Source organism: Vibrio sp. E150_018, from assembly GCF_053544035.1.
Genome location: NZ_JBHGNY010000002.1, coordinates 286,591 through 401,933, shown reverse-complemented (window position 1 = coordinate 401,933; position 115,343 = coordinate 286,591). Strand labels below are relative to the sequence as shown.

At 42.1% G+C, this 115,343-nt stretch carries 93 protein-coding genes and 8 tRNA genes (1 of these 101 running past the window's edge); 29 read left to right on the top strand and 72 right to left on the bottom strand.

Features of this window, described 5'->3' with window-relative positions; all coding sequences use genetic code 11:
- Positions 1–139: 139 nt before the first annotated feature.
- The 7 genes from nqrF to bolA all read right to left on the bottom strand — a co-directional run bounded on the left by nqrF (position 140) and on the right by bolA (position 6,656).
- Positions 140–1,372 carry an NADH:ubiquinone reductase (Na(+)-transporting) subunit F gene (nqrF, locus tag ACE3G9_RS04530; protein WP_417880729.1) on the bottom strand — a complete coding sequence of 411 codons (1,233 nt, stop codon included), beginning with the start codon at positions 1,370–1,372 and terminating at the stop codon, positions 140–142.
- A gap of 31 nt (positions 1,373–1,403) precedes the next feature.
- Positions 1,404–2,000, bottom strand: coding sequence for an NADH:ubiquinone reductase (Na(+)-transporting) subunit E (gene nqrE, locus ACE3G9_RS04525; RefSeq protein WP_417880730.1), 597 nt, complete (start codon positions 1,998–2,000; stop codon positions 1,404–1,406).
- Between the two features lie 5 nt (positions 2,001–2,005).
- Complete coding sequence (locus tag ACE3G9_RS04520; RefSeq protein WP_417880731.1) at positions 2,006–2,635, bottom strand: NADH:ubiquinone reductase (Na(+)-transporting) subunit D; 630 nt, start codon at positions 2,633–2,635, stop codon at positions 2,006–2,008.
- A complete protein-coding gene (locus ACE3G9_RS04515) occupies positions 2,635–3,405 on the bottom strand; it encodes a Na(+)-translocating NADH-quinone reductase subunit C (protein WP_417880732.1) in 771 nt (256 codons plus the stop codon). Before ACE3G9_RS04515 ends, ACE3G9_RS04520 begins: the two co-directional genes overlap by 1 nt.
- Positions 3,395–4,639 (bottom strand): NADH:ubiquinone reductase (Na(+)-transporting) subunit B, encoded by a 1,245-nt coding sequence (locus tag ACE3G9_RS04510; RefSeq protein ID WP_417880733.1) that lies wholly within the window; start codon positions 4,637–4,639, stop codon positions 3,395–3,397. Before ACE3G9_RS04510 ends, ACE3G9_RS04515 begins: the two co-directional genes overlap by 11 nt.
- 3 nt (positions 4,640–4,642) lie before the next feature.
- Positions 4,643–5,983, bottom strand: a complete 1,341-nt coding sequence (locus ACE3G9_RS04505; protein WP_417880734.1) for a Na(+)-translocating NADH-quinone reductase subunit A — start codon at positions 5,981–5,983, stop codon at positions 4,643–4,645.
- A 364-nt stretch (positions 5,984–6,347) separates the two neighbouring features.
- Positions 6,348–6,656: a transcriptional regulator BolA gene (gene bolA, locus ACE3G9_RS04500; protein WP_417880735.1), complete on the bottom strand. Its 309-nt coding sequence runs from the start codon at positions 6,654–6,656 to the stop codon at positions 6,348–6,350.
- A gap of 170 nt (positions 6,657–6,826) precedes the next feature.
- On the opposite strand from bolA, the gene ACE3G9_RS04495 reads away from it, so the two are divergent.
- The 7 genes from ACE3G9_RS04495 to csdA all read left to right on the top strand — a co-directional run bounded on the left by ACE3G9_RS04495 (position 6,827) and on the right by csdA (position 14,033).
- Entirely contained in the window at positions 6,827–7,990 is a 1,164-nt protein-coding gene (locus ACE3G9_RS04495) for a methyltransferase (protein ID WP_417880736.1), read from the top strand.
- A gap of 11 nt (positions 7,991–8,001) precedes the next feature.
- Positions 8,002–8,577, top strand: coding sequence for a YajG family lipoprotein (locus tag ACE3G9_RS04490; protein WP_417880737.1), 576 nt, complete (start codon positions 8,002–8,004; stop codon positions 8,575–8,577).
- Positions 8,577–9,119 carry a peptidylprolyl isomerase gene (locus tag ACE3G9_RS04485; RefSeq protein ID WP_449218556.1) on the top strand — a complete coding sequence of 181 codons (543 nt, stop codon included), beginning with the start codon at positions 8,577–8,579 and terminating at the stop codon, positions 9,117–9,119. Before ACE3G9_RS04490 ends, ACE3G9_RS04485 begins: the two co-directional genes overlap by 1 nt.
- Positions 9,120–9,234: 115 nt before the next feature.
- The gene (locus ACE3G9_RS04480) at positions 9,235–10,578 is read left to right on the top strand and encodes an AmpG family muropeptide MFS transporter (protein ID WP_449218555.1); all 1,344 of its coding nucleotides are present in this window, start codon (positions 9,235–9,237) and stop codon (positions 10,576–10,578) included.
- 283 nt (positions 10,579–10,861) lie between these two features.
- Positions 10,862–11,677 carry a nucleoside-specific channel-forming Tsx family protein gene (locus ACE3G9_RS04475; RefSeq protein ID WP_417880740.1) on the top strand — a complete coding sequence of 272 codons (816 nt, stop codon included), beginning with the start codon at positions 10,862–10,864 and terminating at the stop codon, positions 11,675–11,677.
- A 133-nt stretch (positions 11,678–11,810) separates the two neighbouring features.
- Positions 11,811–12,698 (top strand): 2-dehydropantoate 2-reductase, encoded by an 888-nt coding sequence (locus ACE3G9_RS04470; RefSeq protein WP_449218554.1) that lies wholly within the window; start codon positions 11,811–11,813, stop codon positions 12,696–12,698.
- Positions 12,699–12,803: 105 nt separating this feature from the next.
- Positions 12,804–14,033 carry a cysteine desulfurase CsdA gene (gene csdA, locus ACE3G9_RS04465; protein ID WP_417880742.1) on the top strand — a complete coding sequence of 410 codons (1,230 nt, stop codon included), beginning with the start codon at positions 12,804–12,806 and terminating at the stop codon, positions 14,031–14,033.
- A gap of 162 nt (positions 14,034–14,195) precedes the next feature.
- On the opposite strand, the gene csdE is transcribed toward csdA, so the two are convergent.
- The 3 genes from csdE to mltA form a co-directional block, all read right to left on the bottom strand.
- Positions 14,196–14,627, bottom strand: a complete 432-nt coding sequence (gene csdE / locus ACE3G9_RS04460) for a cysteine desulfurase sulfur acceptor subunit CsdE (RefSeq protein ID WP_449218553.1) — start codon at positions 14,625–14,627, stop codon at positions 14,196–14,198.
- A gap of 167 nt (positions 14,628–14,794) precedes the next feature.
- Positions 14,795–15,601 carry a tRNA cyclic N6-threonylcarbamoyladenosine(37) synthase TcdA gene (tcdA, locus tag ACE3G9_RS04455; protein ID WP_449218552.1) on the bottom strand — a complete coding sequence of 269 codons (807 nt, stop codon included), beginning with the start codon at positions 15,599–15,601 and terminating at the stop codon, positions 14,795–14,797.
- Positions 15,602–15,769: 168 nt separating this feature from the next.
- Complete coding sequence (mltA, locus tag ACE3G9_RS04450) at positions 15,770–16,852, bottom strand: murein transglycosylase A (protein WP_449218578.1); 1,083 nt, start codon at positions 16,850–16,852, stop codon at positions 15,770–15,772.
- 292 nt (positions 16,853–17,144) lie between these two features.
- Between mltA and argA the strand changes: the two genes are divergently transcribed.
- A complete protein-coding gene (gene argA, locus ACE3G9_RS04445) occupies positions 17,145–18,482 on the top strand; it encodes an amino-acid N-acetyltransferase (RefSeq protein WP_417880745.1) in 1,338 nt (445 codons plus the stop codon).
- A 139-nt stretch (positions 18,483–18,621) separates the two neighbouring features.
- Here the strand turns inward: argA and ACE3G9_RS04440 are convergent, their stop codons facing one another.
- The 5 genes from ACE3G9_RS04440 to ACE3G9_RS04420 all read right to left on the bottom strand — a co-directional run bounded on the left by ACE3G9_RS04440 (position 18,622) and on the right by ACE3G9_RS04420 (position 30,119).
- Entirely contained in the window at positions 18,622–19,086 is a 465-nt protein-coding gene (locus ACE3G9_RS04440) for a YhcH/YjgK/YiaL family protein (RefSeq protein ID WP_449218551.1), read from the bottom strand.
- A gap of 34 nt (positions 19,087–19,120) precedes the next feature.
- Positions 19,121–21,472, bottom strand: coding sequence for an exodeoxyribonuclease V subunit alpha (gene recD, locus ACE3G9_RS04435; protein WP_449218550.1), 2,352 nt, complete (start codon positions 21,470–21,472; stop codon positions 19,121–19,123).
- Positions 21,472–25,140: an exodeoxyribonuclease V subunit beta gene (gene recB, locus ACE3G9_RS04430; RefSeq protein ID WP_449218549.1), complete on the bottom strand. Its 3,669-nt coding sequence runs from the start codon at positions 25,138–25,140 to the stop codon at positions 21,472–21,474. The genes recD and recB overlap by 1 nt, the downstream gene beginning before the upstream one ends.
- A 367-nt stretch (positions 25,141–25,507) precedes the next feature.
- Positions 25,508–29,038, bottom strand: a complete 3,531-nt coding sequence (recC, locus tag ACE3G9_RS04425; protein ID WP_449218548.1) for an exodeoxyribonuclease V subunit gamma — start codon at positions 29,036–29,038, stop codon at positions 25,508–25,510.
- An 88-nt stretch (positions 29,039–29,126) separates the two neighbouring features.
- Positions 29,127–30,119, bottom strand: coding sequence for a TDT family transporter (locus ACE3G9_RS04420; protein ID WP_417880750.1), 993 nt, complete (start codon positions 30,117–30,119; stop codon positions 29,127–29,129).
- 114 nt (positions 30,120–30,233) lie between these two features.
- On the opposite strand from ACE3G9_RS04420, the gene ACE3G9_RS04415 reads away from it, so the two are divergent.
- From ACE3G9_RS04415 to ACE3G9_RS04375, 9 genes are all read left to right on the top strand, one after another.
- Positions 30,234–31,151 carry a LysR substrate-binding domain-containing protein gene (locus tag ACE3G9_RS04415; protein ID WP_449218547.1) on the top strand — a complete coding sequence of 306 codons (918 nt, stop codon included), beginning with the start codon at positions 30,234–30,236 and terminating at the stop codon, positions 31,149–31,151.
- Between the two features lie 82 nt (positions 31,152–31,233).
- Positions 31,234–31,527 carry a YebG family protein gene (locus tag ACE3G9_RS04410; protein ID WP_027697554.1) on the top strand — a complete coding sequence of 98 codons (294 nt, stop codon included), beginning with the start codon at positions 31,234–31,236 and terminating at the stop codon, positions 31,525–31,527.
- Between the two features lie 255 nt (positions 31,528–31,782).
- Positions 31,783–32,562: a RelA/SpoT domain-containing protein gene (locus ACE3G9_RS04405; RefSeq protein ID WP_449218546.1), complete on the top strand. Its 780-nt coding sequence runs from the start codon at positions 31,783–31,785 to the stop codon at positions 32,560–32,562.
- 136 nt (positions 32,563–32,698) lie between these two features.
- Entirely contained in the window at positions 32,699–33,730 is a 1,032-nt protein-coding gene (gene dapD, locus ACE3G9_RS04400; RefSeq protein WP_417880753.1) for a 2,3,4,5-tetrahydropyridine-2,6-dicarboxylate N-succinyltransferase, read from the top strand.
- A gap of 288 nt (positions 33,731–34,018) precedes the next feature.
- Positions 34,019–35,224 carry a nicotinate phosphoribosyltransferase gene (pncB, locus tag ACE3G9_RS04395; protein ID WP_417880754.1) on the top strand — a complete coding sequence of 402 codons (1,206 nt, stop codon included), beginning with the start codon at positions 34,019–34,021 and terminating at the stop codon, positions 35,222–35,224.
- Between the two features lie 100 nt (positions 35,225–35,324).
- Entirely contained in the window at positions 35,325–36,473 is a 1,149-nt protein-coding gene (locus tag ACE3G9_RS04390; protein WP_449218545.1) for a sugar diacid recognition domain-containing protein, read from the top strand.
- 114 nt (positions 36,474–36,587) lie between these two features.
- Positions 36,588–37,733 carry a glycerate kinase family protein gene (locus ACE3G9_RS04385; RefSeq protein WP_449218544.1) on the top strand — a complete coding sequence of 382 codons (1,146 nt, stop codon included), beginning with the start codon at positions 36,588–36,590 and terminating at the stop codon, positions 37,731–37,733.
- Positions 37,734–37,909: 176 nt separating this feature from the next.
- Positions 37,910–39,589 (top strand): AMP-binding protein, encoded by a 1,680-nt coding sequence (locus tag ACE3G9_RS04380; RefSeq protein WP_449218543.1) that lies wholly within the window; start codon positions 37,910–37,912, stop codon positions 39,587–39,589.
- A gap of 231 nt (positions 39,590–39,820) precedes the next feature.
- Positions 39,821–40,033 (top strand): VF530 family protein, encoded by a 213-nt coding sequence (locus ACE3G9_RS04375; RefSeq protein WP_449218542.1) that lies wholly within the window; start codon positions 39,821–39,823, stop codon positions 40,031–40,033.
- Positions 40,034–40,204: 171 nt separating this feature from the next.
- Here ACE3G9_RS04375 and fusA read toward each other — a convergent pair whose 3' ends face one another.
- The gene (gene fusA, locus ACE3G9_RS04370) at positions 40,205–42,295 is read right to left on the bottom strand and encodes an elongation factor G (RefSeq protein ID WP_417880759.1); all 2,091 of its coding nucleotides are present in this window, start codon (positions 42,293–42,295) and stop codon (positions 40,205–40,207) included.
- Positions 42,296–42,536: 241 nt separating this feature from the next.
- On the opposite strand from fusA, the gene mtgA reads away from it, so the two are divergent.
- On the top strand, positions 42,537–43,226 hold the full coding sequence (gene mtgA / locus ACE3G9_RS04365; protein WP_417880760.1) for a monofunctional biosynthetic peptidoglycan transglycosylase: 690 nt from the start codon (positions 42,537–42,539) through the stop codon (positions 43,224–43,226).
- 99 nt (positions 43,227–43,325) lie between these two features.
- Here the strand turns inward: mtgA and radA are convergent, their stop codons facing one another.
- Complete coding sequence (gene radA / locus ACE3G9_RS04360; protein ID WP_449218541.1) at positions 43,326–44,708, bottom strand: DNA repair protein RadA; 1,383 nt, start codon at positions 44,706–44,708, stop codon at positions 43,326–43,328.
- A 313-nt stretch (positions 44,709–45,021) separates the two neighbouring features.
- On the bottom strand, positions 45,022–46,023 hold the full coding sequence (gene serB, locus ACE3G9_RS04355) for a phosphoserine phosphatase (protein ID WP_417880761.1): 1,002 nt from the start codon (positions 46,021–46,023) through the stop codon (positions 45,022–45,024).
- A gap of 217 nt (positions 46,024–46,240) precedes the next feature.
- Between serB and ACE3G9_RS04350 the strand changes: the two genes are divergently transcribed.
- Positions 46,241–46,843 (top strand): YtjB family periplasmic protein, encoded by a 603-nt coding sequence (locus tag ACE3G9_RS04350; RefSeq protein ID WP_417880762.1) that lies wholly within the window; start codon positions 46,241–46,243, stop codon positions 46,841–46,843.
- 101 nt (positions 46,844–46,944) lie between these two features.
- Here the strand turns inward: ACE3G9_RS04350 and deoD are convergent, their stop codons facing one another.
- The 12 genes from deoD to ubiT all read right to left on the bottom strand — a co-directional run bounded on the left by deoD (position 46,945) and on the right by ubiT (position 58,364).
- Positions 46,945–47,661 carry a purine-nucleoside phosphorylase gene (gene deoD / locus ACE3G9_RS04345; RefSeq protein ID WP_449218540.1) on the bottom strand — a complete coding sequence of 239 codons (717 nt, stop codon included), beginning with the start codon at positions 47,659–47,661 and terminating at the stop codon, positions 46,945–46,947.
- Between the two features lie 185 nt (positions 47,662–47,846).
- The gene (deoB, locus tag ACE3G9_RS04340; protein WP_417880764.1) at positions 47,847–49,067 is read right to left on the bottom strand and encodes a phosphopentomutase; all 1,221 of its coding nucleotides are present in this window, start codon (positions 49,065–49,067) and stop codon (positions 47,847–47,849) included.
- Between the two features lie 28 nt (positions 49,068–49,095).
- A complete protein-coding gene (gene deoA / locus ACE3G9_RS04335) occupies positions 49,096–50,445 on the bottom strand; it encodes a thymidine phosphorylase (protein WP_417880765.1) in 1,350 nt (449 codons plus the stop codon).
- Between the two features lie 86 nt (positions 50,446–50,531).
- The gene (gene deoC, locus ACE3G9_RS04330) at positions 50,532–51,305 is read right to left on the bottom strand and encodes a deoxyribose-phosphate aldolase (protein WP_417880766.1); all 774 of its coding nucleotides are present in this window, start codon (positions 51,303–51,305) and stop codon (positions 50,532–50,534) included.
- A gap of 569 nt (positions 51,306–51,874) precedes the next feature.
- On the bottom strand, positions 51,875–53,128 hold the full coding sequence (locus ACE3G9_RS04325) for a NupC/NupG family nucleoside CNT transporter (protein WP_417880767.1): 1,254 nt from the start codon (positions 53,126–53,128) through the stop codon (positions 51,875–51,877).
- A gap of 222 nt (positions 53,129–53,350) precedes the next feature.
- A complete protein-coding gene (locus ACE3G9_RS04320; protein ID WP_417880768.1) occupies positions 53,351–54,205 on the bottom strand; it encodes a TatD family hydrolase in 855 nt (284 codons plus the stop codon).
- Positions 54,189–54,344, bottom strand: coding sequence for a DUF5363 family protein (locus ACE3G9_RS04315; protein ID WP_449218539.1), 156 nt, complete (start codon positions 54,342–54,344; stop codon positions 54,189–54,191). Before ACE3G9_RS04315 ends, ACE3G9_RS04320 begins: the two co-directional genes overlap by 17 nt.
- A 134-nt stretch (positions 54,345–54,478) precedes the next feature.
- Positions 54,479–56,059 (bottom strand): peptide chain release factor 3, encoded by a 1,581-nt coding sequence (prfC, locus tag ACE3G9_RS04310; RefSeq protein ID WP_449218538.1) that lies wholly within the window; start codon positions 56,057–56,059, stop codon positions 54,479–54,481.
- Positions 56,060–56,216: 157 nt separating this feature from the next.
- The gene (rimI, locus tag ACE3G9_RS04305; protein ID WP_417880770.1) at positions 56,217–56,714 is read right to left on the bottom strand and encodes a ribosomal protein S18-alanine N-acetyltransferase; all 498 of its coding nucleotides are present in this window, start codon (positions 56,712–56,714) and stop codon (positions 56,217–56,219) included.
- The gene (locus ACE3G9_RS04300) at positions 56,707–57,162 is read right to left on the bottom strand and encodes a DNA polymerase III subunit psi (RefSeq protein ID WP_417880771.1); all 456 of its coding nucleotides are present in this window, start codon (positions 57,160–57,162) and stop codon (positions 56,707–56,709) included. The genes rimI and ACE3G9_RS04300 overlap by 8 nt, the downstream gene beginning before the upstream one ends.
- Positions 57,163–57,169: 7 nt before the next feature.
- The gene (locus tag ACE3G9_RS04295; protein ID WP_417880772.1) at positions 57,170–57,682 is read right to left on the bottom strand and encodes a GNAT family N-acetyltransferase; all 513 of its coding nucleotides are present in this window, start codon (positions 57,680–57,682) and stop codon (positions 57,170–57,172) included.
- 169 nt (positions 57,683–57,851) lie between these two features.
- Positions 57,852–58,364 (bottom strand): ubiquinone anaerobic biosynthesis accessory factor UbiT, encoded by a 513-nt coding sequence (ubiT, locus tag ACE3G9_RS04290; RefSeq protein WP_417880773.1) that lies wholly within the window; start codon positions 58,362–58,364, stop codon positions 57,852–57,854.
- A gap of 197 nt (positions 58,365–58,561) precedes the next feature.
- On the opposite strand from ubiT, the gene ubiU reads away from it, so the two are divergent.
- Together ubiU and ACE3G9_RS04280 are read left to right on the top strand one after the other, a co-directional pair.
- Positions 58,562–59,575: a ubiquinone anaerobic biosynthesis protein UbiU gene (gene ubiU / locus ACE3G9_RS04285; RefSeq protein WP_417880774.1), complete on the top strand. Its 1,014-nt coding sequence runs from the start codon at positions 58,562–58,564 to the stop codon at positions 59,573–59,575.
- A gap of 13 nt (positions 59,576–59,588) precedes the next feature.
- The gene (locus ACE3G9_RS04280; RefSeq protein WP_417880775.1) at positions 59,589–60,479 is read left to right on the top strand and encodes a U32 family peptidase; all 891 of its coding nucleotides are present in this window, start codon (positions 59,589–59,591) and stop codon (positions 60,477–60,479) included.
- 108 nt (positions 60,480–60,587) lie between these two features.
- On the opposite strand, the gene nlpI is transcribed toward ACE3G9_RS04280, so the two are convergent.
- From nlpI to rlmE, 15 genes are all read right to left on the bottom strand, one after another.
- Entirely contained in the window at positions 60,588–61,550 is a 963-nt protein-coding gene (gene nlpI / locus ACE3G9_RS04275) for a lipoprotein NlpI (RefSeq protein WP_449218577.1), read from the bottom strand.
- Between the two features lie 281 nt (positions 61,551–61,831).
- Positions 61,832–63,946 carry a polyribonucleotide nucleotidyltransferase gene (gene pnp / locus ACE3G9_RS04270; RefSeq protein WP_417880776.1) on the bottom strand — a complete coding sequence of 705 codons (2,115 nt, stop codon included), beginning with the start codon at positions 63,944–63,946 and terminating at the stop codon, positions 61,832–61,834.
- Positions 63,947–64,375: 429 nt separating this feature from the next.
- On the bottom strand, positions 64,376–64,645 hold the full coding sequence (gene rpsO / locus ACE3G9_RS04265; protein ID WP_237294762.1) for a 30S ribosomal protein S15: 270 nt from the start codon (positions 64,643–64,645) through the stop codon (positions 64,376–64,378).
- A 234-nt stretch (positions 64,646–64,879) separates the two neighbouring features.
- Positions 64,880–65,815 (bottom strand): tRNA pseudouridine(55) synthase TruB, encoded by a 936-nt coding sequence (gene truB, locus ACE3G9_RS04260; protein ID WP_417880777.1) that lies wholly within the window; start codon positions 65,813–65,815, stop codon positions 64,880–64,882.
- Positions 65,815–66,216, bottom strand: coding sequence for a 30S ribosome-binding factor RbfA (rbfA, locus tag ACE3G9_RS04255; RefSeq protein WP_417880778.1), 402 nt, complete (start codon positions 66,214–66,216; stop codon positions 65,815–65,817). The genes truB and rbfA overlap by 1 nt, the downstream gene beginning before the upstream one ends.
- Positions 66,217–66,343: 127 nt before the next feature.
- Positions 66,344–69,025 carry a translation initiation factor IF-2 gene (infB, locus tag ACE3G9_RS04250; protein ID WP_417880780.1) on the bottom strand — a complete coding sequence of 894 codons (2,682 nt, stop codon included), beginning with the start codon at positions 69,023–69,025 and terminating at the stop codon, positions 66,344–66,346.
- 22 nt (positions 69,026–69,047) lie between these two features.
- The gene (nusA, locus tag ACE3G9_RS04245) at positions 69,048–70,535 is read right to left on the bottom strand and encodes a transcription termination factor NusA (protein WP_417880781.1); all 1,488 of its coding nucleotides are present in this window, start codon (positions 70,533–70,535) and stop codon (positions 69,048–69,050) included.
- 19 nt (positions 70,536–70,554) lie between these two features.
- Positions 70,555–71,010 (bottom strand): ribosome maturation factor RimP, encoded by a 456-nt coding sequence (rimP, locus tag ACE3G9_RS04240; protein WP_417880782.1) that lies wholly within the window; start codon positions 71,008–71,010, stop codon positions 70,555–70,557.
- Positions 71,011–71,338: 328 nt separating this feature from the next.
- Positions 71,339–71,415, bottom strand: a tRNA-Met gene (locus ACE3G9_RS04235).
- A gap of 68 nt (positions 71,416–71,483) precedes the next feature.
- Positions 71,484–71,568 (bottom strand) — tRNA-Leu (locus ACE3G9_RS04230).
- 38 nt (positions 71,569–71,606) lie between these two features.
- On the bottom strand, positions 71,607–71,951 hold the full coding sequence (gene secG / locus ACE3G9_RS04225; protein WP_417880783.1) for a preprotein translocase subunit SecG: 345 nt from the start codon (positions 71,949–71,951) through the stop codon (positions 71,607–71,609).
- 211 nt (positions 71,952–72,162) lie between these two features.
- Positions 72,163–73,500, bottom strand: coding sequence for a phosphoglucosamine mutase (gene glmM, locus ACE3G9_RS04220; protein ID WP_417880784.1), 1,338 nt, complete (start codon positions 73,498–73,500; stop codon positions 72,163–72,165).
- A gap of 68 nt (positions 73,501–73,568) precedes the next feature.
- Positions 73,569–74,399, bottom strand: a complete 831-nt coding sequence (gene folP, locus ACE3G9_RS04215) for a dihydropteroate synthase (RefSeq protein ID WP_417880785.1) — start codon at positions 74,397–74,399, stop codon at positions 73,569–73,571.
- Positions 74,400–74,546: 147 nt separating this feature from the next.
- The gene (ftsH, locus tag ACE3G9_RS04210; protein WP_417880786.1) at positions 74,547–76,490 is read right to left on the bottom strand and encodes an ATP-dependent zinc metalloprotease FtsH; all 1,944 of its coding nucleotides are present in this window, start codon (positions 76,488–76,490) and stop codon (positions 74,547–74,549) included.
- A gap of 40 nt (positions 76,491–76,530) precedes the next feature.
- Positions 76,531–77,160, bottom strand: coding sequence for a 23S rRNA (uridine(2552)-2'-O)-methyltransferase RlmE (gene rlmE / locus ACE3G9_RS04205; protein ID WP_449218537.1), 630 nt, complete (start codon positions 77,158–77,160; stop codon positions 76,531–76,533).
- A gap of 182 nt (positions 77,161–77,342) precedes the next feature.
- On the opposite strand from rlmE, the gene yhbY reads away from it, so the two are divergent.
- Entirely contained in the window at positions 77,343–77,639 is a 297-nt protein-coding gene (yhbY, locus tag ACE3G9_RS04200; protein WP_417880788.1) for a ribosome assembly RNA-binding protein YhbY, read from the top strand.
- A gap of 245 nt (positions 77,640–77,884) precedes the next feature.
- Here yhbY and greA read toward each other — a convergent pair whose 3' ends face one another.
- Positions 77,885–78,358, bottom strand: coding sequence for a transcription elongation factor GreA (gene greA / locus ACE3G9_RS04195; RefSeq protein WP_417880789.1), 474 nt, complete (start codon positions 78,356–78,358; stop codon positions 77,885–77,887).
- A gap of 568 nt (positions 78,359–78,926) precedes the next feature.
- Here greA and ACE3G9_RS04190 point away from each other — a divergent pair.
- Both ACE3G9_RS04190 and dacB read left to right on the top strand, forming a co-directional pair.
- Positions 78,927–79,988, top strand: a complete 1,062-nt coding sequence (locus ACE3G9_RS04190; RefSeq protein ID WP_417880790.1) for a porin — start codon at positions 78,927–78,929, stop codon at positions 79,986–79,988.
- Between the two features lie 106 nt (positions 79,989–80,094).
- Positions 80,095–81,522: a serine-type D-Ala-D-Ala carboxypeptidase gene (dacB, locus tag ACE3G9_RS04185; protein ID WP_449218536.1), complete on the top strand. Its 1,428-nt coding sequence runs from the start codon at positions 80,095–80,097 to the stop codon at positions 81,520–81,522.
- Between the two features lie 305 nt (positions 81,523–81,827).
- On the opposite strand, the gene carB is transcribed toward dacB, so the two are convergent.
- The 8 genes from carB to ffh all read right to left on the bottom strand — a co-directional run bounded on the left by carB (position 81,828) and on the right by ffh (position 91,485).
- On the bottom strand, positions 81,828–85,058 hold the full coding sequence (carB, locus tag ACE3G9_RS04180; RefSeq protein WP_449218535.1) for a carbamoyl-phosphate synthase large subunit: 3,231 nt from the start codon (positions 85,056–85,058) through the stop codon (positions 81,828–81,830).
- A gap of 16 nt (positions 85,059–85,074) precedes the next feature.
- Positions 85,075–86,229 (bottom strand): glutamine-hydrolyzing carbamoyl-phosphate synthase small subunit, encoded by a 1,155-nt coding sequence (gene carA / locus ACE3G9_RS04175; RefSeq protein WP_449218534.1) that lies wholly within the window; start codon positions 86,227–86,229, stop codon positions 85,075–85,077.
- Positions 86,230–86,752: 523 nt separating this feature from the next.
- A complete protein-coding gene (gene dapB / locus ACE3G9_RS04170) occupies positions 86,753–87,562 on the bottom strand; it encodes a 4-hydroxy-tetrahydrodipicolinate reductase (RefSeq protein ID WP_417880794.1) in 810 nt (269 codons plus the stop codon).
- A gap of 299 nt (positions 87,563–87,861) precedes the next feature.
- Positions 87,862–88,215: a 50S ribosomal protein L19 gene (rplS, locus tag ACE3G9_RS04165; protein ID WP_027697614.1), complete on the bottom strand. Its 354-nt coding sequence runs from the start codon at positions 88,213–88,215 to the stop codon at positions 87,862–87,864.
- 41 nt (positions 88,216–88,256) lie between these two features.
- The gene (gene trmD, locus ACE3G9_RS04160; protein ID WP_417880795.1) at positions 88,257–89,018 is read right to left on the bottom strand and encodes a tRNA (guanosine(37)-N1)-methyltransferase TrmD; all 762 of its coding nucleotides are present in this window, start codon (positions 89,016–89,018) and stop codon (positions 88,257–88,259) included.
- Between the two features lie 28 nt (positions 89,019–89,046).
- Positions 89,047–89,580 carry a ribosome maturation factor RimM gene (gene rimM / locus ACE3G9_RS04155; RefSeq protein ID WP_417880796.1) on the bottom strand — a complete coding sequence of 178 codons (534 nt, stop codon included), beginning with the start codon at positions 89,578–89,580 and terminating at the stop codon, positions 89,047–89,049.
- Between the two features lie 42 nt (positions 89,581–89,622).
- Entirely contained in the window at positions 89,623–89,871 is a 249-nt protein-coding gene (gene rpsP / locus ACE3G9_RS04150) for a 30S ribosomal protein S16 (protein WP_027697617.1), read from the bottom strand.
- 234 nt (positions 89,872–90,105) lie between these two features.
- Positions 90,106–91,485 carry a signal recognition particle protein gene (gene ffh, locus ACE3G9_RS04145; RefSeq protein WP_449218533.1) on the bottom strand — a complete coding sequence of 460 codons (1,380 nt, stop codon included), beginning with the start codon at positions 91,483–91,485 and terminating at the stop codon, positions 90,106–90,108.
- A 288-nt stretch (positions 91,486–91,773) separates the two neighbouring features.
- On the opposite strand from ffh, the gene ACE3G9_RS04140 reads away from it, so the two are divergent.
- Together ACE3G9_RS04140 and ACE3G9_RS04135 are read left to right on the top strand one after the other, a co-directional pair.
- A complete protein-coding gene (locus tag ACE3G9_RS04140; RefSeq protein ID WP_417880798.1) occupies positions 91,774–92,577 on the top strand; it encodes a cytochrome C assembly family protein in 804 nt (267 codons plus the stop codon).
- Positions 92,578–92,734: 157 nt separating this feature from the next.
- Positions 92,735–94,018, top strand: a complete 1,284-nt coding sequence (locus ACE3G9_RS04135; RefSeq protein ID WP_417880799.1) for an HlyC/CorC family transporter — start codon at positions 92,735–92,737, stop codon at positions 94,016–94,018.
- A 159-nt stretch (positions 94,019–94,177) separates the two neighbouring features.
- On the opposite strand, the gene luxS is transcribed toward ACE3G9_RS04135, so the two are convergent.
- The 17 genes from luxS to pncC form a co-directional block, all read right to left on the bottom strand.
- Positions 94,178–94,696 carry an S-ribosylhomocysteine lyase gene (luxS, locus tag ACE3G9_RS04130; protein ID WP_237294744.1) on the bottom strand — a complete coding sequence of 173 codons (519 nt, stop codon included), beginning with the start codon at positions 94,694–94,696 and terminating at the stop codon, positions 94,178–94,180.
- Between the two features lie 39 nt (positions 94,697–94,735).
- A complete protein-coding gene (locus ACE3G9_RS04125) occupies positions 94,736–95,350 on the bottom strand; it encodes a transglycosylase SLT domain-containing protein (protein ID WP_449218532.1) in 615 nt (204 codons plus the stop codon).
- Position 95,351: 1 nt separating this feature from the next.
- Complete coding sequence (gene gshA, locus ACE3G9_RS04120) at positions 95,352–96,923, bottom strand: glutamate--cysteine ligase (RefSeq protein WP_449218531.1); 1,572 nt, start codon at positions 96,921–96,923, stop codon at positions 95,352–95,354.
- 153 nt (positions 96,924–97,076) lie between these two features.
- The gene (locus tag ACE3G9_RS04115) at positions 97,077–99,920 is read right to left on the bottom strand and encodes a M16 family metallopeptidase (RefSeq protein ID WP_449218530.1); all 2,844 of its coding nucleotides are present in this window, start codon (positions 99,918–99,920) and stop codon (positions 97,077–97,079) included.
- 13 nt (positions 99,921–99,933) lie between these two features.
- Positions 99,934–100,371 (bottom strand): YqaA family protein, encoded by a 438-nt coding sequence (locus ACE3G9_RS04110; protein WP_449218529.1) that lies wholly within the window; start codon positions 100,369–100,371, stop codon positions 99,934–99,936.
- Positions 100,372–100,379: 8 nt separating this feature from the next.
- On the bottom strand, positions 100,380–101,333 hold the full coding sequence (locus ACE3G9_RS04105) for an NADP-dependent oxidoreductase (protein WP_449218528.1): 954 nt from the start codon (positions 101,331–101,333) through the stop codon (positions 100,380–100,382).
- A 249-nt stretch (positions 101,334–101,582) separates the two neighbouring features.
- A tRNA-Arg gene (locus ACE3G9_RS04100) sits at positions 101,583–101,659 on the bottom strand.
- Between the two features lie 42 nt (positions 101,660–101,701).
- Positions 101,702–101,778 (bottom strand) — tRNA-Arg (locus ACE3G9_RS04095).
- Between the two features lie 47 nt (positions 101,779–101,825).
- Positions 101,826–101,902 (bottom strand) — tRNA-Arg (locus ACE3G9_RS04090).
- A 77-nt stretch (positions 101,903–101,979) separates the two neighbouring features.
- Positions 101,980–102,072: transfer RNA gene (locus ACE3G9_RS04085), tRNA-Ser, on the bottom strand.
- A 21-nt stretch (positions 102,073–102,093) separates the two neighbouring features.
- A tRNA-Arg gene (locus tag ACE3G9_RS04080) sits at positions 102,094–102,170 on the bottom strand.
- Between the two features lie 86 nt (positions 102,171–102,256).
- Positions 102,257–102,349: transfer RNA gene (locus ACE3G9_RS04075), tRNA-Ser, on the bottom strand.
- 189 nt (positions 102,350–102,538) lie between these two features.
- The gene (gene csrA, locus ACE3G9_RS04070; protein ID WP_417880804.1) at positions 102,539–102,736 is read right to left on the bottom strand and encodes a carbon storage regulator CsrA; all 198 of its coding nucleotides are present in this window, start codon (positions 102,734–102,736) and stop codon (positions 102,539–102,541) included.
- 394 nt (positions 102,737–103,130) lie between these two features.
- Entirely contained in the window at positions 103,131–105,725 is a 2,595-nt protein-coding gene (gene alaS / locus ACE3G9_RS04065) for an alanine--tRNA ligase (protein ID WP_449218527.1), read from the bottom strand.
- Positions 105,726–105,849: 124 nt separating this feature from the next.
- A complete protein-coding gene (gene recX, locus ACE3G9_RS04060) occupies positions 105,850–106,314 on the bottom strand; it encodes a recombination regulator RecX (RefSeq protein ID WP_417880806.1) in 465 nt (154 codons plus the stop codon).
- Between the two features lie 106 nt (positions 106,315–106,420).
- Positions 106,421–107,467 (bottom strand): recombinase RecA, encoded by a 1,047-nt coding sequence (gene recA, locus ACE3G9_RS04055; RefSeq protein WP_417880807.1) that lies wholly within the window; start codon positions 107,465–107,467, stop codon positions 106,421–106,423.
- A gap of 123 nt (positions 107,468–107,590) precedes the next feature.
- Positions 107,591–108,088: a nicotinamide-nucleotide amidase gene (gene pncC / locus ACE3G9_RS04050; protein WP_449218526.1), complete on the bottom strand. Its 498-nt coding sequence runs from the start codon at positions 108,086–108,088 to the stop codon at positions 107,591–107,593.
- A gap of 173 nt (positions 108,089–108,261) precedes the next feature.
- Here pncC and ACE3G9_RS04045 point away from each other — a divergent pair, with 173 nt between their 5' ends.
- The 3 genes from ACE3G9_RS04045 to mutS all read left to right on the top strand — a co-directional run bounded on the left by ACE3G9_RS04045 (position 108,262) and on the right by mutS (position 114,203).
- Entirely contained in the window at positions 108,262–109,197 is a 936-nt protein-coding gene (locus tag ACE3G9_RS04045) for a TAXI family TRAP transporter solute-binding subunit (RefSeq protein WP_449218525.1), read from the top strand.
- A gap of 93 nt (positions 109,198–109,290) precedes the next feature.
- Positions 109,291–111,180 (top strand): TRAP transporter permease, encoded by a 1,890-nt coding sequence (locus ACE3G9_RS04040; protein WP_449218524.1) that lies wholly within the window; start codon positions 109,291–109,293, stop codon positions 111,178–111,180.
- Between the two features lie 461 nt (positions 111,181–111,641).
- Positions 111,642–114,203, top strand: coding sequence for a DNA mismatch repair protein MutS (mutS, locus tag ACE3G9_RS04035; protein ID WP_449218576.1), 2,562 nt, complete (start codon positions 111,642–111,644; stop codon positions 114,201–114,203).
- 249 nt (positions 114,204–114,452) lie between these two features.
- Here the strand turns inward: mutS and rpoS are convergent, their stop codons facing one another.
- Positions 114,453–115,343, bottom strand: the 3' portion of a protein-coding gene (gene rpoS / locus ACE3G9_RS04030; protein WP_417881239.1) for an RNA polymerase sigma factor RpoS. It continues 81 nt past the right edge of the window; the window shows 891 of its 972 coding nt (coding positions 82–972); the start codon falls outside the window, past its right edge; it ends in the stop codon at positions 114,453–114,455.

Sequence of the window (115,343 nt, the reverse complement as noted above, 5' to 3'; positions counted from 1 at the left end):
AGGTATTAATAAAAACATTAGAAATCAGCGATAAATGCTTGTCAGATATATCCATTTCTAATGATTCTAAAAAACTATTCGCTTAAAAAAACAATGGCTGACTTAAGTAAGTCAGCCATTATTATCAGAGGCTTAGTGATTAGCCGCCGAAATCATCCAATAGAATGTTTTCGTCTTCTACACCAAGATCTTTCAACAATCCGATAACGGCTGCGTTCATCATTGGTGGACCACACATGTAGTATTCACAATCTTCTGGCGCTTCATGATCTTTCAAGTAGCTTTCGTATAGAACATTGTGAATAAAGCCAGTCTTACCTTCCCAATTATCTTCTGGAAGTGGATCAGACAATGCACAGTGCCATTCAAAGTTATCATTCTCAGCAGCTAGACCATCAAAATCTTCTACGTAGAACATTTCACGCTTAGAACGAGCACCATACCAGAAGCTCATCTTACGCTTCGACTTCAGACGCTTAAGCTGATCGAAAATATGTGAACGCATTGGAGCCATACCAGCACCACCACCAATAAACACCATTTCCGCATCAGTATCTTTCGCGAAGAACTCACCAAATGGACCTGAAATCGTACACTTATCGCCTGGTTTCAGAGACCAAATGTAAGAAGACATGATACCTGGTGGTACATCAGGATTATTAGGCGGCGGCGTAGCAATACGCACATTTAGCATAATAATACCTTCTTCTTCTGGATAGTTCGCCATCGAGTATGCACGGATAGTTTCTTCTTCTACTTTTGATTCGTAGCGGAACAAATTGAACTTTTCCCAGTCTTCAAGATATTCTTGAGGAATATCAAAGTCAGAGTATTTAATATGGTGCGCTGGCGCTTCAATTTGAATATAGCCACCGGCACGGAATGGCACAGACTCACCATCGGGGATCGCAATCTTAAATTCTTTGATGAAGGTCGCTTCGTTATTGTTAGAAATAACTTCACATTCCCATTTTTTCACACCAAAAATTTCTTCAGGCAACTCAATTTCCATGTCAGTTTTCACGTTAACTTGACAAGCTAAACGTTCACCTTCACGGGCTTCGCCTTTAGATATGTGATCTAATTCGGTTGGTAGAATATCACCACCACCAGATTTAATTTTAACACGACACTGGCCACAAGAACCACCGCCACCACAAGCTGAAGACACAAAGATGCCAGAGCTTGATAATGCGCCAAGTAGCTTGCTACCTGCTGTCGTAACAATGGCTTTTTCAGGATCACCATTTACAGAAATCGTAATGTCACCATCTGGAACCAGTTTAGATTTAGCAAATAAAATCACTAAGACTAAAGCTAGAACGATCAGAGTAAACATCGCGACGCCAAGGAGAATAACATTAGTATCCATCGATTATTCCTTATGTTTGGGGGCGTTTACCCTAAAGTTGAATACCAGAGAAAGACATGAAGCCTAACGCCATAAGACCCGCGGTAATGAAAGTAATACCTAGGCCACGTAGACCTGGAGGTACATCTGAATATTTCATCTTCTCACGGATACCTGCTAACGCAACGATAGCTAACATCCAACCTAAACCTGAACCGAAGCCATATACGATTGATTCTGTGAAATTATAGTCACGTTGAACCATAAACGACACACCACCAAAGATGGCACAGTTAACAGTAATTAACGGCAGGAAAATACCTAATGCGTTGTACAAAGGTGGGAAAAAGCGATCAAGAACCATTTCCAATATTTGCACTAAGGCGGCAATAACACCGATGAAAGTAATGAAGTTTAGGAAGCTTAAATCTACCCCCTGAACCAAGGCATCTTCTTTCAGGATATAGGTATAAACTAGGTTGTTTACTGGTACCGATACAGTTAGTACAACAACAACCGCAACACCAAGACCGATAGAAGTTTTTACTTTTTTCGATACCGCTAGGAACGTACACATGCCTAAGAAGAAAGACAATGCCATGTTCTCAATGAAGATCGAACGAACGAGTAAGCTAATATAATGTTCCATTGCGATTACTCCTTAGCTTCTACTTGTTCTGGTTTCATTGTACGGATAATCCAAATTAAGAAACCAATGATGAAGAATGCAGAAGGCGCAAGTAACATCATACCGTTTGGCTGATACCAACCACCGTCTGAAATTAATGGCAACACTTGCATACCGAAGATACTACCTGAACCTAAAAGCTCACGGAAGAAACCGACTACGATCAATACAAAGCCATAGCCTAGACCATTCGCAATACCATCAATAAATGACGGGAATGGTGCTTCTTTCATTGCAAATGCTTCTGCACGACCCATTACGATACAGTTAGTAATGATCAAACCAACAAATACCGATAACTGCTTCGAAATATCGAAGAAGTATGCGCGTAATACTTGGTCTACCACGATTACTAACGATGCGATGATCGCCATTTGTACAATAATACGAACACTATTAGGAATATGGTTACGCATTAGAGATACGAACAAGTTAGAAAATGCGGTTACAAACATTACAGCTAATGTCATAACAAATGCGGTTTCCAACTTAGTTGTTACTGCCAGTGCAGAACAAACACCTAACACTTGTAGTGCAATCGGGTTGTTATCTAATACTGGAGAAACAATAGATTTTCTTAAGTCTTTTGCACTCATTAGTTCAGTTCTCCTGCTCGTACTTTAGCTAGGAAAGGACCATAGGCCTTATCACCTAACCAGAAGTCGAAAATGTGCTGAACACCATTACTTGTTAGCGTTGCACCAGACAAACCATCAATACCGTGTTCAGATCCTTCAGGTGCTCCACCTTTCACGATCTTAATTGCAGGCTGATTGTTTTCATCAAACAATTTCTTACCTTCAAATTGAGCACGCCATTTCGGGTTTTCAACTTCACCACCAAGTCCCGGAGTTTCACCTTGTTCATAGAATGTGATGTCACTTACTGTGTTACCGTCTGTTTTAACAGCAACGAATGCATACATCATAGACCAAAGGCCACTACCATTAATTGGTAAAATAACTTCCTTAACTTGTTCGCCGTCTTTCACTAAGTAAACCAGGCCTTTATTTGGAAGACGCATAATTTTAGCGATATCTTCATCAGCTGATAGCTTAGTCGATTGACTTGGATCTTTTGCTGCAGCACGCATATCATATTGAGTTGCGTCACCTTCCACAAATTCTCCAGTAGAGAAGTCAATTAAACGAGGTTCAATACTTTCATCGTAGATAGATTGGATTTCGTTTGCATTTTTCGCATCAAAACCAGCAACCGCTACGATGTTGCTTTGAACATCAAGTTTAGCATTTGCGACTTGTTTTGGTTTTAATAGTACCGCTGCCGTTGATACTACAACTGAACACACAAGGCTCAGAGCAATAACGGTAATTAGGGTACCTTTAATGGAATCTTTATTTGCCATAGCGAGCTTGTCTCCTCTTGACGTTCTTCTCAACGACAAAGTAATCGAATAGAGGTGCAAATAGGTTAGCAAATAGGATCGCTAGCATCATACCCTCAGGGTAAGCAGGGTTAACCACACGGATAAGTACACACATCACACCGATCAATGCACCATATGCCCACTTACCTTTATTAGTAAATGATGCTGATACAGGGTCTGTCGCCATGAAGATCATACCGAATGCAAAACCACCTAGCACTAAGTGCCAGTACCAAGGCATAGCAAACATTGGGTTCGAATCTGAACCGATAAGGTTAAAGATTGTTGATACAGCAGCCATACCAATCATTACACCCGCAATGATTCGCCATGATGCAATTCGCATATAAACGATCATCAAACCGCCAAGAATTAGAGCTAAGGTAGAAACCTCCCCCATAGAACCTGGGATATTACCGATGAATGCATCCATCCAAGAAATTGAATGACCTGTTACAGTATTTACTAATGAACCGTGACCACCTTGAGCCCATTGGCTAAGCGCCGTAGCACCAGAGAAGCCATCCGCCGCAGTCCAAACTGTATCACCAGAAATTTGTGCTGGGTATGCAAAGAATAGGAAAGCACGACCAGCCAACGCTGGGTTTAGGAAGTTACGACCAGTACCACCAAAGATTTCTTTAGCAACAACAACACCGAAAGTAATACCTAATGCAGCTTGCCATAGTGGCAATGTTGGCGGCACGATTAGCGCAAACAAGATAGAAGTAACAAAGAAACCTTCGTTAACTTCATGCTTACGAACCATACAGAATAATACTTCCCAGAAACCACCTACTGCGAAAACAACTGCGTAGATAGGCAAGAAGTAAGTTGCGCCGAGCAACATCATACTGCCCCAACCGGCTTGGTCAGTCAGTGTGCCACCGAGCATTTCAGTTAACCAGTAATGCCAATCACCAGAAATAATTGTGGCAAATTGTTCACCAGAATACATCTGATTAAGCGCGACAATCGCTTGATGACCAGTATTGTACATACCCCAGAACATTGCTGGAAATACCGCTAACCAAACCATGATCATAATACGTTTTAAATCAACACTATCACGAACATGAGAACTGCGTTTTGTTACAGTACCTGGGGTGTAAAGTAGCGTTGCTGCTGCTTCATACAAAGCAAACCAACGCTCATGTTTCCCACCAGGTTCAAAATGCGGTTCAATATCTTCTATAAATTTCTTAAGGCCCATGAATTAACCTTCCTTCTCGATCTTGTCTAGGCAATCGCGAAGTAAATCGCCATATTCATATTTGCCAGGACATACAAAGGTACATAACGCCAAATCTTCTTCATCCAGTTCTAAAACGCCTAAACGTTGTGCACTATCAGAATCCCCAGCACAGATATCACGAAGCAATAATGTTGGTTCGATATCTAATGGCATTACACGCTCATAGTTACCAATCGGTACCATAGAACGATCACTACCATTTGTCGTAGTAGTCATATTGAACACACGATTTGGGAATAAGTGACTTAAGAAAGCACGAGTTACAGAGAACTTATGCGCGCCAGGCATTGCCCAACCGAAGAGTTCTTTTTCACGACCTTCATGAAGAACCGATACTTGTGTATGGTAACGACCAAGGTAAGCATGAGGACCCGATGCTGTAGTACCTGATAATACTGAACCTGAAATTACACGAGCTTCACCTGGTAAAATTTCACCTTCAGTTAAATCCTCTAGATTTGCACCAATACAAGTGCGAACTAAGCGAGGTTCTTTGATTGCAGGACCAGCTAATGAAACCACACGATCAGTGTAAATTTCACCCGTAAGGAATAGCTTACCGAACGCGATAACATCTTGGTAGTTTAAGCTCCAAGCAACATTTTCTAAGTTCACTGGGTACAAGTGATGCATGTGAGTTCCCGCTAAACCAGCTGGGTGAACACCTGCAAACACATGCTCTTCTACATTAGGTTGAGAAGATTGTGGCAATGTTGTTGGCGCTTTACACACGTATACCTTGCCATCTGTTAATACAGATAGAAGATCAAGACCCGCTGTAAAGGCTTCTGCTTGCTCATTAATAATCACGGCAGGATCTGCTGCAAGTGGATTAGTATCCATTGCAGTAACAAAGATTGCCTGAGTGGTCGAATCGATTGCTGGAACCTTGCTAAACGGACGAGTTCGCAATGCAGTCCACATACCAGAGTCAACAAGTTGAGTCTTCACCGCTTCACGGTCAAGCTTCGCTAGTTGATTGGCAGTGTAGCTTTCGAAAGTCACTTGGTCACTACCTGAAACTTCAATCACAACAGATTGAAGAACACGTTTTGCACCACGATTCACTTCGATAACTTTACCGCTTGCAGGTGAAGTGTATTGAACGCCAGGATTCTTTTTATCTACAAAAAGAACTTGCCCCTTTTTCACTTCATCATCAACGCGAACATGCATTGTTGGACGCATGCCCACGTACTCTTCGCCAAGCAAGGCGACTGTTTTGATGGACTTACCATCATTAATCACCTGAGCAGGAACTCCAGCAATAGGAAGATCCAAGCCCTTTTTTATTGTAATCATACGCGCTTGCACTACTTTATTTTAAGGAAATAAGATTCTTTTAATTGCGTAACTTAAAGACACGACTTTTTTGTGTCCGCCTCTGATTTTTAAGTAAAAATCAGAGTCGCAACATCCATATAAAAAGGCCTAATTTTATCAATAAGCTCTTCTAGGTGCCGTATTCTAGCATTTTTTATGAACGCCTTGCCATTCTCATTAGGGGTATTCAGCTATTTTTTTACAGCTAAGTTAACGGGATTAAATACAAAATTGTATATATTTGAAGCACACCACAATTATTGTTATCCGTTTGTTCAAAACATTTTACTTCTCAAACGAAATAAGTCCTCACCCAAAAAAGGGATTTTATGATCATCGGTATTTATTTACCGCCACCCGCACATTTTGGTGAGTCAGGTACAGCTCCACTCACCTGTTGCCATTCCAATTGAGTATAAGCATGAATTGATAAAGCATGGATATGATTCTCTAGCTCATCACTTAGTGCGGCATTAATCGTCCGATGACGAGCAATCAATTTTTTATCTTCAAATTTCTCACTCACCACCACCACTTTAAAATGACTTTCAGAACCTGGTGGTACGTTATGCATATAACTTTCATTTTGAACATCTAAATGAATAGGATTAAAAGCCGCTTGTAGTTTTCTTTCGATAAGATCTTGAATCATGTTACTCACCCTTCTAATTATTGCTTTCAAGATGCCATGAAAACGGTTCAAAACTCAATGGAATTAATGTAACCATGACATTCATAATTATGTTTCTACTATCTTGTTCAAACACCTTCTGCGACAATACAACACCTCAAGTGCCTTAAGACACAAAATAAAGATAAAGTATGAAGACTGAATTAACATTACATGATCGCACCTTAACCCTGTCCCGCTTTCCTAAACGTGCCAATGAAACATTACAAGCTTGGGATGCTGGCGATGAATATTTGATTAATCATGTAGAAGATATGGCTCTCCCTACGGGTCAAAACATCCTCATTCTCAATGATCATTTTGGTGCGCTCTCATGTTGGTTTTCAACGCAACATAACGTCACTATGATGAGTGATTCATTTATTTCCCACAAAGGTACTCTGAGAAATTTACAACGAAATAAATGCCCTAAAATCCAATTTTTAAATTGCTTGCAAGCGATCCCTCAGCAAGTTGATTTGGTATTAATGCAACTACCAAAAAGTAATCGCTTACTAACCTGGCAGCTTTATCAGTTACGTAACGCCATTTCAGAAGGCTGCCCGGTGATAGGGGTAAATAAAGCCAAAGAAATCCATACCTCTACCCTCAACTTGTTTGAAAAACACTTAGGCGAAACCAAAACCTCGCTGGCTTGGAAAAAACATCGCTTAGTGTTCTCGAAAGCCAATTGCCAACCAATCATTCCGATACCAGTAGAATGTGAATGGCAGGTAGACAATGAAGATATCATTTTATCCAACTATGCCAATGTCTATTCAGGTGAAAGATTAGATCTTGGCGCAAGATTCATGCTGGAACATATTCCAGTCGATAAAGAATTACGACACATCATTGACCTTGGTTGTGGTAACGGAGTGTTATCTATTAAAGCCGGTCAACTTAACCCTCAAGCAAGAATTACCAGCATTGATGAAAGTTTTATGGCGGTTGCCTCAGCACAAAAGAATTTAGAACAAAATCTCGGCCCAGATCGAAACATTCAAGTTATCGCTAATAACTGTTTAGATGGAATGAAAGACAACAGTAGTTACCTTGTATTGTGCAACCCTCCTTTCCATCAAAACAACACCATTACCGATCATATCGCTTGGCAAATGTTTTGCGATGCCAAAGAGGCATTGAACCATAATGGTAAATTGCTGGTCGTAGGGAATCGACACTTAGAATATCCAACCAAGTTATCACGCTTGTTTGGTGCTCAACAAGTGACAATCGTGGCGGAAAATAATAAATTCGTCATTATAGAAGCAATCAAAAACAACGATTTAAATAAAAAACTGAATACTAAATAAGGATATATGAGATGAAGAAGCTGATTATGTTATGCGCTGCTTTGGTGTTAACGGCTTGTGCCAGTGTTTCTCAGACTGATTTGATTAACCTTACGCCATCTTCAACACTTAGCTCAAGTAAAGTTGCTGATGGTTTAGCCTTTACCCTCACTAGCCAAGATATTCGCAGTGCGCAATTTATTGCCGTAATCAAGCATGATGGTGAAGAACAAGCTCAACCTATGCACGCAAAACAAAATGTGCGAAGAGCCTATGAAGCAGCCGTTTATCAACAGTTCTTCTCGCAAGGTTTTACTATGACTAAAAACAGCAACAACATTGTTAATGTACAAGTCGTTGATGCAGTCGCAACTGTTAACCAATCTCCAATGAAATACAATATCGAAGGTAAAGTGACACTAAAAATCACTGCTGAAACACCAAACGGTAAGTTCGTTCGTACCTATACTGGTACAGGTACCAAGTCAGGCTCATTTACTGCCGATAAAACCGATGTCGAAGAAGTGATTAACCGCGTATCAAGCCGTGTATTGACGACCATTGCCAAAGATTCAGAATTAACAAAATACATGAAAGGTAACTTTTAATGAAAAAGATCTTATTTGGATTATTGATGTTATTTAGTACGACAAGCTTTGCAGCGCCAAACATTGAGTTTGAAACTACCATTGGTAATTTCACGATTGAACTGAACCAAAAACAAGCGCCAATTACAGTAGAAAACTTTCTAAAATATGTTAACGATGGAAGCTATGTGGGCACTCAATTTCACCGTGTAATCCCTGGCTTTATGGCGCAAGGTGGTGGTTTTGATAAAGACATGAATGAACGTTCAAGCTATGCACCAATTCGTAATGAAGCCAGCAACGGACTTGAAAACTTAACCGCAACCGTAGCAATGGCACGTACTAATAATCCAAATTCAGCCACTCGTCAGTTTTTCATAAACTTGAACGATAACGACTTTTTAAACTTCTCACGTAACTCTGCAGGTTATGCCGTTTTTGGTAAGGTCATTGAAGGTTTTGATGTCGTAAGAACAATGGGTCAAAAACCAACTCGCTCATTAGGCATGATGAAAGACGTTCCCGTGACACCGATTTTCATCACTAAAGTCACAGTAAAATAACAAACCTAAAAATAATGATAAAACAATAATTTATTTAGCCATCTTAACTTGATGGCTAATTTTTCTATGCTGCAGTAATTTATTTGCATAGCCGAGTATAACCAAGGAGAAGTTCATGGCCTCTATGACCTGGAAGGCAACCATACAAACCTACTTAGATAAACGTTTATTGTGGGTGTTCATGTTAGGTTGCTCTAGCGGCTTTCCTTGGGTATTAATTGGCTCAAACATGTCCGGTTGGTTAGCTGATGCAGGGCTAAACCGTACAACCATTGGTTATTTTGGCGCTGTTTTTGCGGTTTATGCGATTAATTTTTTATGGGCTCCGTTAATCGACCGAGTGAAAATCCCACTACTACACAAATGGCTAGGCCAACGACGTAGTTGGATCTTTTTATGCCAAACCATCATGCTGATTTGCACCTTCTTCTTGGCCGGTCTTAATCCTAGTAATAACTTAATTTTAATTTCTGCGTTTGCATTGGCGATCTCAACCGCTTCCGCCACTCAAGATATTGCCATTGATGCTTTTCGTATTGATAGTTTTCCTAAGAGTAACAACAGTAAACTACCACAAGCTTCTGCAATGGCCGTGATTGGTTGGTGGACAGGCTACTCTCTGCCCGGCTATCTCGCTTTTTCCAATGCTGATGCTTATGGTTGGAATGATGTCTACTACGGCATGACTTTAGTCATCGTATTATTAATGTTGTTTACTTTATTGACTGGCGAACCAGAAACGCAACGTGATCAACTTCAACATCAAGCAGAAAAACGCCATGCAAAAGTTGTCAATTCAAAAGTGGCGGCTTGGCTTACGGTAACCGTCGTTGAACCTTTCTTAGATTTCTTCCGTCGTAATGGCATTGGTGTTGCGATCACTTTGTTACTGTTTGTTTTCTTATTCAAAATCGGTGAAGCATTTCTTGGTCGCATGTCGATTGTCTTTTATAAAGAAATCGGATTTACCAACGAACAAATTGGCGAATATTCCAAACTGATCGGTTGGGGCGCGACGATGTTGTTTACCTTTGTTGGCAGTATGTTCAACGTTCGCTTTGGTATTGTGAAAGGATTAATGATAGGCGGTATTGCCATGGCAAGCAGTAACTTAATGTTTGCATGGATTGCTTCGGTCGGCCCAAATGAACACCTACTACTTGCGACGGTATTAGTCGACAACTTCACTACGGCATTTTCAACAGTAGCATTTGTTTCTTTCTTAACAGTATTAACTGGACAAGCTTTCTCGGCAACTCAGTATGCATTATTAGCTTCATTGGGTAACTTTGGTCGTACGACTCTAGCTTCATTCAGTGGTGAACTGGTGGATAGCTTAAATAGTTGGCCTCTGTTTTTTGTTGTCACCGCGATAATGGTGATCCCAAGTTTAATTATGCTGTACACATTACGTTATTATTTCCACGATTTACTGGAAAAGGCACGTAATCAACAATAACTTCCCCAGCGATAACCTTACCAACTAGAAAAGTATAAAAAACGCCAAAGCAACCGCTTATCTTGGCGTTTTTTGTTCCACATTCAAAAGCCTGTACAGATTTCAGCATCTAGTTCCATCAAAGATCTTTCTAATGTGAGTTATGTCTCAATAAATATTTAGGTTTGCAGGTTTTATCACTTACAAATGAGATTGAAACCGCTATTATCTGCGCCAATTGAAAAGTCCACACCTTTAATCGGTGTACCTATAAATTTAACCAGATAAAAGAGAGCCCACTATCATGCGTAAAACACTTTTAGCTCTTAGTCTTGCTGCTGCTTCAACGCCTGTTTTAGCTGCAGACTATTCAGATGACATTCATAAGAATGACTATAAGTTTCTCAACTTTAACCTAATGTATTCTGTTGGAGAAAAACCGGAAGCTAGTTCTGGCTCTAACGCTCATGATTACTTAGAAATGGAATTTGGCGGCCGCTCTGGTATCTTTGACCTATACGGTTATGTCGATATCTTTAACCTATTAAGTAATGATGATTCTGACGATACAGATAAAGCAAATGGACAAAAAGATAAAATCTTTATGAAATTTGCCCCTCGAATGTCAATTGATGCAATGACTGGCTACGATCTATCAGTTGGCCCAGTGCAAGAACTTTACGTTGCTTCACTGTTTGAATGGGATGGTGGTCGTGACACAACTTTTGGTGTTAACACACAAAAAATCGGTCTAGGTTCTGATATCAACATGCCTTGGTTTGGCAAGATGGGTCTTAACCTTTATGCTACTTACGATTCAAACAAGAACGACTGGAATGGTTACCAGGTTTCAACAAACTGGTTCAAGCCTTTCTACTCATTCAGTAATGGTTCATTCTTATCATACCAAGGCTACATCGATTACCAATTTGGTATGAAAGATAAGTATTCAACTGCCTCAAACGGCGGTGCTTGGTTTAACGGTCTATACTGGCATAGTGAACGCTTTGCTGTGGGCTATGGCTTAAAAGCTTACTATAATGTCTACGGTATCAAAGACACTAACGATCTAGAATCGACAGGCATCTCTCACTACTTCGACGTAACTTACAAATTCTAATCACTGGCAACTCAGTTGCTTGATTAAAACTATTGCTAAGCTACTTATGGCGCAGATTGAATATTCAGTCTGCGCCATTTTGCTATTTGCGATAAACTAAGCTTCGAATAGAGTAAATAGAAATGGAAAACGAATGAAGATTGGTATCATTGGCATTGGCGCACTAGGTTCACTATGGGCAACTAAATTGCAGCAAGCTGGTCACGATGTACTTGCGATCACTCGCGATCACTCACATCGTTCCATTTCGATCGCTCTTGATGAGCAAGCGGAATTCGAGATTCCCGCCAATAGCCTAACTCAACTGAGCACTTGCCAAACTATTATCATCACAGTGAAATCCACTCAAGTAACACAAGCCATAGTGCCTTTATTTAACTACTTATCTGCCGATATACCGCTTATCTTTCTTCACAATGGCATGGGGGCACTTGACCAACTTAGCGAGCAGTGGAATCAACACCCTTTATTTTTAGCCACCACTACTCAAGCCGCTTTTAAGCCAAACTCGCAACAAGTAAAACATACTGGTATTGGTCAAACTTTGATTGGGCCATATCGAGAGACAGAGAAGTTAACCTCTCAACTAGAGTCCATCATTCACGTGCTAGATTCCGCCCTACCTAAGGTAATGTGGCACAACCATATTAATGACGCGCTGTGGCAAAAATTAGCCATCAATTGTGTTATTAACCCTATGACCGCAATTTACCAATGCAAGAATGGTGAATTACTGCAAGCGCAATATAAAACGGAAGTCGATAACTTAATTAATGAGTGCCAGCAGGTGATGCAAGCGGCTGGACAAAGCCAATCATTAAGCGAATTACCCACCACCATTAAGCAAGTAATGCTTAGTACTGGCGATAATTTTTCATCCATGCATCAGGATATTCACCACCAGCGCACTACTGAAATTGACTTCATCACCGGATTTCTACTCAAACAAGCACAACGCTATAATATTGAGGTTCCAAACCATCAACGGCTATTTCAGAAAGTGAAACAATTAGAAGAGTAAGGCGTAGCTGTTGCGAGTTGCGAGTTGCGAGTTGCGAGAAAAGTTTAAGCCCATTCTAATATGTTCTATACTTCGCCCACTTCATTGACGTAACAGGTTTATTTAATGTCTTCTTCGACTCACTTTGACATTCAGGCTATTCGCCAGCAGTTCCCTTTTCTTAATAATGATACGCCAATGGTTTACCTTGATAGCGCCGCAACCACACAAAAACCTCAATGTGTGATTGATGCCATTAGTCACTATTACGCCAAGCAAAATGCCAACGTGCATCGTGGTAGTCACAGCTTAACGGCGCAAGCAACCACTCAATTTGAGCAAGCGCGTGAATGTGTGCAACACTTTATTAATGCGGATTCGAATAAAGAAATCATTTGGACTCGCGGAGCAACCGAAGCGATAAACTTAATCGCACAAACTTATGCTCGCAGCACTTTACAAGCAGGCGATGAGATTTTAGTTGGAGAAATGGAACACCACGCTAATATCGTACCATGGCAGATCGTCGCACAACAAACTGGCGCTAAAGTAGTTAAAGTGCCAATGACCTCAGATTGCCAATGGGATATGCAAGCCTACCAAACCCTTTTAACTGAGAAGACCAAAATTGTTGCCGCGGCGCACATCACCAATGTCACCGCGACTCGCCAACCTATTGAGAAAATCATTCAACTTGCTCACCAATTTAATGCGATTTGCGTAATTGATGGCGCACAAGGCGTTGTGCATGAAAGTATTGATGTTCAAGAACTTGACTGTGATTTCTATGTTTTTTCTGGACACAAACTTTACGCTCCTACTGGAATCGGTGCACTATATGGCAAGCAGTCTATTTTAGAGTCAATGCCGGTATGGCATGGTGGTGGTAAAATGGTAGAGAAAGTAAGTTTTGAGCAAACCTCTTATTCTGCCCTACCAGGAAAATTTGAAGCCGGTACTCCAAATGTGGCGGGAGCAATAGCCTTAGCCACCGCAATTGAATGGCTAAATCAATTTGATAGACAGCAAGTAGAAGCTCACTATCAGCAACTACTCAACCAACTCATCGCTGGGTTAAATAACATTGATGGCCTGCGAATTATTGGCTTACAACCTAATGCCAGTGTGGTGAGCTTTACCTTACAGCTTGATGGTGAAGATATTCATCACAACGATATTGCGACACTACTCGATCAACAAGGCATTGCAGTACGTTCCGGTCATCATTGTGCGCATCCACTAATGGACGTACTAGGGATCAACGGAACGGTGAGAGTTTCTTTGGGGATTTATAACAACGACAAAGATATTGATATGTTGTTAGCTGGCCTAAATAAAGCTATCGACCTGCTTTAATTTCGTCGATTTATTTATACCAATCAAATTAATTAGCTGAGCAGAGATTACGAAGGAAAAAGCCTTGAGAACAAGACATAAATTTTCGATAAGTAGTTGCTCTACAATCAAAATTTATAACGCAGTTATCGAGGCTTTTCACAAGTAAGAATGATCAGATAATTAGTGAGATTGGTATGACTCTACCAATTGCTGAATTTGCTCAACAATGGCTTTAAGCCCATTACCACGTGATGGGCTTAAATGATCAATCAGCCCCAGTTGTGAAAAATAGTCTGGTGTATCAAAAGCGTTAATCTCAGCAGTGGTTTTCAAATAAAAAGCCGCCAAAACCAAGGCAATTAAACCACGCACAATTCGTGCATCGGAATCAATTTGAAAATGCCAACGTTCGCCATCAAATTCCGACAATAGCCATACTTTACTCTCACAACCTGAAACGAGAAGCTGTTCTTGCTTTAACTCGTCATCCATTTTCGGTAGTAATTTCCCCCACATGATCACCTGACGATAGCGATCCTCCCAGCTCGAAAAGCCAGACATGATTTCTATGATCGTATCTGTAGTAATGGTGTTGCCAAATGGGTGAGTCATAATAGGGTCTCGTGTTTCTAAATTCCGTCATTCCAAAAGTGAGGCACGAACTGTTTGGAATCTCCTATAACACTTTGAGTCTCAAATCGTGGTAGGAGATCCTGAACTACGCTCCTTCGTCGCTTTTCAGGATGACGAAACTGGATAATTATTTTCAGAGGATAACTTTACTTACTGTGGCGCTGAATCAACTTCTCAACAATCCTTGATACCGCAACAAATCCAAAAGTTGCAGTCACGACCGTCGCAGCACCAAAACCACTAGCACAATCCATACGTTTTGGACCTTCAGCGGTGGATTTGGTCGCACATACACTACCATCTGCTTGAGGGTATTTCAGATGCTCGGTTGAGAACACGCAATCTATACCAAATTTACGTTGTGGATTTTTGCTGAAATTATGATGACGGCGCAGCGTATCTTTTAACTTCTTGGCCAATGGATCTTGAATCGTTTTAGTTAAATCAGCAATTTGAATTTGCGTCGGATCGACTTGTCCACCAGCGCCACCAGTGGTGATCACTTTGATCTTGTTACTACGGCAATAGGCTAATAATGCCGCTTTCGGTTTAATACTATCAATCGCATCTAACACGTAATCAAAGTCTTTAGTGATGTACTGGCTAACATTGTCTGGCGTAATGAAATCATCTACCAAGTTAACTTTGCATTCAGGATTAATCAAAGCAACGCGCTCAGCCATCACTTCAATTTTGCTCTGCCCAACCGTACCATTTAAGGCGTGAATTTGACGGTTAATATTGGTAACGCAAACATCATCCATATCGATCAGCGTTAATTCACCGACACCAGTACGCGCTAATGCTTCAACGGCCCATGAACCCACGCCACCAATACCTACCACGCAAACATGAGCGGCGCGCAGAACATCTACTTCACTATTACCATACAAACGACGTGTGCCGCCAAAGCGTTGGTTGTAGCTATCAGAAGCAGGAGGAAGAGTATTCATGGTGAACCTTAATTAACGCAATAAAAAGAGCGCGTATTATAGAGGATAAGGATACGTGGAGCTAGAGCGCTTCGCTTCTCGTGACTCGTTTCTAGAAAAAGATTAAAGCACACCCGTTACCGTTGTCGAGCAACGAGCAGTGAAACGCCCGAGCTTCGAGCCTCGCTCTTAATTCGCTGGAATCTGCAACGGTGGCGCGGTTAAACCTAACTTCCACACTCGGCCAAAATGTCGGTAGTGACCTGCAGCAATACCGGAACGTGTCCCCATACCATGATATAAATCTAAGTGACCACCTTTCACTGCACCGCCAGTATCAAGAACAATCAGTAGCTTAAGCACATGTACACCGGTCCATTTACCGTTTGCATCCAATAGAGGGACTTCAGCTAGAATTGGGGTTCCCATTGGGAAAATACTGCGGTCACCTGCAACCGATGCCATTGGTAACAATGGAATACCTGCCGCGCCGACAACATCTGCGCCTGGCTGCCTTTCAAAGAACACGTAAGATGGATTTTGCTCTAATACTTCCTGTACGGTTTCTCTGTCATTTTCCGCCACCCATTCTTTAATGGCTTTCATCGACATTCTTTCTTTCGGAATCAAGCCGCGCTCGATCAGAATTCGCCCAATACTCACATAAGGGTGGTTATTTTTACCAGCATAAGCAAAGTAGTCCAGTTCATCGTTATCGGCATAATGAACAAAACCACTTCCTTGTACTTCCATCAAAAATGGATCGATCATATTGGATGCATAACCAAGCTCTAAACCTTTTCCTTCGAGTGCCCCCTCATAGATTTGCGCGCGAGTAGGACACACTGAACCACATTGAGGTTTGGCGTAAACTGGGTATTTGAATAAATGATCTGGCGTATGACGCATTTCAATCACAGGAGAGAAATAGCCGGTAAACAGAATATTGCCCTTTTTATCTGCGCCCGCTAACTGCTCAACATTAACGCCATATTTAGCTAACTCACTCGTATCACCACTTTCTTGCGCCCATACCTTTAATTGCGCGTATAAATTTTGGTATTTCGCTTTCAGAGATGGTGAGGTTTCTTCTACTTTTTCCGCTTGTGCCGCGAAGGTATTAAAATCTCGTGGCGCGTCGGTTTCAATCTTATCAACATGCTCTAAGGTGGTATCTAATTTACCATCCAAATATTGCTGACCACGCTCAGTCGGTTGGGCACAACCAAATAAGATTAACGCTGAAGTCAGCATCAAAGTACGAGTCAAAATAGGCTTTGCCTGAGAAGAAAAAAATGGGCGAGAAACAGCAAGCGAGTTAAACACGAAAAATCACCAATTAGATAAAATAAACGGATTGAAGAATGACAAAAATCCCCTCACCATACAAGCAAGAAACGATAGATTGATACACATTCATTTCACACCAGAGTAGCGTGGGATTTGAAGCAGTTGTCAGAACGATAACAAATTCACAATTTAATCTCTCTTAATAAAAATAACCATTGCCACAAAGTGAATTATTAGTCATTATTTAAGCATAATAAATCAAGGAGTAGGTGTTGTGAAGTTACGTAGTACAGCTTTAGTTAAAGGATTCCGCCAATCCGCCCCCTACCTAAACGCCCACCGCGGCAACACCATGGTCTTTATGCTCGGTGGTGAAGTCTTTACCGATGCCAATTTCGATAACATCATTAATGACATCGCACTATTACACAGCTTAGGTGTACGTATTGTGCTGGTTTATGGTGCACGCCCGCAAATCAATGACAACTTACAAAATAATCATTATGAATCGCAATACCATAAAGGCATTCGGATCACTAATGAGCCTGCGCTTAACCTTGCGATGCAAGCCGCTGGCCGATTACAACTGGCTTTAACCGCCCGTCTTTCTATGAGCTTGAACAATACACCGATGCAAGGTACTCAACTCAATGTGGTTAGTGGTAATTTTGTGATCGCCCAACCATTAGGCATTGATGATGGGGTTGATTATTGCCACAGTGGTAAAGTAAGACGTATCGATACCGATGCGATTAATCGTATGTTGGATATGGGTTCCATTGTAGTAGTCGGCCCAATTGCCAGTTCAGTAACAGGTGAAAGCTTTAACTTGATGTATGAAGATGTCGCCACTCAAACAGCGATTCGATTAAAAGCTTATAAGCTGATTGGCTTTTGTTCTGAACAAGGGATTTTAGCGCAAGATGGCCGAGTGATTCCTGAACTATTCCCTAGCTGTGCAGAAAAACTATTGCAAGAAATAGAACAAAAACAAGATACCAAAACTGGCTACACCAGCGGTACTTTCCGTTTTTTACGTGGCGCATTAACCGCGTGTCGCGCTGGCGTACCTCGTTGTCACTTGGTTAGCTACAAAGAAGATGGTGCACTACTGCAAGAGCTATTTTCTTTTGATGGCATAGGTACTCAAGTAGTAATGGCCAGTGCCGAACAAACACGCAATGCACAAATTCATGATATTGGCGGCATTCTGGATTTAATTCAGCCTTTAGAAGAGCAAGGAATTTTAGTACGCCGCTCACGTGAGCAACTAGAGCAAGAGATCCATCAATTTACTATTATCGAGAAAGACCGTTTAATCATCGGTTGTGCAGCACTTTACCCATATATCGAAGATAAAATGGCAGAGATGGCTTGTGTCGCAGTTCACCCTGATTATCGTGATGGCGACCGTGGAGTGATGTTACTAAAACACATGAGCCAAGAAGCCAAAAACATGGGCATCAATAAGCTGTTTGTTTTAACTACCCACAGCCTACACTGGTTTCGTGAGCAAGGTTTTGAAGAAGTCGGCGTGGATTCACTACCAATGGAAAAGCGTGGTTTATATAACTACCAACGTAAGTCGAAGATATTGGTGTTGAAGATATAAATAGGTTTCTAGGGGACTAGTCCCTAGACTCGCTGCGCTGCTAGGAAAGCAAGAGACGAGTCTAGGCTTCGCGTAGCTCGTTACTCGAATGTTACTTGGAATCATCGAGTAACGAGACACGTATTTTCCGAGTAACGTGCTATATCAAATCCCTATGCACTTTCACTACTGCTTTTCTTACCACCATTGGCTCACGTGTTGCACATTGTGGACGATGAGATTCACCTGGGTAGAAGATAATAAAATCGCCCTTTCTTAACGAAATAAAGCTTTCATTGCTTACTTCATTAAACAGCAGTACGTCATTGGTGTAGTCTGGCTTATCAAGTAAAGCTTGTGGGGTTTCTATCGAATAACCGAAAGTTTCCTCACCCTCTAAAAGAATTTGAATATCCAAATAATCACGATGAATTTCAGTTTTACGCTCTTCACGCGCTTCTGTTTCAGGTGTCATTAGAAAACAAAAAACGTTATCGCCATCAATATCATAACGGCCATTTTCTTGGTTATCTTGTGCGATTTTCAAAGCTTGGTGGATATAATTTAAAAATGTGTCTGGGAGAATAGAACTCCACTCCAAGCGTTCAACGTTGCCAAAAAACATGCTTCACCTTCACTATTTTGTTTATTGTTTATATTTAGTTTTTTATTAGCTTATCACTTAACCCGCTAGAACGTAGGGTTTTTACGCTAACACCTTGCGCTAAGATCACTGGATTGGCAAATAAATCTAAGCGCGATTTGGCTCGCGTCACGCCAGTATAAATCAGCTCTCGAGTTAATATTTGATTCATTTTATTTGGCAGTAACATCACGGTATGAGTGAATTCACTACCCTGTGATTTATGAATTGTCATCGCAAACGCCAGTTCATGCTTTGGTACTCGACTCGGCAATACGCCTTTAATTCGTCCATCGGGCATTTCAAAAAATACTCGTAGCCGTGGTGTCGTCTCGCTTTCATCCAATAGACAAATACCGATATCACCATTATGTAACCCTAACGCACTATCATTTTGGCTAATCATGACTGGCCTACCAACGTACCAATGTTCATTTTCAACTGGATTGATTAGCTTATTACGAGCCAGTGACCCTTCCACCAATTGGTTCATACGCTCTACGCCAAACTCCCCTTCTCGCACTGCGCATAATAATCTCGCTTGAGAAAAGGCTTTTAATATTGCTTGAGCTTTTTGCTCCATCATGGCTTTGGTTGGCGCTTCAACCGAGGCAAACAAATCCCCTTGAATGACCGAACCACCTCCTGAATTAACCGCTTGATTGAGCTGCTGGCAATAAGGTAAATAAGCTTCCGTCATCATCTGACATAGCGCGCTTTGTGCTTGCACAAGATCGAGACTTTCTGGAGAGCTGTCTGTCGATGAATTTGCTTTAATGACATGCAAATGAATATCTTCAAAGCCTTGCTGCCACACCTTCTCCACTTGTTTCGCTGAGCCCGCATTAATCGCTTTTGCCAATTGTCCTACTCCAGATCTCGCATGGAAGCGGTAGCTTTTTTGCAGCATGCACAAACTATCCGAAATAGCATTAGCTTTGATTGCGGACTGAGGTTCAGCTAAGGTTTGATACCCCGTTAGATCAGCAAGAAGATGACCAAACTCAGCTTGATAACCTGATGAAGTAAACTGACAGATATCACCTAAAATCGCTCCAGCTTCAACTGAGGCTAACTGGTCTTTATCCCCCAATAAGATCAAACGTGCATGACTTGGTAACGCTTGCAGCAACCGGAACATCATAGGCAAATCGACCATAGAAGCTTCATCGACCACTAGGATATCCAAATGTAAGCGGTTCGATTGATTGTATTTATACTCAACCGTATTGGGTCTCGCGCCTAACAAGCGATGAATGGTACTAGAATGCGCTGGCATCATCGCTTTGATTTCATCACTTACTGGTAATTGTTCAATCGCCAGTCCAATAGATTCCGTCAAGCGTGCTGCCGCTTTACCAGTTGGCGCAACTAATTTAATGATTGGAGCTTGTTTGCTAATCGCTGCTTGTGAAGCTGATTCTTGTAAAACTAATTGCTGTTGAGATTGAGTAATTAATGCAGCCAATAGTTTGGCAACCGTGGTGGTTTTACCGGTTCCCGGTCCACCAGAAATCACCGAGAACTGACGAGTTAACGCCACAGCCGCCGCCACTTTTTGCCAGTTCAAACACACAGATAAAGGCACTAGCGTATCGAGTTCATTAAGCTGATCGACTTGCTTTGCTTGACTTAACACGCCGTCAATGCGGCTCCAATCTAATCCATCGGTTTGCACCACATCAAGCATTTCACACACCAAACGCTGACGCTCAATTGAACTCGCATGCTCACCACTTTGTAATCCATCCCAAAGATAACGGTAGTCACGAGCAAATAATTCATTAAGCGCTTGTTTCATCGCCGCAAACGCATCGGGATCAGCGGTTAAGGTTTTCGCGCGCGCCATAAAACCATCTGCAACTTGTGACTCATAATGCCAATAACGAGTTAGGTACAAACGGTCTTGTTCAAGCACTAATGGTAGCGGTAATGGCTGCAAACTGGCTTGGTTTATTTGTGCTAATCCCACCACAGCATTGGATTGGGAAGCATAGTTTTCAACTAACGCCAACCAATCAACACCTTGTAATTGAGAGAATAGATCGGCAAAGCGGCTTGCCAATTCTGGATGCTGGCGAGTCAAAAAAGACAAAGATAAAGTTTGCTGAAGATCGAGCTCACTTAAGCGCAAACAAATATGGCCGCGACCAAACTCATAACTAACAAGGCCAGCGAGTAACGCGATATGATCCGCTTGGTGGCGACAATCCAGACTAGCGTCGTGATTAGCTAGCAGGCATTGTTGATGGATAAAGCGAGCAAACTGAGCGTCAATGGCTCGAATTACACCAAGTTTTTCAAGCGATAACAGCAAGTCTAGCGCTGAGTTACCTTCTACCGTCGACGAGTTGATAGTCTGAATCATTATGCCGACTCTCCATCTAATAAGCGGTCAAATTGCTGCAAGAAAGCTTCGCTTGGTTTGGCTGAAAATACGCCGTACAGAGGAGCAATCTCTCCTTTCGGGGCGCCTTTTTGAGCGCCTGCAATATCATGTCCCTCAGCAGCAAAGCCACGTAAAAACAGATAGTACACGCCACCAAAATGTTGCTGATAATCATAATCCACAAGTCGACTTTGTAAGAAACGGTGCAGTGCTAAAGCATAAATTTGATACTGGAAATCATAACGGTGATCGATCATTGCATGATTAAGGTTGTCAGGATGATAATCTTCGATCGAATAACCAAGGTGGTTAGATTTCCAATCTAAAATGTAATACTTACCTTGATGTTCAAACACCAAATCAATAAAGCCTTTCAGCATACCTTTGGTTGGCATAAAGCCTAGCTCACCGGCAACGTTTGATAGCTCATCATGATCTTTTACCAAGCGATTAAGCTGGCTAGATAATAGTGATTCAACGGGGAGTAAGAACTCCATTTCCACCAGCCTTTGAGTGGGTCCTTTCTCTCCCAAACGCAGTCCATTTCCATCTAAAGGTGTTTGCATCACTTGAGTGATCATCGCTTGAATCGCGGGCAGCCATTGCAGGTCGTATTGTTCTTGTTGCAGTAAATCAGTAATGATCTGAGTGTTTTCTGGGCTGCTTGCCTGTTCGGTAAATTCAATCTCTTCGAAAATCGTATGCAAGAAAGTACCCGGTCTTGCGCCTCGTGGAAATTCAAACATAGACCAAGGGTCGACGCTGTTTTGCTCTTCAATCTCAATAGAGACACTAACGTCTACTGTGTTGTTATTTTCCGCAGCGTCCGAATCTATCGGTTTTTGCACATCGATTGCCACATCAAAATCCGCCGTATCACCTTGCGCTGCATGATGGCCTTGTTTAACTAAGCTTGAATAACTAGTCATGCGCCATTGACGATCAATCGAGGCACTAAAGCGTTTAGCTTGTAAATTAGGTTGTTCGGTTTGAATCGGCGCAAAACGTTCGCTTGGCGGTTGCGGGAAATCCAGCATTTCAACACTCGTCACATCCTTAACCAATTGCTGACAGGCTGCCATTAGTCCGGCGCTTTCTTTAGCTTGATGATGTTGCAAGATCGCGCCAAGCGCACTTAAATGAGCGGTTGATTCATCCTTTTTGCTGTTGCCTTTTTTCAGTGGTGCAAGACCAACAATACAGCCGTACACCGCGCGAGTAAGAGCAACATAAAGCAAACGTAGATCTTCGGCTAAGCGTTCTTTTTCGGCCAACGCTAAACCGTCATCAGGCTTGGATAAATCTAAAATAGTTTGCTGCTTATCGGCCTGATAATACTTGGCTACCTTGGCAGCTTTAAAGTTATTGGCAAACGGTAAGAACACTAAATCGTATTCCAAACCTTTTGATTTATGAATGGTGATGATTTGCACCAAGTTACGCTCAGATTCTAAACGCTGAGTTTGCTCGCTAATTTCGCCATCGTGCTGTTCAATATTTTCAGCCAACCAACGAATCAGCGCACTTTCACCTTCTAGCGATAAACTAGCTTGTTGCACCAATTCAGATAAATGCAGCAAGTCGGTTAATTTGCGTTCACCATGCGTTTCCAATAACCAACGCTCGGCGATTTTTCGCTGGCTGATCACCGCGCGCATCATAGGTAGAACGCCACGCTTTAACCACAGTTGATGGTACTGCTCAAACTCATTAACCACGTTCTCCCAAGCAGTTTCGTCATGGTTAAACTGATCGAGCTGCGCCATATTTAAAGCAAACAAATCACTGGCAAGAATGGCGCGCAGTGAATATTCATCACTCGGTCTGGACACCGCCATCAATAAGCGTAATACATCTTGTGCCACTTCACTATCAAACACGCTATCACGATTAGAAAGGTAAACACTGGCAATACCTTGATTCGCCAATGCTTCTTTAATTAATTTACCTTCTCGACCCGTACGCACCAACACCGCAATATCACCGGCTTGAATCGGATGCGCTTGGGATTTTTTATCAATAAATTGTGCTTTTTGTTGCTGGGAAGCGCTCAAAATATGATGGATTTGATGAGCCGTATATTCTGCCATCTGATGATTATAATCTTGTGTCGCAACGGGTTGCCCAGCATCGGGTTGATGTAACCATAAACCAATCGCTGGCTGCGCTTTACCATTTATCGTCCAATGCATATTATCAGCTTTCGGGCTGGCTTTGACTGGCAAGAATGGAATGTCATCATCGTAGAGAAACGGCCTGTCATCAAAACTGAAAATGCCGTTTACCCCTTGGATCACCGCTTCACTTGAACGCCAGTTGGTATCCAGAGTGTAGTGTTCAGTCACTTCATTACGCGCTTGAATATAGGTGAAAATATCCGCGCCACGGAAGCCATAAATCGCCTGTTTCGGATCGCCAATCATAAACCAACCACTTTGTGGCGAGTCTAAATAGATTTGACGGAATATCTGATATTGCTGCGGATCGGTATCTTGGAATTCATCGATCATCGCCACGGGATAAAGCTGACGAATACGACTCGTCAATAAACCTTCTTCATCTTGCACTATCGCTTGTTCAAGCTGGCTGAGTAGATCATCAAAAGAAAGTTGTGCCTGACGCTGTTTGGCTTGTGCCAATAACTGACGACAACCTTGAATCGCTTGGTATTTAAAAATCAGCTCAAATTCCGGCTGGTTATCGAGTAGCTCATCAATTGCCTCAAACGCAGCATGCTCTGCTACTGGGCCTTTTTTGGCATCGGTGACCGACGTTAATGTGCTTTGAGAAAAACGAATCAATTTATCGCACATTTGACCATCGTTTCGCTCACTAGCCGCCCATTCATGCACTTCATCTAACCAGGCTGGCAAACGCGTTTTATTGTATGGATTGCGTTTAATGCCGGAACTATCAATCAAACTAAACAAATCATTGCGACTGGCATTCCACAGCGATTTCACTTTTTCGATGCGATTTAGATGCTGCTGATAAAGCGCCGGCAGATCGACATCCAGGTTAATGCTCGGAAAACTTAGGGCAGGGCCAGAAAGGTAGTTGCCAATTTCACGCAATAGTTGCTCAGGACGACTCCATAACGATTGAATTTGCGCGGCTAATACCGTCGGCAATGGGTAAAAATGACGACGCCAGTAATCACTCACCACTTGCAGTTTTAGCTGACTTTCATCGGTAATAAATTCATTTTGAAAACGACTACCCGATTCAAAAGCATTTTGAGTCAGCATGCGTTGGCAAAAACCGTGAATCGTGAAGATCGCCGCTTCGTCCATTTGACGCTCGGCTTGCAGCAAGATTTCAATCGCTGATTGTTTATTTGTTGTTTCAGCTAATAGCGGCTCAAGTACTGGGTCGGTAGTTTCACCACGGGCAAACGCAATACGCGCTTCATGAATGCGTTGACGAATTCGACCACGCAGCTCTGCGGTGGCCGCTTCGGTAAAAGTCACCACAAGAATTTGATCAACGGTTAATGGCGTTTGATGCGCTGCGCCCTCTTTACCGTGCCCAAGCAACAAGCGTAGATACAGCGCCGCAATGGTGAAAGTCTTGCCAGTACCAGCAGACGCTTCAATTAAGCGAGCACCATGCAGTGGAAAAGTCATACTGTTGAGAGATTGCGCCATTAACTTTGTCCTAATTAGAATTCTTATGTTTCGTGAGGAATTTCTCACTTTGCGCCATGAATTGTCTTGAACTGCAAAACAAAACAGATTGTGAGAATGTACTCACATTTTTTATGCCATGATCGGCTTACTATTCTTGTCATATCGAGCCACGGCCAATGGCTTGTAAACCAATATTAATCTAATAACGATCTACTTACGTTACCGGCATTGTTCCTACTTCAATGTTGCTAATGATAAAAAAGTAGACAGAAACAACACTATTACCTCGACTCTCCGCCGCCAAGCAAGCGCCCTACACTATAATGACTTGCTGGCGGCGTTTCTTTTTCTAAGCCGTTCGTCTGTTTATTCATCCGCTTATTTATTACGACTCATCTTCACTGCGATCTTGGCAATGTTCCATTAATGGATATAACCACTGCTGCGCTTTTTCGAGTAATGATTCAGCAAGCTCGCTATTCCACTCTTTCCAAACTCGTTGAATATAGTGGTCACTGCCTTCACCTACCGAAACAAAGCTATCGTTAAAGGTATTTTCCATTGCTTGATACGCTTTTTGTTTGATCTCTTCATCCGCAAAACCAAGCCATTGCCCTTGCTTATCATAACCTTGCTCGATACCAGCAAAGGCGCACTTTGGAACAAACCATAGTGGCTCATCCATACCTTGATAGTAGGCTTCCAGTAAAGATTGCAAATATTGTTTGGCTTGCTGTGAGCTTAAAGCTTGTAATTCAAGTTGCTGAACTTGCCCCTTGCGAACACCGAACAAATGAGTAGCAAGTGAGTGCCCGCTCGCGTTTAAGCACAAATGTTCAATCCAGTAACCCAATAAGTTCGCGCTGTGAATTCCACCACTACGATAGCGCAACATGCCCTGCTGATATTGACCACCAAGCCAACCAGCTAGGTGATGAGTTTGCTTGTACCCACCTAGTGTTAATTCAAACTCAAGCGCGATCTCAACATCCGCTTTAGGCACAGTGAGATAAGGCAATAAACTAACTGCTAAAGGTTGAATATTTGCCAATAAACTTTGGGCGGCCAATTCACCAAAACCCGACAATGGCAATTGCCCTTTGGCTTGATGTTGCTGCAAATATACTTTAGCGCCATCTTCAAAGCTTTCTAGAGTCGGCATTTCTGATTGCAGCCATTGCTCTAGTAAGTTTTCGCCAAACCAGTAGTTATCTAGTCCATTAATGGCAAAAGGCTCATCATCAATTTGATTAACCGATAATGGGCTAATATCTAAATAACTCTTTAAACGTTGATTGAAGAAATACTTCACTGGCAAGCGCCAAAAACGCAGCAACTCTTGAAGTTCTAACCAATATTGCCCATTGGCCTCTTTATCCAACTGCAAATAATACGGCTCTAATGGCTGAATAAATGGCAGTGTCTGAGTTTCACTTGGCTGTTGGCTAGCTTGTTGCGCGACAGGCAACCATTCTTTGGCATAACTAGCGAGTGCGGAATCACTGCCATCAAACGCTTTGATACTGAAAGGCACTAAAGGATGAACATGGGTTAAATGTGCAACTAACGCTCGCCCTGATTGATCGCTCGGTAATTCTTGATGCTGAGCAAGTGTGTAGTTTTGCTGGCAATATTCCAGTAATTCCGCCACCAGCACCGATGGCTCTTTATCACTGTTATCTTGGATCGAACGTCCCACATAACTAATATACAAATACTGTTGCGCTGATAACAAGGCTTCTAAGAATAAGTACCGGTCATCATCACGACGAGAACGGTCGCCATGACGGGTACGTCCATTAATCAAATCAAACCCTTCTGGCGCGACACTGCGCGGATATAAACCATCATTCATCCCCAACAAGCATATGACCTTAAAAGGAATTGAACGCATTGGCATCAAGGTACAGAAATTGACTTGTCCGGCTAAGAAACGCTGACTGACTCTGGCATTCGAAAGATGATTTTGCAGGTACTGTTCGAGAACTTGCGGCGAAATTTCTTCATCTTGAGCAATTCCAGCATCGTGCAATTGTTGGCGGAGCTGTTGAATGCATTCTCGAATTGAGCCAAGTACCACTTCGCCTTCTAGCTCTACCGCAAAAAAGTCATCCAGCATCGATAACAAGTACTGCTGCCAACTAGAAAACTGCTGCGCTTGAGATAAACGGTCGCGATATTGCTGCAATAAGCGAACAAAACTCGCTAACTTACCGGCAAGTTCTGCATCTAAGCCTTGGACTTCATCAAAGGCGGCAATCTGCTGTCCACCGACTTGATACAAACCAACCGACTCTGGCATGGCATAGCCGAGTAACATTCGCTCGATACCAAATAGCCAAGTGTTTTGTTTATGACTCGGCAATTCAAATTGCGGTGCAGTTTTCTCATCTAGCCCCCAACGAATACCAACTTGCTGGATCCATTGTGCAACTCGTTCAAACTCATCATCACTGATTGCAAAACGCTGCATCACCGCAGGTACTTCTAATAACTCAAGCAACTCGGTCGCCTGACAACGGCGCATAGGCAACGACATCAAACGCATAAAGGCTTGTAGAATTGGGTTTTCTTGGTCAACGCTACGGTCGGAAATCGAATAAGGAATAAAGCGTTCGCCAGCAGCATTACCAAAGACGGCCTGAATCGCATGACTGTAGGCATTAATATCCGCCACCATCACAATAATATCGCGTGGGTTTAGATTCGGATCAGCATCAAACATTGCCAATAAACGGTCGTGTAGTACTTCCACTTCACGCATTGGACTATGGCAAGCATGCAATTGTATTGAAGTGTCATCAGGTGAAACTACCGACTTATAACGACTTGTCGTCGCGGATAGATCATCATCTTGGTGTTCGCGCAGCTCTAAAATATCTTGCTGAATTGCATGCAATAAACTGTCGGGTTCACCTTCGACAAACGCATCAATTTCATTGGCTTCCAACTGAGATAATAAATACAGATTATCGCGCCCTAGCTTACCCATTGAGGCGAGCAGGCTATTTCCCACCGCATCTTTGGTATGCAAGGTTTCAGACTCAGTTAACACATTTTGCTCAATTGAACCTTTGAGCCAATCCGATGATTGCTCACTATGCATTATTTGACGAGATTTAGCGGCCAGTTTGGCGAGGTATTTACGGTCGCGAACTTCCCCCCAGTAATAACGACAGGGGTTGGTAAACATTAAGTGTACATCAATATGTTCGCCCAGAGCACGCAGCGCATCCATATAACGAGGTGGCAATGCGGTAATACCAAACACAAATAAACGCTTCGGAAAATTCGCTTGCTGGCCTAAATCGCCAACATAGGTGTCCAGCATATCAATAAAGTGTTCATACAAATTGGCGCGATGATAAGGCGATTGACCTAGCGAGACCGTTTGATCGTATAAAGCTTGCCATAAAATAGGCTGCCACGGGTGTTCACCATTGAGCTCTTTAACGGTTTCTCCAGCTTCCCACGCAGCAATCCATTCAGGGCGATACACTAAATAACCATCAAAAATATCGGCAATTTTTTCAGATAATTGATAGCGCTTAGATTGGTCATCGTCATGATCTAAATAGCGCTTTAGGGGGGAGAACTCTTCACGTTCGAGTTGCGTCGGCAAAATTTGCATTAACTTCCAAGTCATTGCATCTTTATTAAATGCACTACGCTTGGGAACATCAGGCAAAACTTGGGTAAACAAATTCCAAATAAAAGTCGCAGGAAGAGGAAATTCGAGATTCGCTGCCACACCAAACTCTTTGGCAAGCTCCATTTTCAGCCATTGCGACATACCGGGGCTTTGTACCAAAATTTGTTCAGCTTGGAATGGATTGTCTAATGGGTTTAAACGGATAAGTTCAACCAGTAAAGACTTTAAAACATCGACTTGATTAGAATGGTAAACAGTAAACACAAGGCACTCACGCTACGGGTTTAGATACCCACAGGTTAGCATAAGTGCTTTGTTTAATTGAAATGTTTAGCTGAAATTATTCTTTCAATTATAAGCTTTCTAGAGGGTGAGTATTATTCGCTGAAATTAATACTTTATGTGGGGTATAAAACATCCAGTAACGCAATGCTACATAACCTACAATCAAGGTAGCGATCACTAGCTCAATCACCGCAAGAACCTGAATTTGATGGGCATATTGAGTTAGTACTTCCATGGTTGACATCCAATAAGATGTTTTAAATAGCGCAGTAGCACCGATCACCATTGGAAAAGTAAAAGCCGCGTAACCTGGGCTGAATGGTAGTCTAAGCAAAGTAAAGAATGAAAGATAAATAAGAATCGTCATCAAGATAGCGATCGACATCAAAACCATCACCAACAATAATGATGGATCAGAGGTAAAGGTTAGATAACCTGCCAATGATAAGCTTGCTGGTGCCGCCATAATTGCCAAGGTTGGTTTTGCTGCATCAGGTACTTCTTGACAGAAAATAAAACGATAAATCATAGCTGGCAACATTACGGCGTAGCATGCGATACCAAAAATCAATACTGAATAAGCAATCCAAGAAAGTACTGGATTACCTGAGTACGCAACATCTGCCACAATAATGCCAATTGGAGGAACAAACCAACTAGGCACCATATGATGAACTTCAAACTCTTTTGCTCTATGGTAAATGAATGCAGTAAGAAAAATAATATGCAGCGCTACCGCGAATACCCATAAACTGTCACCTAAAACTGGGTTAAAATGGCCAACTGAACTTGATACCACCATAGTTGCCATTGAAAATGTCGGAACAACACTCCCGACAACTGGGTGGGCAAGATCATTGGCAATCAATTTTGGATGAAAAATAAACTTAACCGTTAAAATAATTAATAAAATGGCAGCAATCCCAGCACTCCAATGTTGAGCATTGCCGTTAAGTATTAGGGCGTTTTCCCAACACCAACCTAAACTAGCGATACCGAGCGCCAAGCCTGCCATTGGGGTTGGAGCACCACTTACTAAATTTTTTAATGTCTGATTCATGATTACCTCACGGGGTATATGTTACCGATGCAGTAATAATAAACTTGCTCATTGTTTAAATATATCTAATTAAACTTAACACACGTTAAATAAAACAAAACGGAATAGCACTTTATGGCAAGTAATGTCACCCTCAAGCAACTCAAAGTCTTTACCGCTTTAACTCAACAGGAAACCTTAACTGCAGCAGCTAAAAAGTTATTCCTGTCTAAAGCCGCGGTAAGCTTGTCACTCGGTGAACTTGAAAAGCAACTCGGCCTCGTATTGTTTGATCGTGTAAATAACCGTTTGATATTAAATCAAGAAGGTAAACGCCTACTGCCTTTAGCTGATGAACTGCTACATCGAAGCGAAGATATTCAACACATGTTCACCTTTGATCAAGCGCTGCACGGCCAATTAAAGATCGGTGCCAGCGATACCATTGGCAACCAAGTTGTTCCTTACTTACTGCGTGATTTTCGTCAGCATTCGCAACACCAACAACAAAGCTTATTGATTTCCAATACCAGTTTAATTTGTGACAAGTTAACCGATTACGAGCTCGATCTAGGTTTAATCGAAGGTAAGGTTCAATCTGATCAACTGTTAATGCAACCTTGGAACCAAGATGAAATGTGTATCATTTGCTCGCCTAATCATCCTTTAACACAACAAGACTCTGTATTGGCAAGAGACTTCGAAAATACAGAGTGGCTTCTACGTGAAGCAGGATCAGGGTCTCGCGAGTTCTTCTTACGCACTGTAGCGCCACGCATTGAAGTCTGGACCGAATCATTTCAATTAAACACTACGGAAGCAATTATTAATGCGACCGCTGCCAACCTAGGTTTAGCCTGTTTATCTCGTTTAGCGGCACAATCAGCGCTTGAACATAATCGTGTAGTAGAACTTAAAGTCCCTCTTGATATGACGCGCCGCTTTTGGCTATTAGTCCATAAAGAAAAATACCAAAGCCCACTGCTCAAAACCTTCATGCAATTTTGCATTGATTGGAAAATGCTCGAATCATTGAAAAGTAGCGCCAAATAACTGATAACCGCTGGACATCAGCTACAAACAACTGTATAAAAAAACAGTTAAATTCATTAAAAAATTGCATACGAGGATAACCATGGCTGTAATCGTCAAGTACGTGGTGGAACGCAACGGAGAAGAAAAGATGACTTTTACTTCCAAGGCTGAAGCTGACGCTTATGACAAAATGTTGGATATGGCGGACGAGCTTTTCACTTTGTTAGAAAACAGCAAGATTATTGAAGATGATAACCAAAAAGAAGAGTTATCTATGTTTCTTGCTCAAAACAAAGATGAAGTACTCTTTGCACTAGGTGCGAAACGTCGCCCTACTGAAAAAAAAGCCAAAGCACCAAAAGCAACCGAAGATAAAGATAGCGAAGCCGCTTAAACCTGAAGTTGACTATCCAGATTAAACAGCCAGTTCACCTCATCGCAACTGGCTGTTTTTTACATTCCCTTACAGTTAGCTAACAGATTGAAGCCAAAGCTAAAATTGTCATAACATTTCCCAATTTAAAAACTGCTATTGTAACTATCAAAATTTGCCCCAAGCTATCTATTACGAGCTAATACAATTCGTTTGCACTTAAAGACAAAATATACCCTTTAGTTACACCGTTTTATTGTCTGATAGAGGTTGCTAATGAAGTTTTTCTTACGTACGACAACGATCATGTTGCTGCTACTCAGCCGCACGCCTGCATTTGCAGTTCAGCTAAATCAAACGCAATCATCGCAATCCCGTCCACAAATCAATCAAGCTTGTCCTCAAGCCTTTAAACACTCACTCAGCGGCTTATACAGCATTCCTGATATCAATTCAGCGACCATTCGACAACCCATTGCTGATTTCGAGAACCTCTATTCACAAGCACCACAAGCTCAACATGAGTTAGAAGTACTATGTAAAAGTATCGCCTTAAATACCCAAACACAACCTACCTTTGCCGGTGTTAAATCCCAACAACGAGCTAAGGAAAAAGTCGAAAAAGAGCTCAACGGACAAGCCGATAGAATTACCGATTTAGCTCGAGCAACCATTGTCGCACAAGACTTACCGAGCTTAGTTAAGGCTTATCAGCAACTTCACCAACAAGCGAGCGTACTACAAGTAAAAAACCGCTTTAAAACCCCCACGCCTTCTGGCTATCGAGATCTTAAAGTCCTCGTGCAAATGCCCCATTCAGGCCTAGTTGCTGAAGTACAATTCCACCTAGACGAAATAGCCAAGATTAAAAGTGGCGAAGAGCATAGTCTATACGAAAAAATTCAGCATATTGAACGCACCGCAATGCTCGAAAACCGCGACCTCAATACCTTTGAAAAAGCCAAAGTAGACCAGCTGAGAAATCAATCATTAAGCCTATACCATGATGTTTGGCAGTATTACTTAACACCTCCCGCTTTAGAGCAGGCTGCCTAACGAGAAGCAAGTAGCAGCCTAATAAAGAATATGCCCTTAGAAAATTAAGGTTTGTTTTAAATCGCTAATCATTATACTTTCTTAGCATTGGACTTAATTTTTATCTTAACCCCCTATAAATGGAGATTATTCAGTAATGGCACATTTCGCACTTGCCTTTGGTACGGCTACCAAAAACCGTGATGGTAAAATCATCGAAGCATTTTTCCCAAGCCCGGTATTAAACCCATCAGACGCTCTTGTTGCGGCAATTGCGCAAGTTTCAGGATACTCAGAAGGCAACCAAGCGATTGAAATCAGCAATGAGCTTGCTGGTGAACTATCGAATGCATTTGCAGCAAACGGCGACATTGCTAATGCTGATTTTGCAGAAAAAGCCGCTCAATCTTCTCAACCATTAGTATTAGTCGTACTTGCAAATGATGAGCAACCAAGCTCTGTGGCAGAAGGTTTCTTAAAACTACAACTGATCTCACATCGTTTAGCTAAGCCACATGGCATCGTACTTGATGGTATTTTTGGCCTGCTGCACAACATCGCATGGACTAACCAAGGCCCAATCGATCTACCAGAATTAGCAAGCCGTCAAATTGAAGCTCGCTTAAATGGCGAAACACTCACTGTCGATTGCGTTGATAAATTCCCGAAAATGGTGGATTACATTGTTCCTACCGGTATTCGTATTGCTGATACATCACGCGTACGTCTTGGCGCCCATGTGGGTGAAGGCACGACTGTGATGCACGAAGGTTTCATCAACTTCAATGCGGGCACAGCTGGTGTGAGCATGGTTGAAGGTCGTATCTCTGCTGGCGTTATGGTTGGCGAAGGTTCTGACATCGGTGGCGGTGCTTCAATCATGGGTACGCTATCTGGCGGCGGTAAAGTCGTCATCTCAATTGGTGAGAACAGCCTACTAGGTGCCAACGCAGGTCTTGGTTTCCCACTAGGTGATCGTTGTACGATTGAGTCAGGTCTTTACATCACAGCTGGTACTAAAGTGACTATGCTTGATGCTTCTGGTAATGAAATAGAAGTTGCCAAAGCGCGCGATCTCGCTGGCAAACCAGACCTACTATTCCGTCGCAACTCAGTAACCGGCAAGATTGAATGCTTAACCAATAAATCTGCGGTTGAGTTAAACAGCGAGCTGCATTCAAACAACTAATTATATTGGTGTTTGATAATAGCAAAATAGCTTTAGGACTATGCTAGGTCAAATGCCTATCAACCTGGACACTATAAAAAGCTGTACAGTTTAACCAATTGAAATCCCGTCACTTTGGCGGGATTTTTTACATCTAAGATAAGGAAGGGCTACTATGTTCTAAAAGCTTTTGGATCATTATAGGCCAAATACTCTAGTCGCTGTACAAGTCTATTTTTATGCACAACTTTCTCAATTGGAGCGAGATCGAGTACACTACTCTGATAATCTCCTTATTAAATATTGTCTATGACCATTTCTTCTCATACGTCTCACTCGCAACCGATCATTACATCACTACTGGATACCGATGCTTATAAATTGCATATGCAGCAAGCAGCATTTCACCAGTACCCTGATGTTGAAGTGGTCGCTGAATTTCATTGCCGAAGTCAAGAAGATTTACGCCCATATTTCGATGAAGTGTTGCAGCAAATCGATCACTTATGCCAACTGCGCTTTCAGCCCGAAGAACTAGACTACCTTGCGCAACTCCCCTTCTTTAAAACTGACTACCTTGAGTACTTAGCGACATTTCATTTCCAGCAAAGTAACGTTGAAGTTCGTAAAGATGGTGAACAGCTACAAATAACACTGCGTGGCAAATGGTTAGATGTAATTTTATGGGAAGTACCATTGTTGGCGATTATCAGTGAAATTCGAGGACGCCGTCGTTACCCACAAGCCAGTGTTGAGCAAGCTTGTCAGCATTTGCACCACAAGCTGAAATTACTCAAACAAGATCACCCAACCTTAGATATGTCTGGTTTTTCTTTAATCGACTTTGGTACACGTCGCCGTTTCTCTAAAGCGTTACAGGCCAATATTGTCGACCAATTAATCGAGCACTTCCCTCAATTTGATGGTACATCCAATTACTATCTCGCCTTTAGCAAAGGATTAAAGCCAGTTGGCACCCAAGCACATGAATGGTTTCAAGCACATCAACAATTAGCGGGAGAGCTTGCCGATTCGCAACAACTAGCATTACATAATTGGATAAAGGAATACCCGAATACATTAGGTATTGCGCTGACCGATTGCATAAACATGGATGCCTTTTTACGCGACTTCACACCAAGCCTTACCAATACATTTCTTGGCTTACGCCATGACAGCGGTGACCCTATTGAATGGGGAGAAAAAGCAATTGCTCACTATGAGAAACTGGGGATTGATCCTAAATCGAAAGTGCTAGTATTTTCAGATGGCCTATCACTTGCTAAAGCTATAGAGATCTACCAACATTTTGCCCAGCGTATTCAAACCAGTTTTGGCATTGGTACTAAATTAACCTGCGATATTCCGAATGTGAATAGCCTCAACATCGTACTTAAACTCACCGCTTGCCAAGGTAAACCCGTGGCGAAGATTTCCGATGAACCAGGTAAAAGTATGTGTCGTGATGACGCATATTTACAAGAATTAAAGCAGGCTTTTCATTTAGCAAGTTAAGCCATTATTTGTGCATATTCACAAATTTATCATTCCATCATGACGAAATAAGCCGACTAAGTTAGTGTTTTATTATACGCACTTTCCTATCGGCTTTTTTATGTACCTAGATACCCAACTTGCCCAACAAATCGTTGATCGCACTATGGCAATCATCGACACCAACATCAACGTTATGAATGATTGTGGCATCATAATCAGTAGCGGAGAATCAGAACGAATTGGGCAGTTGCACGATGGCGCCCTACTGGCAATCCAACATGGTGACACTACTGAAATTACTCAACAAACCAGTCAGAATTTAAAAGGCGTTAAACCGGGTATCAACCTAGTCTTAAAACATGATGACACTATTATTGGTGTGGTCGGCATCACAGGAAACCCTGATGAGATCCGCAACTATGCGGCTTTAGTCAAAATGACTTCAGAAATGATCATCGAGCGCTCACTCTTGATTGAACAATTGCAGTGGGATAAACGCCATATTGAAGAATTTATTTCTTCTTGGGTGAATAATGAATTAACCAAAGAAGCACTAGAAAGCTGGGCACAACGCTTGTCGATTGATATAGAACAGCCACGCGTTGCGGTGTTAATTGAAATCAGCGAGACCTCCAATCGCAACCAACTCGATACCATCAGAAAAATCGTGGAACTGCTTGAATATCCTGAGCGCAATAACCTAGTCGCCGTCGTTGCGATGAATCAAATCCTCGTTCTCAAACCATGTCAACAAGCAGCTAAATGCTGGGATTACACCATTGAAAGTAAGCGCATTGATCAGCTCATTCATACACTTCAACAACACGATATACACCAGCTTCATATTGCACTAGGTGAATACTTTCCATCGATCATGGACATGCCGCTATCGTTTCAAAGTGCACAACAAGTACTCGCACTAGGCAAACACTACCAACCGAAACAAACTAAGTATCTGTTTGAAGATCTCCGCATGCCAGTGCTACTGTCACCATTAAAAGAAAATTGGCAAGGTGCACAATTATGTAATGCTATTGTAAAACTCAAAAGCCAAGATCGCTCAGGTCAATTAATCAAAACCTTATACAGTTTATTTGAACATCAAGGCAACCTATCCCAATGCGCTAATAGCCTATATATCCATAGAAACACTCTACGCTATCGCTTAAATAAAATTGAAAGCATCACTCAAATATCACCACATAACTTCACCGGATTAGTCGAACTCTATATTGCTTGCCAGATCACACAATGTTCGAAAAATTAGTCAAATGAACAAAATCAGTACAATTTATCGGCATGTAATTTGGTTAATTGTCCAAAGTAATTTCTCTCGAATTTATCGATAATAAAGCATAGATAAATACTTTGAGGTCCTAGTATGAAAATCATTATTGCTCCTGATTCGTTTAAAGAAAGCTTAACCGCTAAGCAAGTTTGCCAAGCCATTGAAATCGGGTTGATGCGAGTTTGGAAAGACGCTGAGTATGTACATATCCCACTGGCGGATGGCGGTGAAGGGACTGTGCAATCTTTAGTCGATGCAACACAAGGTGAGATAATTGATTGCGTAGTCACTGGACCTCTAGGCCATAAAGTGGATGCTTTCTATGGTCGACTAGGTGGCGAATTAAGCCACACTGCTGTGATTGAAATGGCTGCGGCAAGTGGTTTACATCATGTACCAATTGCACAGCGTGATCCAAAAATCACCACCAGCTTTGGTACTGGTGAGCTGATCGCACACGCGCTAGAAAATGGCGCTAAGAAGTTGATCATTGGTTTAGGCGGCAGTGCCACTAATGATGGCGGTATCGGTATGTTAGAAGCGCTAGGGGTTAAATTTCTCGACAGCAATAGCCATGTGATTTCAGGTAATGGCATTGGTCTTACGCAAATTAAATCAATCAATATAGATAACCTACATCCTCAATTGTCCGATTGTGAGATTGTCATTGCCAGCGATGTGGATAATCCATTGTGTGGAGAGCATGGGGCGACGGAGACCTTTGGCAAACAAAAAGGCGCAACAGCAGAAGATACCACGTTACTCGATAACGCTTTAAGTGATTATGCAGATTTAATTGCCTCTCAACTTGATCGCCAGGTGAAAGACAAACCCGGAGCAGGTGCCGCTGGTGGGCTTGGGGCGGCGTTTTTAGGATTTACCTCTGCCACCTTAAAACCGGGGATCGCCATTGTATTAGAAACGCTATCGATTGAAGATCACCTACAAGATGCCGATCTTGTTATAACCGGTGAAGGTCGAATTGATTGGCAAAGCGCCCACGGCAAAACCCCAGTTGGGATTGCTCAAGCGGCAAAGAAATTTGATCTTCCAGTGATCGCACTAGCCGGTTGTGTCGGCGATAACTACCAAGCGGTTTACGATCATGGTATTGATGCGGTATTTGCTGCGATTCCAAGACCCTTTGATTTAGAAACCGCTTTTGCCGAAGCAGAAGTGAACATGGCTAACCTTGCCGAAAATGTCGCGAGAACATTAGCTATCGACTCTAGTCTCTAATCTCTACATTTAGGCACTCGGTTGATATGCCCCCTCAAAACTTTATTTGACAGAAATAGTTACAATCAAATTGATGCTTCAGTTCACAACATTTTACTGGTTGGACCTTTGTCTTATTGTGGTTTAATCATTAATAGCCTAAAAGTGTTAATAACTTGTTATATAAGGCGGAAATGATGACTGAACTCAACCAACAACCAACATCAACCACGCAATTTCCTCATGAAATGATTTTAAAATGGGCAGATGAGCGACCTAATGATGTGTATCTCACTCAGCCGATTAACCGTGAAGTTAAAGAATTCACTTTCTTTGAAGTGGCTGATCAAGCGTTGAGCCTAGTATCGGCATTAAGAGGTTTAGGGCTAGAGCCTAAAGATAAAGTCGCTTTGCTTTCGAAGAACTGTGCAGAATGGTTTATTTGTGATTTAGCCTTAATGCTAGGCGACTACATAAGCGTACCTATTTTTCCAACTGCTGGCAGTGACACCATAGAACATTGCCTGACCCACAGTGAAGCCAAAGCGATTATTGTAGGAAAACTCGATGATGATGTAGCCACGCTAGAAGTGTTAGGCAAACACCAACAACTCATCTCTATCTCTTTACCTTACGATAGTGCGCCAAACTGCCAATATGAATTCAATAGTTTAATTGATAGCCATCAACCTAGCACAGAACGCCCTCAGCACCACGATGATACTCTGATGTCTTTAGTTTACACTTCAGGTACCTCTGGTCTACCTAAAGGCGCAATGCTCACTTATGGTGGCTTTGCATGGTGTGCATCAAAAATTGTTGAGCATATTGGTTTACAAGAAAATGACCGATTATTCTCGTATTTACCACTCGCTCATATTACCGAACGCGTCTATGTTTTCGGTTCCTCAATATTAGGTGGTGTGCCAACCAGTTTTGCCGAAAGTATTGATACTTTTATTGACGATGTTAAAGCTCACAAGCCTACTCTGTTTATTTCTGTACCTCGCTTATGGACAGTTTTCCAACAACGTATTTTGGATAAAATGCCGCAGAAGAAACTTAATATCCTACTTGCAATCCCTTTCCTAAATAGCATTGTGAAGAAAAAAATCATCTCAGGTTTAGGACTAGAAAATGCTCGCGTTCTAGGTTGTGGCTCTGCACCGATTTCTCCATCACTATTGCACTGGTATCGGAGTGTTGGGATGAATATTACCGAAGCATGGGGCATGACAGAAACCTTCGCTTATAGCACCATCAACTATCCATACCGTGCCGATAAAATTGGAACAGTCGGCGCAGTCGGCCCAGGGGTTGATGTTCGTATTGCCGATGACCAAGAAATTATGGTGCGCGGTAAAGGTTTATTCGCTGGTTATTATAAAAATGATCAAGCGACACAAGAATCATTTGATGATGAAGGTTGGCTGCATACCGGTGATATCGGTAGCCTAGATGATGAAGGGTATTTATCGATTGAAGGGCGTAAAAAAGACACTTTCAAAACCGCCAAAGGTAAGTTCGTTTCACCTGTGCCTATTGAGAAAAAAATCTTTGAGCACTCTCGAGTCGAAATGATGTGCTTAATTGGCTTGGGCTTACCGGCACCAATTTTACTGGTTATTCCTCATTCATTTAAGAATTTTGATCGTGAGCGCTATGAGCGTAAAACTGTTAAGATCATCAATCAGATCAACGATGGTTTAGAGTCTCACGCCAAGATCAAAGGGGTTTTAATGATCAAAGAACCGTGGAGTATCGAAAATGGCATTCTAACGCCGACCCTTAAAATAAAGCGTCATATACTAGAGAAAAAATATCACGACGTTGGAGCCAGTTGGCCAAGTGATAAATTTATTGTTTGGGAAGAGTAAGTTTCGGGGTCTCGGGTCTCGGGTCTCGGGTCTCGGGTCTCGGGTCTCGGGTCTCGGGTCTCGGGTCTCGGGTCTCGGGTCTCGGGTCTCGGGTCTCGGGTCTCGGGTCTCGGGTTAAGTCTTTCCATCCTTTCGCTTACTGTCAATATCATATTATTCAAAATATGCTTATATTCATTCCCCTACTTGCTATACTCGACGCATCTTATTTTATAGTAGGTTTCTCCTAACATGACTCAAAACAACGATCCTCTACATGGAATCACACTTCAAAAATTACTCACCGAACTGGTTGATCATTACGGTTGGGATCAACTCAGTCAGATGGTAAACATTAACTGCTTCAAAAAAGATCCAAGCATTAAATCAAGCTTAAAGTTTTTGCGCCGCACACCTTGGGCAAGAGAAAAAGTTGAACAGATCTATATTGATTTAAAAGGATAGTTGCGAGTTACGAGCGCTTTTCGAGCCACTAACAGTGCCCCTTCCCGAACATCGAGTGCCACTAAGGCTTTTCCTAGAAACTAGGAACTAGCATCTAGGAACTTCTTCCAAACATAAAAAAACCCGCTATCAATAGCGGGTTTTTATTAAGCTTTAATCAGCGAAAAAGAATTACTTCTTCTCAGCTTCTTTACGTGCTTTAACGTCAGCAATTACTTGCTCTGCTACGTTTGCAGGACATGGTGCGTAGTGTGCGAACTCCATAGAGAACTGACCACGACCAGAAGTCATTGTACGTAGAGAACCGATGTAACCGAACATTTCTGAAAGCGGTACGTCAGCCTTGATGCGAACGCCTGTAACGCCAGCTTCTTGGTCTTTGATCATACCACGACGACGGTTAAGGTCACCGATTACATCACCAACGTGATCTTCTGGAGTGAACACGTCTACAGCCATGATAGGCTCAAGAAGTTGAGCACCAGCTTTAGGCATAGATTGACGGAATGCACCTTTCGCTGCAATTTCAAATGCTACTGCAGATGAATCGACTGCGTGGAAACCACCATCAAATAGTTCAACTTCAACGTCTAACGTTGGGAAGCCAGCGAGAACACCTTGGTCCATCATACCAGCAAAGCCTTTTTCGATTGCAGGCCAGAACTCTTTAGGTACGTTACCACCAACAACTGTTGATGTGAACTTGAAGCCAGAGTTTTGCTCACCAGGCTTGATACGGTAATCGATCTTACCGAATTGACCAGAACCACCAGACTGTTTCTTATGCGTGTAGCTATCTTCAATTTCTTTAGTGATAGTTTCACGGTAAGCAACCTGAGGTTGACCAACGATTAAGTCTACGCCGTAAGTACGCTTCAAGATATCTACTTTGATGTCTAAGTGAAGCTCACCCATACCTTTAAGGATGGTTTCGCCTGAATCTTCATCAGTTTCAACTTGGAAAGATGGATCTTCTGCAACCATTTTACCAATTGCAATACCCATTTTTTCAGAACCGCCTTTATCTTTAGGCTGTACAGCAATCGAGATTACTGGAGTTGGGAATACCATTGGTTCCAGAGTTACTGGATTCTTAGGATCACATAGAGTGTGACCAGTTTGCACGTTCTTCATACCAACGATAGCAATGATATCACCCGCTTGAGCGAAAGATAATTCTTTACGATCATCAGCTTGCATTTCAACCATACGACCAACACGTTCAGTTTTACCTGTGAACGAGTTCAAGATAGTGTCACCTTTGTTCAATTTACCAGAGTAAATACGAACAAAAGTTAGGGCACCAAAACGGTCATCCATGATTTTAAATGCTAACGCTTTGAAAGTTTCATCAGCAGAAACGATGGCATGGTTGCCAGTCTCGTTGCCTTCTTCATCCATAAGAGGTTGAGGATTAACTTCAGTTGGAGAAGGTAGGTAATCAACAACAGCATCAAGTACTAGTTGCATACCTTTGTTTTTAAATGCTGAACCACAGTATGTTGGGAAGAACGCTAGGTCACGAGTACCTTTACGGATACATGCTTTAACTTGCTCAATAGAAGGCTCTTCACCTTCCATGTAAGCCATCATTAACTCGTCGTCTTGCTCAACAGCCGTTTCGATTAGTTCTTCGCGATACTGTTCAACATCGTCAACCATGTCCGCAGGAATATCTTCAATGGTGTAGTTTTCTGGAAGACCAGTTTCGTCCCAGATGTAAGCTTGACGAGAAAGAACGTCTACAACGCCTTTAAAATCATCTTCGATACCGATTGGTAGAGTCATAATTAATGGAGTTGCCCCCAATACTTTCTTAACTTGATCTGCAACACGGTAAAAATCTGCACCCATACGGTCCAGCTTATTTACGAAAATAATACGTGCAACGCCAGATTCGTTCGCGTAGCGCCAGTTTGTTTCTGACTGAGGCTCAACACCACCAGAACCACAGAATACACCGATACCGCCATCTAGAACTTTAAGAGAACGATATACTTCTACGGTGAAGTCAACGTGCCCCGGAGTATCGATAACGTTGAAACGGTGATCTTTCCAGAAACAACTTACAGCTGCTGATTGGATTGTAATACCGCGCTCAGCTTCCTGTTCCATGAAGTCAGTCGTTGATTCGCCATCGTGCGTCTCACCACTTTTATGGATGGTACCTGTAAGCTTAAGAATACGCTCAGTTGTAGTCGTTTTACCCGCATCAACGTGGGCAAAAATACCAATGTTTCTGTATTTTGATAAGTCAGTCATTGTCTTACTCTATTAATAGGATATAAAGTTCGCGCAGAGTATAACACAATCTGTCAAGACTGATATCCCCTGTGTGCATTTGGATAAAAAATCTTTTTTGCTAGTTATACCCAAGTAACTTCAAGGTGCTAGGGTATATATTGATTATTTCGTCATTGGTCGATTAGCTTTTTCTCAAACTCTCGCTATTCTAATTATTTCACATTATTCTACTTTAAACACATTCAAGCAAAGGAAGCGCATGAGTCAGTGGTTTAAAAAATGGTTAATACGGATATTAATCTCTTTCTTCGTTTTTACCATCGTCATTACTTTGCCTCTAAAATTCATTAATCCATTCGTATGGAGCTGGAAAGTACAACGTGCTTGGTTTCCACCAGAACAATACCGTCATTACTCCCCTACTGATTGGGTAAATTTAGACAATATTTCTCCATATATGCAACTGGCCGTGATGGCTTCAGAAGATCAACGTTTTCCACAACACTACGGTATTGATTTTGTTTCAACTCAAAAAGCCATTGCAGATATGATTTCTGGTGAACGCTTTCGTGGTGCCAGTACTTTAACTCAACAAACCGTTAAAAACTTATACCTATGGCCAGGTAAAGATATCTTCCGCAAAGCACTGGAAGCCTACCTTAGTTTATTGATTGAGTTGGAATGGGGGAAATCTAGAGTTCTAGAGATTTATCTCAATATAGTCGAATTTGGCCCAGGCATTTTTGGTGTACAAGCTGCCAGCCTACATTATTATGGCATTCCAGCAAGCCAACTTTCTATGTCACAAGCGGCTCGATTAGCCGCAGTGCTTCCCAATCCCTATAAGTTTCATGTCCAAAGCCCAACGCCTTATGTCTGGCAGAGAGTCGATTGGATTGAAACTCAGATGAATCAATTAGGGTTGGGATATTTGAGGGGGATGGATTAACGAAGAGCGTCTATCGTGTCTCGGACGCTACGCTGCTCATTTATCGAAAGAACACATCGAGTACCGAGCAACGATAAGCGCAGCGTCCGAGCTTCGTTTTTACAACTCATCAAACGCATCTATCGCTTCTGATAACTTCTTCACGCCATGGATCTGCATGCCTGCAATTCCACCTTTTGGCATATTCGCGGCTGGCACGATCGCTTTTTTAAAGCCGTGTTTATACGCTTCCATTAAACGCTCTTGACCACTTGGCACTGGGCGAATTTCGCCGGCTAAACCGACTTCGCCAAACACCACCACATCTTTTGGTAGTGGGCGATCTTTAAAGCTAGATAGCAGAGCCATTAGTAATGCTAAGTCAGCACTAGTTTCTGCAACTTTCACCCCGCCGACGACGTTAACAAATACATCTTGATCCGCCATTTGCAAACCGCCATGTTTATGCAGTACCGCAAGTAGCATGGATAAACGGTTTTGATCAAGACCGACAGCCACGCGTCGTGGATTGGATAGTTGAGAATAATCCACCAGCGCTTGAATTTCGACCAACAACGGTCTAGTGCCTTCCCATACCACCATCACCGAACTGCCGGAGGTTTCTTCATCACCACGCGACAAAAAGATCGCCGAAGGATTACTCACCTCTTTTAACCCTTGGCCCGTCATGGCAAATACGCCTAATTCATTAACTGCACCAAAACGGTTTTTATGGCTACGCAAAGTTCTAAAACGACTATCCGCACTACCATCAAGTAATACCGAACAGTCAATAATATGCTCTAGTACTTTCGGCCCTGCTAAGGTGCCATCTTTAGTTACGTGACCGACTAAAAATACTGCGACATTATTTTGTTTAGCATAACGAGTTAAGGTAGTGGCCGATTCACGAACCTGAGAAACACTCCCCGGTGATGATTGAACATCGGCAACATGCATGACCTGAATGGAATCGATCACCATGATTTTCGGTTGTTCTTTTTCTGCTATCTGACAAATCTTATCGACATTGGTTTCCGACAGCATTTTCAAGTGCTCTTTTGGCAAACCAAAACGTGAAGCACGCATCGCCACTTGCTGTAGAGATTCTTCACCGGTGACATATAAGGTTGGCATTTGCACCGCTAAACGACACACGGTTTGTAATAATAAAGTACTTTTACCTGCGCCGGGATTCCCCCCAATCAACACCGCGGCACCGGGAACTATCCCGCCACCTAGTACTCGGTCAAACTCTTTAAAGCCTGTCGAAAAACGTGGGACTTCTTGCAAGTCAATTTCGGATAAGTTCTGAACTTGTGCATCCGACTGCGACCCCGCATAACCAGATAAACGTTCATTACGCGCCACTTGAGGCGAAGCCGCTAATCGAACTTCTGTAATTGTGTTCCATGCACCACAGGCATTACATTGCCCCTGCCAACGTGGAAAATCCGCACCACAGTCATTACAGACATATGCTCGTTTTGCTTTACTCGCCATGAAGAAAAGTACCTAAGTTAATTGAAGATATCGATTAATTGAATATAAATGAATATGCGTGGCTCGGTTTTACCCCGCCGTCATTCCGTACATGAGCCTAAGCGAAGAAGATACGGAACCTCCTACAACAAGTTGAGATTCAAATCGTGGAAGGAGATCCTGAACTGCGCTCCTACGTCGCTTTTCAGGATGACGATTTATTTTATCTATTGGGAAAACTCTTTCCCGATCCACTAGAAGTGAAACGCCCGAAACCCGAACAACGGGCTCTCGAGCGCAGCGAACTCGCAATACGCTTCTCGATTTGCTGTTACTACGGAATCGCTTTCCAACTCACACGTTTTTGCTGTACTAATGCCGCCGACAAAATACACAGCACCCCGCCAAGGCCAGCGTAACGGATCGCGGTTTTAGCTTGTTGCTCAACTTTAGGTTTCGCATGATAAGCCACCCCTAAACCGGCGGTTGCCATCATAACGAGATCGTTCGCGCCGTCGCCTACTGCAATCGTATTGTGTTGTTCGACGTCATATTCATCGGCAAGGGTTACTAAGATATCGGCTTTGGTTTCTGCTGAAACAATATCACCGAGAACTTTGCCGGTTAGCTTACCATCAACAATTTCTAAGGTATTTGATTGGGCGTAGTCTAACCCTAGTGTGTCTTTTAAGTAGTCTGAGAAATAGGTGAAACCACCTGAAGCTATCGCGGTTTTCCAGCCTAATTGTTTTAGGGTCGTCACAAGCTCTGCTAGATCTGGCATTAGAGGCAAATTCTCACGTACCTGAGCTAGAATCGATTCATCCGCGCCTTCTAATGCGCCAACTCGTTCTCTTAAACTTTCTTCAAAATCTAACTCACCTTGCATCGCTCGCTCAGTAACTTCAGATACTTGATCACCAACACCGGCTAGCTTGGCAATTTCGTCAATACATTCAATTTGAATTGCCGTGGAATCCATATCCATCACAATTAAGCCTGGTTTGGTTAATTCAGGCAGTACACTGATAGACGCGCAATCTAAACCCAGCCCATGAATAAATTCTATCATTTCAGGAATAAGCTCGCCGCCCATTAAAGCGACTTCATAATGCCCGACTTTCCATGAATCAAGCACAGGGTTAAAACGTCCAGTAAATACGTCAATTCGGTCAAAATAACCAATCGATAAATGCTCCCCAAAAATGATCCACTGAGCTTTTTGTTTATCTAAACTCGAATACAAATGAGATTCTGGTAATCGCTTCACCAACGACATACTTCGTTGAATTTTTAAACTGCGTTGCGGAATGTGGAAAGATGCTGACACGTCCATGTTTTTGCCTTTTTTATCCAAATAATTAGAATTTATGTCATTGCGGTATTAATATTACCCAAACAGCAATGGTCAAGTTTACCCTCAAGTAACTGGGTTTTATGCGTTGTATCACAATATTGCATAGCAACTTACCCTATTGCAATTTATTAACGCAAGTCTCAAACTAACAATTCACTTCTTTTCGTTAATTATTACGTTATAAAGGAAATTCTTGATGCAAACTTCGCTATTTTCTTGGCGTGTCTTTTTACGCTTTGTTGCGATCATCCTGCTAGGTGGAATGTTTGCTTATACTATCATTAATAGCTTTGTGATCAGCCGTGATAACGAACATATCCAAAGTCAGCAGCTTGAAACCCTAACCAATATTTTAATATCACAAGCCGCATTAACCGCAACTGACTTAATTGCGAATGATGACCAAGACCATTTACTCAAACTGGCCAACCAAATAGCCTCAGACGAATTAGTGTTTGATGCCACTATTTATAATGCCGAAGGGATCAAATTGGTTGCTAGCGATAAAGCAAAAGGGGTTAGAGAAATTCTTGGTTTAGATACACCGCTAAAAACGGCTTCTATCGGTCGAGAGCAATTAGTAAAACCAATTTTTCATGAAAATACGATCGTCGGGTTTATGCGTATTACCTTTGAAAAAGGCAAGGTTACAGCGATATCCGATCACCGCTATCGTAATAGTGATCACTTAATGTATATGATGCTGATATTAAGCTTTATTAGTGGCATTCTATTGTGCTTACTATTACTTTATAAGCCCAAAGATCAAGTGGAAAATATTTTACTTAAAGATTTATAGACGGGTCTCGGGTCTCGGGTCTCGGGTCTCGGGTCTAAAAAATCAAACCTCTTGATAGTCGACTATCAAGAGGTTTTTTAGTATTAGACAGAGATGAATGCTTACTTGTCGCCAAGTAATACAGAATCTAAAGCAATATGAATCATATCATTGAAGGTAGTCGCACGCTCATCGGAGGTAGTTTGCTCACCGTGTTTAATATGATCAGATACCGTACAAATCGCTACTGATTTTGCGCCGTATTCAGCTGCAACACCGTAGATACCAGCGGCTTCCATTTCTACACCTAAAATGCCGTACTTATCCATAACTTTGAACATATCTGGATCTGGTGTGTAGAATAAATCTGCAGAGAATAAGTTACCGACTTTCACGTCAATACCACGAGCTTTTGCCGCTTCTTCTGCATTTTTTACCATTTGATAGTCAGCAATTGCTGCAAAGTCGTGATCTTTAAAACGTAGACGGTTTACTTTTGAATCGGTACATGCGCCCATGCCAATCACAACATCACGCAATTTAATGCCGTCGCTTACTGCACCACAACTACCCACGCGGATGATCTTCTTCACACCGAAATCTTTAATTAGCTCAGTTACGTAGATAGAACAAGACGCAATACCCATACCGTGGCCCATTACAGACACTTTACGACCTTGGTAAGTCCCTGTGTAACCAAACATATTTCGTACATTACACACTTGAATTGCGTTATCTAAAAAGTTTTCTGCAATGTACTGCGCGCGAAGTGGATCACCCGGCATAAGTACTACGTCTGCAAAATCACCCATTTCAGCATTAATATGTGGAGTTGCCATGTTTGTATATCCTTTATATATATTTTTGTTTAATCGTTAATGAGGGGCGTAGCTCGTGCGCTATGCTTCTCGTAACTAGAGTGCTTTGCTTCTAGAACAAAGCACTCTGACAATTAATTTTTAGAAGTTTGTTTAATCGAATGCCGTTGCTATCGAGTTACGAGCATTCGAGCAACGAGATTCGTCTATAAAAACGACTTACCGTATTCCATATCAGACGTACCGAAGTATTCTGCTAGGCTTTGGCCTATATCGGCAAAAGTATCACGGCGACCTAGTGAACCTGCTTGGATTTTAGGGCCTGACACTAAGACCGGGATATGTTCGCGAGTATGGTCGCTTCCCGGCCACGTTGGATCGCAACCGTGGTCAGCGGTCAAAATCAGTACGTCATCTTCTTGCAGCATTGCTTGAATTTCAGGTAAGCGCTTGTCGAAGTACTCTAGTGCCGCCGCATAGCCTGCTACATCACGACGGTGGCCGTAAGATGAGTCGAAATCAACAAAGTTAGTAAACACAATAGTGTTATCACCCGCAGTCTTCACTTGCTCTAGTGTTGCATCAAACAATGCTTCTAAACCTGTTGCTTTTACTTTTTTCGTAATACCACAACCTGCGTAGATATCTGAAATCTTACCAATTGAGATCACTTCGCCATTTTTTTCATCAACCAGTTTTTGCAGCACGGTTGCTGATGGCGGCTCAACGGATAAATCACGACGATTACCAGTACGAGCAAATTCACCTGCTTTATTGCCGATAAATGGGCGAGCAATAACACGGCCAATATTATAAGGTTCAAGCTCTTCACGTACGATTTGACATAGCTCTAGTAAGTTGTCTAGGCCGTAGGTTTCTTCGTGGCAAGCGATTTGGAACACTGAATCGGCAGAGGTATAAAAGATAGGTTTTCCGCTCTTCATGTGCTCTTCGCCAAGCTCATCTAAAATCACCGTACCCGATGAATGACAGTTACCTAGATAACCTTTCAAGTTAGCGCGTTCAACAATCTTGTCGAGTAGCTCTTGAGGAAAACTATTTTTTTCATCGGTAAAGTACCCCCAATCAAACAGCACTGGCACACCAGCAATTTCCCAGTGCCCAGATGGTGTATCTTTACCTGAAGATAATTCCGCTGCGTGAGCATAAGCGCCAGTGATTTCGGCGTCTTCATCCAGCCCAATAGGGAAAGTTCCTGTTGATTCTTGAGCGGTTTTTCCTAAACCTAATTTCGATAAGTTAGGTAGACGTAAAGGACCACTGCGATTTTCATTATCCGCTAAACCTTTATTACATTGCTCAGCAATATGACCTAATGTATCGGCACCTACATCACCAAACTTATCAGCATCTTGCGTTGCGCCAACACCGAAAGAATCCAATACTAAAATAATCGCACGTTTCATAGTTGATACTCCTGCCAAACAGTGATCGTTATAGATCTTCTGCTCGAATTTGACGATAAATCTCTGGTGTCGGTTGATAAGTTTCATCAGACACCGTGATCGCTTGTTGTAATTCCTTAGCCGTTTGCTGCCATTGTGCTTCACTTCTTGCGTGAATCATCGCTAATGGGGTATTGCTATTGGCTTGCTCACCTAGGCGGATAAATTGGTCAAAGCCAACCGCGTAATCAATGCTATCCGATGCCACTTTACGGCCACCGCCCATTGATACCACCGCCATACCTATCGCACGAGTATCCATAGCGGTTACTGTACCCGCTTGCTCTGCGTAGACTGGCTTAACGATTTCAGCTTTAGGTAAATAAGCATCGTAGTTTTGTACAAAATCTTTCGGGCCACCAAGACCAGCTACCATTTTGCCAAAACATTCCGCTGCACGGCCGTTATCTAAAACCGCCTGTAATTTAATTCGAGCATCTTCAGTACTCTCAGCTAAATGGCCAAGCACCAACATTTCAGCACATAAGGTCATGGTCACTTCAAATAAGCGAGGGTTACGCACTTCACCACGAGAGTTTCTCTCTCCCGTTAAAAATTGCACCGCTTCTTTCACTTCTAAAGCGTTACCGGCTGACGACGCCAATACTTGGTTCATATCTGTAAGAATAGCAGTGGTCTTAGTGCCTGCGCCATTTGCCACCGCAACAATAGATTGAGCGAGCTCTTCTGAAGCTTCGTAAGTTGGCATAAATGCACCAGAACCGACTTTGACGTCCATAACTAGTGAATCTAAACCTGCTGCCAGCTTCTTAGATAAGATAGAAGCAGTAATCAGAGAGATATTATCAACCGTTGCTGTGATATCTCGCGTGGCATAAACACGTTTATCAGCGGGTGCTAAATCGCCCGTTTGACCAATAATCGCTACGCCAGCCTCTTTGGTTACATCACCGAAAACTTCATTGGAAGGCATGATGTTATAACCTGGGATTGATTCTAATTTATCCAGTGTCCCGCCAGTATGTCCTAGACCACGGCCAGAGATCATAGGGACAAAACCACCACAAGCGGCGATCATCGCACCTAACATTAATGAGGTCACATCTCCGACGCCTCCAGTTGAATGCTTATCGACGATTGGGCCTGGAAAGTTCATGTGTGACCAATCGATCACCATACCGGAATCTCGCATCGCACACGTTAATGCAATCCGTTCATCCATATTCATTTCATTGAAGAAAATGGTCATTGCGAATGCAGCAATTTGACCTTCTGAAATCGTGTCATCGGCAACGCCTTGAATGAAGAAGTTAATTTCTTCAGCCGTCAATACTTCACCATCACGCTTTTTTCGAATAATTTCTTGAGGAAGATACATAGCTATCACCCATTCATATACGAGAGGGAAAAGTAATAACTTTGGTTACTTTCGCAACCAAAGTTATTACTATCAATTAGGTAAGATTAGTAGCCGCCTTCCGCCGCTTTTTCACCTTTTCCTAACGTATTTAAAAGGTTGGCTAGTAGACTGGATGCACCAAAACGGTAATGCATGTTATCAGCCCAATCAGCGCCAAGGATCTCATCGGCCATCGCAAGATAAGCTTGAGCATCTTCAGCGGTACGTACGCCACCAGCAGGCTTAAAGCCAACGGTTTTCGCTACGCCCATATCGCGAATCACTTTCAGCATAATTTCTGCTGATTCTGGCGTTGCGTTAACGGGCACTTTACCGGTTGAAGTTTTGATGAAGTTAGCACCTGCTTCGATTGAAATTTCTGAAGCTCGTTTGATCAAAGCTTCTTCTTTAAGTTCACCGGTTTCGATGATCACTTTAAGTAATACATCGCCACATACGGCTTTACATTGCTTAACAAGATCAAAACCTGTTTTTTCATCACCAGCAATTAATGTACGGTATGGGAAAACTACATCCACTTCATCTGCGCCATAAGCAATAGCGGCTTTGGTTTCAGCAACTGCAATCTCAATATCATCGTTACCATGTGGGAAGTTAGTCACAGTTGCAATGCGGATCTCAGGCGTACCTTGTTCACGCAGCGTTTTCTTCGCAATTGGAATAAAACGTGGGTAAATACAGATGGCAGCAGTATTGCCAACCGGTGACTTTGCATTTTTACAAAGGGCAATCACTTTCTCATCGGTATCATCATCATTTAGTGTGGTGAGATCCATTAATTTTAGTGCACGTAAAGCTGCTGCTTGTAAATCGCTCATTTCTATCTCCGATATCAAAAAATTATTATGACAACTGTTGCTTTCACACTACTTCAAATATAAATAACTCATTTAAAGTGTAGTGTGATTCTCTGTACTCTCCTCAAAAACAATGTGTTTTAAAAGATCGTCAGAGCCAAGTTGTCAGAAATGAACGGACTTGGTTCCTTGAAGACTTAGCTCGTCAACTAATTAATTTAATTAGCATAGCTCGCTAATTGCAATCCCTGTCACCGCACAACCAATTCACCAGTAAAGCCGGAGTTTGGCTGCAAACACATCATGTGTTGTGAACATATCTCACTAACAAACTTATTGAATCCTTAATAAGCTCGATGAACAAAACTCAATGAACATACATTGTTAGTGTGAATTTACTGGTGATTATACTGATTTATTCCGTGAGGTCAGTCACTATCCTGAACGCAAACGGTTTGTATCTCAAAAAGCCTTAATATATACATAAAGGTTATGACTTTAATCTGTAATGCTAAAACGCAAAAAGCCGTAGCAAGTTCATGCTACGGCTTTACACTACATATTAATGGCGTCTATATAAAAACCTTAACTTACATTGCAGATAGCGTTAAGAAGAAACCTGCAATCGTTGCTGCCATTAAGTTAGATAACGTACCTGCAGCAATAGCCTTCATACCCATACTTGCAATCTCAGAACGACGGGCTGGTGCTAAACCACCTAAGCCACCTAGAAGAATCGCAATAGAAGAAAGGTTAGCAAAACCACATAGAGCAAATGAAATAATTGCTTTGGTCTTCTCAGACAAGGCAACTTGTGCACCTTCAGCTAAGTAAGGGGCAAAATTAGAGTAAGCAACAAATTCATTCAAAATAGTTTTTTGACCGATGAAAGTACCTGCAATAGTTGCTTCAGACCAAGGAACACCGATTAACCATGCTAATGGAGCAAATAAGTAACCAAGGATAAGTTCCATACTTAGTTCGGGCATACCGAACCAGTTACCTACCCCACTAAGGGCGCCATTCACTAATGCAATTAGACCAACGAAAGCCAATAGCATCGCACCTACATTTAATGCAAGTTGTAAACCAGATGATGCACCGTTTGCTGCTGCATCGATAACGTTAGCTGGTTTGTCTTCATCAGCTTGTTCGATATCGTCAAGTTGATCAATTGGCTCATCGGTTTCAGGCTTGATGATTTTTGCAAACAGTAGGCCACCAGGAGCTGCCATAAACGATGCTGCGATTAAGTATTCAAGAGGAACACCCATTGCTGCATAACCCGCCATTACACCACCAGCAACAGAAGCTAAACCACCACACATTACGGCAAATAACTCAGATTTAGTCATCTTAGGAACAAATGGACGAACCACTAATGGTGCTTCTGTTTGACCGACAAATATGTTAGCTGTTGCAGACATTGATTCTGCGCGAGAAGTACCCAGTGCCTTTTGTAATCCACCGCCTAATACCTTAATGACAAATTGCATAATGCCAACATAGTAAAGTACTGAAATAAGCGCAGAGAAGAAAATGATAGTTGGTAGTACTTTAAAAGCAAAAATAAAACCAATACCCGAAACAGAGAAGTTAACTAGGTTACCAAATAGGAACCCGATACCTTCATTACCAAAGTCTATTACATACTGAACGCCATTAGTCATAGCGTTTAATACATCTTTACCCCACGGCACATACAATACAAATGCGCCAAGTAGGAATTGGATGGCAAATGCGCCACCTACGGTTCTTAAATTAATTGCTTTGCGGTTGTCGGAAAGGAGTACTGCAATTGCAATCAGTACAAACATGCCGACAATGCTCATAACCAGGCTCATGGTATATGGCTTCCTTATTCTGAAGTGAGTTATTTAAAGTGGAGCTCGAAAAAGCGAAGGCGATTATACTCTGACAACAGGTAACAAAGTAATACCAAAATCACACTTATTCATGAAAATTAAATGAAAAACATAATATCACGTGACCTACATCACTAAACGTTTGACTTTTTTATATTGACAGAAAAGCAAACGGTTGCATTGTGTTCATCAAATTTATCACTAAATTTGAAATAACTGACAACTATTAAACCAAAGTTGCTTGGCAATCTCGGATTTTGGTTCTTTACGTAATACACATAATGAGTCAAATATGTCTAACAAGTGCACTGGATGGTTCGCTTTACCTTGATACCCAAAAACTGGCATATCAGGTGCATCGGTTTCAAGCACTAAACGGTTTAATGGTAATTGAGCAATTGCTTGACGAGTTTTATTTGCCCGTTGATAAGTAATTACCCCACCTACTCCAATATAGAAGCCTAATTTCACATATTCCAATGCCTGTTGATAACTTCCCGAAAAAGCGTGAATGACACCACCTTTTTGTGGAGGGTTATTACGCAATCGCGGTAAGATCTTATCGTGAGATTTACGAGAATGGATAATGAGAGGCAAGTTATGTTTAATCGCCAGTTGTAGTTGACCATCAAAGAGCTGGTATTGCTTTTGAATATTTTGCTCGGTTAACAGTGACGCATCGAGCATAAAATCTAATCCGCATTCCCCTATCGCGACACACTTAAGATCTCTTTTCGTTAACGCCTTATCAAGTTGCTCAAGCGAGGATTCACTCTGTTGGTCTAAAAGACGGTGTTGGCCTAAAAAACAGTTTTGCTCTAGACAACTGTGCTGATCTAAGAAATAAGGATGCAAGCCTAGGGAATAGTAAATCGAGGGGTATTGCGCTGACAGCGATTGTAAATGTTCCCAACCGGATTGCTGAGTCGCAGGAATGACAATTTTACACACCCCGGCCTCTTGTGCTTTAGATAACTCTTTATTGAGATCAGAAAAAACAGGAAAGTCGAAATGGCAATGGGTATCTATAAAGGTGTAATTAGGCATTAAAGTCATTTTTATCGGTCGGCTTTGTAGTATGCGTCGGATCAGGCCGATAAGCACAGCAACTACGTTTATGCTCTGGTGTTAAACCGAGCTCTTCACACCATGCGTCATAGCGTGCCAGCCAGTGTTTTAATTTTGCTAATAACATATCACCCTCGTGTTTCGTGTTTCGTGTTTCGTGTTTCGTGTTTCGTGTTTCGAAACAATTAAAGCAAAAGGGTTGACACTACGCCAACCCTTTTCATTATAACTTCAATATTGCTCACTAAGTGTGATTACCAATTAGTGTTCACGTGTCGCATGGAACTCAATATCTGGGAAACGTTCTTTGGCTAAGTTTAAGTTAACCATCGTTGGCGCAACGTAAGATAAGTTATCACCGCCATCCAACGCTAAGTTAGTTTGGTTCTTACGTTTGAACTCATCAAGTTTCTTCTCATCATCACACTCAACCCAACGGGCAGTTGCAACATTTACGCTTTCATAAATCGCTTCTACGTTATATTCCGATTTTAAACGCGCAACAACGACATCAAATTGAAGTACACCTACTGCACCAACAATCAGATCATTATTTTGCAATGGACGAAATACCTGTACTGCCCCTTCTTCAGAAAGTTGCACTAAACCTTTTAGCAATTGCTTTTGTTTTAGCGGATCACGTAAGCGAATTCGGCGGAACAATTCAGGCGCAAAGTTAGGAATACCAGCAAACTTCAATGCTTCACCTTGAGTAAAGGTATCACCAATTTGAATGGTACCGTGATTGTGTAAACCAATAATATCACCAGCATAAGCATGCTCAGCTCGAGCACGGTCACCAGCCATAAAGGTTACGGCATCAGAAATGTTAACCATTTTACCGGTACGAACATGATTCATTTTCATGCCTTGAGTATAAGTACCCGATACAATACGCATGAAAGCGATACGGTCACGGTGCTTAGGATCCATGTTTGCCTGAATCTTAAATACAAAGCCTGAAAATTTTTCTTCTTTCGCTTCTACGGTACGCTCATTCGCTTCACGATCAAGTGGCGCAGGGGCCCATTCGGTTAGGCCAGTTAACATATGATCGACCCCAAAGTTACCCAGAGCGGTACCGAAGAATACTGGTGTTAATTCACCTTTCAAGAAAAGTTCTTGATCAAATTCGTGAGCTGCACCAATCACTAGTTCTAGATCTTCACGCAATTGCTCAGCGACTTCTTCACCAATCGCCGAATCAAGTTCAGGATTATCGAGACCTTTAATAGTGCGAACTTCTTGAATGGTGTGACCTTGACCTGTAGCGTAAAGGATCGTTTCATCACGGTGAATGTGATACACGCCTTTAAATTCTTTACCGCTACCAATCGGCCAAGAAACCGGTGCACAAGCCATTTTTAATTCGCTTTCTACTTCATCGAGCAAATCCATTGGATCACGCGTATCACGGTCACATTTGTTCATAAAGGTAACAATTGGCGTATCACGTAAACGGGTTACTTCCATCAATTTACGAGTACGGTCTTCGACACCTTTAGCTGCATCGATAACCATCAAACAAGAATCCACTGCGGTTAGCGTACGGTAAGTATCTTCCGAGAAATCTTCGTGTCCTGGAGTATCCAGTAGGTTTACTAGACAGTCGTTGTATGGAAACTGCATGACAGAAGTGGTTACCGAAATGCCACGTTCCTTTTCCATTTCCATCCAGTCAGATTTGGCATGTTGGCTTGAACCACGACCTTTAACCGTACCAGCTTTTTGCAAAGCGTTTCCGAATAATAATACTTTTTCAGTGATGGTCGTTTTACCCGCATCCGGGTGAGAAATGATCGCAAACGTACGACGCTTACTAATTTCTGAAAGGAATGACATGAAGGAAACCTTATACTTTGTTCATACTCATACTGATAACGTCAATATGATAGATAATAGGATCACAAATGTGAGATGGGCGAATTATACGCAAAATTTGTGATAACTCTAGTTGAAAGCCTAAACTCATCACAGTTTCAGGCTTTTTAATAACGAGTTAAGCGAAGGGATTAAAATTATCATCCAAGATCAAATTCATGATGATGGCATCTTCTTTACCATTACTGCTCTTTGTTGAAGGATAGTAGTTGACGCGACGATCTATTTCATTAAAGCCAAGCGACTCGTATAAATGATACGCGCCACGATTACTTTCTCGAACTTCCAACCAAATACTCTCAGCATTGACGTTTTCGCTATGTTCGATTAAATGCTCAATCAATGCCCGTCCATAGCCTTTACCTTGCTGACGAGGATCCACCGCGATAGTCAGTAATGTCACTTCACCAACAATATTTTGGCTGTACAAATAACCGACCAATTGCTCATCGGCCCATAATGCAAATTGATACTTACTAGAATTGGCTGAATTTTGATGAGATAGATCGCGGATCATCGATTCCGACCAAGGGTGGCTATGAGCAATTTTCTCAATTTGCCACACGACATCTAGGTGCTCAGTTTGCAGCGGTGTAATACGAAGGTTATTAGTCATAAGAACAAATCTGTTGCCAAAGATCTCGTCGGTTTTGAGTATTACCATGAATCGCACTAAGCACGGGAGAATGCAGCGACTTCACAGAGTCCCATTGGGGCAAATCATCATTACTTGAGATTGAATCATCACATCCGGCAAACCACACCCAATTGAGATTATGCTGTTGTAATTGAGCGAATTGCCCGGGAGTTAAATGCAAGGCTTGTTCTGGCTGTAACTTCATACTGGCTAACACTTTAATAAACAGCGTAGCATCTTCACCTTGCGGACAAGTTTCTGCCACCAGCAATAAAGCGCAGTCATTTGGCAAGCTAATACCGGGAGATTGATAACCTTCTAACTTATCTGGATGGGCCACTTCAAAGGTTGAAATTCCCATTTCCTTTAAATAGCTTTGTTGGCGTAATTCTGGTTGATGTAGCACTGAATTGGAATCGTCAAACATGATATTACTAACCTTGGAACTCAGGGCTATATTCTACCAAGCCAGACTTACCTTCTAAAGCGCCATCATCTAATGCGATAACCTGAAATGCACCCGGGGTAAATTCCGGCATTTGATTATAAATAGAAACTAAACCAAACAATTCAGCATTTTTAAAACCAAAGCGTGAATAGTAGTTAGGTTCACCCAGTACCACACAAGCGGAATAACCAAATTCAAGTAACGAGTCAAACCCCGAGCGGATTAACTGCTCTGCAATACCTTGGCCGCGATGAGATTCTTTTATCGCAACTGGTGCTAAAGCTTGCCAACCATAGTCTTCACCATCGACCGTCACTGGCGTAAATAGAGCATGGCCAATCACTTCGCCTTCATCACTACAAGCGACTAATGAAAGCGTAAAGCGGCTGTTTTCACGTAAAGCGCGAACGAGCTTAGCTTCTGCTGGCGTTGGAAAGGCCGCTTTCAGTAATGCATCTATCGTTAAAATATCAGCCGGAACTTCGGTACGAATTTGCATGGTGACTCTCATTATGATTATGAAAATAGGGAGTGAATTCTATACCGAATCACGCCATCATTCTCACTTTTCTCACATCAATTGTGGGCAAACTCAAAAAGCAGACATTTATATCCAAAGAACTTCTATAGTCAGGCACTTCTACACTCAAGAACGTCAAGATTAGAGTTTAGGCTACCGCAGTTTGTGAGGGCTGTTCCATTAGGCCTTGCTGAACAAAGCTCGCTAATTTCTGCATCGTTTGAGTGACCGGTTTAGGCAGTGAATCTAAATCTAAGCTATCCATTAAATTCTTCACTTCTAGCCCAAGTTCGGTATCCCCTTCAATTTTTAGACGTCGTTGGAAGAATAAGGTATCAGGATCTTCTTTGCGACCCGCAATCAAAACCATATCGTTCAAGCAACCTGAAAAACTGACGTCTTGCTGTTGAGGTTTATCTGACACAATCAAATTGCCATCATCAAAGCTGATCATCCAACTTAAACCGATATCGCTAATCGACACCTTTAGCCAACGTTCTTGCAAAAACTCAAAATCACCATCTTCTAGCGCTTCATGAAAAACACGCTTTAGCCCTTCTAATAGCACTTTATTGTGAATGGATTGCGGAATGAGTTTGCTAGGAATAGCGAATAATGACGCGGCATTAGCCACAGTTTGAGTACGAAAATGTGAGAACATAATACCTCCATGATAAAGAGTCTTACTTTACATGGCTACTCTTCGGCGAACCTGTGTTGAATCAAAAAAGCTCACATTTTTATAAAAAAACCACTTTATAGGTAGAGGTATCGAACTGAAACCTGCCTTACATCAATTCCCACAGTGATAGATCCCATAAAATGACGCCCATTCTACAATTTACAAGGGATAGAAGGATGGAACTACTTTGCCCTGCGGGTAATTTACCGGCACTCAAAACGGCCATCGATTGTGGTGCGGATGCCGTTTACATTGGATTTAAAGATGACACCAACGCTCGTCACTTTGCCGGCCTTAATTTTAACGGTAAGAAGCTAGATAAAGCGGTTCAATACGTACACGATCATAATAAAAAAATTCATGTTGCGTTAAACACATTTGCTCACCCAAGTGGCTTTGAACGCTGGACCAATGCGGTCGATCAAGCGGTCGATATTGGGGTCGATGCTCTGATCATCGCGGATATTGCTTTACTAGACTACGCCTCAAATAAATATCCAGACATAGAATTGCACTTATCGGTTCAAGCCTCAGCGACCAACAGCGCAGCGGTTAATTTCTACGCCAACAACTTTAATGTTAAACGTGTAGTACTGCCTCGCGTGCTTTCAATACATCAAGTAAAACAACTCTCACGTAATATTCCACAAGGCGTTGAGCTTGAAGTGTTTGCGTTTGGCAGCCTATGCATTATGGCGGAAGGCCGTTGCTACTTATCCTCGTATCTGACCGGCGAATCACCAAACACGGTCGGCGCTTGCTCGCCTGCCAAATATGTTCGCTGGCAAGAAACCCAAGATGGCTTAGAGTCTCGCCTTAATGACATTCTTATTGACCGATATGGCGAAGGTGAAAATGCAGGCTACCCAACCCTTTGCAAAGGCCGATTTGATATCAATATTACTGGCGAAGATCAGCGTTATCACGTGTTAGAAGAGCCAACCAGTCTTAATACATTATCCATGTTGCCTGAGCTTTTTGCTGCCAATGTCGCTTCTGTGAAAATTGAAGGTCGTCAACGTAGTCCAGCTTATGTGGAACAAGTCACTCGCACTTGGCGCGCCGCTATCGACCGCTACCTTGCGAACCCTGAAGCGTATCAAGTTGAACCTCAATGGAATGCCGCCTTGGCCAATGTATCCGAAGGCACACAAACCACACTCGGTGCTTACCATCGTAAATGGCAGTAGATAGGACAAGACAATGACTCAAGCAAAAAACTTACAGTACTCACTTGGCCCTATTCTTTATTTTTGGCCAAAAGCCGATGTAGAACGCTTTTACCAACAAGCGAAAAATAGCCAAGCCGATATTATCTACCTAGGCGAAGCTGTATGTTCGAAACGTCGTGAGATGAAACCGGCACAGTGGTTTGATATCGCCAAAGACTTAGCTCTATCTGGTAAACAAGTAGTATTGTCTACCATGGCGTTATTAGAAGCGCCAAGTGAAGTCAATGTCATGAAGAAATACATCGATAACGGTGATTTTACGATTGAAGCTAACGATGTGTCTGGCATTCAACTGGCATATGAAGCGAAAGTGCCTTTCGTGGTCGGGGCTGCGATCAATACTTATAATGCTCACACGCTTAAAGTCTTTGCCAAGCAAGGTATGATTCGCTGGTGTATGCCGGTGGAATTATCTCGCGACTGGTTACGCCATACTTTAGAGCAATGCGATGAAATTGGTATTCGTGACCAATTTGAAGTGGAAGTGTTCAGCTACGGATACTTACCTTTAGCCTACTCTGCTCGCTGCTTTACTGCTCGCGCTGAAGATAAGGCCAAAGATGATTGTGAGACTTGCTGCATTAAATACCCAACCGGTATTCAAGTTAGCAGCCAAGAAGGCCAAGAGGTGTTCAACTTAAATGGCATCCAAACTCAATCTGGCTATTGTTATAACCTAGGCAATGATCTGCAAAGTATGCAAGGATTGGTTGATGTAGTACGTTTAAGTCCTCTAGGTATTGAAACTTTAACAACTTTATCTGATTTTAAAGCCAATGAAGATAATCAAAAGCGCATTATTACCAATAGTAAACAATGTAACGGCTACTGGCATCAATTGGCAGGATTAGTTCAAAACTAACACCTCCCCCCCTTACAGCCGTTATATACTCAAAGTAATTGAAGTTGCAGCGAGGCGGCAAGTGAATGAACGCCGTCAACAAAGCTGCAACTTCAAGTACGAAGAGTATTAAGCACTCAGTTTTGGTGCTTGATAAGTTTGTAGCGGATGATTATTCGATTCTTGCGGTGGTGTTGACTCATCTTCTTGAGCTTCATTCGCCTTACTGCCTTGATCTTGGTTATCTTTTTGAGTCTCCTCAGCGCGTTCAGCTTGAATAGACTTAAAGATACGACCTAATTCTAAGAAAGCGTAGCGGTGCTCAGAAAACTCATAGACGTTTAACGCAATCGACAGCTTATAAAGTGCAATCGCATTAGAGTAATCACCTTTATACTGATAATTCTTCGCTAAATAGAAATACGCTTCTGTCAGTTTTTTCGCCAACTCAACATTATTTTGTGTGGTCATGGCTACCGACTCTAAGACTTCATGCTCACTTAATTCACCTAGTGTCATGCCAACAAGATCCCAGCCCCATTGCTCATCTTTTTGTTGATAGCGTTGTTTTAGATCGGCTGTCGCTTGCTCCACATTATCTTCACGCTGAATGTAGTACAGCCACAGTGCGCGATACGGATCAGAAGTATCTTTCTCGTAGTTACTAGTCATATCTTGCAGCGCCAGAGAATGACGTCCTGCATAATACAAAGCTATCGCACGATTACGCTCAGCATATTGATTATTTGGATCCAGCTCTAGACTTGAATCAAACGCATCAAAGGCAGAGTCATAATCACTCATTTGGGTAAAATATACTCCGAGAACATTAAAAACTTCCGATTGTGCAGGATTGAGTTTTAGAGAACGCTCGTAATCTAGGCGTGCTAAATCAGCTAAACCAACGCTATCTAAAAAACGACCACGTTCAGCAAACATTTGAGCTCGTACATTTTGGCTCACATCTTTGCGGGTTAGTAATTGGTTTAAGCGAGCGATCTGAACTTCTTGTTGAATAGAAGGCTGCAATGGAATCGCCATCGGCGGATATACCCATGAATTTGAAGAGTTACCTTGGTTTGCACAACCCATTAAAAAGAAGGCAGCAATAAGGCTAAACCATTTAACATATTTCACGAATAACGTGCTCCTCTGCAGTATAACTGTTCTCGTATATTCGGATATCACTTTAGTGACATGGTGTTCGTCACCAATATACACGTTGTTTCTCCTAGTCACCACTTCTTATAAAGTAGAACAGGAATGAAGTATACTCATATTAAAGAACCAATTAAGTTCAAATAATCTTTTAAATGAGCATAAAAAAGAGGAGCCGAAGCCCCTCTCTTTCTCAGCGTCTAAATTAAGACAACTTACTCAGCTGATGGTTCAGCTGGTGCCTCAGTTGTTTCTACCGCTTCTTTCATACTTAGACGAACACGGCCTTGGCGGTCAATCTCAAGTACTTTAACTTGAACTTCTTGGCCTTCAGATAGGTAGTCAGATACTTTCTCGATACGCTTGTCAGCAATTTGAGAAATGTGTACCAGACCATCTTTACCAGGAAGAATCGTTACAAATGCACCGAAGTCAGCAAGACGAGCCACTTTACCTGAGTAAATACGGCCCACTTCTACTTCTGCAGTGATTTCTTCGATACGACGAATCGCTTCTTTTGCCGCTTCACCTTCAGTCGCAGCAATCTTGATTGTACCGTCATCATCGATTTCAATTGTTGTGCCAGTTTCTTCCGTTAGAGCACGGATAACTGCACCACCTTTACCGATAACGTCTTTGATCTTCTCAGCAGAGATTTTCATAGTGTGGATACGTGGAGCAAATTCAGAGATCTCTTCGCGAGCACCAGAAATCGCTTCGTCCATCACTTTAAGAATGTGCTTACGTGCGCCTTGTGCTTGGTTAAGCGCAATTTGCATGATTTCTTTAGTGATACCTTCGATTTTGATATCCATTTGAAGTGCTGTGATACCGTCGTTAGTACCCGCTACTTTAAAGTCCATATCACCAAGGTGATCTTCGTCGCCTAGGATGTCAGAAAGAACAACAAAGTCGTCGCCTTCTTTAACTAGCCCCATCGCGATCCCCGCAACAGAAGACTTAATTGGTACACCAGCATCCATAAGCGCAAGAGAAGTACCACATACAGAAGCCATTGAAGATGAACCGTTTGATTCAGTGATTTCCGATACTACACGAACCGTGTATGGGAATTCTTCAACAGAAGGCATAACCGCAGCAATACCACGTTTTGCTAATTTACCGTGACCAATTTCACGACGCTTAGGAGAACCAACGAAACCAGTTTCACCTACACAATATGGAGGGAAGTTGTAATGTAGAAGGAAGTTATCTTTCTTCTCACCTAGTAAGCTATCGATGATTTGCGCGTCACGTTGTGTACCAAGCGTTGCAGTTACAAGCGCTTGAGTTTCACCACGTGTAAATAATGAAGAACCGTGAGTACGTGGAAGAACGCCAGTACGTACATCAAGTGCACGAACCATGTCTTTTTCACGACCGTCGATACGTGGGTTACCTGCAATAATGCGGCTACGTACTACGTTTTTCTCTAAATCGTGGAAAATCGCGTGAATTTCTTTTGGATTTAATTCTTCGTTTTCAGCTAAAAGCTTTTCTTTTACTTCGTCGCTAAGTTGATGGATACGATCATAACGCGCCATCTTCTCAGTAATTTGGTAAGCTTCGATCAGTTGAGCTTCTGCTAACTCAGCAATTTTGTTCTTAAGCTCTGTATTTTCAGCTGGAGCAGTCCAATCCCAAGCAGGAGTAGCAACTTCAGCAGCAAATTCGTTGATTGCAGAAATAACGGTTTGTTGTTGGTCGTGACCATAAACCACAGCCGCTAGCATTTCTTCTTCAGTTAGGTTGTCTGCTTCTGATTCAACCATTAATACTGCACTTTCCGTACCAGCAACCACAAGGTCAAGCTTAGATTCTTTAAGCTCAGTTTCGCTTGGGTTAAGTACTAACTCACCATTGATGTGACCAACACGTGCAGAGCCGATTGGACCATTAAATGGAACACCAGAAATTGCTAGTGCTGCAGACGTACCAATCATAGTGATGATGTCTGGAGAGATATTTGGATTTGCAGAAACAACCGTTGCAATTACCTGAACTTCGTTTTTGAATGCATCAGGGAAAAGTGGACGGATTGGACGGTCAATCAGACGTGCAGTTAGTGTTTCGCTTTCAGAAGGACGGCCTTCACGCTTGAAGAAACCACCAGGGATTTTACCTGCAGCGTATGTACGCTCTTGGTAGTTTACTGTTAGAGGGAAGAAGTCTTGACCTTCAACCGCTTCTTTTTTCGCAACAACAGATACGAATACAGAAGTGTCATCCATACTTGCCATTACAGCAGCAGTTGCTTGGCGAGCCATTACGCCAGTTTCTAGAGTAACGGTATGGTTACCGTACTGGAATTTTTTTACGATTGCTTTCACGTAAAGATCCTTAATTAAATAATTTCAAAGTATATCAATACTCAGTGACTACTTTACCAATCGCGACTAATAGCAGATTTTTCAAATGGTAGCTCGCTCAATAGTGAAAAGGCGGTACAAGAAAAGGCTGTTATTAGTCGCGACCTTCATGGTCGACATCGGTGACTGTAAAGTGAATCAACAGAGGTTTATTTTAAGTTAGGCATGACGAACACGTTAACTAAAACAAACGAGTCGTAGTATAAACCACTTAGGGAGAAATGTCTTATTTCAGCGCGAGATAATATCGTGGTTAGATAAATTACACGCACAAAAAAGGAGCCGGAGCTCCTTTTTTTCAGTATCTGTTTAATTTATCTTTGCTTGTTGAGCAAGCAGCCATAGATAAAACAAATGCTTTCTAATCTTGGTATTAAACCAAACGACGAATTAACGACGTAGGCCAAGACGCTTGATTAGAGCGAAGTAACGATCTAGATCTTTACCTTTTAGGTAATCTAAAAGTTTACGACGACGAGAAACCATACGTAGTAGACCGCGACGGCTGTGGTGATCGTGTTTGTGATCAGCGAAGTGACCTTGTAGGTGGTTGATAGAAGCAGTAAGTAGTGCTACTTGTACTTCTGGTGAACCTGTATCGCCTTCAGCTTGTGCGTATTCTGCAACGATTGCTGCTTTAGTTTCTGCATTCAGAGACATAATGCTCTCCTAATAAGAGTGAGTGTATAAATGTGTCAGCCAATCTCTGATTCAGCCGACACGCGAAGCGCGGATTATAGGGGAATAAAATCGTAAAAGCAAAGAGTTTCACCTCTAAAAAATATTACGAGGTTCGACTTTCGGGCGCTGCGTGGCTCGATCCGTAATTCGAGAAGCGTAGCGCCCGAGTAACGAGACTCGATCTCTTAGAAACTAGAAACTCTTTTAAACTCTTTACCTAAACACCACCAACCTTTTCGGCGCGACACGTCCATCATCATCGATATTCGCCACACCAATAAAGGTACGCTCTGTCCCCATAGTCATACGAACCACACCTTCCGTCGGTGCGCCAGAAATTTGCACCGGTTGGCCATGTTGGGCTAATTCAGCTAACTCTGGAATCATATTCACTTCAGGGAGATCTTCTACCGCGGTATCCATAGGTAATAACAATGGATCAAGCAATTCACGAGGCTCAATCTCTTGATCACGCGCTTGCTCTAATAAGGCTTCAAGTTGCTCAAGTGTCACCATTTTCTCATAAGGATAACGCGCAACTCCAGTTCGACGAAGATAAGTCACATGAGCACCACAACCTAGCATTTCACCTAAGTCATCAACGATAGTACGAATATAAGTGCCTTTAGAGCAATGTACTTCCATCTCCACTTCATGACCCTCAAAGCGAATCAAGGTGATCTCAAATACAGTGATTTTGCGAGATTCACGTGGAACTTCGATGCCTTGACGAGCATATTCATACAAAGGCTTACCTTGATATTTTAATGCTGAAAACATCGATGGGATCTGGTCAGTCGTACCACGGAACTTGGCAATGCAACGCTCAAGTAAACCACGATCGATTTTCACTTCGCGAGTTTGTACTACTTCGCCATCAGAGTCAGAAGTATCGGTACGCTCACCTAGCTTGGCAATCACACGATAACGCTTATCTGAATCCAATAAGAATTGAGAAAACTTAGTCGCTTCTCCTAGGCAAATTGGCAGCATACCGGTTGCTAAAGGATCGAGCGCACCAGTATGCCCGGCTTTTTCAGCAAAATAGATGCGCTTCACTTTTTGCAACGCATCATTTGAGCTAATACTGGTTGGTTTATCTAGTAATAAAACGCCATCAATAGGACGACCACGACGTCTACGAGCCATTACTCTTCTCCTTCGTCCTCACGGCCAGCATCTTTCTTACGTTTGTTATCTTTGCTAATCACTTCACTTACAAGGTTAGACATACGCATACCTTCAACGAGAGTGTTGTCATAAGTAAAACGAACCTCTGGCGTTAAACGTAAACGAATACGCTTACCAAGTGCCATACGAACGGCAACTTCGTGCTCTTTTAACGCTTCCAGGCTAGATTCTGGCGTTTGATCACCAACACATAGAAAGGTTACAAATACTTTGGCATAAGCTAGGTCTCGCGATACTTCTACATCAGAAATGGTCACCATGCCAATGCGTGAATCACGTACATCACGTTGTAGGATAGAAGCTAATTCTTTTTGTAGCTGTTGTGCAACACGTTGTGCACGGCTAAATTCTTTTGACATATCTTTTCTCACATCTGTTCACTCAAATTTTGAGTGTTTCTACAGAAAGAATGGGGAGCACATAATGCTCCCCATGGTGTATTAAACAACCGTTCGTCATATACCTTTGAAAGGTAACGAAACTTGATTAATCAAGAGTACGTTTAATCTCAACGATTTCAAATACTTCGATTTGGTCACCAGCACGAACATCATTATAGTTCTTAACGCCGATACCACACTCGTAACCATTACGAACTTCTTGTACGTCATCTTTAAAGCGACGTAGTGATTCAAGCTCACCTTCGTAAATAACTACGTTTTCACGAAGTACGCGGATTGGATTGCTACGCTTGATAACACCTTCAGTAACCATACAACCTGCGATAGCGCCAAGTTTTGGTGACTTGAAGACATCACGAACTTCTGCAAGACCAATGATCTCTTGCTTAAATTCAGGAGCAAGCATACCACCCATCGCTTGTTTCACTTCATCAATCAATTGGTAGATGATTGAGTAGTAACGTAAATCTAGGTTTTCGTTTTCAACGGTACGACGAGCTGAAGCATCAGCACGAACGTTAAAGCCAAGGATGATAGCGTTAGATGCGGCTGCAAGTACGGCATCCGTTTCAGTAATACCACCAACACCAGAACCTACGATGTTCACTTTCACTTCTTCAGTTGAAAGTTTACGTAATGAATCAGCGATAGCTTCAACAGAACCTTGAACGTCTGCTTTCAGTACTACGTTAAGCTCAGCAACTTCACCCGCTTCCATGTTAGAGAACATATTTTCAAGTTTCGATTTTTGCTGACGAGCAAGTTTTACATCACGGAATTTACCTTGACGATAGTTTGCAACTTCACGGGCTTTACGCTCATCACGAACTACAGTCGCTTCATCACCAGAAGCCGGTACACCTGATAAACCAAGAATCTCAGCAGGAATAGAAGGACCCGCTTCAGTGATCTCTTGACCATTCTCATCACGCATCGCACGGATACGTCCATATTCTTGACCACAAAGTACAATATCGCCTTTACGTAGAGTACCGGCTTGAACCAATACAGTTGCAACTGGACCACGACCTTTATCAAGACGAGATTCAACAACCACACCCGAAGCCATACCATCGGTTACCGCTTTAAGTTCTAAAACTTCAGCTTGTAACAAGATAGCTTCTAGTAGGCCATCAATGTTTGTACCTGCTTTAGCTGAGATATGGACGAACATGTTTTCGCCGCCCCACTCTTCAGGAATAACGTCGTATTGAGCTAGCTCGTTTTTAACGTTATCTGGGTTGGCATCTTCTTTATCGATTTTGTTAACAGCAATAATTAAAGGAACATCTGCCGCTTTTGCGTGCTGAATCGCTTCAATTGTTTGTGGCATAACACCATCGTCTGCTGCAACAACAAGAACAACGATATCTGTCGCTTGAGCACCACGAGCACGCATTGAAGTAAATGCGGCGTGTCCTGGAGTATCCAAGAATGTGATCATGCCATTGTCAGTTTCAACGTGGTAAGCACCAATGTGCTGAGTAATACCACCCGCTTCACCTGATGCAACACGGCTACGACGAATGTAATCAAGCGTCGATGTTTTACCGTGGTCAACGTGACCCATGATAGTAACCACTGGCGCACGAGGGGTTGCTTCTGTTGTGTTATCACGATCAGATAGAATCGCTTCTTCTAATTCGTTTTCTTTACGAAGCACTACCTTATGACCCATCTCTTCCGCAACTAGCGCTGCCGTTTCTTGGTCGATCACTTGGTTGATAGTCGCCATTGCGCCCATCTTCATCATGGTTTTGATGACTTCAGTCCCTTTCACTGACATTTTATTTGCCAGCTCAGAAACAACGATCGTTTCGCCAATCACAACTTCTGCTTTTGCAACAGTGGCATTTTTATCAAAGCCTTGTTGCATAGAAGTTGGTTTCGCCAATTTACCTTTACGATTACGTCCACCACGAGCATTGCGACCACCAAAACGGTCATCTTCTTTTTTCGCTGGCTTTTTCTTCTTACGACGACTTGCTTCACTACGACGGTCAGCTTCATCTTCTGCTGCGCGCGCATGTTTATTTGTCGTTACGTGATAATCAGAGTTTTCAGATTCTTTTTTCTTCTTCTCTTCTTCCGACCAACGAGCTTCGTTTTCTTCTGCTAACTTACGTGCTTCTTCAACCAATTTTTGTGCTTCTTGTTCTGCTTTACGTTGAGCTTCTTCTTCCTGACGACGCTTCAATGCTTCTGCTTCTTTCTTAGCAGCGTCATGTTGAGCTTTGTCTTCAGGAGAACGTTTTGCGGCTGCTTTTGCTTCTTCAGCTTTCGCTTTTTCCGCAGCTTCACGTTTCGCGGCATCTGCAGCTTCACGCTTTGCTTTTGCTTCGGCGTCAGCTTTTGCTTTTGCTTCAGCTTCTAATTTTGCTTTTTCCTCTGCTTCACGCTTGGCCGCTTCTGCTGCTTCACGTGCTGCGAGTTCTTCCGCTTCGCGTTGAGCTTCTTCATCAACCGCAGAACGCTTCACGTAAGTACGCTTTTTACGTACTTCAACTTGTACTTCTTTGCTCTTACCGCCACCAGCAGACACACTTAATGTGCTTTTAGTTTTACGTTGCAAAGTTAGGCGAGTCGGTTCTGAGTCACTTGTTGAACCGTTGCCTTTTTTTAGATGAGCAAGAAGTTGTTGCTTCTCATCATCAGTAACACTGTCTGTACTGGTTTTTTTCATACCAGCATCAGCAAGTTGTTCTACTAAGTGCTCAACTGGAGTACCAATCTCTTCACTTAGTGCTTTCACTGTCAGTTCTGTCATACTGCTTTCTCCTTGCTGAAAATTATTCTTCGTCGCCAAACCAGCAAATGTTACGTGCGGCCATAATTAATTCGCCTGCACGCTCTTCACTTAGACCTTCGATGCCTTCTAACTCATCAGTGCCTTGGTCCGCTAAATCTTCTAAAGTCACTACCCCTTTAGCCGCGAGTTTAAACGCCATTTCGCGCTCTAAGCCGTCTAAAGCAAGTAGGTCTTCAGCAGGCTCTAAACCTTCAAATGATTCTTCTTGAGCAAGCGCTAATGTAGTCAGTGCATTTTTCGCACGGCCACGTAACTCTTCAACTAACTCTTCTTCAAGCCCATCAATTTCAAGTAATTCGTTCACTGGAACGTAAGCGATTTCTTCAAGAGTAGAGAAACCTTCTTCAACCAGTAATTCGGCAAAATCTTGCTCAATATCTAAATGCTTCATAAAGCCTTCGATAGCAGCAACTGATTCTTCTTGGTGTTTACTATTCAACTCAGCTACTGTCATGACATTTAATTCCCAACCAGTAAGCTGAGAAGCCAGACGTACATTTTGACCGCTACGGCCAATCGCTTGAGCTAGGTTATCTGCTTCAACCGCAATATCCATTGAATGTGAGTCTTCATCAACAATGATTGAAGCCACATCAGCAGGAGCCATTGCATTAATCACGAATTGCGCTGGGTTATCATCCCAAAGAACGATGTCGATACGCTCACCACCAAGCTCGCCAGATACGGCTTGTACACGTGCGCCACGCATACCAACACAAGCACCAACTGGGTCAATACGACGGTCGTTAGTTTTAACTGCAATCTTAGCGCGAGAACCAGGATCGCGAGCAGCCGCTTTTAATTCAATCAGTTCTTCACCAATTTCTGGCACTTCAATGCGGAAAAGTTCAATCAGCATTTCAGGTTTAGAACGAGTTAAGAATAGTTGGAAACCACGCGCTTCAGGTTTAACTGCATATAAAAGACCACGAATACGGTCACCTGCACGCAAGTTTTCACGTGGCAGTTGATCTTCACGTAAGATCACTGATTCCGCATTATTACCGAGATCAACGATAACTGCATCACGCGTTGCTTTCTTCACAACACCCGTTACTAGCTCGCCTTCATTATCGATGAATTGTTCAACGATTTGAGCTCGCTCAGCTTCACGTACTTTTTGTACAATAACTTGCTTAGCAGTTTGAGTCGTAATACGGTCAAAGGTTACTGACTCCATATCATCTTCAATGTAACCACCAAGTTCAATCTCTTCGTCATCGTATTTCGCCGCTTCAATTGAAATCTCTTTGGTTGGGAATTCAACGTCTTCAACGACTAACCAACGACGGAATGTTTCAAAATCCCCCGTTTTACGGTCGATTTCGACACGTACTTCAATTTCGTGTGGGCTTTTCTTTTTTGTTGCCGTAGCTAAAGCAATTTCTAATGCTTCAAAAATACGCTCACGGGGAACAGCTTTTTCATTCGAAACCGCTTCAACAACCGCTAAAATTTCTTTGTTCATTGTTATCGCCTCTTCAGACTTAAAATTTTGGTATCAAGTTAGCTTTAGAAATATTACTTAAAGCAAATTGTTCTTCGTTGCCATCTAGGGTAATGGTGACAATTTCACCCTCAATAGCGGTAATCACGCCTTTCCACTTACGGCGGTTATTGACCGCCATTTTCAATACCAAGTTAACATCGTGACCAATGAATTGTTGGTAGTGAGCAGGTTTGAACAGTGGACGTTCTAAGCCTGGCGAGGAAACTTCTAAGTTGTATGCAACTGTAATTGGATCTTCAACATCCATCACCGCACTTACTTGGCGGCTAACTTCTGCACAATCATCAACATTGATGCCATTTTCATGATCAATAAAAATACGCAATGTGGAGTGTTCACCCGCTCGGATAAATTCCAAGCCGATTAATTCATAACCAGAAGCGGCCACTGGCGCTTCCAATAATTCGGTTAATTGTTTTTCTAAACCAGTCATACTCTCTCCGGAAATGAAGCCTTCTCCACATTTTGTTGCTTTAACAAATAAAAAAGCCAACAAAACCAAGAAGCTAAGCTTAAAGCCGATCGTCCAGAAACAAAAAAAGGGCTTAAAGCCCAATTCAAACACCATGCATTATCTGCATAATTTATAATTTGATCGGTCTATTTTGACCAATCAAGTTATGCAGATAATAAAAAACCCCGATAAGTCGGGGTTTTTTATTGCTGGACCCTGATATTACCAAGCATATATTCTATGCTTAGTTGTATTAAAAGTCAGACTTTTAATACGGAAACTTATAACAGCATATCCTATAAAGGATTGGTTGCGGGGGCCGGATTTGAACCAACGACCTTCGGGTTATGAGCCCGACGAGCTACCAAGCTGCTCCACCCCGCGTCCGATTTTGCTTTCTATCTGAGCGCATTATACTCGCCACAATAGACATTACAAGTTTTACAAAAAAATGGTGCCGAGAGGGGGACTTGAACCCCCACACCATAAGGCACTAGCACCTCATGCTAGCGTGTCTACCAATTTCACCATCTCGGCAATATTCTTATTAAGAATAACTGTTACCAGAGTAACAATTACTGAGGAATTTCGTCACCGCTCTTAGGCGCTGGAATTTCATCAGTAACAACTTGTTCTTTATCAGTCTTCTGCTCAACACTTAACTGTGGTGCAGCAAACTTAGATTCATGCTTCGCCGTTGACATATGACCAAGAACCAAACTAATAATAAAGAAAATTGTTGCAAAAATCGCTGTTGAACGGGTAAGGAAATTACCTGAGCCACCAGAGCCAAATACTGTATTTGATGCTCCAGCCCCGAAAGAGGCTCCCATGTCTGCGCCTTTACCTTGCTGAATCAACACTAGGCCAATTACACCAAGCGCAACCAGTAGATAAATCACAAGTAGAACTGTTAACATTTTTCCACCTATGTTCTAAATTTCTGAGCTATTGCTTTTGTTCAAAACAATAGCGCACCTCCCTAATGAGGCGCAGTGATACTAACTAAAGCGACACTAACTGACAAGTGAAAATTGCCAAAAAAGTATAACTTGCGGTTCAAACGATTAAAAAAGGGACAAAACAACAATAAACAGACCAGTTGCGATTCCCCACCCGCCTTAATCTGTTTTAGCAATTCTCTTTTACTTTTTCAGCAATCGCATTCGCCGAAGATTCAACTAGATTAGCATCTTCACCTTCAACCATTACTCGGATCAGTGGCTCAGTACCTGATTTACGTAATAATACTCGACCTTTATCACCTAATTTAGACTCAACGTCTTTAACTGAATCTAATACTTCTTGATTCTGCAACGGATCAATATCACCTGAAAAACGTACATTCACTAAAACTTGTGGATATAAAGTCATACCTGATGCTAAGGCACTAAGTGATAATTTGCTGCCTACAATTGAAGCAAGCACTTGAAGCGCGGCAACAATTGCATCACCAGTTGTCACTTTATCAAGCAAAATTACATGGCCAGAGTTCTCTGCACCAATTTTCCAACCTTTTTCTAATAACTGTTCCATCACGTAGCGGTCGCCGACTTTTGAACGAACAAAAGGGATACCTAACTGTTTTAAGCCATTTTCCATGCCTAGGTTAGTCATCAAAGTACCGACTACCCCTCCTTTCAGCTCACCACGACGCAGTGCATCTCGAGCAATGATATAAGCAATCTGGTCACCATCGATTTTATTACCTAGTTCATCAACCATGATGATTCGGTCACCGTCACCATCAAATGCTAAACCTAGATCAGCTTTTTCATCAATAACACGTTGCTGTAGAGCACGAACATCTGTTGCACCAACTTGGTCATTGATATTCAAGCCATTTGGCTCACAACCCATAGCAATAACATCAGCGCCTAATTCAGTAAAGACATTTGGAGCAATGTGATAGGTCGCACCATGCGCACAATCGACAACAATTTTTAAACCTTTCAGGCTTAATTCGTTCGGGAAAGTACTCTTACAAAACTCAATATAACGACCAGCAGCATCGACCATACGCTTAGCTTTACCTAACATAGCTGATTCAACACATTCGATATCTTTTTCAAGTTCAGCTTCAATCGCCAATTCAATATCATCCGCTAACTTGGTGCCTTCCGATGAAAAGAACTTAATACCGTTATCGTAATAAGGGTTATGGGATGCCGAGATCACAATACCCGCTTCTGCACGAAATGTTTGTGTTAAATAAGCCACAGCAGGTGTTGGCATTGGGCCAGTTAAGATCGCCTTTAACCCAGCTGCAGCCAGACCCGCTTCTAATGCCGATTCCAGCATATAGCCAGAAATACGAGTATCTTTACCAATAATAACTTGCTTTGTACCTTGTTTCGCTAATACACGGCCCGCAGCCCAGCCTAGCTTTAATACAAAATCTGGAGTGATTGGATAGTTACCAACTTTGCCACGTACACCATCAGTACCAAAATATTTTCTCGTTGACATGATTTGTCCTTATTCTTCAAACGGCTTATTAATGGCAAATATGGAGAATCACCATTAAGTAAATTGAATTATTGATTAGTTTGGATCATTTCAAGAATACGCATGGCATCTTGAGTTTCTTGTACGTCATGGACTCGAATAATTTGAGCCCCTTGCTGAGCGGCGAGTGTTGCACATACCACGCTACCTATAACACATTCACTGGTTGGCTTATTAAGGGCCTTCGATACCATAGACTTTCTCGACATTCCGGCAAGAATCGGTAATTTATATTCATGAAAACGTTCAAGGTTTGCCAGTAAATGATAATTATGCGCCAAAGTTTTACCAAAACCAAAACCGGGATCAATAATTATATTTTCACGCTTAATTCCTGCCGTAACACACGCATCGATACGCTGAGTTAGAAAATCATCAACATCTTGTAATACGTCTTGATACTCAGGATTATCTTGCATGGTTTTAGGTTCACCTTGCATATGCATAATACACACAGGGACATTTGCCTTGGCAACCACATCTAGTGCGCCTGATAAGCTCAGAGAACGCACATCATTAATAATATCTGCACCACATTCGATGCTTTGCTTCATCACTTCCGATTTACTGGTATCAATAGAAATCCAAACATCTGATTTTTGACGAATCGCTTTCACCAGTGGAATAACACGATTTAATTCATCTTCTAACGATACGTCCTTTGCCCCAGGACGCGTTGACTCACCACCAATATCGATAATAGTCGCACCCGCCGCTATCATAGCGTCAACTTGTAAGAGAGCTTTATCAAGTTGATTAAACTTACCTCCATCCGAGAAAGAATCAGGCGTAGCATTTAAAATCCCCATAATTTGAGGACGGCTAAGATCAAGTTGTTTGTGATTGGAAATTAATTTCATAGTAAGAATATTACTCACAATTTGCTTAGGCGAGGTAGAAGGCCAAATAACCTCTGCAATACTTAAATTAGATGTAGGTTAATCGGGCATGGGATAGAAAGCAAAAAGCCCCGACTTTCATCAGGGCTTGAGTATGCTTATTAAAACTTATGAATCTTTATTTTTTGATTCATTGTCGTCTTTTGATTGTTCAGAATCAGGCTTAGTTTCACCTTTAGCGTCTGGTGTCTTAGCAGTCGGCTCTGCAGGTTTCACTTCGCTGTCAGTCCAGCCTTGTGGAGCACGAATTGTTTCTGCACGATTCATCAAGTCATCAATCTGACCAGCATCAATCGTTTCATATTTCATCAATGCATCTTTCATTGCATGCATGATATCCATATTATCTTCTAAGATTTTCTTCGCACGCTCATAATTACGATCAATTAACGCTCGAACTTCTTGGTCAATCAAACGAACCGTATCATCAGACATATGCTTAGTTTGTGTAACAGATCGACCTAGGAATACTTCACCTTCATCTTCTGCATAAAGCAAAGGACCAAGTTTTTCAGAGAAACCCCATTGAGTCACCATCTTGCGAGCAATATCTGTCGCACGTTCAATATCGTTAGAAGCACCTGTCGATACTTTTTCTGAGCCATAAATAAGCTCTTCAGCCAAACGACCACCATAAAGGCTAGAAATCATCGACTCTAAATGCTGGCGAGACATACTTACACGATCTTGTTCAGGTAAGTACATGGTCACACCTAATGCACGGCCACGTGGAATAATTGATACTTTATAAACCGGGTCGTGTTCAGGAACTAAGCGACCAACAATCGCATGGCCTGCTTCATGGTACGCGGTCGAAGCTTTGGTTTCTTCAGTCAGTACCATTGAACGACGCTCTGCTCCCATCATAATTTTATCTTTGGCAAGCTCGAACTCAACCATAGAAACATTACGCTTGTTACCACGCGCAGCAAATAATGCAGCTTCGTTAACTAGGTTTGCAAGATCGGCACCAGAGAAGCCAGGCGTACCACGTGCAATCAGTGACGGCTCAACATTTTCAGCTAGCGGCACTTTACGCATGTGTACTTTTAAAATTTGCTCACGACCACGAACGTCAGGTAAACCAACCACAACTTGGCGGTCAAAACGGCCTGGGCGAAGTAATGCAGGGTCTAGTACGTCAGGGCGGTTAGTTGCCGCAATCACGATAATACCTTCGTTTCCTTCAAAACCATCCATTTCAACCAGCATTTGGTTTAATGTTTGTTCACGTTCATCATGACCGCCACCCACACCCGCGCCACGTTGGCGACCTACGGCATCGATTTCATCAATAAAGATGATACAAGGTGAGGCTTTTTTCGCTTGCTCGAACATGTCACGTACACGAGATGCACCAACACCAACAAACATTTCTACGAAATCAGAACCAGAAATAGTAAAGAATGGTACTTTCGCTTCACCAGCAATTGCTTTCGCCAATAAAGTTTTACCTGTACCTGGAGGACCAACCATCAATACGCCTGTTGGAATTTTACCACCAAGCTTTTGGAAACGACTCGGATCGCGTAAATAATCAACCAACTCTTTTACGTCTTCTTTAGCTTCATCACAACCAGCAACGTCTGCAAAAGTCGTCTTAATTTGCTCTTCACCCATCATGCGAGCTTTACTCTTACCAAACGACATCGCTCCTTTGCCACCGCCGCCTTGCATTTGTCGCATGAAGAAAATCCACACCCCGATCAATAAGATCATAGGGAACCAAGAAATGAAGATAGTACCTAATAGGCTTTGTTGCTCAGGTGGAGTACCCGATACTTTCACATTTTGGTTAATAAGATCGTCGAGAAGCTTATCATCATAAACCGGCATATAAGTTACATTGCGAGAATTATCAGTTCGAACAAAGGTAATTTCTCTATCCTTGAACTTTGCCTCACGAACTTGGCCTTGACCAACGTCTTTTACAAAGGATGTGTAATCAATCGCTTTTCCGTTACTGTCCCCAGGCCCAAAGCTCTGGAAAACTGACATCAAAACTACGGCGATTACTAGCCATAAAATTAAATTTTTTGCCATGTCACTCAAGGTGTCAGCCTCTCGGTCACTATTAATTAAAAGTAGATTACTACAGTTTATATCCTGTAGCTACGATATATACCTCACGAGAACGCGCACGTGAAGAGTCTGGTTTACGAATTTTTACAGCTTTAAACATTTCTCGTACATCTTTGACGTACTGATCAAAGCCTTCGCCTTGGAATACCTTAACCACAAAACTACCATCTGGAGCTAGAACTTGTCGACACATATCCAACGCTAATTCAACTAAATACATAGCTCTTGGTTGGTCTACCGCAAGATTCCCACTCATATTGGGAGCCATGTCAGACATTACTACATCCACCATATCAGGTTGAATCCGTTCTAGTAAGGCATCTAACACGGCATCTTCACGAAAATCCCCCTGAAGAAAGCTAACGCCAACGATCGAATCCATAGATAAAATGTCACAAGCTATTACTTGCCCATCATCGCCTACAATTTCAGCTGCATATTGAGACCAGCCGCCAGGTGCAGCGCCTAAATCTACGACTGTCATTCCAGGTTTTAAGAGTTTATCTTTCTCTTGGATCTCTTCAATTTTGAAAATAGCACGTGAACGGTAGCCCCTCTTTTGGGCTTCCGCTACATATTTATCATCAAAATGCTCTTGTAACCAACGACCAGAACTGGCCGAATGTTTTTTCTTACTCATTTTATTCCTACTGATTATTCAACACTTCCCACACAGTGTGATAGGAAGCTTCAGCTACTGCAGAAAACATCACAAGAGCCGTTGCGATTAATAAAAACTATTACGGAAAATATAGTCTTCCACAATAGATGGCGCTAAAATAGATGTTTTCAACCCTTATACTATAAAAAAATGGCCGCACAATGAACCTAAGCACCAAACAAAAGCAGCATTTGAAAGGACTAGCTCACAATTTAAAACCTGTCGTGCTAATGGGCGCAAATGGATTGACTGAAGCTGTTCTTGCGGAAATTGAGCTTGCACTTGACCATCACGAGCTGATTAAAGTCAAAGTCGCTTCTGAAGACCGTGAAACCAAGTCACTAATTATAGACGCTATTGTTCGTGAAACTAAAGCAGAAAAAGTACAAACCATTGGTAAAGTTTTGGTTTTATTCCGTCAAAGCGAACAGCGTAAAATTGAGATCCCACGTAAGTAATCACTTACTTGCAACTTTCAATTTATATCAAATAAAAGATCGCCTAGCGCGATCTTTTTTATGTTGCGAGATCCGAGAACGCGTCGAGTGGCGAGTAAACCACTGATGCGCTGCATATGATACATCAACTAAAGCACGTTTGAGCTTTTCGTTACTCGAGCAAAGCGTCCCCGCACCTCACTTCCATCTTAAACAAAAAAGCCGCATCAACTGCGGCTTTTTAATCAAACAATTACCCTGGATACTTAAATATAATCCACTTGGGTAATTTCGAAGTCTTTATCCCCACCTGGAGTTGAAATAACCACTTCATCACCTTCCATTTTACCAATTAAACCACGAGCAATTGGAGAGCTTACTGAAATTTTACCTGCTTTGATATCGGCTTCATCGTCACCGACAATTGTATATTTCACTTCTTTGTCAGTATCAATATCAAGTAAGGTTACCGTTGTACCAAAAATAACTTTTCCAGTATTATCCATTTTAGATACATCAATTACTTGAGCAACAGACAACTTATACTCAATATCGCGAATCTGAGCTTCACAAATGCCTTGTTCTTCACGAGCAGCATGGTATTCAGCATTTTCTTTTAAATCACCTAATTCGCGCGCTTCGGCAATGGCTGCCGAGATTAATGGGCGGCGCTTTAATAATGCTTCTAATTCTGTACGTAGTAATTGCTCACCACACACAGTCATTGGGACTTTATCCATTTTAAACCTCACTCCGACTTCAACTCCAAAGAGCGAACCTCAGACAAAAAATACCCACTCAACTTGATGCTGAGTAGGTGCCGTTAGAATATTTAATTGACAACTAGTGTAATTAAACTTGGTTATTTCGTCACTATAAAAATAAGATTTCAATCACATTTCATTGAAAATACAAGTGCTTTTGAAGCTTTAAATTTTTCTAAAACACAACCACTTTAAGTTAATTTCGCGGCAAAAATCTAAAAAAAACAAATTTGAGATCCCAATCACAAAATCCAACCAAGCGACATAACCCACTAAATACAATAGCTAAATTAAAACTAAAAAAACAAAATCAATATGAAAGGTGTGATTTTTAGGTATTTTGAGATCATTTGACTATCTTGAATGGGAACTTACACGGTATAAAACATGCAGTCATTATTTATGTCAGCTATCAATATATGCACTATATATTAGTTGGATAAAAGAAAGCCTATGTATTCAGTAACAAATCTGTCTACAAACAAAGTGATAGAGTAGTCATTAAGCTACCAACTTTAATCATTAAACTATTAGGATTAATACAATGAAAAAAACATTACTAGCTTTAGCAGTGGCCGCTGCTTCAGTATCAACTGTAGCTTCTGCAGCAACTATCTACAAAGATGACACTTCTACTTTAAACATGGGTGGCCGTGTTGAAGTTCGTGCTAACTTCTCTGATGCTAATAAATCTGTTGATGATAATGGTGTTCGTGATGGCAAAGATGACGACATCTATAAAGATGCATCACGTGTACGTTTTAACTTAGGTGGCGAACAAAAACTAAATGATGATATCTCTTTCATTGGTTTCACTGAGTGGGAAATCACCGAAAACAGCGATCCAGAAGGAGATGATGCGCAAATTAACACTCGTTATATGTATGGTGGTGTGCAGTCTCAAAAATTTGGTAGTTTAACTTACGGTCATCAAGATAATGCTTTTACTTACCTAACGAACTTCACCGATATAGCAGAAGTATTCAGTGGTTACATCAATGAATATAACGTTGCAACGTCTGACCGTGCTAACAACGTTCTACGTTACGCTTTTAACACTGAAAAACTGACAATCCAAGCAAGTGTTCAAGGTGACTCTGACTCAGATGGCACTGCTGTCACTCAAAATGCAGATGGTTTTGGCGTTATCGGTGCATATAAACTGACTGACACTTTAGAGCTTGGTTTAGGTTATGCACAAACTGATGCTAACAATGCAGGTGACGATCGTATCAGCACTGGTGATAACAACACTTACACGGCAGCGGTTCGCTATACTAATAATGGAATCTTATTAGCAGCAACATATGAAGGCGGTAAAATTGCTCGTTCTTCTGCTGATGAGTCTGATTTCGATGCCGCTGATGCTTACGCTGGCTACACCTTTGGTGACAACAACGTAAACATGACATATAGCTACTTCAATGCTGATGAAAATAGCTACGATGACTTAAATCTAAATTTTGTTGCTGTTGAGTACGCTCGCTACTTCGGTAATGCGACGGTATATGGTGCATACCAATTTAACCTACTATCTGACAGTGATGCTGCAAGTGAAAACCAAACTGAAGATCAATTCCAAGTTGGTTTCCGCTACGCATTCTAATTTGATGGCTTAAGCCGTTAAATTTGTGTAAAACGACAAACGCCCACTTAGCTTAAGTGGGCGTTTTTGTTTATACTTTGTTCTCCTCCACTTCATGGATTGAACTATGCGTTTCACCTCTGTTATTGTCTTAGCGACTTCTTTTTTATTCTCAGTTTCAAGCTACGCTGCGCCGCCTATCAAACCACATTTCCTAAGTAACGATATTCTGCCATCAGAGGCTCGAGTGGGCTTAATCGCTAAATCACCAAGCTCGACATTTTTGAGACAGAACAGTGATCAGCTATTTCCACCAGCCAGTACATTAAAGTTAATAACCGCACTGGCCGCTAAAATCGAACTGGGTGATGATTTTCGTTACTCAACACAATTAGAGCAACATGATAAAGATCTAGTAATACGCTTTTCTGGCGATCCGAGTTTAACTTCCGCCGACATTAGTCAGCTGTTAAAAAGTGCAAACATCTCAACAATTAACGGCGATCTTATCCTAGATAACGGTGCTTTTACTGGTTATGAAAAAGCAGTCGGTTGGCCGTGGGATATTTTGGGGGTTTGTTACAGTACCCCTTCCAGCGCAATTACTTTAAATGGTAACTGTGTGATGGCATCCATTTATACTAATGCTGATGGCAGTACTCGTGTGTTCACGCCAAAGCATCAGCCTGTTAATGTGAGCACGGCAGCAACTGCAATTACCCGTAAACAACAAAAAGAGCAGTACTGTGATTTAGAACTGACGACCACTCCAACTAACCATTACCGTTTATCAGGCTGCTTAGTGAAACGAGAACAGCCATTACCTCTGAACTTTGCCATACAAAACGTCTTTTTATATGCCTCAGAAACCTTGCATCAAATCTTAGATAAACAAGGGATAAAGCTTAAAGGCAGTATTAAATTAGCTACAACTATCAGGGCTAAAGAAGAACAGGCCCAAAATACAAAGGTACTGGCTAAGCATCTCTCTGTACCATTACCTGTTCTACTAGAGCACATGCTAAAAGACTCCGATAATCTATACGCCAACAACCTAACCAAAACCCTAGGTGAACATTACTTTAATCAAGCTGGCTCCTTTGCTAATGGCACCGAAGCAATTAAACAGATTTTAAAGAAACAGGCCAAAATCGATTTATCGAATGCAGTTTTAGAGGATGGTTCAGGGCTTTCTCGTAACAATCGAGTGACTCCAAATCAACTGTACTCAGTATTAAAGTTCATTAAAGTCAATGATAATAAACTAGACTTCATTCGCTTAATGCCAATCGCCGGTATAGACGGTACATTAAAATACCGCTCTAGCATGAGAAAAGCGCCAATAAAGGGCAACATAGTCGCGAAAAGTGGTTCTTTATTTGCCACTCACAATATGGCAGGTTTTGTACTTAATGACCAAAGCGAACCATCGACTATATTTGTACAATTAGTGACGGATTATCACCCGAAAAACAACACTGACACTATTCCACCACTAACCCAATTTGAGCAAGCGTTTTATCAGAATTTGATTAAGGCGACAAAGGAAAAGTAGCGGTACTCGTAGCTAGGACGCTTTGCTACTCGTGACTCGAAAAAGAAGAGTGGATACGAGTTACGGAGACATTACGCTCGGGAGCCGAGAAGACTAGTGAGTGATGAGTGAACAATTTAAAATCATCACATTCACATCAATGGCATTTATTTAATGTCTCGAACTTTCCGTATTGACCTCGAGTGACAAGAAGCAAAGCGCTCGAGCCCAGAGAAACGCAAATAAACAAAAACCCACTTTAGCTTCACAACTAAAGTGGGTTTATTTTTATTACTTATTAACGCTTATTTATTAACGTTTGCTTATTACGCCAAAGACCCTTTCACTTTTGCATGTAACTCTTGTACAGATGTCACATCCGAGCGGTTGTCTTCTTTGTGTGCCATACAGCTTGCAAACGCTGCATTCAAGGTCGTCGTATAGTTAACTTTCTCTTGAAGCGCGCCGCGACGTAGTACTTTTGAATCTTCAATAGCCTGACGACCGGCTGCCGTATTCACGATGTAGCTGTATTCATTGTTCTTAATACGGTCAAGAATATGAGGACGACCTTCATGTACTTTATTCACCAAGCGAGGGTTAATTCCCGCTTCGCCTAGCACGACTGCGGTACCGTGTGTTGCATCTAATTGATAGCCTAGTTTAATTAGCTGAGAAGCCAACTCTACAACACGCTCTTTGTCTTCTTTACGAACAGAAAGTAATGCACGGCCACCTTCAGGGTAAACATTACCAATGCCCAGTTCCGCTTTCGCAAACGCTTGAGCAAAGGTTTTACCTACGCCCATCACTTCACCGGTTGAGCGCATTTCTGGGCCTAACAGTGGATCTACACCTAGGAACTTGTTAAATGGTAATACAACCTCTTTAACTGAGTAATAAGGTGGAATGATTTCTTTAGTGAAACCTTGTGATGCTAAAGATTGGCCAGCCATTACGCGTGCTGCAATTTTAGCTAAAGGTGCGCCTGTTGCTTTCGAGACAAATGGAACTGTACGTGCTGCACGAGGGTTTACTTCGATTAGGTATACCTTGCCATCTTTAACCGCAAACTGAGTATTCATCAGGCCACGTACACCAAGCTCAAACGCAAGCTTTTCAACTTGCTCACGCATTACGTCTTGGATTTCCTGGCTTAAGGTATAAGCAGGTAATGAACATGCTGAGTCACCAGAGTGAACACCCGCTTGCTCAATATGTTCCATGATACCGCCAATCACCACTTGCTCACCGTCACAAATCGCATCAACGTCAACTTCAACAGCATCATCTAAGAATAGATCGAGAAGAACTGGAGATTCATTTGAAACACTTACTGCTTCATTAAAATAACGACGTAAATCTTGCTCGTCATATACGATTTCCATCGCACGACCACCAAGAACATATGAAGGACGAACCACTAACGGATAACCAATTTCACGTGATTTTTCAATCGCTTGTTCCATCGTAGTTACAGTGGCATTTTCAGGTTGTAATAAATTTAAACGCTCAACCGCTGTTTGGAAACGCTCACGGTCTTCTGCACGGTCAATCGCATCTGGACTAGTACCAATAATTGGCACGCCAGCCGCTTCTAATGCACGAGCCAGTTTCAGAGGCGTTTGACCACCGTATTGAACGATCACGCCTTTTGGCTTCTCGATACGTACGATTTCAAGCACATCTTCCAATGTTACTGGTTCGAAGTATAAGCGGTCAGAGGTATCGTAATCGGTAGAAACCGTTTCAGGGTTACAGTTCACCATGATGGTTTCATAACCGTCTTCACGTAATGCCAGTGATGCATGTACACAACAGTAGTCAAATTCGATACCTTGGCCGATACGGTTTGGACCACCGCCCAATACCATGATTTTATCTTTGTCTGAAGGATTCGCTTCACACTCTTCATCGTATGATGAGTACATGTAAGCCGTATCAGAAGAAAACTCAGCGGCACAAGTATCAACACGCTTATAAACAGGATGAATATCGAATTCCTCACGAGCACGGCGAATTTCGCTTTCTGCTACGCCAAGTAGTTTCGCTAAACGTGCATCACCGAAGCCTTTGCGCTTCATTTTACGTAATACATCTTCGTTTAGACCAGCGTAACCGCCTGCTTTCACTTCTTCTTCCAATTTCACTAGCTCTTCGATTTGAACTAGGAACCAACGGTCAACATTGGTTAGATTGAATACGCCATCCACAGACATTCCAGCACGGAATGCATCCGCAATGTACCAAATACGGTCACAACCCGCTTCTTTCAATTCTTGGCGGATCTTAGTCAATGCATCAGGTGCATCTAAATCGACCATTTCATCAAAACCATCACGACCAACTTCTAGGCCACGTAATGCTTTTTGTAGTGATTCTTGTTGGTTACGACCAATCGCCATTACTTCACCAACCGACTTCATTTGAGTGGTTAGACGGTCATTGGCACCGGCAAATTTCTCAAAGTTAAAACGAGGGATCTTAGTCACAACGTAGTCGATAGTTGGTTCAAATGACGCAGGGGTTGCACCACCTGTGATGTCATTCATTAACTCATCAAGCGTATAACCAATCGCCAGTTTTGCTGCAATTTTTGCAATCGGGAAACCTGTTGCTTTAGAAGCTAGAGCAGATGAGCGAGATACACGAGGGTTCATCTCGATGATAACCATACGGCCATCTTTCGGGTTGATACCAAACTGTACGTTTGAACCACCTGTTTCAACACCAATTTCACGCAATACCGCTAAAGAAGCGTTACGCATTAATTGGTATTCTTTATCTGTCAGTGTTTGAGCAGGCGCAACAGTAATCGAGTCACCGGTGTGAATGCCCATTGCATCGAAGTTTTCAATCGCACATACGATGATACAGTTATCCGCTTTGTCGCGAACCACTTCCATCTCGTATTCTTTCCAGCCAATCAATGATTCATCAATAAGAAGTTCATTCGTTGGTGAAAGGTCTAAACCGCGACGACAAATTTCTTCAAATTCTTCTTTGTTATACGCGATACCACCACCAGTCCCCCCCATCGTAAATGAAGGACGGATGATACAAGGGAAACCAACCATATCGAGAACTTTGTAAGCTTCTTCCATTGATTTCGCCGTATCGGCACGTGGACACTCAAGACCAATTGACTTCATCGCTTGGTCAAAACGAGAACGGTCTTCGGCTTTATCAATTGCATCGGCAGTCGCGCCAATCATTTCCACGCCGAATTCTTCCAGTACGCCGTGTTTTTCTAAATCTAACGCACAATTCAGAGCCGTTTGACCACCCATGGTAGGCAGTACTGCATCTGGGCGCTCTTTAGCAATAATGTTACGAACCACTTCCCAGTGAATGGGTTCGATGTAAGTGGCATCCGCCATTTCTGGGTCAGTCATGATGGTGGCAGGGTTAGAGTTCACTAGGATAACTCGGTAACCTTCTTCACGCAGTGCTTTACATGCTTGAGCACCAGAGTAGTCAAATTCACAAGCCTGACCGATAACAATTGGGCCAGCACCTAAAATCAGTACGCTTTTTATGTCAGTACGTTTTGGCATTTTCTACAACTCCCAATTATTTCTTATGTTCTTTGATTAATTCAATGAAGTGGTCAAACAATGGCGCCGCATCGTGTGGACCTGGACTTGCTTCTGGGTGCCCCTGAAAGCTAAATGCTGGCTTATCCGTACGGTGAATCCCCTGTAGTGAACCATCAAATAATGACTTATGAGTCGCACGTAGGTTTTCAGGTAATGTTTCTTCATCCGCGGCAAAACCGTGGTTCTGTGAAGTAATCAAGACAACGTTACGATCAAGATCTTTTACTGGATGGTTAGCACCATGGTGGCCAAACTTCATCTTAATGGTTTGAGCGCCAGAAGCTAAGGCTAAGATCTGGTGACCAAGACAGATACCAAAGATAGGTAAGCCTTTATCAAGGAAAGTTTTGGTTGCTTCAATAGCATAAGAACAAGGTTCTGGATCGCCAGGTCCATTTGATAAGAACACGCCATCTGGATTTAACGCTAATACTTCTTCCGCTGAAGTTTCTGCAGGAACGACAGTTAAGCGACAACCACGGTCAACGAGCATACGTAAAATATTACGTTTCGCACCAAAATCGTAAGCCACAACATGGTAAGGTAATTCAGTGTCAGATTTGGCTTCTGGTAGTCCATCAGTTAAAGTCCACGAACCTTGTTTCCAAGAATAAGACTCTTTGGTAGAAACCACTTTGGCCAAATCCATACCTTTAAGACCTGGAAATTCTTTGGCTTTCGCTAATGCCAGTGCTTCATCTAAATTACTCTCTTTTAGAGAAGAGCAAGCTACGATACAACCATTTTGCGCCCCCTTTTCACGTAAAACACGAGTTAATTTACGTGTATCAATATCAGCAATACCGACGATATTTTGTGATTTTAAGTATTCTGAAAGGGTTTGTTCACTGCGGAAGTTTGAAGCTATAAGAGGAAGATCACGGATAACTAAGCCTTGAGCATGAATTGAAGAGGACTCTTCATCTTCTGAGTTAGTACCGGTATTGCCAATGTGAGGATAAGTTAGAGTAACGATTTGCTGTGAATAGGAAGGATCAGTGAGAATTTCTTGATACCCCGTCATCGAGGTATTAAAAACAACTTCTCCAACGGCGGACCCATCTGCTCCAATGGATTGACCGCGGAACACTGTCCCATCTTCTAGGACTAACAGTGCGGAATTACTCAAGATAACCTCCAGAATAAATATGCAAAATAAATGTATAAGCTCTCGCTCTTATCTTTCTAAATAACCATATTTATGGAATTTAGGTAAATTGGCGCTATTCTAGAGATGGTAGCTAAATGTGTCAATAGTGTTAGAAAAAGAAATCTACAATAAAAGACAACTTACACCATTTATTTAACTAAAGGCCCAAAAACAACAATCTACCTACCTATTAGTAAAATTAACCACACATACAGATGTAAAAACCTTTTCTTAGTACTATTTTTTATCAAAAAAAACTTAAGTAGCTACATTTTGTCAAAAATAACAAAAATAACTGTTATTTTTAGGCGTCAAATAAAAATAAACACCATAGAACACAATAAAGACAATAAAACAATTTCACGTAATCGTTTCTTTACTTAAGCTAAAATACCCAAAAAGCCGCTCATTATCTGAACGGCTTTTCGTTAAAAATAACACTTTTGATATATTTCATTTATTCGAAACTGAATATATACCCAAGTTAATTGGGTATAAATCGTTACAGCTCATTTAGCCCCAATACATCTTGCATGGTGTAAAAGCCCGATGGTTGTGTTTCTAACCAAACGGCCGCTTTAATTGCGCCATTGGCAAAAGTCATGCGATCAGTGGCTTTATGGGTGATCTCTACTCGTTCACCAATATCTGCGAACATTGCAGTATGTTCACCGATAATATCCCCTGCACGGATAGTTGCAAAACCAATTTCATCTTTGGTTCTTTCACCGGTAATCCCTTCACGAGCATAAACGGCCACATCACTGAGTTTGTTCCCCATCGCACCAGCAATTGCTTCGCCCATACCTAAAGCAGTACCCGATGGTGCATCTACTTTATGACGATGATGAGCTTCAATAACTTCAATATCGCAGTAATCTCCCATTACTTTAGCTGCTTTCTCTAAAAGCTTGAACATCAGGTTCACACCAACACTATAATTGGGTGCCATCACGATAGAGATTTCCTGAGCGGCTTGATCAATAAACTGCTTCTCTTCCTCAGAGAAACCGGTTGTGCCAATGACAATTTTTTTGCCATGTGATTTACAAAGTTCGATATTAGCTAACGTACTGCTAGGAGCTGTAAAATCAACAATCACATCAAACTGCGAAATAACCTTTGATAAATCATCTACCAATGCAACGGAAAATTGCCCTTCACCACAAAGCTCACCAATATCAACACCGACTAATGATGACTCAGGTCTTTCCGAACCGGCTCCTACTCGAGCGTTTGGATTTAAGTGGGTAGCTTTTACTAAGTTGCGGCCCATTCGACCTGCTGCGCCTGCAATTGCAATACGAACCATTGCATCTCTCTCCTTTGATGATTTTGTTATTGGGAATGTAGCTTTTTTAACAAAGAATGGGAAGAAGTGTTTTTTCGTTACTCGTGTCTAGGGCGCTTCGCTTCTCGTGGCTCGAGAACGGAAAAAGAAGGTTGCGAGTAGCATGTTAAGTGTTGCGTGTGAAAACAACAACGTTCTCGGATAATATTTTCCTAGCAACTAGGAACGAGAAGCGTAGTGATCCTAGCAGCGCAGCGATCCCTACCTAACAAAAAACGGGCCCCAAATGGGACCCGTTTACTTTGAGAACGCAGCGTGCGTTACTTCTTAGCCAGCTTCTCTTTGATACGAGCTGACTTACCAGAACGCTCACGTAGGTAGTACAACTTGGCACGACGTACTGCACCACGACGCTTAACTTCAATGCTATCAACCATTGGAGAGTGAGTTTGGAAAGCACGCTCAACACCTTCACCGTTCGAGATTTTACGAACTGTGAATGCTGAGTGAAGACCACGGTTACGCTTAGCGATAACAACGCCTTCGAATGCCTGTAGACGCTCACGGTCGCCTTCTTTAACTTTAACCTGAACTACAACAGTGTCACCTGGTGCAAATGCAGGGATGTCTTGTTTCATTTGCTCTTCTTCAAGAGCCTTGATGATATTACTCATGTGTCTATTTCCTAGATTAAACTGATACTAAATTTATTAGGCTAGTTGCTTCTATCTTTTTTCAAAGACCGCTGTTCACGAATGAACTGCGCCAGCAATTGTTCCTGTTCGTCAGTCAGAGCTAGGTTTTCCAGAAGCTCTGGTCTTCTAAGCCAAGTACGGCCTAGCGATTGTTTTAACCGCCAGCGACGAATGTCCTCATGATTCCCAGAAGTCAGTACGCTTGGCACCGTTTTCTGGTTTAACACTTCAGGACGTGTGTAGTGCGGACAATCCAACAAGCCATTAGCAAAAGAGTCTTCTTCTGCCGACGCAAAATCTCCAAGCACCCCCGGAACAAACCGAGAAACTGAATCAATTAACGTCATGGCTGGGATTTCCCCACCCGTCATTACAAAATCCCCTATCGACCATTCTTCATCAACATAAGATTCAATAATGCGCTCATCTACTCCTTCGTAGCGGCCGCAAATCAGAATCAAGTTCTCATTGGTTGCCAACTCTTCAACTCCTTGCTGGTCGAGTTTACGACCTTGGGGAGATAAGTAGATTACTTTCGCCTTACCCGGTGAAGCTTGCTTGGCTGCATTAATGGCATCGCTCAAAGGCTGAACCATCATCAACATGCCAGGGCCACCACCGTAAGGTCTATCATCAACAGTGCGATGCTTATCATGAGTGAAATCACGAGGGTTCCATGACTCTAATGATAAAAGACCTTTTTTAACCGCTTGACCAGTAACACCATAATCAGATACGGCTCGGAACATGTCGGGAAACAGGCTAATTATGCCAATCCACATTGTGTTTCTCGCTTATCTAGTTAGGTGTCTAGAATCCAGGATCCCAGTCAACTTCGATCCGTTGAGCTGTGCGATCAACATTTTTGATCACTTGCTCTTCAAGGAACGGAATTAATCGTTCCTTTTGGCCAAAAGCATCTTTTAAGTTCGCTTTTACTACTAGAACATCATTTGAGCCCGTTTCCATCAAATCAGTCACTTCACCTAAGTGATAGCCTTGAGTTGTGTAAACTTGCATACCAAACAACTCACGCCAGTAGAATTCTGCTTCTGACAGTTCAGGTAGTGCGATTGGATCAATCAAGATTTCAACGTTAGCGTACAATTGTGCGTCTTCGCGAATATCGATGCCTTCAAGCTTACAAACATAACCATTATTATGGCGTTTCCAGCTTTCAACTTTATATTGAACCAATTGACCCTTTTGTTTAATAAACCAAGGGCTGTACTCAAAAATACTTTCAGCGTTGTCGGTATAGGAAAAAACTTTAAGCCAACCACGAATGCCGTAAGAAGAACCAAGCTTACCTACAACGATTTTTTCGTTTTGTTGTTCACTCATTGTTTTTACCTTCAACCTTTACAACTACTAATGTGCTAATAATTAAGCCGCTTTTTGAGCGTCTTTAACTAGTTTAGCAACACGGTCAGATACAGATGCGCCTTGACCAACCCAGTGGTTAACGCGATCTAGGTCTAAACGTAGACCTTCTTCTTGACCTTGAGCTGTAGGGTTAAAGAAACCTACGTTTTCAATGTAGCGACCAGTTGCTGCACAACGGCTGTCAGCTACAACGATTTGATAAAATGGACGCTTTTTAGCGCCGTGACGTGCCAAACGAATGGTTACCATGTCGTCCTCTTTTGCTTTCTCAATAATTAAATTAGCCCCAAACCTTGTTTTTTCACTCACAATGTGAGGATAAAAACGACTTGGGGCCTCGTGCCAAAATAAAGCCCCCGAATTTTACTCTTATTCAGAGTCAATGCAAGGGCTTTAAGTATCTTTATGTTTAAGTTTTCATCAAAAACATAGTGTGACAGAGTTAACACTTCATGTCACGAAACGCATTTGGATGAAATTGAATTAACGACCGAAGCCGCCCATTCCTCCCATACCACCGCCGCCCATCATGCCTTGCATGTTGCGCATCATGCCTTTCATTCCACCTTTCTGCATTTTTTTCATCATTTTCTGCATTTGGGTAAATTGTTTTAGCATACGGTTAACGTCTTGAACTTGAGTGCCTGAACCGGCAGCGATACGTTTTTTACGTGAACCTTTAATCAGTTCAGGATGTTCGCGCTCTTTCATGGTCATCGAATTAATCATCGCTTCCATTTGCGTGAACATTTTATCATCAACTTGATCTTTAACATTAGCAGGTAAATTCCCCATGCCTGGCAGTTTGTTCATCATGCCTGCCATGCCGCCCATGTTTTTCATCTGGCCAAGTTGTTCACGGAAATCTTCTAAGTCAAAGCCTTTCTTCTGCTTGAACTTCTTCGCCATTTTTTCAGCTTTGGCTTTATCTACATTCTTCTCTAGATCTTCAATAAGAGACAGAACATCGCCCATACCTAAAATTCGCGAAGCAACACGATCTGGGTGGAAAGCTTCTAATGCATCAGTTTTTTCACCAACACCTAAAAACTTAATTGGCTTTCCTGTGATATGCCGAACCGACAATGCAGCACCACCACGCGCATCACCATCCACTTTAGTTAGGATGACACCGGTTAACGGTAGTGCATCACCAAAAGCTTTTGCGGTGTTCGCCGCATCTTGACCTGTCATGGCATCAACCACAAACAGCGTTTCTACCGGTTTGATCGCTTGATGAAGGTCTTTGATTTCAGACATCATTTCTTCATCAACCGCTAAACGACCCGCGGTATCCAGAATCATAACGTCATAGAATTTTTTCTTCGCGTGATCGATAGCGGCATTAGCAATATCGATCGGATTTTGATCAGCACTTGATGGAAAAAAATCCGTCCCGACTTCGGTTGCTAAGGTTTCAAGCTGTTTGATCGCCGCTGGACGATAAACGTCAGCAGACACCACCAGCACTTTTTTCTTATCACGCTCGGTTAATAATTTCGATAATTTACCAACACTGGTGGTTTTACCCGCACCTTGTAAACCGGCCATTAAAATCACAGCTGGAGGCTGAGCAGCAAGATTTAGCGCTTCGTTCGATTCGCCCATCACTGACTCAAGTTCAGCTTGAACGATCTTGATGAACTCTTGGCCTGGTGTTAACGATTTAGAAACCTCAATACCAACGGCACGCTCTTTTACTTGTTTTACGAAATCACGAACAACAGGAAGGGCAACATCCGCTTCAAGTAACGCCATACGTACTTCGCGTAAAGTATCTTTGATGTTATCTTCTGTTAAGCGCCCTTTACCACTGATATTTTTCAGCGTACCGGACAGTCTTTCGGTTAAATTATCAAACATGATTCTGCCTAATTAAACATAAGTTTTATTGAAAAAGCGGAATGAAGACACTGAAGATTCAGGGATATTTCAGCTTTTTACTCTAATTAAGTTGGGCCATTTGGCCTTTGAATAAGGGTAGTATAACGATGCAAGCTCGATGTTTCACTGACTTTCCTATTCTTGGCTATTTTTTCTTCTGTGAGATGAATAATTCTCCCGTTTAAAATGATAGTATCCTCGTTAGGTGTGACTATATACCCACACCCCCCATAAGAGTTATAATCACCTATCTGATGGATTTTTTTAATGAGTAATATGGAAAACTTGCTTTCAATCATTGCTGTTATTTTATATTTCGCGGCGACTTGCATGATCGTCCCGGGGCTAGTGCACCGCTCTGGCATCAGAATTAAGCTGGTATTTAGTTTAGCTATTCTTGCCATCGCCACTCACGGTTGGTTAATTAGCGATCTCATTTTAAACCCTAATGGGCAAAACATGAGTATTCTCAATGTCGCTTCTTTAATTGGTTTTATTATCTGTTTAGTACTCACGGTTTCGATGTGGAAAACACGCCTTTGGTTTTTATTACCAGTTGTTTATAGCTTTGCTGCGATTAACCTGTGCGCTGCCAACTTTCTACCAAGCACCTTCATTACTCACTTTGAAGGAAAAGTTGAATTACTGATTCATATCACCATTGCGCTATTTGCTTATTCAACCCTTGCCATCGGAGCTCTATTTGCTCTGCAGTTGGCATGGCTTGATCATCAACTGAAAAGCAAAAAATCATTGCTCATTAACCCTAACCTCCCTCCTTTAATGATGGTGGAAAGGCATCTTTTCAAGGTCATACTAATTGGTACGGTTTTATTAACGGCAACACTTGTTACTGGAGCCATCTACACCGAAGGTATGTTCTCTTCAGCCAATGCTCATAAAAGTGTTCTATCCTTTATTGCTTGGGTTTTATACTGCATTTTATTATGGGGGCATTACCAACAAGGCTGGCGAGGCAAAAGAGTACTTTGGTTATCCATTAGCGGTACGAGCCTACTCACACTAGCTTACTTCGGTAGCCGCTTTGTTAGAGAAGTAATTTTAAACTAATTATTACCTCAAGATGCTGAAACTCGCATCTTGAGGTTACTTGAGTATAATTGCCCCATCTATTGACAGGGTAATAAGATTTCGTCATAACTGCTAACTTCAAATTATCGCGTAGATGGTTTGTATCTAATTATAATAATCAAAGGAAAACCTAAGTTTGGGTGAAATATCGACGGGGCTGTTGTTTGCCCTACTTGCAATACTTATCCTCATTTCAGCTTATTTCTCTAGCTCAGAAACTGGCATGATGTCTCTAAACCGTTACCGTTTGCGGCATCTTGCTAATCAAGGGCACAAAGGGGCTAAGCGAGTTGAGTCACTCCTTGAACGCCCAGATCGCTTAATCGGTCTTATCTTAATTGGTAACAACCTAGTTAACATTCTTGCCTCTGCGATTGCCACCATCATAGGGATGCGTTTATACGGCGATTATGGGGTAGCAATTGCCACAGGTGTACTCACCTTAGTCATTCTTGTGTTTGCTGAAATTACACCAAAAACATTAGCAGCGCTTTACCCTGAACGAGTTTCATATTCAAGTAGTATTTTATTACGCATATTAATGAAGGTGTTGTCACCACTTGTTATTCTCGTCAACTTCATCACTAATGGCTTATTACGTTTATTAGGCGTAAGAGCGGAAGATTCAACAGGCGATCCTTTAAGTTCCGAAGAGCTCCGCACCGTAGTAAATGAGGCAGGTAGCCTTATCCCTCGTCGTCACCAAGACATGTTGATCTCAATTTTAGATTTAGAGCATGTCACGGTAAACGATATTATGGTACCTCGTAACGAAATCACCGGCATCGACATTAATGATGACTGGAAGTCGATTGTTCGTCAGTTGACTCACTCAGCTCATGGCCGAGTTGTATTATACCGTGATCAGATTGATGAAGTGGTTGGCATGTTGCGTTTGCGTAAAGCCTACCGCTTAATGCTTGAAAAAAATGAATTTAATAAAGAAACATTACTGCGTTCTGCCGATGAAGTATATTTCATTCCAGAAGCAACACCGCTTAACGTTCAACTATTAAAGTTCCAACGCAATAAAGAACGCATTGGCATGATTGTCGATGAATACGGCGATATTATTGGTTTAATTACCTTAGAAGATATTCTTGAAGAGATCGTTGGTGAGTTTACTACCTCTATGTCTCCAAGCCTTGCCGATGAAATCACGCCACAAAGCGATGGCAGTTACCTGATTGAAGGCAGTGCTAATATCCGTGATATCAATAAAGGTTTGAATTGGAAACTACCAACCGATGGCCCAAGAACATTAAACGGTTTGGTTTTAGAACATTTAGAGGATATTCCTGAAAGCTACCTCAGTATTGAAGTGGCGAACCATAAGATGGAATTAATTGAAATCGCCGAGAACAAGATCAAGTTAGTGAAGGTCTACCCTTCGAAGAAAAAACCTAAAAAAGTACGTTAGCGGAGATCGAGCCTCGGACGCCCTGCTTCTCGCTGCTCGATCTATATGGAAGTAATATTATTTAAAAGGGCCCTTAGCTTGTTATAAGCTAAGGGCCCTTCTATTTGTAACAGCTTATTCGAGATATGAGCAACGAAGCGACGAAACTCGCATACATTACTAGTCTACTTTTAGCTCTTGTAACATGCTTTCAGGTAGTGCTAGTTCATCATTTTTATTGACTTGAATGCCCGCGGCAATGATGTTTTTAGCAATCTCTTGTGCTTCAGTTAATGAATGCATTGAGTAAGTGCCACATTGGTACTCATTCAATTCAGGGATTTTATTCTGGTCTTCTACCTTCAGTACATCATTCATCGCTGCAAGCCAAGCATCTGCTACTTGTTGTTCAGTCGGAGTACCAATCAAACTCATATAGAAACCTGTGCGACAACCCATTGGTGAAATATCGATAATTTCCACTTCACTACTGTTTAAGTTAGCACGCATAAAGCCGGCATATAAATGCTCTAAAGTATGAATCCCTTTCTCAGATAAAATATCTTTATTCGGGATACAAAAACGTAAATCAAATACCGTAATGGTATCGCCTTTTGGGGTTTGCATTGTCTTGGCAACACGAACTGCAGGTGCGCTCATACGAGTGTGATCGACGGTGAAGCTATCTAATAAAGGCATTACTTATTCTCCTAATTCTTTGCAACACAATTGGTTCCATTAAAAAAACCAACTGCGGTTATCTTCCAGTTCAGCTTGGCACTTTTTCAACTGCCAGCCATAATTTTTTGCGGTTTGCTCTACTCGACGAGCGACCTTCATTAGTGAAGGCTTGTTCTGATATGTCTTTCGTTTAAAACCACCACGACCGTCATGGTACGCAAGGTATTGGTTGTAAGCATCCCACTTAGAAATGCCTAGACGCTTTTGCGAACCATCCATGTACCAGCCAATAAACATAATGGCATCGCCAAAATCATCTCTTGAAGACCAAGAATTCACTTCATCTTGATATTCGGACCACACAGGGTCTTGGGCTTGTGCATAACCATACGCACTACTCATTCGCCCCCAAGGAATAAAACCTAAAAAGTAATAACGAGGCGGCTTAGCATCACCAACAAAAGAGCTTTCTTGTTTCATAAATGCCATGGAAATCTGAATAGGCACGACATATTCATCATTCATCTCTAAAGCATCTTCATACCAACTGGGGTATTGGCGAAAAATATCACATATATTATCTTGATTATCAGGCGGCGGCGTTGCACAACCAAACAATAGGAGACTAATACCAAGCTTTACGCTAGCGGATACTCTTCTTCCCCAAATCATATTATGACTGACTTAAATAAGAAAAGTAGTCGGCAAGAAAGTCATCAAAGCTTAATTGGTCAGCATTTTCGACTTCTTGCTGAGCCTGACGAGAGCGTACTACTTCCGCTTCCATCATCTGCTGATTATAGACTTGGTATTGATGCACTAATAATTCATCGCGATATTGCTCACCAAGTTGGCAACCGACTTTACCAATACCACCCGCTTGACGAATGTTATTAAGTAAACGACCAGAAATGGTTAACTCAGGATCCTCGATCCATGAACTTAACGTCTGGCACACCGATTGGTAATCATTTCCACCATGTGCTTTATCCATTTCAACCGCAATTTCTTGTAACTGAGCAAACATTAACTTACCCCAATGAACGAGAGTATTCGGCGCTTGGTCACAGCATAGTTTAAATTCTAATCCTGGTTTACGCCCTTCCAATATGACATTATTCCAATTACTACGCCAACACTCCAAATCGCCCTCTTTCATCGGCGCAGATTCTTTTAAACCACACCAAGTCACGAATAAATCTAAAAACAGCACTTGCTCTTTATCCACCCCAACAGGGCTGAATGGGTTAACGTCTAGTGAGCGAACTTCAATATATTCGACTCCACCACGTTTTAACGCTTCCGATGGTTTCTCTCCATCTTTGGCAACACGCTTAGGTCGAATTGGCGCATAAAGTTCATTTTCGATTTGCAAAACATTGCTGTTCAGTTGACGGTGTTCACCATCGACTTTCACACCGAGCTTAGCAAATCGCTCTGAAGGTTTATGCATCGCCGAGTTAAGCCCATCAAGATACTCTTGCAAGCTATTGAAACCAATATGCAAATCACTTTGAGCGCTATTGGTATAGCCTAGATCGCTCAAACGTAATGCTGTCGCATAAGGTAAATATAGCGTCTTGCCAATCTTTTCAAAATCTAGCCCAATTTCTCGGCCTTGTAAGAATGAAGGACATAATGCCGGTGAAGCACCAAATAGATATGGAATGATCCAGCCATAACGGTAGTAATTACGAATTAAGGCGAAGTAGTCTTCTGATTTAGTATCCGATCTCTGCTGTTCGTTTTGTTCACCATATAAGCTATCCCAATAACTTTCTGGGAAAGAAAAGTTAAAGTGCACGCCAGAAATAATTTGCATCAAACTACCATAGCGGTGCTTCAAGCCTTGGCGATACAAATTTTTCATTCGGCCAACATTCGATGCACCATACTCTGCGAGTGGGATCTTATCTTCATCACTCACAAAACAAGGCATCGACATCGGCCACAACTTCTCATCACCCATTTTCGTCATGGTGAAGTGATGAACATCTTTCAATTGATGTAGTAATACATCGACATCATGAGAAACTGGTGTAATGAATTCGAGTAAAGATTCAGAAAAGTCGGTGGTAATCCATTGGTTGGTTAACGCCGAACCTAAAGTTTGAGGATGAGGCGTTAAGGCAAGGTGATCATTAAGATCATAACGTAACGCTTCACGCTCAATTCCGCGTCCAAATTGCTTAAACGTGTTTGGGTTGCTAGCAACTTGCTCAAGGCGTGCAGAAAAGTCGGTCAAAATAGCACTCACTTATTGTGGTTTGCGATCCGAGTAGGATAATCATTCTGGAAGATAATTGCCATCAGGAAAACCTGACATCAAAGAAAATAAAGGCCCGTTATCGATAAAGTGAATTAACATCAATAACGGGGCAATCATAACTTATGGGCGTTAATGCTTAACTTCAAGGTTTTGGATAGGAATTGCTAATTTTTTCAATTCAGGAGTTAGCTTTTTAGCATCTCCTACCACAATAATTTGAAAATCTTGTGGCTGGAACCAAGTAGCAGCGGCTTTATTGAGTGTCGACTTATCAACAGTTTTTACTATTTCTGCTTTTTTATCAATAAAATCATCACTCAATGAATAGTCTAAGATTGAATATAACAAGCTGGCTTTCTGCCCTGGGGTCTCATATTTCAAGGCATCTTGTTGACCAACAGCTAAACGCATAAACGCAAGTTCATCATCGGTCATGCCGTCTTGACTGTAGCGTTTCAACTCTTTCAATAGCTCTTGAATAGAGGCAGCGGTAGAGTCTGCTCTCACTTGTGCACTATATAACACTAAACCGGTTTCTTTGGTTCCATAAACTGCGCCACCTGCGCCATAGGTAAAGCCTTTGTCTTCACGCAAGTTTTGGTTGATTCGGCTATTAAAATTACCGCCTAAATTATAGTTGGCTAACTGGGTTAAATACATCTCCCCTGTCGCATCATAAGGCATACCAATACGCGCTAATCGAACAACACTTTGTGGCGAGTTCGGTTTATCCACTAAATAAATAGATTGCTTAGTAGGTGGTTTAATCTTACCGACCGTTGGCATTGTTACTTTTTCACCAGACAACTTATTTAAAAAGTTCAATGCTTGTGATGCTTGTGATTGATCAATCGCGCCAACAACCACCGCTTTCGCCTCTACCGGCGTGTAATGGCTACGATAAAATTGCTGTACATCTTTTAAGGTTAAGTTCTTAAGTGAATCGACACTACCATCGGCATTGCGGCTAAATAAGCTCCCTTTGTACAGCACTTGTTTGGTTGCTTGTGAGGCAAGCCATGATGGCTGTTGGTGTGAATAAATTAACCCCTGAATAGTTTGATTCTTCACACGCTCAAAATCTTGCTGATTAAAGGCAGGTTTGAATAGCATTTCATCGGCAATTTTTAAGGTCGCATCCAGATTTTTAGTCAATGAGGTAATCACAACACTCGACTGATAACCACCGGCAGAAAAACTCACACTACTACCGAGCTTGTCTAACTCTTGTTGCAGTTGTTCACTAGTGTTCTCCGTAGTGCCCTCTTGCAGCATCGCGGCAGTTAAATCGGCTAAGCCTTCTTTACCCGGTGGAACATAGCGACTACCAGCTGGAAAAGACACTTGAATAGCGACCGTTGGCGTTTCTGTGGTAGTGGTGCCAAGGACTTGAATACCATTGTCTAAATTAAAGCGGTATAACTCAGGCATAGTGCCAGAAACGGCTTGGCCGACTTCTGGTACTTGCGAGCGGTCAAAGTTGTCTTTCGGCTGACGAATATCAAGTTGATCATCGGTAATTTTTGGATAGTCAGGTAGATCGCGCTTCGGTGGCGTAAAGTTTGGCTTTTGCACCTCTAACTGAGTTTGCTTTTTCGGCACGACACTGAGCACCACTTTGTGCTTACCATCGACGAATTGCTGATAAGCTTGTTGAACAGATTCTGGCGTCACGCTTCGGATCTGATCCAGTTCCGTTTGTAATCGATCTGGCTGGTTATAAAAAGTCTGATTAGCAGCAAGTTGTGAAACTTTACCGCTGACGCTTTGCAGAGCATAGATAGTGCCCGCTTCGGCTTGACCCGTAATCGCATCCAGTTGCTCTTGCTTAACGCCTTCCGTTTTCACTTGCTCTAGCGCTTTATTTAATGCTTGATAGATAGGCGTGAGATTACCTTTATCTCCAGAATCCCCCATCGCATACACATATAAAGTACAAGATAACTCGGCGCAATCTTGGAACGCCCCAGCATCTATAGCAACTTGGTTTTTCACTAAGTTTTGGTACAAGATACTATTTTTACCATCACCTAGAATGGCCGCCAACGCATCAATCGACGCTTCTGACTCTGCACCACGATATTCGGTTGGAAATGCCATCATAACCATTGGCTGGCGAATTCGGTCTTCTAGGGTAATAAAGCGATCATTGGGTAAGCTCACTGGCTGCTTATCAGCATCAGTCACTTCTGGTCCTTTAGGAATAGAACCAAAATACTTATTTACCCACGCAAGAGTCTGCGCTTCATCAATATCACCACCGATAGTTAATACAGCATTATTTGGGCCATACCAACGTAAAAAGAACGCTTTTAAATCATTTACATCAACACGATCTAGGTCTTCAACATACCCTATGGTTTGCCATGAATAAGGATGATTTTTCGGGTACAGTGCTTCGCCTATTCTTTCATACACTAGGCCATAAGGGCGGTTATCATAATTTTGACCGCGCTCGTTTTTCACCGTATCTCGCTGAATTTCGAATTTACGTTGTGATACGGCATTGACTAAAAAGCCCATACGATCTGATTCTAACCACAGCATTTTTTCTAACTGGTTAGATGGTACAGTTTCAAAGTAGTTGGTGCGGTCTCGGTTGGTAGTACCATTTAAAGTACCGCCAGCTTCCGTGACAATCTTAAAGTGTTGCTGATCACCAACATGCTCTGAACCTTGAAACATCATATGCTCAAAAAAATGCGCAAAGCCGGAGCGGCCAATTTTTTCACGTGCAGAACCAACATGATAGGTAACATCAACATGGACAAGTGGATCAGAATGGTCAGGAGAAAGGATAACCGTTAGGCCATTATCTAATTGATATTTTGAATACGGGATGGATGCTTTATCAGGATCAGCTGATTGAGATTCAATAAGGTGGACACCTTGTGGCAAGGGTGATGTTTTATTCTCCCATAGAGAACAGCCAGACAAGGTAAGCAGAGTCAAAACCAGTAGCCAGTTTTTCATTTATATCAATCCCTTAAAAAATCATCGCAAGAAAAGCATAACGCACGCCTTTACCCAGCATAATCGCTATAAAGCATACCCATGGATTCATTCTGAGCCAACCTGCAGCGGCACACAATGGGTCACCAATCACAGGTAGCCAACTCATTAATAATACCCAATAACCATAACGCTCAATCAAACGCTCTAATTGTTGACCACGTTTTTGCTTCAATGTTCTATTTGGCAGTAATAAGCCTAAATAATAATTGGTCATCCCTCCCAGTGTATTGCCTATGGTTGCCACCATCATCACACTATAGAGGGAGATATTCTCTAATCTGAGCGCAGCATATAAAGTTACTTCCGAACTACCCGGCAGCAACGTAGCACTTAAAAAGCCAGAGCTAAATAAAAACCATAGCGGGTGCCCTGCAAGTAAGTCTTGCAGGGCTAAATAAAAACCTGGCAACTAAAAGCCTAAGACTGCATATTCAATAAGATTTTGCCACGAGCTCGACCCGTTTCAATTTTTTGATGTGCAGTCACTACGTCTTGATAATTTATGACTTGCTCAATTTCAACCTTGATCATACCTGCGCTGATCAATTTCACTAATTCTTCAAGCTGAGTAGCATCCGGCTCAACTAGCATCCCCATTCCAATAATACCCCTTTGAGAAGCGTGCTCACAAACGCTCGATGCTGTAATCGTTGGTACTGTGATCACTCGACTTCCTGGATGTAAATGGTTCATCGCTTGTATCGCTGTATCGCCCCCCACTAAATCAATCAATACATCGATATGACCGATATCTTTAAGACAATCTGCATTTGCGTAATCCAGCCCAATAGCACCTAAAGAATGAATATATTCCAAGTTATCGGCACTGCATGTCGCATAAACGGTAGTTTTAGCAGCAACTGCAATTTGCACTGCAATATGACCGACACCGCCAGCCCCCGCTAAGATAACCACGGTTTCGCCCGATTGAATCTTAGCCTTCTCTAATGCTTGCGCTGCAGTTTGACCGGCTAGAGGAATTGCTGCTGCTGCTTTTAAAGAAACATCTTCAGGTATTAAAGCCAGCTCACTTTCAGGCACACATACATATTGGCTATAACCACCGCCACGTAGTGGAAAGCCGATAAAGCCAGTAACCATATCATTCAGGTTAAATTTACGACAGCCTTCGCTCTGCTTTAACACAACACCAGCGATGTCATAACCTGGAGTCCACGGTAGGTTATTTTTATTATGCTGAGCCGCCCAACCTAGCCCTGCTCGCGTTTTTACATCGATAGGGTTTACACCAGCATACGAAACCTTAACTAATACCTCACCTTCTTTTGGTGAAGGAATATCACTATCTAAAATTTCAAGTTGCTCTGGAGCACCGAATTGAGAAATTACAATCTTTGCATTTGAAGGCATGGGTTGTTGTCCTTTACGTTATGCCATCATTGATGACATCCACATTATTTTTGCTTAACTGAAGTTATACCAAGCTGATCCAGTTAACAAACTGACATTGGTATACGCATATTATATAGGGCTTGCATCGAGTAGCTTTGGTTAATTAGATGTAAATTACCCTACTATTCATTCGACTAAAAGCAACTTAATGTGTCTTTAGTGCAAAATGCAAAAAAGCCCCACACAAATGTGCAGGGCTTCAAAATATGGCGCGCTCGGAAGGATTCGAACCTTCGACCGCCTGGTTCGTAGCCAGGTACTCTATCCAGCTGAGCTACGAGCGCGCAGTATTTTCAATGATTCACAACATTCAATGTTTTGAATGATGGCGCGCTCGGAAGGATTCGAACCTTCGACCGCCTGGTTCGTAGCCAGGTACTCTATCCAGCTGAGCTACGAGCGCGCAAAGAATTTTAAATTGTTCTACTTTTCAGTAGTTAAATCAAATGATGGCGCGCTCGGAAGGATTCGAACCTTCGACCGCCTGGTTCGTAGCCAGGTACTCTATCCAGCTGAGCTACGAGCGCGCAATGATTTGATCTCTAAAAGAGCATGTTGGGAAGATGTTTTAGTTGCTAAGCCAAAATTTTCATCAACGAACAAATGGCGGTGAGGGAGGGATTCGAACCCTCGATGCGGCTACAAACCGCATACTCCCTTAGCAGGGGAGCGCCTTCGGCCTCTCGGCCACCTCACCACTTTTTTGTTCTTCTCAGAATGGCGCGCTCGGAAGGATTCGAACCTTCGACCGCCTGGTTCGTAGCCAGGTACTCTATCCAGCTGAGCTACGAGCGCGCAATAATCTGATTCTCTATATTTAGAGAGTTTCCTAACTTAACATTCAGTTGCTAACCTAAATGGTTATAGAAACAATGCAAGAATGGCGGTGAGGGAGGGATTCGAACCCTCGATGCGGCTACAAACCGCATACTCCCTTAGCAGGGGAGCGCCTTCGGCCTCTCGGCCACCTCACCGTCTTGCGGAGGCACATATTACGTTTTACCCAAAATATGTCAAACACTTTCTTGGCAAAAAAACCGAAAAACTGTTCAATAGGATAGTATTCAATCAAATCCGATAAAATATGACCTATTTCTTGTTTTTTAACGATACTTATAAAAAACAAAGGTCAGCAATACTGACCTTATCGGATACAACGCAAATTAAAAATTACCAGATGGTGCAGAAGCCGTACCTTTTTCTGCTTGAATTCGCATATAAATCTCTTCACGGTGAACAGATACTTCTTTTGGTGCATTCACGCCAATACGTACCTGATTCCCCTTCACACCAAGAACGGTCACGGTGACTTCATCACCAATCATCAAAGTTTCACCAACCCGGCGAGTCAAAATTAGCATTGTCTACTCCTTGAGTAATCTCTATTTATTATTTCAATCATGCCATTATCCATGAAAAGTCATAGCTAGGTAAATAAACTTCATGAGAAAACATGTTTTTTAAGTAATTTGATGTCAATGGTTGTCAAATGCCTCACTCTAGCAAGTTAAGAATACGTAAACCTATATTGACGATCATTCCATTTACACAATCAATTAAAATTAATGGCTTAGCGACCATTAAATCGCAATTTTATGATCCCACCGAAATTTTAATTCAGTATATATCTAAGTGTAACCTATTTAAGCTACCGTAGTTATGTTTCTGTGTTGTTATAAAACAATAAAAAGGCGACGTATTATCGTCGCCTTACATTTATGTCCAAGTCACTAGGGTATATAACTTGTTTATAGATTAAAGCTTTTCAGTGATCCAAGCTTCAGCAGCGCTCATCGCACCAGGCAGTGCAGCGGCATCTGTACCGCCCGCTTGTGCCATATCAGGACGGCCACCACCTTTACCACCAACTTGTTGAGCAACAAAGTTAACTAATTCACCCGCTTTAACTTGGCCAGTTAAATCTTTCGTCACACCAGCAATTAAACCAACTTTATCATCAGTTACATTACCTAATAAGATAATACCACTGCCAATTTGGTTTTTAAGCTCATCAACCATACCACGTAGTGCTTTGTTATCAGCATCATCTAGTTGGCTGATCAATACCTTAATGCCTGCAATTTCCTTGACTTGATTAATTAAGCTTGCGCCCGCTTGTGAAGCTAACTTGCCTTTAAGTTGTTGAATTTCTTTTTCTAACTGCTTCGCTTTAGCTTGGTTTTCAGAAATTGTCTGCTCATATTGACTATTTTTTGCTTCAATCGCATCCAGTGCGGCTTCTCCAGTTACCGCTTCAATACGACGAATACCCGCAGCAATACCACTTTCCGATGTAATTTTGAATAAACCAATATCACCGGTATGTGAAGCATGAATGCCACCACAAAGTTCGGTTGAAAAGTCTCCCATTGATAATACGCGCACTTCATCATCGTACTTCTCACCAAACAAGGCCATTGCGCCTTTTTGTTTAGCAGACTCAATATCCATGATATTGGTTTCAACAACATGGTTACGACGTACTTGTTGATTCACTAGACGCTCTACTTCACGCAATTCTGCCACAGTTACCGCTTCAAGGTGTGAGAAGTCAAAACGTAGGTTTTCTGATCGTACTAAAGAACCTTTTTGTGTCACGTGCTCGCCCAGCACTTTACGTAGTGCTGCATGTAACAAGTGAGTTGCTGAGTGGTTTAAAGTAATAGCACTGCGGCGCTCTGCATCAACTTGAGCAATAGCCTTATCCGATTTCGCCATCACACCTTCAAGTAATTTACCGTGATGCGCGATTGCATTCCCCAGTTTTTGAGTATCTTGAACTTCAAATAAACCTGAATCGGTTTTCAAGGTACCCGCATCACCACATTGGCCACCTGATTCTGCATAGAAAGGTGTCTCAGCCAAAATAATGATCGCTTCAGTACCTGCGCTGATACTATCAACCGCTTCACCTTCAACGAAAATCTCACTAATTGAGCTTTCGCCGGTTACGCCCGTATAACCACAGAAGTCTGTGTCTGCATCCGTTTTAATAGCTTTGTTGTAATCGGTACCAAATTGCCCCGCTTCACGCGCACGTTGACGCTGAGCTTCCATCGCTTTTTCAAAACCATCTTCATCAATTGATACATTACGTTCACGTGCGACATCATTCGTTAAATCTGCTGGAAAGCCGTAAGTATCGTAAAGTTTAAATACCGTTTCACCATCAAGCACTTTCTCACCTTGTTGTGAGTCCATTGCGTCAATCGCTTCATTTAAGATTGTCATACCACGGTCAAGAGTACGGGCAAAATTTTCTTCTTCGATACGCAATACTTTTTCAACCACAGGCTGCTGTTTTTTCAGCTCATCACCCGCGGTTCCCATGACTTCTGCCAATTGGCCCACTAGTTTGTAGAAGAAGGTACCTTGAGCGCCAAGCTTGTTACCGTGACGTACTGCACGACGAATAATACGGCGAAGTACATAACCACGACCTTCATTTGACGGCATTACGCCGTCAACGATCAAGAATGAACATGAACGAATATGATCCGCCACTACACGCAGTGATTGATTATCTAAATCTTCAGTACCGATCACTTCCGCTGCTGCTTTAATCAGCGTTTGGAATACGTCGATTTCATAGTTTGAGTGCACACCTTGCATAATGGCAGAGATACGTTCAATACCCATGCCAGTATCAACAGACGGCTTAGGAAGGGGTTCCATTGTACCGTCAGCATGGCGGTTAAATTGCATGAATACGTTATTCCAAATCTCGATAAAACGGTCACCGTCCTCTTCAGGTGTCCCCGGACGTCCCCCCCAAATATGTTCACCGTGATCATAGAAAATTTCGGTACAAGGACCACAAGGACCCGTGTCACCCATTTGCCAGAAATTATCTGACTCGTAAGCTTTACCGCCCTTCTTATCACCAATTCGTACGATTCGCTCCGCTGGAATACCAATGTCTTTATTCCAAATATCAAACGCTTCATCATCAGTTTCATAAACAGTAACCAATAATTTTTCTTTCGGAAGTTGCAATACTTCGGTTAAGAATTCCCACGCATAAGCAATCGCATCATGCTTGAAATAGTCACCAAAACTGAAGTTACCTAGCATTTCAAAAAAAGTGTGGTGACGCGCGGTGAAACCAACATTTTCTAAATCATTATGCTTACCACCAGCACGTACACAGCGTTGGGCGGTAGTCGCACGAGTATAGTTGCGTTTTTCAGCACCTAGAAAACAATCTTTAAATTGGTTCATCCCTGCATTGGTAAATAGCAAGGTTGGATCATTAGCAGGAACTAATGAAGAACTATCAACAATTTGGTGTCCTTTGCTTTCAAAGAACGATAGGAACGCGCGGCGTACCTCATCTGTGCTCATGTACATGCAATTCTTCCGGAAATATTCGAGGTATAATTGTCGGCTATTGTAATGGATGACGAGTCGTTAGTAAAACAAGTTACTGTAGGAGCTTATTGATTATTTGAGAGTATTACGTCGGTTTAAGCGATTAATCTTCATCCTCAAAACTCGATAAAGCATATTGTATTTGGTCAAAATCAAAGCCACGATATTGCAAAAAACGGATCTGTTTCGCGTAAGCTTTTTGGTCAATGGCTTTTTTTCCTTTAAACTTTTTTTGCGCGGTTTCTTTTGCTAATTCAAACCAATCTTGCGGCTCTTCATCAAACGCTTGTTCAATAATATGATCGGCAACTTGCTTCATTGATAACTCTTGTTGAATTCGACGCTTACCATGACCTTTGTAAACATGCTGTCTTACTTGGCTTTTTGCATAACGCAGGTCATCCATCCAACCATTAGAGATACAATACTCTAGTGCTTGATTAATTTCTTGATCTTCAAATTCTTTTACAGTTAGCTTTTGCTTTAATTCAAACTCTCCATGATCTCGTCGGCTAAGCAATTGCACGGCGACTTCTCGGGCAGAAAGTTTCATCTTTTTTCGGTACATGGAAACCATCTAAATTAAAAACTAGGGTCTTTGTAGCAAAGATATATAGCAAAAAGCCCTACGCAATTGGCAGGGCTCAATTTATATCTATGGTTAAATCGGTAAATTAAAACTCATCACCAGATTCAACTTCAGCAGCTTCTACTACTTCATCTTCAGCAACAACTGGTGCTAGTAGCATTTCACGAAGCTTAGTATCGATTTCTTGTGCAATCTCTGGATGTTCACGTAAGTAGTTACAAGAGTTTGCTTTACCTTGGCCAATTTTATCGCCTTGGTAGCTGTACCATGCGCCAGCTTTCTCAACCAGTTTGTTCTTCACACCTAGGTCGATTAGCTCACCTTCACGGTTAAAGCCTTTACCATAAAGAATTTGTGTTTCAGCTTGTTTAAACGGTGCCGCAATCTTGTTCTTAACCACTTTAATACGCGTTTCGTTACCGACTACTTCGTCACCATCTTTGATAGCACCTGTACGGCGAATATCAAGACGAACAGATGCGTAGAATTTCAGCGCGTTACCACCCGTTGTGGTTTCTGGTGAACCAAACATCACACCAATCTTCATACGGATTTGGTTGATGAATATACACATACAGTTAGATTGTTTTAGGTTACCAGTCAATTTACGCATTGCTTGAGAAAGCATACGCGCTTGAAGGCCCATGTGGCTATCGCCCATTTCTCCTTCAATTTCCGCTTTCGGTGTTAAAGCAGCAACCGAATCGACAACTAACACATCAATTGCACCAGAACGAGCTAACGCATCACAAATTTCAAGTGCTTGCTCGCCTGTATCAGGCTGAGAAACGAGTAACTCATCAATATTTACGCCTAATTTTTTCGCGTAAATTGGATCTAACGCGTGCTCCGCATCAACGAATGCACAGGTTTTTCCTGAACGTTGCGCTGCCGCAATTAATTCTAATGTTAATGTTGTTTTACCTGAACTTTCAGGACCGTATACTTCTACGATACGTCCCATGGGTAAACCACCCGCACCCAATGCGATATCCAAAGCAAGAGAACCTGTAGAAATAGTTTCTACGTCCATCGTGCGGTTGTCACCCAATTTCATAATTGAGCCTTTACCAAATTGTTTTTCGATTTGGCCAAGTGCCGCCGCTAGAGCTTTTTGTTTGTTCTCGTCCATTCTAATTCCACCTATCAGATGCGTTAAATTTGTTCTTGTAAAGATGGGTTCATTATACTGTTTGTTTGTACAGTGTCCACACCTGGGTATAATTTTTTTACTTTTAAATTTTTTTCAGCCAATTTATTCCGTTTTGTCTAACATATCTTCTAAGTGTTCTAATGCATGCCAGCAAGCTTGTAACCTCACTTCTTCACGGTTACCACTAAAATACATAGTTTCGATGTCGAGATCACCTTGTGAATTTGCCCACCCAAAGCAAACTGTACCAACTGGCTTTTCATCGCTACCACCAGAAGGTCCAGCTATACCACTGACGGATATTGCAAATGACCCTATTGAATATTGCAAAGCGCCAAGTGCCATCTCTTTTACTGTTTGTTCGCTAACTGCGCCATGCTCGAGCAAAGTCATCTCAGCAACACCCAACATTTCCATTTTAGCTTCATTACTGTAAGTGACAAATGCACGGTCAAACCAAGCTGAACTGCCTGACGCATCGGTGATTGCCGCCGCAATTCCACCACCGGTGCATGATTCAGCGGTCACTAATACTTGCGATTGTTGCTTTAGTTTAATGCCAACTCGTTTACTAAGAATATGTAATTCCGATAAATTCATGCTCTGCTCTCTTCTATTTGTCATTCATTTTTGTGACGTTACTTAACTTTTCGTTGTAATTCATTGTTAGAAATCACACCTAGATAATTTAACAACTCTTTCACAATAAATTTCACTCTATACTCAATCCGTTGTTATCTAGATTTACCTTATAACGAGAAAGGGAAGTGACCATGTTAAAGAAATTTGCTAAACAGACCTTAGTCGCCGTATCACTCGCGGTTTCAATCCCCGTTTTTGCAGCTAGCTATACGATAGGAACCGGTAGCCAGAGCGGTACATATTACCCACTTGGCGGCATTTTAGCCAAAATCTGGAGTGAGAATATTGATGATTTTGATATGCGCGCCGAAGTGACCGCTGCATCAGTTGAAAACACAATCAAGGTTGCAACAGGTAAACAACTAATTGGTATTGCGCAAGGTAACGTGGTTCTGCAAGCTAATGAGGGAGTAAAACCATTCCCTAGAAAGATGGATGTATCGGTTCTATTTGCACTTTATCCAAACGCGGTTCAGTTTATGGTACCAGCTAACTCTGATATCCACTCCATTGCCGACCTAAAAGGGAAGCGTATTTCTCTAGGCGCACCAGGTTCAGGTACGCGTGTTAGTGCGGTCAATATTTTAAGTACCCTAGGCATTAATGAAAGTGACGTAAAACCTCAATCACTTAACTACACTGCGACAACCAATGCGCTCGCTAATGGTCAAATTGATGCAGGCGTGATCGTAGGCAGTTTAGGTGTTGGTGCGATTACCGAATTAGCCCTGACTCGCGATATTCGTATTTTGTCTTTTAGCGAAGATGACATGAAAAAGATCGTTGCTGCCAATCCATCTTACCAACCATTAGAAGCACCGGCTGAAACTTATAAAAACGTACCAGCATTTACCACACCCGCGGTATGGAATGTCCTAGTCGTCAATAAGAAGATGCCAAAAGAGCAAGCCTATGAAATGACTAAAGTAGCATTTGATAACATGAACAAAATTCGCCAAGTGGTTGGAGTAACCAAGTTCACGACGCTTGAGAATATGAACAAACTATCAGGCATTGCGCTACACCCTGGTGCACAACAATACCTTGATGAACAAATGAAGAAATAACTTTCTTTATCCATTAAAGCGGCAATATGACTGTTGCCGCTTTCCCCTTAAACGTTTCAATAATGAATCTGGTTTTTTCATACGGAGTTTGAAATGACACAATCCAAACCGCTTAGCCAAACTGTTACTGATGGTTTTGTCTATTTTGCTGCGGCGGTCGCTGTTGGCTTATCTGTTTTTCAAGTATGGCAAGGTCTACAACCCACTTTATCCGCCCCTATTTTTCGACCTATCCATTTAGCTTGGATCTTAACTTTAGCTTTCTTACTCTACCCATTACTCAAACCAGAAAATAAGCCAATTGGGCTTTATTTATGCTCACGCCTGATTGATATTGTATTGATTGTGGCAACTTGCTGGGCCACTTATCAAATCAGTATTTTTGATTACGATGACATCGGTTTTTTATTGGATGGCTTACAGCCTATCGACCAACTTGCGGGCGTGATTTTAATCGTCGCACTATTAGAAGCGACTCGCCGCACCGTAGGCTTTGTCATGGTGTTTATTGCAGGGTTATTTTTAGCCTACGCTTTCTTTGGCGATGCCCTACCAGCTGGTGTTGCCAGTAAAGGTTTCTCACTTGAAGAAGTGATCCGTTTTCATATTTTCTCTACCAACGGTGTATTCGGTGCTCCACTCGCGATTGCCGCAGGGGTAGTGTTTATGTTTGTGTTATTTGGCGCATTTTTACAAGTAACTGGCGCTGGGCAATTTTTCATTGATGCCGCGTTTGCGATTGCAGGTAAATACCGTGGCGGTCCAGCCAAGGCAAGTGTTTTAGCTTCTGCTGCGCTAGGATCAATTTCTGGTTCAGCCATTGCCAACACTGTGACAACCGGCGCTTTAACCATTCCTATGATGAAAAAGCTCGGCTACAAACCAGAACAAGCGGCAGGCATAGAAGCCGCGGCGTCAACCGGAGGGCAAATAATGCCACCAGTAATGGGGGCCGGCGCTTTTGTGATGGCACAATTTACTGGCATTCCTTACAGCGACATTTTACTAGTGTCGATTGCTCCTGCGATTCTCTACTTTGCAAGCACCTTACTCTATGTGCATTTAATGGCTTGCAAACTTGGCCTACAAGGCATGAGCGTAACAGATAAAATCGGGGTGGTAATGAAAAATGGCTGGCATTTCTTAGTGCCATTGGTCTTCATTACGACCTTGTTATTGATGAGCTACTCGCCTGTATTGGTTGGTATTGCAGGATGTGCTGCGATTTTAGTGGCAGCGATGTTAAGAAAACATAGTCGTATTACTTTCTCTGTATTTTTACAAGGACTAAAAGAAGGCGCGATCTCGGCAGTACCGATTTCAATTGCCTGTGCCACTGCGGGTATTGTTGTTGGCGTAGTTGGTCAAACGGGAATAGGCTTGCAATTTACTCAATTCTTAATTGCATTATCTGGCGGCTACTTGTGGTCTGCACTAGGTTTAATTGCAATTGCTGCAGTGATCTTAGGTATGGGGCTTCCAGTCACCGCTGCCTATATCGTGTTGTCTGTGATGGCGGTACCGGCGCTCAATGATTTTGGTTTAGGGTTATTAACCGCACACATGATTGTGTTCTGGCTATCTCAAACCTCTAACGTCACTCCTCCTATTGCGTTAGCTGCTTTTGCGGGAGCAGGGATTGCAGGAGCTTCACCAATGAAGTCTGCCATTCAAGCATTTAAACTGGCACAAGGCTTCTTCATTATTCCAGCCATGATGGCTTTCTCCGGCTTAATTTGGCTTGATGGTGAACTGACTCACTTCTTTATTGGCGTGCTCACTACATTAGGTCTTATCTTTGCCTTTGCAGGTGGAATCGAGGGGCGCCTAGTTAAACCACTAAATGCAGTCGAGCGTAGTTTACTACTAATTCTTGCTCTAGGGATCTTATTTACGGGCGATATTTATCGCTTAATTTGTTTTGCTATTGTCGCGGTGATTATTCTACTTAATGCTAAACGAACAGAACCCGCATTAACTTAAATGAACGATTAAATCGACAATATTGAATTTAATCCCGTATTAAAAATGGCCCACTTCAATATGAACTGGGCCATTTTCATTGCTTTCTACTGGTATGAAAAATATCATGTCGGGCTATATACCCAAGTGACTTCAAGATGCAGAATTCAGAGCTATCATCCAGACCTTTAGGCAAGGAAGATTGGCGAAGGAATGTAAGCACCTTTCAAACCAATCTGACGCGGCCTATCTCTTATAAAAAGAAGAGGTTTGGATGAAGCTCCCGAAGGGCAAGTTAAAACAAGCTTTATGCTGCGTTAAATTGAACAGAGATAGAATAACTATGATCATGTTCAATTTGCCTTGCCTAAAGCTTGTTTTATTCTTGCTGAAACTCGCATCTTGAAGTTACTTGGGTATATTAATATTTTTCAACACAACCTCGGGTGGTAAGCGTGGCCAAATCAGAAACTCATACTCCAATGATGCAGCAGTACTTGCGTTTAAAAGCAGAAAATCCAGATATTTTACTGTTTTACCGTATGGGCGATTTCTATGAATTATTCTACGATGATGCCAAACGCGCTTCGCAGTTATTGGATATTTCATTAACTAAGCGTGGTGCTTCTGCTGGCGAACCGATTCCAATGGCTGGTGTTCCTTTTCACGCTGTCGAAGGCTACCTAGCCAAATTAGTTCAGCTTGGTGAATCAGTGGCCATTTGTGAACAAGTTGGCGACCCTGCCACCAGCAAAGGCCCAGTTGAGCGTAAGGTAGTCCGTATAGTCACTCCGGGAACGGTGACCGATGAAGCACTACTACCTGAGCGTATTGATAACCTAGTTGCCGCCATTTACCAGCAAGATGACAAATTTGGTTATGCCACGTTAGATATGACCTCTGGCCGCTTTCAATTGTGCGAACCCGAAACCCTAGAAGCGATGCAAGCAGAACTGCAACGAACCTCGCCAAAAGAGTTGTTATATCCAGAAGATTTACAAGCGATGTCTTTGCTTGAAAAATCAAAAGGTCAACGTCGCCGCCCGATTTGGGAATTTGAACTCAATACCGCTAAGCAACAGCTTAATATGCAATTTGGCACCAAAGACCTAGTTGGTTTTGGCGTTGAAAATGCCAAACTTGGTTTATGCGCTGCCGGATGTCTCATTCAGTATGTAAAAGATACTCAGCGTACCGCTTTACCACATATTCGTTCTTTAACGTTTGATCGCCAAGATGATTCAGTGATCTTAGATGCAGCTACTCGCCGTAACTTAGAAATCACCCACAATTTAGCCGGCGGCACCGATAATACGCTAGCGGAAGTACTCGATAAAACCGCCACGCCAATGGGTAGTCGCATGTTCAAACGTTGGTTGCATCAGCCAATGCGTAACAACGACATGCTGAATCAACGCCTTGATGCTATTAGTGAAATTAAAGACAACGCTTACTTTGCTGAACTGCACCCTAGTCTAAAAAGCATTGGCGATATTGAACGTATTTTAGCACGTTTAGCGCTACGTTCGGCTCGTCCACGTGATTTAGCTCGCTTACGTAATGCCATGCAACAATTGCCTGAATTAAGCAGTATTACGCAAAGCTTCCAGCACCATCACCTACAAAAACTGGCGAAAGCTTGCTTACCGATGGACGATATTTGTTCACTGCTTGAACGTGCTATCAAAGACAATCCACCAGTCGTGATCCGTGATGGCGGTGTATTGGCGGAAGGTTATCATGCAGAATTAGATGAACTACGTAACTTAGCCGATGGTGCAACTGAATACCTCGACAAGATGGAAGCAGAAGAACGCGAACGTCACGGTATCGATAGCTTAAAAGTTGGCTATAACAATGTGCATGGTTTCTTCATTCAAGTGAGTCGTGGGCAAAGCCACTTAGTACCGCCTCATTATGTTCGTCGCCAGACTTTAAAGAATGCTGAACGTTACATTATCCCTGAATTGAAAGAGCATGAAGATAAAGTGCTTAATTCAAAATCAAAGGCACTAGCATTAGAGAAACGTTTATGGGAAGAACTCTTTGATTTATTAATGCCGCATTTAGAGCGTTTGCAAGAACTGTCAGACTCTTTATCTCAATTAGACGTATTACAAAATCTCGCAGAACGTGCTGATTCACTCAACTACTGCCGTCCAACATTAAGCAATAACGCTGAACTACATATTGATGCTGGTCGCCATCCGGTGGTTGAACAAGTATTGGATGTGCCATTTATTGCCAACCCAGTAGAGCTAAATGAAAAGCGCCAAATGCTGATCATTACCGGTCCCAATATGGGGGGTAAATCGACTTATATGCGTCAAACTGCATTGATTGCTTTATTGGCGCATATTGGTAGCTATGTGCCAGCGGAAGCGGCGACCATAGGCTTGATTGATCGTATATTTACTCGAATTGGTGCACAAGATGATCTGGCATCTGGTCGTTCAACCTTCATGGTAGAAATGACCGAAACTGCCAATATCTTACATAACGCAACTAAAAACAGCTTAGTACTGATGGATGAAATTGGTCGTGGGACGAGTACTTATGATGGTCTGTCATTAGCGTGGGCCAGTGCCGATTGGCTAGCCACAAAAATTAATGCCATGACGTTATTTGCCACGCATTACTTTGAATTAACCGAACTGCCGAACCAAATCGCTCATCTTGCAAATGTACATTTAGATGCCATTGAACATGGTGATAGCATTGCCTTTATGCACGCCGTTCAAGAAGGTGCCGCAAGTAAATCTTATGGGCTTGCGGTAGCCAGTTTAGCTGGTGTGCCAAAATCAGTGATTAAACAAGCTAAAGCGAAACTACAACAATTAGAATCACTTGGTCACCAAAAAGCAGAACAAAGCAATTCAACTCAATCTACTGCCAATATGCACAATCAAACCGTTGAGCAGCAGTTAAGTTTAATTCCTGAAATCAGCGAAGTGGAACAAGCATTAACTTTAATTAATCCCGATGATATGAGCCCAAGGGAAGCATTGGATGCCTTATACCGTCTTAAAAACTTAATGTCCTAGAAACGAGTAAAAAACGGGATCTCGTAGCTCGGACAAGAAAACGCTTTATCGAGATACGAGCAACGCAGCGGCCGAGATACGAGCCACGAACATGCTCCTTCTAGGAACTAGGAACTAGGAACTAGGAACTAGGAACTAGGAACTAGGAACTAGGAACTAGGAACTAGGATGATATTAACTCAAAAAATAAAAAGGGAAACCATCATAGTTTCCCCTTTATTTTATCTGATCATCTTATAAATAAATGAATTATTCATATTCAGCATCGAATAATGATTCCATGCTCAAACCTTGCTTCATTAAGATATCTCTTAAGCGACGCAAGCCTTCGACTTGGATTTGACGAACCCGTTCACGAGTTAAATTAATCTCACGGCCAACCTCTTCCAAAGTTGATGGCTCATAGCCTAAAAGACCGAAGCGGCGTGCCAAGACTTCTTTTTGTTTCGGATTCAGTTCATCTAACCAATCAATCAACGACGACTTAATATCGTTATCTTGAGTCGAAACCTCAGGGTCTGAGTTATTAATATCAGGAATAATGTCCAACAGTGCTTTATCACCATCGCTGCCAATAGGTGTATCAACTGAGCTAACACGCTCATTCAAACGCAACATTTTGCTGACATCTTCCACAGGCTTATCGAGTTGGAAAGCAATTTCTTCTGCGGTTGGTTCATGATCTAGCTTTTGTGCCAACTCACGAGCAGTACGCAAATAGATATTCAGTTCTTTCACTACATGGATAGGCAACCTAATGGTGCGTGTTTGATTCATTAAAGCGCGTTCGATGGTCTGACGAATCCACCAAGTTGCATAAGTTGAAAAACGGAAACCACGTTCTGGATCAAATTTTTCAACTGCACGGATCAGACCTAAATTCCCTTCTTCAATCAGGTCAAGTAGTGCTAAACCACGACTGTTATAACGGCGAGAAATCTTAACGACCAAACGTAAGTTACTTTCGATCATACGCTTGCGTGCTGCTGCATCACCGCGAAGTGCTCGACGAGCATAAAGTACTTCTTCTTCTGCCGTTAAGAGTGGAGAAAAGCCAATTTCACTAAGATAGAGCTGAGTCGCATCAAGGCTTTTAGCCGAAACTTCATACTCTTCTTTGGCTTCTACTTTTTGTGAAAC

What these genes read in the sequence shown, in the direction of transcription:
- ACE3G9_RS04470 (WP_449218554.1), top strand. Translation starts at nt 11,811, where the DNA reads ATGAAGATTGGTATCATTGGCATTGGCGCACTAGGTTCACTATGGGCA.
- trmD (WP_417880795.1), bottom strand. Translation starts at nt 89,018, where the DNA reads ATGTGGATTGGCATAATTAGCCTGTTTCCCGACATGTTCCGAGCCGTA.
- ACE3G9_RS04475 (WP_417880740.1), top strand. Translation starts at nt 10,862, where the DNA reads ATGCGTAAAACACTTTTAGCTCTTAGTCTTGCTGCTGCTTCAACGCCT.
- pncB (WP_417880754.1), top strand. Translation starts at nt 34,019, where the DNA reads ATGACCATTTCTTCTCATACGTCTCACTCGCAACCGATCATTACATCA.
- recB (WP_449218549.1), bottom strand. Translation starts at nt 25,140, where the DNA reads ATGGCGCAATCTCTCAACAGTATGACTTTTCCACTGCATGGTGCTCGC.
- rpsP (WP_027697617.1), bottom strand. Translation starts at nt 89,871, where the DNA reads ATGGTAACCATTCGTTTGGCACGTCACGGCGCTAAAAAGCGTCCATTT.
- ACE3G9_RS04320 (WP_417880768.1), bottom strand. Translation starts at nt 54,205, where the DNA reads ATGACTTTAATGCCTAATTACACCTTTATAGATACCCATTGCCATTTC.
- fusA (WP_417880759.1), bottom strand. Translation starts at nt 42,295, where the DNA reads ATGACTGACTTATCAAAATACAGAAACATTGGTATTTTTGCCCACGTT.
- ACE3G9_RS04440 (WP_449218551.1), bottom strand. Translation starts at nt 19,086, where the DNA reads ATGTTTTTTGGCAACGTTGAACGCTTGGAGTGGAGTTCTATTCTCCCA.
- ACE3G9_RS04505 (WP_417880734.1), bottom strand. Translation starts at nt 5,983, where the DNA reads ATGATTACAATAAAAAAGGGCTTGGATCTTCCTATTGCTGGAGTTCCT.
- glmM (WP_417880784.1), bottom strand. Translation starts at nt 73,500, where the DNA reads ATGTCAACGAGAAAATATTTTGGTACTGATGGTGTACGTGGCAAAGTT.
- ACE3G9_RS04115 (WP_449218530.1), bottom strand. Translation starts at nt 99,920, where the DNA reads ATGAAAAACTGGCTACTGGTTTTGACTCTGCTTACCTTGTCTGGCTGT.
- serB (WP_417880761.1), bottom strand. Translation starts at nt 46,023, where the DNA reads ATGGACGTGTCAGCATCTTTCCACATTCCGCAACGCAGTTTAAAAATT.
- ACE3G9_RS04350 (WP_417880762.1), top strand. Translation starts at nt 46,241, where the DNA reads ATGCAAACTTCGCTATTTTCTTGGCGTGTCTTTTTACGCTTTGTTGCG.
- infB (WP_417880780.1), bottom strand. Translation starts at nt 69,025, where the DNA reads ATGACAGAACTGACAGTGAAAGCACTAAGTGAAGAGATTGGTACTCCA.
- ffh (WP_449218533.1), bottom strand. Translation starts at nt 91,485, where the DNA reads ATGTTTGATAATTTAACCGAAAGACTGTCCGGTACGCTGAAAAATATC.
- dacB (WP_449218536.1), top strand. Translation starts at nt 80,095, where the DNA reads ATGCGTTTCACCTCTGTTATTGTCTTAGCGACTTCTTTTTTATTCTCA.
- carB (WP_449218535.1), bottom strand. Translation starts at nt 85,058, where the DNA reads ATGCCAAAACGTACTGACATAAAAAGCGTACTGATTTTAGGTGCTGGC.
- rlmE (WP_449218537.1), bottom strand. Translation starts at nt 77,160, where the DNA reads ATGAGTAAGAAAAAACATTCGGCCAGTTCTGGTCGTTGGTTACAAGAG.
- truB (WP_417880777.1), bottom strand. Translation starts at nt 65,815, where the DNA reads ATGGCTCGTAGACGTCGTGGTCGTCCTATTGATGGCGTTTTATTACTA.
- ACE3G9_RS04495 (WP_417880736.1), top strand. Translation starts at nt 6,827, where the DNA reads ATGAAGACTGAATTAACATTACATGATCGCACCTTAACCCTGTCCCGC.
- ubiT (WP_417880773.1), bottom strand. Translation starts at nt 58,364, where the DNA reads ATGTTCTCACATTTTCGTACTCAAACTGTGGCTAATGCCGCGTCATTA.
- csdE (WP_449218553.1), bottom strand. Translation starts at nt 14,627, where the DNA reads ATGACTCACCCATTTGGCAACACCATTACTACAGATACGATCATAGAA.
- nlpI (WP_449218577.1), bottom strand. Translation starts at nt 61,550, where the DNA reads ATGGGTTGTGCAAACCAAGGTAACTCTTCAAATTCATGGGTATATCCG.
- ACE3G9_RS04300 (WP_417880771.1), bottom strand. Translation starts at nt 57,162, where the DNA reads ATGTTTGACGATTCCAATTCAGTGCTACATCAACCAGAATTACGCCAA.
- deoA (WP_417880765.1), bottom strand. Translation starts at nt 50,445, where the DNA reads ATGTATCTTCCTCAAGAAATTATTCGAAAAAAGCGTGATGGTGAAGTA.
- ACE3G9_RS04140 (WP_417880798.1), top strand. Translation starts at nt 91,774, where the DNA reads ATGAGTAATATGGAAAACTTGCTTTCAATCATTGCTGTTATTTTATAT.
- ACE3G9_RS04490 (WP_417880737.1), top strand. Translation starts at nt 8,002, where the DNA reads ATGAAGAAGCTGATTATGTTATGCGCTGCTTTGGTGTTAACGGCTTGT.
- ACE3G9_RS04410 (WP_027697554.1), top strand. Translation starts at nt 31,234, where the DNA reads ATGGCTGTAATCGTCAAGTACGTGGTGGAACGCAACGGAGAAGAAAAG.
- prfC (WP_449218538.1), bottom strand. Translation starts at nt 56,059, where the DNA reads ATGTCATTCCTTTCAGAAATTAGTAAGCGTCGTACGTTTGCGATCATT.
- ACE3G9_RS04325 (WP_417880767.1), bottom strand. Translation starts at nt 53,128, where the DNA reads ATGAGCCTGGTTATGAGCATTGTCGGCATGTTTGTACTGATTGCAATT.
- nusA (WP_417880781.1), bottom strand. Translation starts at nt 70,535, where the DNA reads ATGAACAAAGAAATTTTAGCGGTTGTTGAAGCGGTTTCGAATGAAAAA.
- rimI (WP_417880770.1), bottom strand. Translation starts at nt 56,714, where the DNA reads ATGACTAATAACCTTCGTATTACACCGCTGCAAACTGAGCACCTAGAT.
- tcdA (WP_449218552.1), bottom strand. Translation starts at nt 15,601, where the DNA reads ATGAATACTCTTCCTCCTGCTTCTGATAGCTACAACCAACGCTTTGGC.
- radA (WP_449218541.1), bottom strand. Translation starts at nt 44,708, where the DNA reads ATGGCGAGTAAAGCAAAACGAGCATATGTCTGTAATGACTGTGGTGCG.
- dapD (WP_417880753.1), top strand. Translation starts at nt 32,699, where the DNA reads ATGGCACATTTCGCACTTGCCTTTGGTACGGCTACCAAAAACCGTGAT.
- rplS (WP_027697614.1), bottom strand. Translation starts at nt 88,215, where the DNA reads ATGAGTAATATCATCAAGGCTCTTGAAGAAGAGCAAATGAAACAAGAC.
- rimP (WP_417880782.1), bottom strand. Translation starts at nt 71,010, where the DNA reads ATGACTGGTTTAGAAAAACAATTAACCGAATTATTGGAAGCGCCAGTG.
- ACE3G9_RS04390 (WP_449218545.1), top strand. Translation starts at nt 35,325, where the DNA reads ATGTACCTAGATACCCAACTTGCCCAACAAATCGTTGATCGCACTATG.
- recA (WP_417880807.1), bottom strand. Translation starts at nt 107,467, where the DNA reads ATGGACGAGAACAAACAAAAAGCTCTAGCGGCGGCACTTGGCCAAATC.
- ACE3G9_RS04385 (WP_449218544.1), top strand. Translation starts at nt 36,588, where the DNA reads ATGAAAATCATTATTGCTCCTGATTCGTTTAAAGAAAGCTTAACCGCT.
- ACE3G9_RS04480 (WP_449218555.1), top strand. Translation starts at nt 9,235, where the DNA reads ATGGCCTCTATGACCTGGAAGGCAACCATACAAACCTACTTAGATAAA.
- dapB (WP_417880794.1), bottom strand. Translation starts at nt 87,562, where the DNA reads ATGGTTCGTATTGCAATTGCAGGCGCAGCAGGTCGAATGGGCCGCAAC.
- ACE3G9_RS04420 (WP_417880750.1), bottom strand. Translation starts at nt 30,119, where the DNA reads ATGAATCAGACATTAAAAAATTTAGTAAGTGGTGCTCCAACCCCAATG.
- ACE3G9_RS04045 (WP_449218525.1), top strand. Translation starts at nt 108,262, where the DNA reads ATGTTAAAGAAATTTGCTAAACAGACCTTAGTCGCCGTATCACTCGCG.
- nqrF (WP_417880729.1), bottom strand. Translation starts at nt 1,372, where the DNA reads ATGGATACTAATGTTATTCTCCTTGGCGTCGCGATGTTTACTCTGATC.
- ACE3G9_RS04375 (WP_449218542.1), top strand. Translation starts at nt 39,821, where the DNA reads ATGACTCAAAACAACGATCCTCTACATGGAATCACACTTCAAAAATTA.
- mtgA (WP_417880760.1), top strand. Translation starts at nt 42,537, where the DNA reads ATGAGTCAGTGGTTTAAAAAATGGTTAATACGGATATTAATCTCTTTC.
- nqrE (WP_417880730.1), bottom strand. Translation starts at nt 2,000, where the DNA reads ATGGAACATTATATTAGCTTACTCGTTCGTTCGATCTTCATTGAGAAC.
- pncC (WP_449218526.1), bottom strand. Translation starts at nt 108,088, where the DNA reads ATGAATTTATCGGAATTACATATTCTTAGTAAACGAGTTGGCATTAAA.
- deoB (WP_417880764.1), bottom strand. Translation starts at nt 49,067, where the DNA reads ATGAAACGTGCGATTATTTTAGTATTGGATTCTTTCGGTGTTGGCGCA.
- recD (WP_449218550.1), bottom strand. Translation starts at nt 21,472, where the DNA reads ATGATTCAGACTATCAACTCGTCGACGGTAGAAGGTAACTCAGCGCTA.
- csdA (WP_417880742.1), top strand. Translation starts at nt 12,804, where the DNA reads ATGTCTTCTTCGACTCACTTTGACATTCAGGCTATTCGCCAGCAGTTC.
- ACE3G9_RS04125 (WP_449218532.1), bottom strand. Translation starts at nt 95,350, where the DNA reads ATGATTTGGGGAAGAAGAGTATCCGCTAGCGTAAAGCTTGGTATTAGT.
- luxS (WP_237294744.1), bottom strand. Translation starts at nt 94,696, where the DNA reads ATGCCTTTATTAGATAGCTTCACCGTCGATCACACTCGTATGAGCGCA.
- yhbY (WP_417880788.1), top strand. Translation starts at nt 77,343, where the DNA reads ATGAACCTAAGCACCAAACAAAAGCAGCATTTGAAAGGACTAGCTCAC.
- greA (WP_417880789.1), bottom strand. Translation starts at nt 78,358, where the DNA reads ATGGATAAAGTCCCAATGACTGTGTGTGGTGAGCAATTACTACGTACA.
- deoD (WP_449218540.1), bottom strand. Translation starts at nt 47,661, where the DNA reads ATGGCAACTCCACATATTAATGCTGAAATGGGTGATTTTGCAGACGTA.
- ACE3G9_RS04040 (WP_449218524.1), top strand. Translation starts at nt 109,291, where the DNA reads ATGACACAATCCAAACCGCTTAGCCAAACTGTTACTGATGGTTTTGTC.
- ACE3G9_RS04515 (WP_417880732.1), bottom strand. Translation starts at nt 3,405, where the DNA reads ATGGCAAATAAAGATTCCATTAAAGGTACCCTAATTACCGTTATTGCT.
- alaS (WP_449218527.1), bottom strand. Translation starts at nt 105,725, where the DNA reads ATGTACATGAGCACAGATGAGGTACGCCGCGCGTTCCTATCGTTCTTT.
- rimM (WP_417880796.1), bottom strand. Translation starts at nt 89,580, where the DNA reads ATGAGTGAACAACAAAACGAAAAAATCGTTGTAGGTAAGCTTGGTTCT.
- ACE3G9_RS04295 (WP_417880772.1), bottom strand. Translation starts at nt 57,682, where the DNA reads ATGCAAATTCGTACCGAAGTTCCGGCTGATATTTTAACGATAGATGCA.
- ACE3G9_RS04105 (WP_449218528.1), bottom strand. Translation starts at nt 101,333, where the DNA reads ATGCCTTCAAATGCAAAGATTGTAATTTCTCAATTCGGTGCTCCAGAG.
- ACE3G9_RS04280 (WP_417880775.1), top strand. Translation starts at nt 59,589, where the DNA reads ATGACTCAAGCAAAAAACTTACAGTACTCACTTGGCCCTATTCTTTAT.
- folP (WP_417880785.1), bottom strand. Translation starts at nt 74,399, where the DNA reads ATGAAATTAATTTCCAATCACAAACAACTTGATCTTAGCCGTCCTCAA.
- ACE3G9_RS04405 (WP_449218546.1), top strand. Translation starts at nt 31,783, where the DNA reads ATGAAGTTTTTCTTACGTACGACAACGATCATGTTGCTGCTACTCAGC.
- rbfA (WP_417880778.1), bottom strand. Translation starts at nt 66,216, where the DNA reads ATGTCAAAAGAATTTAGCCGTGCACAACGTGTTGCACAACAGCTACAA.
- ACE3G9_RS04520 (WP_417880731.1), bottom strand. Translation starts at nt 2,635, where the DNA reads ATGAGTGCAAAAGACTTAAGAAAATCTATTGTTTCTCCAGTATTAGAT.
- mutS (WP_449218576.1), top strand. Translation starts at nt 111,642, where the DNA reads ATGATGCAGCAGTACTTGCGTTTAAAAGCAGAAAATCCAGATATTTTA.
- ACE3G9_RS04485 (WP_449218556.1), top strand. Translation starts at nt 8,577, where the DNA reads ATGAAAAAGATCTTATTTGGATTATTGATGTTATTTAGTACGACAAGC.
- ACE3G9_RS04315 (WP_449218539.1), bottom strand. Translation starts at nt 54,344, where the DNA reads ATGTTATTAGCAAAATTAAAACACTGGCTGGCACGCTATGACGCATGG.
- recX (WP_417880806.1), bottom strand. Translation starts at nt 106,314, where the DNA reads ATGTACCGAAAAAAGATGAAACTTTCTGCCCGAGAAGTCGCCGTGCAA.
- bolA (WP_417880735.1), bottom strand. Translation starts at nt 6,656, where the DNA reads ATGATTCAAGATCTTATCGAAAGAAAACTACAAGCGGCTTTTAATCCT.
- secG (WP_417880783.1), bottom strand. Translation starts at nt 71,951, where the DNA reads ATGTTAACAGTTCTACTTGTGATTTATCTACTGGTTGCGCTTGGTGTA.
- ACE3G9_RS04190 (WP_417880790.1), top strand. Translation starts at nt 78,927, where the DNA reads ATGAAAAAAACATTACTAGCTTTAGCAGTGGCCGCTGCTTCAGTATCA.
- ACE3G9_RS04380 (WP_449218543.1), top strand. Translation starts at nt 37,910, where the DNA reads ATGACTGAACTCAACCAACAACCAACATCAACCACGCAATTTCCTCAT.
- ACE3G9_RS04510 (WP_417880733.1), bottom strand. Translation starts at nt 4,639, where the DNA reads ATGGGCCTTAAGAAATTTATAGAAGATATTGAACCGCATTTTGAACCT.
- deoC (WP_417880766.1), bottom strand. Translation starts at nt 51,305, where the DNA reads ATGAGCGATTTACAAGCAGCAGCTTTACGTGCACTAAAATTAATGGAT.
- rpsO (WP_237294762.1), bottom strand. Translation starts at nt 64,645, where the DNA reads ATGTCTCTGAATGCAGAAACTAAAGCAGCAATCGTTGCAGAATACGCA.
- ubiU (WP_417880774.1), top strand. Translation starts at nt 58,562, where the DNA reads ATGGAACTACTTTGCCCTGCGGGTAATTTACCGGCACTCAAAACGGCC.
- csrA (WP_417880804.1), bottom strand. Translation starts at nt 102,736, where the DNA reads ATGCTAATTTTGACTCGCCGGGTTGGTGAAACTTTGATGATTGGTGAT.
- ACE3G9_RS04415 (WP_449218547.1), top strand. Translation starts at nt 30,234, where the DNA reads ATGGCAAGTAATGTCACCCTCAAGCAACTCAAAGTCTTTACCGCTTTA.